Source organism: Arthrobacter sp. yr096, assembly GCF_900108925.1.
In the GTDB taxonomy this organism is placed as follows: Bacteria; Actinomycetota; Actinomycetes; order Actinomycetales; family Micrococcaceae; genus Arthrobacter.
Window position 1 is genome coordinate 345,548 of the sequence record NZ_FNYI01000002.1, and the last position, 113,618, is coordinate 459,165.

Annotated in this window: 106 protein-coding genes (2 of these 106 running past the window's edge); 62 read left to right on the forward strand and 44 right to left on the reverse strand. The window is 62.4% G+C overall.

The window, feature by feature from the left end; genetic code table 11:
* Positions 1-979, reverse strand: the 5' portion of a protein-coding gene (gene glyA / locus BMY91_RS06335; RefSeq protein WP_217639209.1) for a serine hydroxymethyltransferase. 314 nt of this gene lie to the left of the window's left edge; 979 of the gene's 1,293 nt are visible here — the first part of the coding sequence; its start codon is at positions 977-979; its stop codon lies off the left edge, out of view.
* Between the two features lie 237 nt (positions 980-1,216).
* Between glyA and purU the strand changes: the two genes are divergently transcribed.
* From purU to BMY91_RS06360, 5 genes are all read left to right on the forward strand, one after another.
* Positions 1,217-2,068, forward strand: coding sequence for a formyltetrahydrofolate deformylase (purU, locus tag BMY91_RS06340; RefSeq protein ID WP_090820005.1), 852 nt, complete (start codon positions 1,217-1,219; stop codon positions 2,066-2,068).
* A 21-nt stretch (positions 2,069-2,089) separates the two neighbouring features.
* Complete coding sequence (locus tag BMY91_RS06345; RefSeq protein WP_090820008.1) at positions 2,090-2,755, forward strand: class I SAM-dependent methyltransferase; 666 nt, start codon at positions 2,090-2,092, stop codon at positions 2,753-2,755.
* A gap of 86 nt (positions 2,756-2,841) precedes the next feature.
* Entirely contained in the window at positions 2,842-3,360 is a 519-nt protein-coding gene (locus BMY91_RS06350; protein ID WP_090820010.1) for a gamma carbonic anhydrase family protein, read from the forward strand.
* Between the two features lie 113 nt (positions 3,361-3,473).
* Positions 3,474-3,860 (forward strand): PadR family transcriptional regulator, encoded by a 387-nt coding sequence (locus tag BMY91_RS06355; protein WP_090820012.1) that lies wholly within the window; start codon positions 3,474-3,476, stop codon positions 3,858-3,860.
* Complete coding sequence (locus BMY91_RS06360) at positions 3,857-4,573, forward strand: hypothetical protein (protein WP_090820014.1); 717 nt, start codon at positions 3,857-3,859, stop codon at positions 4,571-4,573. The genes BMY91_RS06355 and BMY91_RS06360 overlap by 4 nt, the downstream gene beginning before the upstream one ends.
* 104 nt (positions 4,574-4,677) lie before the next feature.
* Here the strand turns inward: BMY91_RS06360 and BMY91_RS06365 are convergent, their stop codons facing one another.
* Both BMY91_RS06365 and BMY91_RS06370 read right to left on the reverse strand, forming a co-directional pair.
* Positions 4,678-6,381 carry a flavin monoamine oxidase family protein gene (locus BMY91_RS06365; protein ID WP_177179854.1) on the reverse strand — a complete coding sequence of 568 codons (1,704 nt, stop codon included), beginning with the start codon at positions 6,379-6,381 and terminating at the stop codon, positions 4,678-4,680.
* Complete coding sequence (locus BMY91_RS06370) at positions 6,378-7,808, reverse strand: amino acid permease (RefSeq protein WP_371261028.1); 1,431 nt, start codon at positions 7,806-7,808, stop codon at positions 6,378-6,380. The genes BMY91_RS06365 and BMY91_RS06370 overlap by 4 nt, the downstream gene beginning before the upstream one ends.
* A 194-nt stretch (positions 7,809-8,002) precedes the next feature.
* On the opposite strand from BMY91_RS06370, the gene alr reads away from it, so the two are divergent.
* Positions 8,003-9,235 (forward strand): alanine racemase, encoded by a 1,233-nt coding sequence (alr, locus tag BMY91_RS06375; RefSeq protein WP_256212618.1) that lies wholly within the window; start codon positions 8,003-8,005, stop codon positions 9,233-9,235.
* The gene (locus tag BMY91_RS06380) at positions 9,225-10,838 is read left to right on the forward strand and encodes a PucR family transcriptional regulator (RefSeq protein ID WP_090820017.1); all 1,614 of its coding nucleotides are present in this window, start codon (positions 9,225-9,227) and stop codon (positions 10,836-10,838) included. The genes alr and BMY91_RS06380 overlap by 11 nt, the downstream gene beginning before the upstream one ends.
* On the opposite strand, the gene BMY91_RS06385 is transcribed toward BMY91_RS06380, so the two are convergent.
* Entirely contained in the window at positions 10,835-11,680 is an 846-nt protein-coding gene (locus BMY91_RS06385; RefSeq protein ID WP_090820679.1) for a carbon-nitrogen hydrolase family protein, read from the reverse strand. The genes BMY91_RS06380 and BMY91_RS06385 overlap by 4 nt on opposite strands.
* 313 nt (positions 11,681-11,993) lie before the next feature.
* Between BMY91_RS06385 and BMY91_RS06390 the strand changes: the two genes are divergently transcribed.
* The 6 genes from BMY91_RS06390 to BMY91_RS06415 all read left to right on the forward strand — a co-directional run bounded on the left by BMY91_RS06390 (position 11,994) and on the right by BMY91_RS06415 (position 19,694).
* On the forward strand, positions 11,994-13,184 hold the full coding sequence (locus BMY91_RS06390) for an ROK family transcriptional regulator (protein ID WP_090820020.1): 1,191 nt from the start codon (positions 11,994-11,996) through the stop codon (positions 13,182-13,184).
* 129 nt (positions 13,185-13,313) lie between these two features.
* On the forward strand, positions 13,314-14,870 hold the full coding sequence (gene mmsA, locus BMY91_RS06395; RefSeq protein ID WP_090820023.1) for a multiple monosaccharide ABC transporter ATP-binding protein: 1,557 nt from the start codon (positions 13,314-13,316) through the stop codon (positions 14,868-14,870).
* Positions 14,871-14,914: 44 nt separating this feature from the next.
* The gene (gene mmsB, locus BMY91_RS06400; RefSeq protein ID WP_090820026.1) at positions 14,915-16,183 is read left to right on the forward strand and encodes a multiple monosaccharide ABC transporter permease; all 1,269 of its coding nucleotides are present in this window, start codon (positions 14,915-14,917) and stop codon (positions 16,181-16,183) included.
* A 54-nt stretch (positions 16,184-16,237) separates the two neighbouring features.
* Entirely contained in the window at positions 16,238-17,335 is a 1,098-nt protein-coding gene (locus tag BMY91_RS06405; protein WP_090820029.1) for a substrate-binding domain-containing protein, read from the forward strand.
* Between the two features lie 215 nt (positions 17,336-17,550).
* Positions 17,551-18,999 carry an ABC transporter permease gene (locus tag BMY91_RS06410; RefSeq protein ID WP_090820032.1) on the forward strand — a complete coding sequence of 483 codons (1,449 nt, stop codon included), beginning with the start codon at positions 17,551-17,553 and terminating at the stop codon, positions 18,997-18,999.
* Positions 19,000-19,001: 2 nt separating this feature from the next.
* Entirely contained in the window at positions 19,002-19,694 is a 693-nt protein-coding gene (locus tag BMY91_RS06415; protein ID WP_024820032.1) for an ABC transporter ATP-binding protein, read from the forward strand.
* Here BMY91_RS06415 and BMY91_RS06420 read toward each other — a convergent pair.
* From BMY91_RS06420 to BMY91_RS06430, 3 genes are read right to left on the reverse strand one after another with little or no spacing between them, the layout of a single operon-like run.
* Complete coding sequence (locus BMY91_RS06420; RefSeq protein WP_090820041.1) at positions 19,672-20,853, reverse strand: ABC transporter permease; 1,182 nt, start codon at positions 20,851-20,853, stop codon at positions 19,672-19,674. The two genes, BMY91_RS06415 and BMY91_RS06420, sit on opposite strands and share 23 nt — an antisense overlap.
* Entirely contained in the window at positions 20,850-21,575 is a 726-nt protein-coding gene (locus BMY91_RS06425; protein WP_090820044.1) for an ABC transporter ATP-binding protein, read from the reverse strand. The genes BMY91_RS06420 and BMY91_RS06425 overlap by 4 nt, the downstream gene beginning before the upstream one ends.
* A 4-nt stretch (positions 21,576-21,579) precedes the next feature.
* Entirely contained in the window at positions 21,580-22,671 is a 1,092-nt protein-coding gene (locus BMY91_RS06430) for an efflux RND transporter periplasmic adaptor subunit (protein ID WP_090820047.1), read from the reverse strand.
* A 165-nt stretch (positions 22,672-22,836) separates the two neighbouring features.
* Here BMY91_RS06430 and BMY91_RS06435 point away from each other — a divergent pair, with 165 nt between their 5' ends.
* A complete protein-coding gene (locus tag BMY91_RS06435; protein ID WP_090820050.1) occupies positions 22,837-23,799 on the forward strand; it encodes a hypothetical protein in 963 nt (320 codons plus the stop codon).
* A 28-nt stretch (positions 23,800-23,827) separates the two neighbouring features.
* A complete protein-coding gene (locus BMY91_RS06440) occupies positions 23,828-24,898 on the forward strand; it encodes a Gfo/Idh/MocA family protein (protein WP_090820053.1) in 1,071 nt (356 codons plus the stop codon).
* A gap of 79 nt (positions 24,899-24,977) precedes the next feature.
* Here the strand turns inward: BMY91_RS06440 and BMY91_RS06445 are convergent, their stop codons facing one another.
* The 3 genes from BMY91_RS06445 to BMY91_RS06455 are packed head-to-tail and all read right to left on the reverse strand — an operon-like array spanning position 24,978 to position 26,904.
* On the reverse strand, positions 24,978-25,418 hold the full coding sequence (locus tag BMY91_RS06445; RefSeq protein ID WP_090820681.1) for a DoxX family protein: 441 nt from the start codon (positions 25,416-25,418) through the stop codon (positions 24,978-24,980).
* Between the two features lie 50 nt (positions 25,419-25,468).
* A complete protein-coding gene (locus BMY91_RS06450) occupies positions 25,469-26,140 on the reverse strand; it encodes a phosphonatase-like hydrolase (protein WP_090820056.1) in 672 nt (223 codons plus the stop codon).
* Positions 26,137-26,904: a GntR family transcriptional regulator gene (locus tag BMY91_RS06455; RefSeq protein WP_090820683.1), complete on the reverse strand. Its 768-nt coding sequence runs from the start codon at positions 26,902-26,904 to the stop codon at positions 26,137-26,139. Before BMY91_RS06455 ends, BMY91_RS06450 begins: the two co-directional genes overlap by 4 nt.
* A 163-nt stretch (positions 26,905-27,067) precedes the next feature.
* Here BMY91_RS06455 and BMY91_RS06460 point away from each other — a divergent pair, with 163 nt between their 5' ends.
* The 5 genes from BMY91_RS06460 to BMY91_RS06480 all read left to right on the forward strand — a co-directional run bounded on the left by BMY91_RS06460 (position 27,068) and on the right by BMY91_RS06480 (position 32,056).
* On the forward strand, positions 27,068-28,282 hold the full coding sequence (locus tag BMY91_RS06460; protein ID WP_090820685.1) for a TIGR03364 family FAD-dependent oxidoreductase: 1,215 nt from the start codon (positions 27,068-27,070) through the stop codon (positions 28,280-28,282).
* A gap of 40 nt (positions 28,283-28,322) precedes the next feature.
* Complete coding sequence (locus BMY91_RS06465) at positions 28,323-29,237, forward strand: phosphate/phosphite/phosphonate ABC transporter substrate-binding protein (RefSeq protein WP_090820060.1); 915 nt, start codon at positions 28,323-28,325, stop codon at positions 29,235-29,237.
* Positions 29,237-29,992, forward strand: a complete 756-nt coding sequence (locus BMY91_RS06470; protein WP_090820064.1) for a phosphonate ABC transporter ATP-binding protein — start codon at positions 29,237-29,239, stop codon at positions 29,990-29,992. Before BMY91_RS06465 ends, BMY91_RS06470 begins: the two co-directional genes overlap by 1 nt.
* Complete coding sequence (phnE, locus tag BMY91_RS06475; RefSeq protein ID WP_090820067.1) at positions 29,989-30,843, forward strand: phosphonate ABC transporter, permease protein PhnE; 855 nt, start codon at positions 29,989-29,991, stop codon at positions 30,841-30,843. The genes BMY91_RS06470 and phnE (BMY91_RS06475) overlap by 4 nt, the downstream gene beginning before the upstream one ends.
* Positions 30,844-30,946: 103 nt before the next feature.
* On the forward strand, positions 30,947-32,056 hold the full coding sequence (locus tag BMY91_RS06480) for an FAD-dependent oxidoreductase (RefSeq protein ID WP_090820070.1): 1,110 nt from the start codon (positions 30,947-30,949) through the stop codon (positions 32,054-32,056).
* Between the two features lie 61 nt (positions 32,057-32,117).
* Here BMY91_RS06480 and BMY91_RS06485 read toward each other — a convergent pair whose 3' ends face one another.
* Complete coding sequence (locus BMY91_RS06485) at positions 32,118-34,340, reverse strand: NADP-dependent isocitrate dehydrogenase (protein WP_090820072.1); 2,223 nt, start codon at positions 34,338-34,340, stop codon at positions 32,118-32,120.
* 215 nt (positions 34,341-34,555) lie between these two features.
* Between BMY91_RS06485 and BMY91_RS06490 the strand changes: the two genes are divergently transcribed.
* Complete coding sequence (locus BMY91_RS06490) at positions 34,556-35,662, forward strand: trypsin-like serine peptidase (RefSeq protein WP_090820075.1); 1,107 nt, start codon at positions 34,556-34,558, stop codon at positions 35,660-35,662.
* An 86-nt stretch (positions 35,663-35,748) separates the two neighbouring features.
* On the opposite strand, the gene purH is transcribed toward BMY91_RS06490, so the two are convergent.
* Together purH and BMY91_RS06500 are read right to left on the reverse strand one after the other, a co-directional pair.
* Positions 35,749-37,419: a bifunctional phosphoribosylaminoimidazolecarboxamide formyltransferase/IMP cyclohydrolase gene (gene purH, locus BMY91_RS06495; protein WP_090820078.1), complete on the reverse strand. Its 1,671-nt coding sequence runs from the start codon at positions 37,417-37,419 to the stop codon at positions 35,749-35,751.
* A 785-nt stretch (positions 37,420-38,204) separates the two neighbouring features.
* On the reverse strand, positions 38,205-39,134 hold the full coding sequence (locus BMY91_RS06500; RefSeq protein ID WP_175538539.1) for an endonuclease domain-containing protein: 930 nt from the start codon (positions 39,132-39,134) through the stop codon (positions 38,205-38,207).
* A 309-nt stretch (positions 39,135-39,443) separates the two neighbouring features.
* Here BMY91_RS06500 and BMY91_RS06505 point away from each other — a divergent pair, with 309 nt between their 5' ends.
* The 3 genes from BMY91_RS06505 to BMY91_RS06515 are packed head-to-tail and all read left to right on the forward strand — an operon-like array spanning position 39,444 to position 42,720.
* Complete coding sequence (locus tag BMY91_RS06505) at positions 39,444-40,391, forward strand: N-acetylglucosamine kinase (protein ID WP_090820084.1); 948 nt, start codon at positions 39,444-39,446, stop codon at positions 40,389-40,391.
* On the forward strand, positions 40,366-41,316 hold the full coding sequence (murQ, locus tag BMY91_RS06510; protein ID WP_090820086.1) for an N-acetylmuramic acid 6-phosphate etherase: 951 nt from the start codon (positions 40,366-40,368) through the stop codon (positions 41,314-41,316). The genes BMY91_RS06505 and murQ overlap by 26 nt, the downstream gene beginning before the upstream one ends.
* Positions 41,317-41,367: 51 nt before the next feature.
* On the forward strand, positions 41,368-42,720 hold the full coding sequence (locus BMY91_RS06515) for an MFS transporter (protein WP_090820090.1): 1,353 nt from the start codon (positions 41,368-41,370) through the stop codon (positions 42,718-42,720).
* A 4-nt stretch (positions 42,721-42,724) separates the two neighbouring features.
* Here the strand turns inward: BMY91_RS06515 and purN are convergent, their stop codons facing one another.
* Complete coding sequence (purN, locus tag BMY91_RS06520) at positions 42,725-43,294, reverse strand: phosphoribosylglycinamide formyltransferase (protein WP_090820092.1); 570 nt, start codon at positions 43,292-43,294, stop codon at positions 42,725-42,727.
* An 11-nt stretch (positions 43,295-43,305) separates the two neighbouring features.
* Between purN and BMY91_RS06525 the strand changes: the two genes are divergently transcribed.
* Complete coding sequence (locus BMY91_RS06525; protein WP_090820095.1) at positions 43,306-43,755, forward strand: hypothetical protein; 450 nt, start codon at positions 43,306-43,308, stop codon at positions 43,753-43,755.
* A 25-nt stretch (positions 43,756-43,780) separates the two neighbouring features.
* Here BMY91_RS06525 and BMY91_RS06530 read toward each other — a convergent pair whose 3' ends face one another.
* Positions 43,781-45,112, reverse strand: coding sequence for a cell division protein PerM (locus tag BMY91_RS06530; protein ID WP_090820098.1), 1,332 nt, complete (start codon positions 45,110-45,112; stop codon positions 43,781-43,783).
* A gap of 324 nt (positions 45,113-45,436) precedes the next feature.
* Complete coding sequence (locus tag BMY91_RS06535) at positions 45,437-46,474, reverse strand: VOC family protein (protein ID WP_090820100.1); 1,038 nt, start codon at positions 46,472-46,474, stop codon at positions 45,437-45,439.
* A 205-nt stretch (positions 46,475-46,679) separates the two neighbouring features.
* Here BMY91_RS06535 and BMY91_RS06540 point away from each other — a divergent pair, with 205 nt between their 5' ends.
* Together BMY91_RS06540 and BMY91_RS06545 are read left to right on the forward strand one after the other, a co-directional pair.
* Positions 46,680-48,164 carry a flotillin family protein gene (locus BMY91_RS06540; RefSeq protein WP_090820103.1) on the forward strand — a complete coding sequence of 495 codons (1,485 nt, stop codon included), beginning with the start codon at positions 46,680-46,682 and terminating at the stop codon, positions 48,162-48,164.
* Positions 48,157-48,393, forward strand: a complete 237-nt coding sequence (locus BMY91_RS06545; protein ID WP_090820106.1) for a hypothetical protein — start codon at positions 48,157-48,159, stop codon at positions 48,391-48,393. Before BMY91_RS06540 ends, BMY91_RS06545 begins: the two co-directional genes overlap by 8 nt.
* 26 nt (positions 48,394-48,419) lie before the next feature.
* Here BMY91_RS06545 and BMY91_RS06550 read toward each other — a convergent pair whose 3' ends face one another.
* The 3 genes from BMY91_RS06550 to BMY91_RS06560 form a co-directional block, all read right to left on the reverse strand.
* A complete protein-coding gene (locus BMY91_RS06550) occupies positions 48,420-48,797 on the reverse strand; it encodes a hypothetical protein (protein WP_090820108.1) in 378 nt (125 codons plus the stop codon).
* Positions 48,794-49,198 carry a J domain-containing protein gene (locus tag BMY91_RS06555; RefSeq protein ID WP_090820111.1) on the reverse strand — a complete coding sequence of 135 codons (405 nt, stop codon included), beginning with the start codon at positions 49,196-49,198 and terminating at the stop codon, positions 48,794-48,796. The genes BMY91_RS06550 and BMY91_RS06555 overlap by 4 nt, the downstream gene beginning before the upstream one ends.
* Before the next feature lie 243 nt (positions 49,199-49,441).
* Positions 49,442-49,864, reverse strand: a complete 423-nt coding sequence (locus tag BMY91_RS06560; RefSeq protein ID WP_090820114.1) for an Hsp20/alpha crystallin family protein — start codon at positions 49,862-49,864, stop codon at positions 49,442-49,444.
* Between the two features lie 141 nt (positions 49,865-50,005).
* Between BMY91_RS06560 and BMY91_RS06565 the strand changes: the two genes are divergently transcribed.
* The gene (locus BMY91_RS06565) at positions 50,006-50,455 is read left to right on the forward strand and encodes a MerR family transcriptional regulator (RefSeq protein ID WP_090820117.1); all 450 of its coding nucleotides are present in this window, start codon (positions 50,006-50,008) and stop codon (positions 50,453-50,455) included.
* A gap of 39 nt (positions 50,456-50,494) precedes the next feature.
* Here BMY91_RS06565 and BMY91_RS06570 read toward each other — a convergent pair whose 3' ends face one another.
* Positions 50,495-52,405, reverse strand: coding sequence for an FG-GAP-like repeat-containing protein (locus BMY91_RS06570; RefSeq protein WP_177179857.1), 1,911 nt, complete (start codon positions 52,403-52,405; stop codon positions 50,495-50,497).
* A 137-nt stretch (positions 52,406-52,542) separates the two neighbouring features.
* Between BMY91_RS06570 and BMY91_RS06575 the strand changes: the two genes are divergently transcribed.
* From BMY91_RS06575 to BMY91_RS23380, 3 genes are all read left to right on the forward strand, one after another.
* A complete protein-coding gene (locus tag BMY91_RS06575; protein ID WP_090820687.1) occupies positions 52,543-53,709 on the forward strand; it encodes a glycosyltransferase family 4 protein in 1,167 nt (388 codons plus the stop codon).
* Complete coding sequence (locus tag BMY91_RS06580; RefSeq protein ID WP_256212619.1) at positions 53,706-55,109, forward strand: UDP-glucose dehydrogenase family protein; 1,404 nt, start codon at positions 53,706-53,708, stop codon at positions 55,107-55,109. Before BMY91_RS06575 ends, BMY91_RS06580 begins: the two co-directional genes overlap by 4 nt.
* A 447-nt stretch (positions 55,110-55,556) precedes the next feature.
* Positions 55,557-55,976: a hypothetical protein gene (locus tag BMY91_RS23380; RefSeq protein WP_256212620.1), complete on the forward strand. Its 420-nt coding sequence runs from the start codon at positions 55,557-55,559 to the stop codon at positions 55,974-55,976.
* 84 nt (positions 55,977-56,060) lie between these two features.
* Here the strand turns inward: BMY91_RS23380 and BMY91_RS06590 are convergent, their stop codons facing one another.
* A complete protein-coding gene (locus BMY91_RS06590; protein ID WP_090820123.1) occupies positions 56,061-56,744 on the reverse strand; it encodes a nucleoside/nucleotide kinase family protein in 684 nt (227 codons plus the stop codon).
* 350 nt (positions 56,745-57,094) lie between these two features.
* Here BMY91_RS06590 and BMY91_RS06595 point away from each other — a divergent pair, with 350 nt between their 5' ends.
* Complete coding sequence (locus BMY91_RS06595; protein ID WP_090820126.1) at positions 57,095-58,381, forward strand: MFS transporter; 1,287 nt, start codon at positions 57,095-57,097, stop codon at positions 58,379-58,381.
* Between the two features lie 38 nt (positions 58,382-58,419).
* On the opposite strand, the gene BMY91_RS06600 is transcribed toward BMY91_RS06595, so the two are convergent.
* The 3 genes from BMY91_RS06600 to BMY91_RS06610 form a co-directional block, all read right to left on the reverse strand.
* On the reverse strand, positions 58,420-59,673 hold the full coding sequence (locus BMY91_RS06600; RefSeq protein WP_090820129.1) for an APC family permease: 1,254 nt from the start codon (positions 59,671-59,673) through the stop codon (positions 58,420-58,422).
* An 81-nt stretch (positions 59,674-59,754) separates the two neighbouring features.
* Positions 59,755-62,307: a LuxR C-terminal-related transcriptional regulator gene (locus tag BMY91_RS06605; protein ID WP_256212621.1), complete on the reverse strand. Its 2,553-nt coding sequence runs from the start codon at positions 62,305-62,307 to the stop codon at positions 59,755-59,757.
* Positions 62,308-62,711: 404 nt separating this feature from the next.
* Positions 62,712-62,915, reverse strand: a complete 204-nt coding sequence (locus BMY91_RS06610) for a transcription antiterminator/RNA stability regulator CspE (protein ID WP_011773907.1) — start codon at positions 62,913-62,915, stop codon at positions 62,712-62,714.
* 739 nt (positions 62,916-63,654) lie between these two features.
* Between BMY91_RS06610 and BMY91_RS23090 the strand changes: the two genes are divergently transcribed.
* From BMY91_RS23090 to BMY91_RS06640, 6 genes are all read left to right on the forward strand, one after another.
* Positions 63,655-63,810 carry a hypothetical protein gene (locus BMY91_RS23090; protein ID WP_177179858.1) on the forward strand — a complete coding sequence of 52 codons (156 nt, stop codon included), beginning with the start codon at positions 63,655-63,657 and terminating at the stop codon, positions 63,808-63,810.
* A gap of 54 nt (positions 63,811-63,864) precedes the next feature.
* On the forward strand, positions 63,865-65,109 hold the full coding sequence (locus BMY91_RS06620) for a flavin-containing monooxygenase (protein ID WP_090820137.1): 1,245 nt from the start codon (positions 63,865-63,867) through the stop codon (positions 65,107-65,109).
* 300 nt (positions 65,110-65,409) lie between these two features.
* Positions 65,410-66,873 (forward strand): ATP-binding protein, encoded by a 1,464-nt coding sequence (locus BMY91_RS06625; RefSeq protein ID WP_143054042.1) that lies wholly within the window; start codon positions 65,410-65,412, stop codon positions 66,871-66,873.
* Positions 66,866-69,637, forward strand: coding sequence for a Z1 domain-containing protein (locus BMY91_RS06630; RefSeq protein WP_090820143.1), 2,772 nt, complete (start codon positions 66,866-66,868; stop codon positions 69,635-69,637). The genes BMY91_RS06625 and BMY91_RS06630 overlap by 8 nt, the downstream gene beginning before the upstream one ends.
* Positions 69,630-70,631, forward strand: coding sequence for a PD-(D/E)XK motif protein (locus BMY91_RS06635; protein WP_177179859.1), 1,002 nt, complete (start codon positions 69,630-69,632; stop codon positions 70,629-70,631). The genes BMY91_RS06630 and BMY91_RS06635 overlap by 8 nt, the downstream gene beginning before the upstream one ends.
* Positions 70,621-72,690, forward strand: a complete 2,070-nt coding sequence (locus BMY91_RS06640) for an AIPR family protein (protein WP_090820148.1) — start codon at positions 70,621-70,623, stop codon at positions 72,688-72,690. The genes BMY91_RS06635 and BMY91_RS06640 overlap by 11 nt, the downstream gene beginning before the upstream one ends.
* On the opposite strand, the gene BMY91_RS06645 is transcribed toward BMY91_RS06640, so the two are convergent.
* Positions 72,687-74,144, reverse strand: a complete 1,458-nt coding sequence (locus BMY91_RS06645; RefSeq protein ID WP_256212622.1) for a DNA cytosine methyltransferase — start codon at positions 74,142-74,144, stop codon at positions 72,687-72,689. The two genes, BMY91_RS06640 and BMY91_RS06645, sit on opposite strands and share 4 nt — an antisense overlap.
* An 880-nt stretch (positions 74,145-75,024) precedes the next feature.
* A complete protein-coding gene (locus tag BMY91_RS06650; RefSeq protein ID WP_090820152.1) occupies positions 75,025-75,888 on the reverse strand; it encodes an EamA family transporter in 864 nt (287 codons plus the stop codon).
* Between the two features lie 87 nt (positions 75,889-75,975).
* Between BMY91_RS06650 and BMY91_RS06655 the strand changes: the two genes are divergently transcribed.
* Entirely contained in the window at positions 75,976-76,479 is a 504-nt protein-coding gene (locus BMY91_RS06655) for a MarR family winged helix-turn-helix transcriptional regulator (RefSeq protein ID WP_090820154.1), read from the forward strand.
* 181 nt (positions 76,480-76,660) lie between these two features.
* Here the strand turns inward: BMY91_RS06655 and BMY91_RS06660 are convergent, their stop codons facing one another.
* Complete coding sequence (locus tag BMY91_RS06660) at positions 76,661-77,791, reverse strand: serine hydrolase domain-containing protein (RefSeq protein ID WP_256212640.1); 1,131 nt, start codon at positions 77,789-77,791, stop codon at positions 76,661-76,663.
* Between the two features lie 354 nt (positions 77,792-78,145).
* Between BMY91_RS06660 and BMY91_RS06665 the strand changes: the two genes are divergently transcribed.
* Positions 78,146-78,736: a hypothetical protein gene (locus tag BMY91_RS06665; protein ID WP_090820158.1), complete on the forward strand. Its 591-nt coding sequence runs from the start codon at positions 78,146-78,148 to the stop codon at positions 78,734-78,736.
* 39 nt (positions 78,737-78,775) lie between these two features.
* Here BMY91_RS06665 and BMY91_RS06670 read toward each other — a convergent pair whose 3' ends face one another.
* Entirely contained in the window at positions 78,776-78,982 is a 207-nt protein-coding gene (locus tag BMY91_RS06670; RefSeq protein ID WP_090820160.1) for a hypothetical protein, read from the reverse strand.
* Between the two features lie 426 nt (positions 78,983-79,408).
* The gene (locus BMY91_RS06680; protein ID WP_139244847.1) at positions 79,409-79,924 is read right to left on the reverse strand and encodes a hypothetical protein; all 516 of its coding nucleotides are present in this window, start codon (positions 79,922-79,924) and stop codon (positions 79,409-79,411) included.
* A gap of 558 nt (positions 79,925-80,482) precedes the next feature.
* Here BMY91_RS06680 and BMY91_RS06685 point away from each other — a divergent pair.
* The 6 genes from BMY91_RS06685 (at position 80,483) to BMY91_RS06710 (ending at position 84,834) form a co-directional block, all read left to right on the forward strand.
* Positions 80,483-80,722 carry a PLDc N-terminal domain-containing protein gene (locus BMY91_RS06685; RefSeq protein ID WP_090820166.1) on the forward strand — a complete coding sequence of 80 codons (240 nt, stop codon included), beginning with the start codon at positions 80,483-80,485 and terminating at the stop codon, positions 80,720-80,722.
* Between the two features lie 513 nt (positions 80,723-81,235).
* Positions 81,236-81,592, forward strand: a complete 357-nt coding sequence (locus tag BMY91_RS06690; protein WP_090820168.1) for a hypothetical protein — start codon at positions 81,236-81,238, stop codon at positions 81,590-81,592.
* 426 nt (positions 81,593-82,018) lie between these two features.
* Complete coding sequence (locus tag BMY91_RS06695) at positions 82,019-82,870, forward strand: FG-GAP repeat domain-containing protein (protein ID WP_090820170.1); 852 nt, start codon at positions 82,019-82,021, stop codon at positions 82,868-82,870.
* A gap of 109 nt (positions 82,871-82,979) precedes the next feature.
* Positions 82,980-83,219, forward strand: coding sequence for a PLD nuclease N-terminal domain-containing protein (locus tag BMY91_RS06700; RefSeq protein ID WP_090820172.1), 240 nt, complete (start codon positions 82,980-82,982; stop codon positions 83,217-83,219).
* Between the two features lie 139 nt (positions 83,220-83,358).
* Complete coding sequence (locus tag BMY91_RS23615; protein ID WP_371261029.1) at positions 83,359-83,658, forward strand: DUF6188 family protein; 300 nt, start codon at positions 83,359-83,361, stop codon at positions 83,656-83,658.
* A 105-nt stretch (positions 83,659-83,763) separates the two neighbouring features.
* Complete coding sequence (locus tag BMY91_RS06710) at positions 83,764-84,834, forward strand: hypothetical protein (RefSeq protein ID WP_090820175.1); 1,071 nt, start codon at positions 83,764-83,766, stop codon at positions 84,832-84,834.
* A gap of 58 nt (positions 84,835-84,892) precedes the next feature.
* Here the strand turns inward: BMY91_RS06710 and BMY91_RS06715 are convergent, their stop codons facing one another.
* Both BMY91_RS06715 and BMY91_RS06720 read right to left on the reverse strand, forming a co-directional pair.
* Positions 84,893-85,198, reverse strand: a complete 306-nt coding sequence (locus BMY91_RS06715) for a winged helix-turn-helix domain-containing protein (RefSeq protein ID WP_090820177.1) — start codon at positions 85,196-85,198, stop codon at positions 84,893-84,895.
* Positions 85,195-85,638 carry an MFS transporter gene (locus BMY91_RS06720; protein WP_090820179.1) on the reverse strand — a complete coding sequence of 148 codons (444 nt, stop codon included), beginning with the start codon at positions 85,636-85,638 and terminating at the stop codon, positions 85,195-85,197. Before BMY91_RS06720 ends, BMY91_RS06715 begins: the two co-directional genes overlap by 4 nt.
* A 179-nt stretch (positions 85,639-85,817) precedes the next feature.
* Between BMY91_RS06720 and BMY91_RS06725 the strand changes: the two genes are divergently transcribed.
* Complete coding sequence (locus BMY91_RS06725; protein ID WP_090820181.1) at positions 85,818-87,005, forward strand: TerC family protein; 1,188 nt, start codon at positions 85,818-85,820, stop codon at positions 87,003-87,005.
* Between the two features lie 124 nt (positions 87,006-87,129).
* Here BMY91_RS06725 and BMY91_RS06730 read toward each other — a convergent pair whose 3' ends face one another.
* The gene (locus BMY91_RS06730; RefSeq protein ID WP_090820182.1) at positions 87,130-88,494 is read right to left on the reverse strand and encodes an MFS transporter; all 1,365 of its coding nucleotides are present in this window, start codon (positions 88,492-88,494) and stop codon (positions 87,130-87,132) included.
* Positions 88,495-88,676: 182 nt separating this feature from the next.
* Here BMY91_RS06730 and phnD point away from each other — a divergent pair, with 182 nt between their 5' ends.
* Genes phnD through BMY91_RS06755 form a run of 5 tightly spaced genes read left to right on the forward strand, consistent with a single transcriptional unit; the run spans position 88,677 to position 92,623 of the window.
* The gene (gene phnD, locus BMY91_RS06735; protein ID WP_177179861.1) at positions 88,677-89,591 is read left to right on the forward strand and encodes a phosphate/phosphite/phosphonate ABC transporter substrate-binding protein; all 915 of its coding nucleotides are present in this window, start codon (positions 88,677-88,679) and stop codon (positions 89,589-89,591) included.
* Positions 89,588-90,397: a phosphonate ABC transporter ATP-binding protein gene (gene phnC / locus BMY91_RS06740; protein ID WP_090820186.1), complete on the forward strand. Its 810-nt coding sequence runs from the start codon at positions 89,588-89,590 to the stop codon at positions 90,395-90,397. The genes phnD and phnC overlap by 4 nt, the downstream gene beginning before the upstream one ends.
* Complete coding sequence (gene phnE / locus BMY91_RS06745) at positions 90,366-91,235, forward strand: phosphonate ABC transporter, permease protein PhnE (RefSeq protein WP_090820188.1); 870 nt, start codon at positions 90,366-90,368, stop codon at positions 91,233-91,235. Before phnC ends, phnE (BMY91_RS06745) begins: the two co-directional genes overlap by 32 nt.
* A gap of 10 nt (positions 91,236-91,245) precedes the next feature.
* The gene (locus BMY91_RS06750) at positions 91,246-92,013 is read left to right on the forward strand and encodes a tyrosine-protein phosphatase (RefSeq protein WP_177179862.1); all 768 of its coding nucleotides are present in this window, start codon (positions 91,246-91,248) and stop codon (positions 92,011-92,013) included.
* The gene (locus tag BMY91_RS06755) at positions 92,006-92,623 is read left to right on the forward strand and encodes a TetR/AcrR family transcriptional regulator (RefSeq protein ID WP_090820192.1); all 618 of its coding nucleotides are present in this window, start codon (positions 92,006-92,008) and stop codon (positions 92,621-92,623) included. The genes BMY91_RS06750 and BMY91_RS06755 overlap by 8 nt, the downstream gene beginning before the upstream one ends.
* An 8-nt stretch (positions 92,624-92,631) precedes the next feature.
* Here the strand turns inward: BMY91_RS06755 and BMY91_RS06760 are convergent, their stop codons facing one another.
* Positions 92,632-93,369 (reverse strand): GAF and ANTAR domain-containing protein, encoded by a 738-nt coding sequence (locus BMY91_RS06760; RefSeq protein ID WP_090820194.1) that lies wholly within the window; start codon positions 93,367-93,369, stop codon positions 92,632-92,634.
* Between the two features lie 220 nt (positions 93,370-93,589).
* Positions 93,590-94,567 carry a nitrilase family protein gene (locus BMY91_RS06765; RefSeq protein WP_218143825.1) on the reverse strand — a complete coding sequence of 326 codons (978 nt, stop codon included), beginning with the start codon at positions 94,565-94,567 and terminating at the stop codon, positions 93,590-93,592.
* Positions 94,568-94,679: 112 nt separating this feature from the next.
* On the opposite strand from BMY91_RS06765, the gene BMY91_RS06770 reads away from it, so the two are divergent.
* Complete coding sequence (locus BMY91_RS06770) at positions 94,680-95,594, forward strand: LysR family transcriptional regulator (RefSeq protein ID WP_090820196.1); 915 nt, start codon at positions 94,680-94,682, stop codon at positions 95,592-95,594.
* Between the two features lie 61 nt (positions 95,595-95,655).
* The gene (locus BMY91_RS06775) at positions 95,656-96,168 is read left to right on the forward strand and encodes a GNAT family N-acetyltransferase (RefSeq protein WP_090820198.1); all 513 of its coding nucleotides are present in this window, start codon (positions 95,656-95,658) and stop codon (positions 96,166-96,168) included.
* Positions 96,169-96,279: 111 nt separating this feature from the next.
* On the opposite strand, the gene BMY91_RS06780 is transcribed toward BMY91_RS06775, so the two are convergent.
* Positions 96,280-96,981, reverse strand: coding sequence for a hypothetical protein (locus BMY91_RS06780; RefSeq protein ID WP_090820200.1), 702 nt, complete (start codon positions 96,979-96,981; stop codon positions 96,280-96,282).
* Between the two features lie 124 nt (positions 96,982-97,105).
* Here BMY91_RS06780 and BMY91_RS06785 point away from each other — a divergent pair, with 124 nt between their 5' ends.
* The 4 genes from BMY91_RS06785 to BMY91_RS06800 all read left to right on the forward strand — a co-directional run bounded on the left by BMY91_RS06785 (position 97,106) and on the right by BMY91_RS06800 (position 100,447).
* The gene (locus BMY91_RS06785) at positions 97,106-97,537 is read left to right on the forward strand and encodes a VOC family protein (RefSeq protein WP_090820202.1); all 432 of its coding nucleotides are present in this window, start codon (positions 97,106-97,108) and stop codon (positions 97,535-97,537) included.
* Positions 97,534-98,037 carry a DinB family protein gene (locus tag BMY91_RS06790; protein WP_090820204.1) on the forward strand — a complete coding sequence of 168 codons (504 nt, stop codon included), beginning with the start codon at positions 97,534-97,536 and terminating at the stop codon, positions 98,035-98,037. Before BMY91_RS06785 ends, BMY91_RS06790 begins: the two co-directional genes overlap by 4 nt.
* Positions 98,038-98,182: 145 nt before the next feature.
* The gene (locus tag BMY91_RS06795; RefSeq protein WP_090820206.1) at positions 98,183-99,520 is read left to right on the forward strand and encodes an amidohydrolase family protein; all 1,338 of its coding nucleotides are present in this window, start codon (positions 98,183-98,185) and stop codon (positions 99,518-99,520) included.
* A 174-nt stretch (positions 99,521-99,694) separates the two neighbouring features.
* Positions 99,695-100,447, forward strand: coding sequence for an ArsR/SmtB family transcription factor (locus tag BMY91_RS06800; RefSeq protein ID WP_090820208.1), 753 nt, complete (start codon positions 99,695-99,697; stop codon positions 100,445-100,447).
* 70 nt (positions 100,448-100,517) lie between these two features.
* On the opposite strand, the gene BMY91_RS06805 is transcribed toward BMY91_RS06800, so the two are convergent.
* Complete coding sequence (locus tag BMY91_RS06805) at positions 100,518-101,510, reverse strand: nucleoside hydrolase (RefSeq protein WP_090820210.1); 993 nt, start codon at positions 101,508-101,510, stop codon at positions 100,518-100,520.
* Positions 101,511-101,604: 94 nt separating this feature from the next.
* Complete coding sequence (locus tag BMY91_RS06810; protein ID WP_090820212.1) at positions 101,605-103,056, reverse strand: MFS transporter; 1,452 nt, start codon at positions 103,054-103,056, stop codon at positions 101,605-101,607.
* 135 nt (positions 103,057-103,191) lie between these two features.
* Here BMY91_RS06810 and BMY91_RS06815 point away from each other — a divergent pair, with 135 nt between their 5' ends.
* Together BMY91_RS06815 and BMY91_RS06820 are read left to right on the forward strand one after the other, a co-directional pair.
* Positions 103,192-103,965, forward strand: coding sequence for a GntR family transcriptional regulator (locus tag BMY91_RS06815; protein ID WP_090820214.1), 774 nt, complete (start codon positions 103,192-103,194; stop codon positions 103,963-103,965).
* 22 nt (positions 103,966-103,987) lie between these two features.
* Entirely contained in the window at positions 103,988-104,896 is a 909-nt protein-coding gene (locus BMY91_RS06820; RefSeq protein WP_090820216.1) for a ribokinase, read from the forward strand.
* Here the strand turns inward: BMY91_RS06820 and BMY91_RS06825 are convergent.
* The 5 genes from BMY91_RS06825 to BMY91_RS06845 form a co-directional block, all read right to left on the reverse strand.
* On the reverse strand, positions 104,842-105,903 hold the full coding sequence (locus BMY91_RS06825) for an SDR family oxidoreductase (RefSeq protein ID WP_090820218.1): 1,062 nt from the start codon (positions 105,901-105,903) through the stop codon (positions 104,842-104,844). The two genes, BMY91_RS06820 and BMY91_RS06825, sit on opposite strands and share 55 nt — an antisense overlap.
* A complete protein-coding gene (locus BMY91_RS06830) occupies positions 105,900-106,499 on the reverse strand; it encodes a TetR/AcrR family transcriptional regulator (RefSeq protein ID WP_090820220.1) in 600 nt (199 codons plus the stop codon). The genes BMY91_RS06825 and BMY91_RS06830 overlap by 4 nt, the downstream gene beginning before the upstream one ends.
* 86 nt (positions 106,500-106,585) lie before the next feature.
* On the reverse strand, positions 106,586-106,870 hold the full coding sequence (locus BMY91_RS06835) for an acylphosphatase (protein WP_090820222.1): 285 nt from the start codon (positions 106,868-106,870) through the stop codon (positions 106,586-106,588).
* Between the two features lie 19 nt (positions 106,871-106,889).
* Positions 106,890-107,795 carry a pullulanase X25 domain-containing protein gene (locus BMY91_RS06840; protein ID WP_090820224.1) on the reverse strand — a complete coding sequence of 302 codons (906 nt, stop codon included), beginning with the start codon at positions 107,793-107,795 and terminating at the stop codon, positions 106,890-106,892.
* A 145-nt stretch (positions 107,796-107,940) separates the two neighbouring features.
* Complete coding sequence (locus BMY91_RS06845; protein WP_090820226.1) at positions 107,941-108,972, reverse strand: adenosine deaminase; 1,032 nt, start codon at positions 108,970-108,972, stop codon at positions 107,941-107,943.
* Between the two features lie 83 nt (positions 108,973-109,055).
* Here BMY91_RS06845 and BMY91_RS06850 point away from each other — a divergent pair, with 83 nt between their 5' ends.
* Entirely contained in the window at positions 109,056-109,967 is a 912-nt protein-coding gene (locus tag BMY91_RS06850; protein ID WP_090820228.1) for an MSMEG_6728 family protein, read from the forward strand.
* A gap of 106 nt (positions 109,968-110,073) precedes the next feature.
* Here BMY91_RS06850 and BMY91_RS06855 read toward each other — a convergent pair whose 3' ends face one another.
* Together BMY91_RS06855 and BMY91_RS06860 are read right to left on the reverse strand one after the other, a co-directional pair.
* A complete protein-coding gene (locus BMY91_RS06855; protein WP_256212623.1) occupies positions 110,074-111,405 on the reverse strand; it encodes a purine-cytosine permease family protein in 1,332 nt (443 codons plus the stop codon).
* Positions 111,406-111,596: 191 nt separating this feature from the next.
* Positions 111,597-113,042 (reverse strand): PucR family transcriptional regulator, encoded by a 1,446-nt coding sequence (locus BMY91_RS06860; protein WP_090820230.1) that lies wholly within the window; start codon positions 113,040-113,042, stop codon positions 111,597-111,599.
* Positions 113,043-113,163: 121 nt separating this feature from the next.
* Between BMY91_RS06860 and pxpA the strand changes: the two genes are divergently transcribed.
* Positions 113,164-113,618, forward strand: partial view of a 5-oxoprolinase subunit PxpA gene (gene pxpA / locus BMY91_RS06865; RefSeq protein WP_090820232.1) — the 5' portion only. 355 nt of this gene lie beyond the right edge of the window; 455 of the gene's 810 nt are visible here — the first part of the coding sequence; its start codon is at positions 113,164-113,166; its stop codon lies beyond the right edge, outside the window.

Below are 113,618 nucleotides of genomic sequence, written 5' to 3' on the forward strand. Positions count from 1 at the left end.
AGTGCACATCGGTGCCGCCGGTGAGGACCGAGACGCCGGCTTCGGCAACGTCGGACTGGTTGAGGCGGTCAGCAATGATCTTGGCGCCCTCGAGGACGCGCTCCTGGCGTTCCTTGAACTCTTCACTGCCGGCAATCTTGAAGGCGACGGCCTTGGCGGCGATGACGTGCATGAGCGGCCCACCCTGCTGGCCCGGGAAAACGCTGGAGTTGAGCTTCTTGGCCCACTCCTGCTTGGCAAGGATCACACCGGAACGGGGACCTGCCAGGGTCTTGTGAACCGTGGAGGTGACGACGTCGGAGTACGGCACCGGGCTCGGGTGCAGCCCTGCTGCAACCAAACCGGCGAAGTGCGCCATGTCCGTCCAGAGGAGGGCGCCCACTTCATCGGCGATGGAGCGGAAGGCAGCGAAGTCCAGGTGACGCGGGTAGGCGGACCAGCCGGCAATGATGACCTGCGGCTTCTCGGCAATGGCCTGCTCGCGGAGCTTGTCCATGTCAATACGGAAGTTGTCTTCTTCAACCTGGTAAGCAGCTACGTTGTAGAGCTTGCCGGAGAAGTTCAGCTTCATGCCGTGGGTCAGGTGCCCACCGTGCGCCAGGGACAGGCCCAGGATCTTGTCCCCGGGAGTGATCATGGCCGAAAGCGCTGCAGCGTTGGCCTGCGCACCGGAGTGCGGCTGGACGTTGGCGAACTCAGCGCCGAAGAGTTCCTTGACGCGGTCGATGGCGAGCTGCTCGGCGACGTCGACGTATTCACAACCGCCGTAGTAGCGGCGGCCCGGGTAGCCCTCGGCGTACTTGTTGGTCAGGACGGAGCCCTGGGCTTCCATGACGGCGCGGGGTGCGAAGTTTTCGGACGCAATCATTTCCAGGGTGCCGCGCTGGCGGCCGAGTTCCTGGTTGAGGACTGCTGCGATCTCGGGATCGAGTTCGGCAAGCGTCTGGTTGCTGACAGACGCTGAGGTGGTGGTAGTCACGGAGATCTCCTGGCTAGGGAATGGGTGGTGCTACAGGTCAGGCTACCGGCAGCAGCATTCCCGCGTCCCCTTGATGACGGGAGGCATCGGTCACGTGCGTGCAACGGTAAGACATGACCCTCGGCCCAGGCGTACGATCCGTGGTCTTCGTGATTGCCGCTCCCTGGTGGTAGTCCACCCAACGCCAGTTGCGACCCATTAACAGTACAACAGGGCAGCACAGGTAGGCTTGATCGTGTGACTGACTCCACCGCTTTCGTTGTGACACTCTCCTGCCCCGACCGCCCCGGCATTGTCCACGCGGTAGCCGGAGCCCTCCTCGAGTCCGGCTGCAATATCGCCGACTCCCAGCAGTACGGAAGCCCCAGCACTGGCAACTTTTTCATGCGGGTGGAGGCAACGACGTCGAGCTCCCAGACGGAACTGGCTGCGGCGCTGCGGCCGGTGGCTGAATCCTTCGGGATGACATGGCAGATCAACCCTGTGGGCGAAAAGGTCCGCACCATCATCCTGTGCTCCAAAGACGCGCACTGCCTCAACGATCTGTTGTTCCAGCAGCGGACCGGCACCTTGCCTATTGACGTTCCGGCCATCGTGTCCAATCACCGTGACCTTGAGCCGTTGGCGGAGTTCTACGGCATCCCGTTCCACCACATTCCGGTGACCCCCGAAACCAAGCCACAGGCCGAGGCCCAGCTGCTGAAACTGATCGCCGAACACGATGCTGAACTCACCGTCCTGGCACGCTACATGCAGGTGCTCTCCAACGATCTGTGCACGGAGTTGAACGGCAAGGCCATCAACATCCACCACTCTTTCCTTCCCTCCTTCAAGGGCGCCAAGCCGTACCACCAGGCTCACGCCCGAGGTGTGAAGATCATCGGCGCCACCGCCCACTATGTGACGGCCGACCTCGACGAGGGGCCCATCATCGAGCAGGAAGTCATCCGCGTGGACCACGCGCGCACGGCTGCGCAGTTCGTCCAGATGGGCCGAGATGTGGAGGGCCGTACGCTGGCTCAGGCGGTCCAGTGGCACGCCGAACACCGGGTTCTCCTGGACGGCACCCGCACCGTGGTGTTCAACTAACACCACTCCTATGCTGAGGGTATGCACGGCATCCCCGAGGCCGATCACGAAGCTGACCTGGCGGTCTATTACAACCGCCATGCTGCCGTCCGGAACACTCGCTCCCTGACCCCGCACCGGATGGAATGCCGTGAATGGTTTGTCCGTCTGTTGAAGTCCGAGCACCGTCATTCGTTGGTGGAGCTCGGTTGCGGCACCGGCGTTGAGGGGCTGGAGTTCGTCCGCGCGGGGATTCATTACACGGGCGTGGATTTGTCACCGGAAAGCGTGCATGTGGCGTGCTCGGCAGGGCTCGACGCCTCAGTAGCGAGCGGGCGCAGCCTGCCGTTTCCGGATGCAGTGTTTGATGCTGCCTGGACCATGAGCACTCTCCTTCATGTCCCCAACAGCGGAATTCACGACGTCGTCCGCGAACTTGTGCGGGTCACCGCATCTGGTGCGCCAATCGCCGTCGGGCTCTGGTCAGGTGAGGACTGCGAAGTACTGAACCCGGAAGACCTCGAAGAACCGCGGCGTTTCTTCAGCCGCCGCAGCGACGATACCGTGCGTGGGATCTTTGGCGAACACGGCTCGGTGGAGCACTTCCGGACGTGGCCAGAGGGTGTGGGCGTGGAGTCCGGGCCGGGCGCGGGAAACTGGTCCCAGCATTACCAATTCCTTGTCTTCCGCACCCCTGCACCCCACTGACCTGCAACCTACTGAGTAGCAGATCAGGTCGTTCCCGGCACTGAGAACGGCCTGATGTGCCACCTACTTGGGAATAGGCTGGGGCCATGGCTCCCTCTTACACTTTCGCCGGAGACACCCCGGCCATCCATGAAACCGCCTTCGTGGCACCCACTGCGTCCATCATCGGCAAGGCCACGTTGGCCAAGGACTCCAGCGCCTTCTATGGCGTCTCCGTCCGAGCCGACATAGCCGCGATCAGCGTGGGCGAAGGGTCCAACCTCCAGGACAACGTGGTCCTCCATGCCGACCCCGGCTTTCCCTGCACCGTGGGCGAGCGCGTCTCCGTGGGGCACAGCGCAGTCGTGCACGGCTGCACTGTGGAGGACGACTGCCTCATCGGCATGAGCGCCACCATCCTCAACGGCGCGGTGATCGGAACCGGCTCGCTCATAGCTGCAGGCGCCGTGGTGTTGGAAGGCACGGTCATTCCACCCCGCTCCCTGGTGGCCGGCGTGCCCGCCAAGGTCCGCCGTGAACTGACCGATGAGGAGTTCGAGGGCGTCAAGCACAACGCAGCCCACTACAAGGAGCTGGCTGCAGCGCACCGGGAAATGCACGCTTAGAAAGCAATTGCGAGGCCCGCCCTACGCCCCACCCTGAGTTTTTGGGACGCAGAGCGGGCCTCGCTGTGTATCAGTGGCTTTACAGGCTAACTACTTAGAGTGACAATATAGTCATGACAGTTTCTCATCCTGAGCCACCGGCGTCAGAGGGCGCCGATTGGCCAAGCGATTGGCTGAGGGCGACCCTGGGTTTCTTTGCGCTTCATGCCCTCTCCGCCGGACCCTCCTACGGTTACGCGATCATCAGTGAACTCGAGCGCAACGGTTTCGGCACCGTCAAAGGCGGCACCCTCTACCCACTCCTCACTCGCTACGAGGCTGCCGGCATGGTAACCACCGAATGGCGGGCAGGTGACGGCGGACCGGGCCGAAAGTACTTCGCGTTGACTGACCGCGGGCGTGCCGAAAAGAACCGGCTCAGCGCGGACTGGCTGCGATTCACCGCACTCAGCAACCGATACCTCAGCGACGGACAGCACACGAAGGAGATCACTACATGATGCAGGAAACTACCGACAAAAAATGGTTTGACGAACTCATCCTGGAGCTTCGTCTGCGCCAGGTACGTGGGGACGCGATTGGTGACACCGTGGCAAGCGCGCGCGAGCTCCTCAGCGATTCGGGCCAGGGAGCCGAGGAAGCATTCGGGCCGGCCCGAAACTACGCCGCCGCGCTTGAACTACCAACGGCACCACGCAATGAGTGGGTCAAGAAGGCACTCTGGCCATTGCTCTTGAGCCTCTTGGCTTTCCTGCTTTTCAGCCAGGCAGTGGCGTCCTGGGTTAGCTCCGAAGCGATGCTGGTTTCGCCGGCACAGGTAGCCTTCCTGGCCACACCAGCGGTGGCGATGGCCCTCCTGCCGCTATATATCCACGCAGCCATCCGACGCATCTGGGTACTCATCGCCCTCGTTGCAATCTGCGCCATGTCCGGTCTCCTCTCGGCCGTAACGACTCCAGCCACCCAGGCCGACGCATGGCTGGCGTTGGATCCCCTGCCCTGGCTCGTCGGCAGCGCCACAGTCATGGTGCTCCTGTCGATCGCCATCACCATCCGGTCTTGGGGCAACGACGGCGAGTACATCACCGACCCGCGCTCCAACACGACTCCACGCAACGGGACCGGGACGAAGATTCTCACGCTGATCATCACCAGCTGGATCTTCCCGCTGCTCGCGCTGGCCCTGCTTGGGCTCGCACTGGCCCTGCGCTGAACCGGCCCAGCCGCTGGCCACACAACCACGAATGCGAGGCCCGCTCTGCGTCCTAACATGGTGGTTTGGGACGCAGAGCGGGCCTCGCAACGTATAGGGGGAGATCAGTCCAGGGAGATCGGGCCGAGCTCGTCCAGCAGGTCGCCCGGACCCGGGTTGCCGGCAGCGGATGCGCCACCCAGGTGGTTCACCACTCCCCACACGGCGTTCAGGCCCGTGGTCACGGCACCCTCAGCCCATCCGGCGGTGAAAGAGACGTCGTCCCCCGCGAGGAAGATTCCGCGCTGGTGCTCCGCCAGCTGGTCCTGCTTGAAGTGCGTGAACAAGCGCTGCTGGTACCGGTAGTGTCCGGGCAGGTTGGCCTTGAACGCGCCCATGAAGTTGGGGTCCGCTTCCCAGGACACCGTGATCGGCTGCCCGATGATGTGGCTTGAAATGTCCACGCCCGGGTAGATCTGCTCCAAGGAGTGCAGCATGAGCTTCACGCGTTCCTCGGCGGTGAGCGCAAGCCATTTCAGGGCGTCATCATTCCATGTGTAGGACAGGAGCATGACAGCGGGCTTGTCCGGACCGTCGTCGAGCAAGTATGTTGCCCGGTTGAGGCGGTCGGTGAGGGTCATGGACAAGACCTCGCGGCCGGTCTCGGGATCGATGTCCTTCCAGAACGGCCGGTCCACCATCACGAACGTCTTGGACGACTGCATGTAGTGCGAGCGCTCGATCGCGGTCCACAACTCGGCTGGGAACAGCGCTTCCTCGGTGTGGATTCGCGTGGACAGCAGCCAGGACTGGCAGGTGGTCACCACGGCTTGGTAGGTGGCCTCGCGCCCCCAGTTCTCGCGGACCAGGAGGTCGCCGTTCTCCGCCCGGCGGATGTTGTCCACGGCTCCGCGCGGCGAACCGGAGTGCAGGGAAGCCAACGAGGTGCCTTCCGGCCAATACTTAAGGCCCGACGGCGCGTGGTTCCAGAGTGCCTCGGGGAGCCTTTGCGCTCCTCCCTTAATGGAGCGGTGCTGGTCGTCGGCGTCGGTGTAGACCACGCGGAGGATTTCGAGGATGGAGTTGGGGAAGTCGGTATCCCAACCACCGGTGCCGAAGCCCACTTGGCCGAATGCTTCACGGTGCGCGAAGCCGGCTTCCTTGAAGGACTTGCTGGCCGCGATGAAGCCATAGAACGTCTGCTCATCCAACTCAGGCAGGAGCGCGTTCCAGAGTTCCTTGATCCGCTTGGTATCGCGGGCCTTGATGGCCTCCTGCATTTCAGCGAAGGCAGCACCATCGTTGACGGCGGCTTTCCAGGCGTCGGCCACTTCGCGGAAGAACTCCGGCAGTTCGTCGGCCGTGGTGGCGTAGTGCTTCTTGCCCGCGAGCTCGATCACCGTGCTGGAGGTCGCTGGCGCCATCGGGTTGGGGAACTCATTGGTATCCAGGCCGAGCAGATCCACGTAGTGGTAGAACGCCTTGCCGGAAACGGGGAACCGCATGCCGCCCAGGTCCGCCACCACACCGGGAGCTGACGGGAAGCTTGCTGTCCTAAGGCGCCCACCGATCTGGTCGGCCTCGTAGATGACCGGTTTGAGGCCCAGCTTCATGAGTTCATACGCCGTGACCAGCCCGGACAGGCCGGCACCGATGATGGCCACTTCCGTTCCGTACAGTTCCTCGGGAACAGAGCCCAAACCGTCCGGGTGCGCCAGGTAGTGGTCGTAGCTGAACGGAAAGTCCGGGTTCAGCATGGTGATCGGTGCTGTGTGAGCTGTCTCTTCGCCTCGGGCGTCGAGGTCTGGGAGTTCGGTGGCGATGGTCATGAGTTTTCTGCTTTCACAGGTTCCGGGCTCACGGCCCTGGTGGTTAGTTCACGGTAGTCCTGCTCGCTGAGCTCGGCTACCTTGGAGTTCCGGCGTCCATAGCCGAAGTAGATGGCGATGCCCACAAGCATCCACACGCCGAAGGTGATCCACGTATCGGCACCGAGGTTCACCATCAGGTAGGCGCACATCAGCGTGCCGAGGACGGGCGTGATGGGGTACAGCGGAACACGGAAGCTGCGCTCAAGGTCGGGCCGGTTGCGCCGCAGGTAGATGACCGCGACGTTCACCAGCGCAAAGGCGAAGAGCGTGCCAATGCTGGTTGCGTCTGCCAGCGCACCGAGCGGGACCAAGCCTGCGGTGAGGGCGACGGCGGTTCCGATGATGAGCGTCCCGGCCACCGGAGTGCCGGTGCGGCGGGAGACCCTGCCGAAGACCTTGGGCACCATGCCATCGCGGGACATGGAGAGCATGATGCGGGTCTGGCCGTAGAGAACAGTCAGCACAATGCTGGCGATCGCCAGCACAGCACCGATGGAGAAGACCAAAGCGATCCACGGCTGGCCGGTGATCTCGTGGAGGATCTGCACCAGGGCAGCTTCGGTCCCGTCGAACCATCCCCACGGCCGGGCGCCAATTGCGGCCACGGCAACCAGGACGTAGATGCTGGTGACAATCACCATGGAGAGCATGATGGCCCGGGGCAGGTCGCGCTTGGGGTTCTTGGCTTCTTCGCCTGCGGTGGAGGCGGCATCAAAGCCGATGTAGGAGAAGAAGACGCTCGAAGCGGCCGCGGATACACCTGCTGCACCCATGGGGAGGAGTGGCTCGAAGTTTCCTGCGTTGAAAGCGGTGAAGGCTACAGCGCAGAAGAAGATCAGAATGCCCACCTTGATGATGACGATGGCCGTGTTGATCCATGCACTCTCACGGGCACCGCGCACCAGCAGGATCATGGCCAGCACCACGATGACCATTGCGGGGAGGTTCACCACGCCGCCGTCACCGGGCGGCTGGCTGACGGCGTCAGGGAGGAACTGGCCGAAGGCGGCCAGCGTCTCATTGACGTACTGCCCCGCACCAACGGCTACCGCGGCCACGGAGACTGCGTATTCCAGCACGAGGCACCACCCACAGATCCAGGCCATGCCCTCGCCCATGGTGGCGTAGGAGTAGGAGTAGCTGGAGCCTGCAACGGGGACCAGTCCCGCCATTTCCGCGTAGGACACGGCGGAGAGCAGGGCTGCGAGGCCGGCGATGACAAAGGAGATCCAAATAGCCGGTCCTGCGAGCGGCACGGATTCGCCCAGGATGACAAGGATGCCGGTGCCGAGCGTGGCGCCCACGCTGATCATGGTCAGCTGGAGGACGCCAAAGCTGCGGACCAAAGGCGTACCGCCCTCGCTGCTTCCGGCTTCACTGACCATCTGGCCAATGGGCTTGCGGCGCAAAAGCTGAGCCCCGAGGCTCGGCCTCGTGACGGCCGGCGCCGCTGAATTTTCGGTGTTCACAGGCACAGTCACCCTTGACGTCCCTTCCAAGTAGTTTCGATTTCCCCTCCACAAGACTGGCATGTGAGCCACCTCTCACCGCGGTGCAAAATGACCTATAGTGTTCAACCATGAGACGTAATGCACAATATCAAGCGGCTGCCCCGGCGGCCCTTTCGGGACAGGTCACCGTGGACCTGTCCGCGATTTCAGACAATGTCAAAGCCCTGAAGATGCGCACCGAAGCGCCGCACTTCATGGCCGTGGTGAAGGGCAACGCCTACGGCCATGGGTTGGTGGAAGTGGCCCGCGCCGCAGTGGATGCCGGGGCTGACTGGCTGGGAACGGCCCAGCTCACGGAAGCCCTGGCACTCCGGCAAGCGGGGATCACGGTACCCATCCTTTCCTGGCTGTATCTGGCATCCCAGACGAGTGCCACCATTCTTGAAGCGCTCGAAAACGACGTCGATGTGTCCCTCGGCAGCGTTGGCCAACTGGAGGTGCTGGAAGGCATCGCCGGGCGCCTCGGCCGCCCCGCCGTCGTGCATCTGGAACTGGACAGCGGACTGAGCCGCGGCGGCGCGCGTAAGGAAGATTGGGCTGAACTGGTAGCCCGTGCCCGGCAAGCCGAACTGGACGGAACACTCCGCGTCCGTGGCCTCTGGACCCACCTGGCCTGGGCCGACGTCCCGGCCCACCCAGGCAATGCCGCCGCCGTGGCCGAGTTCGAGGACGCCGTCCGCGAGGCCCACGAAGCCGGGTTGAACCCCGAACTCCGGCACGTGTCCAGCTCCGCGAACATCCTGGACCGCCCCGAATTCCACTTCGACATGGTCCGTGCAGGGCTCGCCATCTACGGCCTCGCCCCCGCTGATCACCTGGATCCTGCGGACTTCGGCCTGCGCCCAGCACTGAGCGTGACGGCGCCGCTGGTCATGGTCAAGAAGGTTCCCGCCGGAACAGGCGTGAGCTACGAACACCAGGCCATCACCTACGAACCCCGGTACCTCGGCCTCATCCCGCTCGGCTATGCGGACGGCATTCCCAAGGGCATCAGTGGCCGCTCCGTGGTGAACATCGGGGGTCGCAGCGTGCCAGTGATCGGCAAGGTATGCATGGACCAGTTCATGGTGGACCTGGGACCGGACGCAGGAGGGATCGACGTCGGCGACACCGCCGTGCTGTTCGGTGACCCGGCGTGTGGTGCGGCGAGCGCCGACGACTGGGGCGCCGCCATTGGCAGCCACGGGGACGAGATCATCAACAGGATTGCGCCCCGGCTCCCCCGGGCCTACGCCACGAGTGCGTACCGGTGCCCCGACTACCAGGAGCCGGCCGCCGCCGGGCAGGGCAATGTCGCCTGAGCCCGCCACCGCCCGCCTGAGTTTCGTCACGCTGGAACAGTTCCTGGAGCAGCTGCCGCCGGAGCTGACCATGATTCACGACGGCGGCAGCGGCGCCTCGCTGCTGCGGTGGGTGGAACCCAGTGAGCTGGAGGATCCCACGCCATACCTGCCGGAGGGTGAGTTTCTCCTGACCGCCGGGCTTCCTTTCCTGGGGAAAGGTGGCTCGGCGGCGAACGTGGATGCCTACGTCCAACGGCTGGTAGATGCGAAGGTGGCGGCGCTGGGCTTCGGGATCAGGCCCTATTTCGACGCCGTCCCCGACGCCTTGGTGGATGCCTGCCGCCGGCACAACCTCACCTTGTTCGAGGTTCCGGAATCATTGCCCTTCGCGGCGATCGGGCTGGAATTTTCGCAGCTTTTGGAAACGGACAACGCGAGGGTCTTCCGGCAGCTGGCCGACACCAACCGCCAGCTCATGCGGGCTGTCCTCTCCCCCAGGCCGGAACACGAACTGCTTGCAGCCCTTGTTCTGCGGGTGCCCGTGTGGGCTGTCCTCGTTGGCGCGGACGGGCGGGTCAGGGCCCGTGGGCATAACGGCGGCGGCAGCAACGGCGTCGAACATTCATTGCTGGGGCCGATGCTGGAGCGGCTGCTGTCCGGCAGCGGGCCTCGCGTGGAGATGGACGGTTTTGACCAACCGGGATCGGCGTTGGTGTTCGGGCATCCGCTACGTAGTACCAAAGACGCGAACCTCGGTGCGTTGATCCTCGGCTCGGATGCGCCGCTGTCTCCTGCCCAGAACAACGTAGTTCAGTCGGCCGTGGGGTTGCTGGAGCTGTTGGTGCGGCAGCGGACCAGCGGTTCGCTTGCTCCGAGCCAGTTGGCCACGGCGGTTCTATTGCACCCGGACTCGATAACCTCCGGCGGGACCAAGCATGTCAACGGGCTCAAGGATCTGGTGGCGCAGAGTCTCTCCTCTACCCGCTCGGCACAGATGCGGGTGGTCCAAGGCGTCAGGGTGGACGGCGCTGCCGACGACGGGCCCGTCCGCGAGCTGCTGCAGTGGCGGAGGCTGTTTGACACCAAACTCGTAGAGATCACCGAGTACGGCTTCGCTGCGATCACCCGACTAAAGGTTGATGACTCCCTGCTGGCCGACGTCGAGAAGCTGGGGTGGCGGCTGGTGATCGGCGAACCGACGGAACTGCTGGGGCTCACTGCGGCATACCAACGGGCGAGTTCACTGCGGAGTCGCGTTGTTACCACCGGCAAGAGCGCACGCGTGGATGAGGTGACGTGGTCTGTTACCGGGCTCCTTGGTCGGGAGGCGGGATCCATGCTGGCGGAACGCCTCCTGGCTCCCGTGCTCTCGCTGGAAGCCGATCGGCGGGACCCACTCCTGAGTGTGCTGCGGGGATGGCTCAGCGAAAATGGCAGCTGGGACGGCTCCGCCAAGCTGCTGGGATTGCACAGGAACAGTGTGCGGCGGCAGATCGGGGTGCTCGGCGAACTGCTGGACATGGACCTCAACCAGGCGCAGGTGCGGGCTGAGCTGTGGTTCGCGTTGCAGTACGTGGACGAGCTGGTGGTTGGCCCCTCCGCCGATGGGACGGACGGCTAGGCGCGGTGATCCCACTCTTCGTAGAGTTCCGGCCGGCGTTCGCGCAGGTACGGGACTTCACTGCGGGCTGCTTTCACGGTTTCCGTGCCGACCTCGGCGAACAGCAGCGTTGGTGACTCCCCCGCTGCCGCGAGCAAGGAACCGTCCGGTCCGGCCACCACGCTGCCGCCCAGGAAGGTGTACACATCCTCATGCCCGCTGTGGTTGGCATACGCAACGTTCAGTTGGCTTTCCAGAGCCCTGGCGCGGATAAGAACCTGCGGGACATTATCGAAGCCTGCGGACAGCGCCGTCGGCACCAGCAGAAGTTCTGCACCGCGTGTGGCGGCCGCTCGGACGGCTTCCGGGAACTCCACGTCGTAGCAAATCAGCATTGACGTACGGATCCCGTTGAAATCCACGACGGCGGGAGGTTCTTGGGCGGCCACGAACGCCTTGTGCTCCTCCGGGCCGAAGAGATGCACTTTCGCGTAGTTGAGAACCTCAGCACCTGAGGCGTCAAGCAAAGTAGCCGTGATATTCCAGCCGTTGCCAGCGGCAGCCGGCTGCGCGTCGTCGTCGTGCGCTGTGTGTTGGCGACTTAGCGCCGGAAGACTGTACACCAGACCAACCTTGTGCCGGCGGGCGATGTCTGCCAGGCGTTCGCGAAGGTTTGGCAGCGTGGCGGGATCCAGTTCGGCGTGCAGGCGCAGAGGGGCGTACCCCACAGGGAACAATTCCGGAGTCAGGAGCAGGCCGGACCCGGCGTGGGCAGCGCGCTGCGCGGCGTCGTCGATTGTGCGCAGGTTCGCCTCAACGTCCATGACGGAAGCGTTCGCCTGCAGGACTGAGAGCAGCATCATTACCACCTTGGTTTCGCTCAACACCGGACCCATGGCGTCCGGATCTTCTTGCATCCAGAGTAGGCAGGCGCGGGACCGTGATGTTAGGGCATTTGGACCCGCAGGCCTCCAAAGTGGGACGCAATGACCGCAGGCCCGGCGGCAGGTGCCCGTTGCGGGGCCCACTCTGCGCGCCAACCACGGGATTTACGGCGCACACCAGGCCCCACAACGGGTGTGCGGGGCGGTTCTTGCGTTGGAGTATGTCGGACAAGATTGACTCGTTGTGTTCACTTCTTGACTACAACGTTGCTTGTGGGGCAATCTTCTTGTCATGCCCGCTACGCAGCGCTCAACGAAGAGCCACCCAAGAAAACCCGGCTCGCAGTCCGCGCTCCGCCACCTGAATCAACAGCGCATTATCGAATGCCTGTTGAGCGGGCCGTCCACGCAGGCTGAACTTTCCCGGCAGACCGGGCTCTCCACCGCAACGGTGTCCAACATCGTGAAGATCATGCAGGACGCCGGCCTGGTCTCCACGGAGCCAACCACCAGCTCCGGCCGCCGGGCAACCAACGTGAGATTGAACAGCAACGGTGCGGTCGCCGTCGGAATCGATTTTGGACGCCGCCACTTGCGGGTGGTCCTCGCATCACTGGGCTATCACGTCATTGCCGAGGATTACATCGAATTGCCACTGGGTCATCACGCCGAGGAAGGCATCGCCGCGGCCGTCCGGCTGCTGGAAAAACTACTCCAGGAAAACGGCATTGACCGCACGGCCGTCGTGGGAGCCGGCGCGGGCATTCCTGGCCCCATCGACCGGCGAACGGGCACCGTAGCCCAGGGCGCCATCCTCCCGGAATGGGTGGGCATCGACATCCTGCACCGGCTGGAGGAAGCCCTCAATTGCCCCGTATTCGTTGACAACGACGCGAATCTTGGCGCTTTGTCCGAGGTGACGTGGGGGCCTCACAGCGGAGTCTCCAACCTGATGTTCCTCAAGATCGGCTCGGGCATCGGCGCTGGCCTGATCCTCAACGGCTTTCCCTACTACGGCAACGTGGGCATCACCGGCGAAATTGGCCACGCAACCATCCACGAACACGGACTCGTCTGCCGTTGCGGGAACAGGGGTTGCCTGGAAACGATAGCGTCCACCACCACGATGATCGAGCTGCTGGGACGTGGCCAGGACACGCTGCTGACACCGCAGGACATCGTCCGGAATTGCCTCGCCGGCGACTCCGCAACCCAGCGTGTGGTGGACGACGCCGGACTGGCTGTGGGACGCGCTTTGGGCAACGTCTCCAACCTGATCAACCCTGAAGTGATCGTTGTTGGTGGTCCCCTCGCCGGCCTCGGAGACCTGCTCCTTGACCCTATCCGCAGGGGCTTGGTGCGTCACGCAGTACCCGTGGTGGGCGAGACAACGCACCTTGCAATGTCCTCGCTCGGCGCACGTGCGGAGGCCCTCGGGGCAGCCGCCCTGGTGTTCCAACACGCGGGTATTACCGGAAGGTAACGAAATCGTTAGCTGGTTCTTGCGTTCAAGTCTTGACGACAAGATAGGTGATCCAGTTTACTTTTTCATCAGACAGCCTCGCCATTGCGGGGCCGACAACGAAGTCATGCATTGGAGGCGTAAGGGCTGATGACATCCCTCGACACGCAAGGTGATCCCATCCTCTTGGAGATGCGCTCGATCACGAAGGAATTCCCCGGCGTGAAGGCCTTGTCGAATGTGAGCCTGCGCGTGATGGCCGGCGAAATCCACGCAATCTGTGGTGAAAACGGTGCCGGCAAATCGACGCTCATGAAGGTCCTGTCCGGCGTTTACGGCTACGGAAGCTACACGGGAGACATCGTGTACATGGCCGAGACGCAGCAGTTCAAAGACATCCGCGCAAGCGAAGCCGCAGGCATCGTGATCATCCACCAGGAACTGGCGCTGATCCCGGAACTGTCCATCATGGAGAACATCTTCCTGGGCAACGAACCCACCAAATGGGGAGTGATCGACTGGGCGGAGGCCCGCAAGCGTTCCCTCGAACTGCTGGCCCGCGTCGGCCTGCGCGAGGATCCCGATACCCCCATCAAGGAGATCGGCGTCGGCAAGCAGCAGCTGGTGGAAATCGCCAAAGCGCTGAACAAGTCCGTTCGCCTGCTGATCCTGGACGAGCCCACGGCCGCGCTGAACGAATCGGACTCCCAGCACCTGCTGGACCTGATCCTGGGCCTCAAGGGCAAGGGCATCACCTCAATCATCATTTCCCACAAGCTCAACGAGATCGAACAGATCGCGGACGAGATCACCATCATCCGCGACGGCAAGTCCATCGAGACCCTGAACGTCAAGCGTGATGGCGTGGACGAGGACCGGATTATCAAGGGCATGGTGGGCAGGACACTTGAGTCCCGCTTCCCGGACCACGAGCCGAAGATCGGCGAGGTGTTCTTTGAGGTCAAGGACTGGACAGTGGGCCACCCGCAGATCCAGGACCGCCTGATCTGCAAGGGTTCAAACTTCTATGTACGCCGCGGTGAGATTGTCGGCTTCGCTGGGCTCATGGGCGCAGGGCGAACGGAACTGGCGCGCTCCTTGTTCGGGCACTCCTACGGCCGTTTCATCAAGGGCCAGGTGTACAAGGATGGCAAGCCCGTCAATCTCCGCAGCGTCCGCGCCGCGATCGATGCAGGGCTCGGCTATGTCACCGAGGACCGCAAATCCCTGGGACTGAACCTGCTGGACGACATCAAGACCACCACGGTTTCGGCAGCGCTGAACAAGATCAGCAACTACACGGTGGTGGATACCCGCAAGGAATTCTCCGTGGCGGAGGAATACCGGAAATCCCTGCGGACCAAGACTCCCTCGGTTGAGGAAGGCGTGGCCAAGCTCTCCGGCGGCAACCAGCAAAAGGTGGTGCTGGCCAAGTGGATGTTCACTGACCCCGACCTCCTGATCCTGGACGAGCCCACCCGCGGAATCGACGTCGGCGCCAAGTTCGAGATTTACGGCATCATCCAGAGGCTGGCGAACCAAGGCAAGGGAGTGATTGTCATTTCCTCGGAGCTTCCTGAGCTCCTGGGCCTGTCAGACCGTATCTACACGATTTTTGAAGGCGCCATCACCGGTGTCCTGGACAAGAACGAAGCAAGCCAGGAAAGCCTCATGAAGCTCATGACTTCCGCCCGCAAGACAGCCTGACCGTTGGCCCAGCCTTACCCCTTCCTGACACAAGGACCAAAACAATGAACGCGCTCAAGAAGCTATTTGGTGGCAATACCCGCCAGTTTGGCATGATCTTCGCCCTGGTGGCACTTATCGTCTTCTTCCAGATCTTCACCGGGGGCCGCACGTTGACCCCCGGCAACGTGATCAACCTGTTCAACGGCAACTCCTACATCCTGATCCTGGCCATTGGCATGGTCCTGGTAATCATCGCCGGCCACATCGACCTCTCGGTGGGGTCCGTGGCGGCATTCGTGGGCGTATCGGTAGCCCTCGCCATGCGTGACTGGGGCATCCCCTGGTACATGGGCGTGCTCTTCGGTCTGGTCCTGGGGGCGGTGATCGGTGCCTGGCAAGGCCTATGGACGGCGTATGTGGGCATCCCCGCATTCATCGTGACGTTGGCAGGCATGCTCTTGTTCCGCGGCTTCAACCAGTTCGTGGGCAAGTCCAACACCATCCCGGTCTCCAAGGAGTTCCAGTTCATTGGTTCGGGCTACCTGCCCGAAGTTGGACCGGACACCGGCTTCAACAACCTGACAGTGCTGCTGGGCCTGGTAGCCGTGGCGTTCGTGATCATCATGTCCCTGCGTGCACGTGCCAGCAACAAGGCCCTGGGCGCCGATGTTCCGGAACTCTGGGTTGAGGTCACCAAGCTGGTGCTGATCTGCGGCGCAATCCTCTACGCAACGTACCTGTTCGCCACCGGCCGCCCCGGTACTTCCTTCCCCATCCCAGGCTTGATCCTGGCTGTACTGGTTCTCATCTACGGTTTCATCGCTGACAAGACGGTCCTCGGCCGTCACGTCTACGCGGTGGGTGGCAACCGCCACGCAGCCGAACTCTCCGGTGTCCAGTCCAAGAAGGTCAACTTCATGGTCATGATGAACATGTCCATCCTGGCTGGCCTGGCAGGCATGATCTTTGTTGCCCGCTCCACCGCTTCCGGCCCGTTTGACGGCGTCGGTTGGGAACTGGATGCCATTGCCGCCGTGTTCATTGGTGGCGCCGCTGTTACCGGCGGTGTTGGCACCGTGATCGGCTCGATCGTGGGTGGCCTGGTGATGGCCGTCCTCAACAACGGCCTCCAGCTCCTGGGCGTTGGCGCCGACCTTACCCAAATCATCAAGGGCCTGGTGCTCCTGGCAGCTGTCGCCTTCGATGTCTACAACAAGTCCCAGGGCAAGAGGTCCATCACCGGCCTGCTGCTGAAGAATTTCGGCCGGAACAACGAGATCAAGCCGGACGAAACAACCTCCACCAAAGAGGTCATCTCCAAGGAAGCCTGACCGGCCTCCTGACAGACTCGCTCCACCCCACCCACACAGAAAGTGAACCTAAATATGCGAATGTTTGGTAAAGCAGGAAAGGCAGCAGCAGTCGCTGCCATCGCGGCACTGGCGCTGACAGCCTGCGGCCGCACGGACAGCGGCTCAAGCAGCAGCACAGCAGGCGGGGAAGCGTTCCCCAAAGACTCGCTGATCGGCGTCGCACTTCCGCAGAAGACCAGTGAGAACTGGGTTCTGGCGGAGAAGCTGTTCAACGATGGCCTCACCAGCGCCGGCTTCAAGGCCGACGTTCAGTTCGCCAACGGCGGCGTGTCCGAGCAGCAGAACCAGATCAGTGCCATGGTCACCAAGGGTGCCAAGGTCATCATCGTGGGAGCCATCGACGGCGCCCAACTGGGTACGCAGCTTCAGCAGGCCAAGGAGTCCGGCGCCACCGTCATCGCGTACGACCGTCTGCTCCTCAACACCGAGAACGTGGACTACTACGTGGCGTACGACAACTTCAAGGTTGGTGTCCTCCAGGGCCAGGCCCTGCTGGACGGCATGAAGGCCAAGAAGGCTTCCGGCCCGTACAACATCGAGCTCTTTGCAGGTTCCCCGGACGATGCCAACGCGAAGGTCTTCTTTGACGGCGCCATGAGCGTCCTGAAGCCGAAGATCGACGACGGCACCCTCAAGGTTCTGTCCGGCCAGACCTCGTTCGAGCAGGCAGTTACCCAGGGCTGGAAGGCAGAAAATGCCCAGCGTCGCGCTGATACGCTGCTCACCGGCAGCTACGGCACCGCATCCCTGGACGGCGTCCTGTCCCCGAACGACACCCTGGCCCGCGCAGTGCTGACGTCCGTCAAGGCCGCCGGCAAGCCGCTCCCCGTGGTGACCGGCCAGGACTCTGAAGTTGAGTCCGTGAAGTCGATCATTGCAGGCGAGCAGTACTCCACCATCAACAAGGACACCCGCAAGCTCGTTGAGCACGCCATCACCATGGTGAAGGATCTCCAGGCCGGCAAGGAACTGGAAATCAACGACAAGGACTCCTACAAGAACGGCGTCAAGACCGTCCCCGCGTTCCTCCTGCCTCCGCAGATTGTTACGGCAGAGAACGTAAAGACAGCTTACGTCGATGATCCGGTACTCGGCCCGATCACCAAGTAAGTCAGCTCCACAGAAAGCCCCGGTCCGCCCTTGGCGGGCCGGGGCTTTTGCTTTTCCCAGAGTCCGATTGTCTCCGAGTCCGCTGCGGAGGCCCGGCCGCTTTCACAGCCCACGCATAGCTTCGGCTGGTGCGCCGCACAGCAGCGCTCAGCAGTCTTGGATCTGCGGCCCACGTCCAGCGGGCCTAACGAAACATGCAGGTCAAGAGGAGAAACGTGAGCGTCCTTGCCCGAAGCGTAGGCAATGCCTTCCGCAACAAAATCAGAACGGCGGCGGTTGTCGCCGTGCTGGCCGTAGCCATCGGCCTGGCATTGTCCATGCTCGTGGCCAACCAGGCCGTGGGTGCCAAGGTCCAGGAGCTCAATGCTTCCGTGGGCACCACGTTGACGGTGAATCCGGCCGGCGGCCAGGGCTTCGAAGGCGGCGGGGAACCGCTGACGACGGCGGAAGCTGAGACTGCGGCATCGGTGGCCAACGTGACATCTGTGGTCGGTACCAAGGCCCTGCGCCTCCAGACGGCCACCACGGATTCGACCACCGGCACTAGCCAGCAGACGGGTCCCGGAGGCGGCTTCGGTCCGGGCGGGCAGCAGGCCTCGGTCAGCACCAACCTGACGGCCGCCGTCGACGCCGGTACGCTCGGCAACCGCAACAACACGAGCGGCACCACGGGCACCACCGGAACCCAGCCCGCGCGCACGCTCCCGATCACCGCCACGGGCATTGGCGCCGAAGTGGACAGCACGGGCAAGGCACTGGACATCACCAGTGGAACCGGGTTGGGCGATTACACCACGTCGGAAGCCAAGGCACTGGTGGGCACCTCCCTTGCGGAGAAGAACAGCCTGACGGTGGGCTCAACGTTCACCATCCAGGACAAGACGTTCACTGTTGCAGGCATCTTCGACGCCGGCACCACGTTCGGCAACAACGCCGTCTACGTCACACTCCCGGAAGCCCAAACCCTGGCTGAGACCCCCGATGAACTCTCCACCATGATCGTCACGGTCAACAGCATGGAGAACGTGGACAGCACCAAGACCGCCGTCCAGGCTGCGCTCGGCACGGACAAGGCCGACGTCACCCAGGGCCAGCGCAACCTCGAAACCGCTGTCAGCTCGTTGGACAGCGTCAAGAACATCTCGCTGATCGCCTTTATCGCTGCCCTCGCCACCGCAGGCATCATCATTCTGCTCATCATGGTCATGCTGGTCCGCGAGCGCCGCCGTGAGATTGGCGTCCTGAAGGCGATCGGTGCCCGCAACCGCACCATCGGCCTGCAGTTCGTGCTGGAGTCCTTGGTTCTGGTGGCCCTGGGAAGCGTGGTGGGTGCCGTGATTGCTTCACTGGCCAGCGGCGGCATCGCGTCCGCGCTCATCAGTTCGAATACCACCACGACGGCGGCCACCACCACCCAGCGCGGCGGCGGTCTTGCCGGGGCCATGCCAAACGGCGCGGTCCCTGGCGGCGGAATGCCCGGCGGTGGTCAGGGAGGTCCGTTCGGTGGGGCTTCCCAGTTGCTCACCTCCGTGACTGCGAGCGTCTCCCCCGGCGTCCTGGCAGCAGGCATCGCCGCGGTTTTCGCGGTGGCCATCATCGGTGCGTTGGTCCCGGCACTGCTGACCGCCCGCATCCGTCCCATCGAAGTACTCCGAGGAGAATAGCCGTGATTGTAGTCAAGGACCTGGTCCGTCAGTTCAAGTCCGGAGACCGGACCATCAAGCCGGTCAACGGCGTCAGCTTCGAACTCGAAAAGGGTTCGCTGGCGTCCATCGTCGGCAAGAGCGGCAGCGGCAAAAGCACGCTGTTGTCCCTCCTGGGTGCGCTGGACAAACCCACCTCCGGCGACGTCGTCGTGGATGGCGTCAGCCTTGCCGGCCTGCCGGACGGCAAGCTGACTGAGTACCGACGCCGGGACATCGGCTTCGTGTTCCAGCAGTTCAACCTGATCCCCAACCTCAGCGCCGTGGACAACGTGATGCTTCCCATGGAGTTCGCCGGTGTCCGCAAAGCGGCCAGACTGCAGCGCGCCAAGGAACTGCTGGAGCAGGTGCAACTGGATCCGGAGAAGCACTCCCGGCGGACCAACCGGCTCTCCGGTGGCGAGCAGCAGCGTGTGGCCATTGCGCGGGCGCTGGCCAACGAGCCCAAGTTGATCCTGGCCGATGAGCCCACCGGGAACCTGGATGAACAAACCGGCGAGCACATCATCGAGCTGTTGAGTTCCCTGAGCCGGGACCACAACACCACCATTCTGGTGGTCACCCACGATCGCAGCCTGGCCCAGAAAACGGAACGCTGCTTCCGCCTTCAACAGGGCAGGCTCACCGAGGAGGTCAGAACCGGATCGCGTCGATAACCTTGACGCGCACCGCCACGAGCGCGGGAATGGCTCCGGCGAGTGCGCCTACAAGGACGGCAGCACCGAATCCGAGCAGTGCGGCGTCGATGGGGAAGGCCGGGTACTCGGTGAGCCCCGGCGCCACCTTCGATTCGATCCAGGGATTCTTCACCACGGCGACTGCCAGCATGACCCCGGCCAGGCCGGCGACTGCGGTGGCCACCACGGATTCCATCATGACGCCCACGAAGATCCGGCCGGACGTGGCTCCGAAGCTGCGCCGGATGCCGATTTCCCGGACCCGGTACCGCACGGTGACCATGGAGATGTTCAGCATCCCCACGGCTCCGAGCAGCAGCACCAGCCCGGCTACGCCGCCAACCATCCACTGGGCCGGCCCCAAAGGATCGCCCCAGGCGGCGTAGTCCATGCGGTCTGCTTGGGCGTAGAAGCCGGGAAACTGGCCCTGGAGGTCGGCGGTAATGGCTGCTTTGAGGGCATCAGCCTGCTCCTCCCCCACCCACATCTTGAACTCGGACATCTGCGGTTCAATGCCCGTCATGACCGCTCCCTCCGTGAGGATGAAGGCGGCAGGTGGCGTCTCCGGATAGGCGTCAGGCACGACGCCGATGATCACCGCCGTGGCCGGGCGGTCACCTGGGATGCTCACTGTGGGATGGGTGGTCAGGTTGGGCCTGCCGGCCTGGTTGTAGAAGGCCTCGGAAACCACGACGGCGGGTGCCAGCCTTTGGCCGTCGTCGGCGGCGAACCAGCTTCCTTGCTGGAGCGGGACGCGATGGATGACGCCGTAGCCGATGTCCACGATGGTCATGTTCACGCTGGTTACTCCGCGGGGGAACTGGAATCCCGCCTGCGTCTGGCCCACGTGGGTGGAGGTGGTGATGCCGTAACGCTGCTGGATTCCCTGGTAAGCCTTTTCGAGCTTTGCCGGGTCCGGCATGGTGGGGCCGCCGACATTCAGGGACAACGTAGCCACCCTGCCGCCGTTACGCTCCGACTGGACTTTGATGCCCTCGCGGACCAGGCTGCCGACGCCCACCACAGAAGTCAACGCAGCGACAGACAACGCTACCCCAAGGAGTGCCAGGAGGATCCGGACCTTGTTGATGCGAAGTTCCTGCCACGCCTCCACCAGCGTGGAAACAAAGCCGGTCATGCGCTGACTCCCGTTGTTTCAGTTACTGACATGCGGCTCAGGACACCCGCATCCAGGCGGTAGCAGGCACGGGCCAGCGCCGCCACATTGGTGTCGTGGGTGATGGTTACCAGGGCAGCTGCGGTCTCGGTGGCTACGGTATCCAGCAGGGCCATCACCGACTGGCCGGTCTCCACATCCAGGGCGCCTGTGGGCTCATCGGCAAGGATGAGCCGCGGCCTCCGGACCAGGGCACGGGCAATAGCTACGCGCTGCTGTTCACCGCCGGAGAGCATGGTGGGCATGGTGTGGGCACGCGCGGCGAGGCCTACGCGGTCCAGCATGTCCATGGCGATGTCCCGGCGACGCCAGAATTCCCTGCCCTTGGCGTAAAACAACGGGGTGATCACGTTGTCCAAAGCGCTGCGGCCCGGCAAGAGATTGAACTGCTGGAACACAAAGCCCACGGTGGAACCACGGAGCCGGGCGCGGGCGTTGCTGCTCAGCCGGTCAGCGGACTGCCCCAGAAACTCCATTTCCCCTGATGTAGGAATATCCAACAGACCCAGCAGATTGAGCAGCGTCGATTTGCCGCAACCGGAGCGGCCCACAATGGCTGTGTGGTCGCCGCTGCGCACCTCAAGGTCGATGCCCCGGAGGATATGCAGGTGCTGATCGTCCGGCAGGATGACCGAGCGGGTGACTGACCGCAGGCTGACAAGGGTTTCTTTAGGTTCTTCCATGCCTTCAGCCCGCCGGAGCGAATGCTACCTGGCCCGGACCCATGGGGCCCTGGACGGCCGGTGCGCCCGGCACGAACTCCAGAACCTGCTCACCCTCTGCGAGACCGGAGGTCACTTCAACTACAGAACCATCGTTCAGGCCAAGCTGGACTGTGCGTTGCTCGGGCGCTGCGCCCGCTCCTCCCGGACCGGCGATCCAAACGATCCCATCCTTCACGCTGCCCTTTACCGAGGTCAGGGGAACAGTGACAACATCGGGTGCCACACCGGCGCTGACCGTCATGGTGGCTCCCAGACCGGCGAAGACCTCCGGGCCTGCCGGAATCGCGCAGCTTAGGGTTCCCGTGGGGGTCCCGCCCTCTTCAGGCTGGCTCCCACCCCCTGGACCCGCGAGCGCTGCGCCGACGCCCATGCCGGCACCTCCGCCGGTAGCGGCCAAACCGCCCGAGGTGGTGCCGGCGTCGTCGGATGCGTTGTTCTTAAGCGTTACTTCGGTGCACTGGAACGGTGCCGGGCCACCTACCAAGGCGATTTCCGCCGGTCCGGGCTTACCGAGCAGACGGTATTGCTGGGCCGCGGTGACCGAGCCTGCCACCGTGTACGTTCCGGGATCGATCTTGCCCACGGCTTCGCCCACCGTGACCTGCTGGTCAATCAGCGTGGTCAACTGCTGCAAGGTTCCTGCGCTCGGAGCGGCGATGTCGAAGTAGTCGTACACCGGCTTTGGCGTGGTGGGTGTGCCGTCCTTGGAGGCAGGCGCGCTGGTGACCGCGCGTTCCGCCTTGACTTGGAACAGGGCATCTCCCTTGGCAACGGTGGCGCCTTGCTCCACGAAGATCTTGACGACCTTGCCGGCGGAGGTGCTCCGGACGGTCTGGGCGGCGTCACTCTGAACGGTGCCCTTTATTTGGACGGTATTGGTGACGGTGGCACGTGTGGCCGGGACCACCGGGATGTCCACTTGGGCCAGCGGTGCTGGCTCTGCGGCCGACGATTCGAGGCCATCTACAAAGGCGATCTTGACCAGGGCCACTGCGATAATCGCGAAAACCAACAACCAGGCAACCGGCAAAATGACGCGCCGAAAAGTACCCATCCCTGCTCCATTTCGGTAACTCCCCACAGAACCTCTGCGAGGGATGATGGCCTAAGCCTAGGCGAGGATTTTCGCTGTGCCGGGCATTCGTATGACTTGACAGGGCAGGGTTGACGCTGTTCCGCGGCGGGAGCAATCTGTGAGCAAGGGCAGGAGGTGGCGGGCGTGTCCGCTCACAAGAAAAAAGGGAAAAGGACTCCCTGGCATCGACGCGGCAAGACGTGGATCATTACCGCGGGGGCCATCGCGGCAGCCCTCATCAGCATCATCGCCCTCTGGGACCGGATCATTCCGCCCAATACCGAAGATGTTGCCACCATCGAATCGCTGACCATCGTCAAGCAAACCTCGCTTGCGGCCTTTGCCCCGGCGGACTTGGGCAAGGACCTCACCCTCAGCCCGGCCGCAGCAGCCGTCCACGAGCGGTATTCAGTGAATCTGGCCGCGTCTGCCGGAAGCAAAAAGCCGACTCACAGCACAGTTCCGCCAACCACCACGTCCTCCCCAGCGACCTCGACGGCGACCGTCACCCCCACCATTCCCACGACTCCTGCGACAACTCCCGCCACCCAGAGCACGTCCACGGGCACGTCCACCGGCTCGCCCACCGGCACGTCCACCGCGGCACACAAGATCACCTCCCGTCCGCCGGAGGAGTATCGCACCGCTGTCAAGGAACAGAAAGTGTTGGAGGGCTACGTTCCCGGAGCCCTCATAGTTCTTCCCGCGCTCCTGCCGCCGGTGACCGTCAATGAGGCTGGTGAACTGCTTCCACCGGCCCAGGTGGCAGCAGAACTGGTCAAGGCCCTGGAGGAAGTGCTGGTCATCGACGGCACCCAGGGCAAGGACCCGCTCGGGTGGACTGTAGCGGTCAAGCTGGACCTTGAGGGCCTGGCCCACGTCCCGATGCTCCTCACGTGGTCCCTGGATGGCGTTGACGTGTCCGAAAGTTGGAAGGCCGAAAACCTCGCCTACAGAATCCTGGCCACCACGAACCATGACGCCGGGGTCGCGGAAATTTGGATACCGGACCTCGGCAAGCCTGGCGCCTACAACGTCAATGTCAGGCTGACGTTCGAATCGACAGGAACGTTGGCTGACTTGGAGCAGCTGCAACTTCCCAGCTAGCGGCGGCCGGAATGAGAGGATAAAGCGCATGACCCTCCCTATCGCCAAGCCGTGGCTTTTCTCGCAAACCAACCAGGATCCCCGGGCAGCTACGGGCCGGCGTTTGACGTGGGGCGTCGTCTCCACGGGCAACATCGCCAGCAGCGTTTCGCAGGACCTGTCCTTGCTGGAAGACGCCGAGCTGTACGCCGTAAGTTCCCGGACCCAGGCTGCCGCGGATGCGTTTGCCGCTTCGTTTGGCTTCGCCAAGGGATACGGGGACGACGGCGAGGTGCCCGGCTACCAGCGCATGTTCGACGATCCCGCGGTGGACGTGATTTACGTGGCAACTCCCCATGCCCAGCACTTCCAGATCGCATCTGCCGCCTTGCGTGCCGGCAAGCACGTGCTCTGTGAGAAGGCGTTGACCATCAACGCCCGTGAAGCCACCGAGCTGGTGAAACTGGCCAAGGACAACAAGGTGTTCTTCATGGAGGCCGTGTGGAGCCGCTTCCTGCCCAGCATGCAGCGGGCCTTTGCGATTGCCGCGTCCGGGGAGCTCGGCGGGATCCAGTGGGTCAGCGCCGACCTCGGCTTCCCGGCACCGTACGATCCCTCTGCGCGGATCTGGGCTGTGAATGACGGCGGCGGCGCACTCCTGGACCTCACTGTCTACCCATTGTTGTGGCCTTTGGGAACGTTGGGATTCCCGCAGTCAGTCACGGCGATCGGCACCCTGAACGAGGACGGCGTGGACACTCAGAACGCACTGACGCTTGGCTACGCCAACGGTGCCCAAGCACAGCTGACGTCCTCCCTCCTGGCGCACGGACCGAGGACCGCTACGGTTGCCGGTGGGCTGGGTTTCCTGCAGACCGTGGGTTCAGTGAACAACCCCCGCGAGCTGATGATCCGGGTTGGCTGGGACGAGCCGCGCCACGAACGCTTCGAGGTGGTGGGCATCGGCTACACCTACGAGCTCCGCGAGGTGACGCGCTGCGTACAGCAGGGCCTCACAGAAAGCCCTGTCATGCCCTTGGAGGACTCCGTCAACGTCATGCGCTTGTTCGATGGCGTGCGGTCCCAGCTGGGCATCCGGTACCCCAACGATGCCCGGTGAGTTGAAGACTCGGCTAGTGTACGCTCGGCGGGTTGACCCGGCCGGGCGCGTGCCGCCGTCGTGAGTTAACCCAGCTGCGTTAACGCCCCTGGCGGGCCGGTTGCCGCGCAAGTTTCCGGTCCAGCGACAACGCGCCAGGACCAAGGAACACGAAGGCCACGGAGATGGCTGCGTAGATGATCAGGAGCTCGGCCGTGACGCCCGCCTTGTCCGTGAGCAGGGGCTTGCCCGCTTCCGTCACGAACCAGATCCCGGCGAACATGATCGCCGCCAGGAAACCGGCCACGCGGGTCAGGGCACCAAGGACCAGCAGCAGGCCGAGGCCCAGTTCACCGGCGATCACCAGCCACGCGACGACCTCGGGCTTCTGCACGCCCATGGCAGCAACCGAGGCGGAGAACGCAGCATGACCGGCCATGAGCTTCTGGAAGCCGTGAACCATGATGAGCGCGCCAAACACCACGCGCAGGATGGTGACGCCGCGGGCGGAGGACTGGGGAGACGGGTGAAGGAATTTCACGGATTCCAATCTTCCATGTCCGCGTCCCCACAGCCAACCCGGCGGGTGCTTTAGGAAATCAAGGCGGGAATGTCCTTCACACCGTCCAGGATGTGGTGGTGCGGGTGTGCGGCAAGGTCTTCGCGGCCCAGCTTGCCCGTCAGGACACCGACGGCCGTGACGCCGGCGTTGGTGGCGGCGGCGAGATCGTTCACGGTGTCGCCTGCAGCAATCACGGCACGGACATCCTGGACGCCTGTCAGCTCCATGGCCCGGTGGATCATATGGGGCGCGGGGCGGCCCGCGGCTACTTCATCGGAACACACGACGGCGTCCAGCAAGTCGTCGTCGCCGACGCTCCAACCCAGCCGCTCCAGAAGGGGACCGGCGACGTCACGTGAGAAGCCGGTGGTCAGCGCCACCTTGATGCCTTGGTCGCGGAGTGCGCGGAACGCGTCTTCCACGCCTTCCAAGGCGACCGGCGGGTTGGCGTCGTAGAACTCCACCAGCAACTCCTTGAACCGGACGAAGGCGGCAGCCACAACTTCCGGGGTAGCCGCTCCCCCACCGGCTTCAATCAGGGCCGTGATGGCCTCCACCTTGTCAGCACCCATCCATTCCTGCACAGCTTCCGGGGTAGTGGCTGCGCCGGTCTCTTCAACGCAGCGGGCCAGGGCAACGTAGACGTCGCCGTGTTCGTCGATGGTGGTTCCGGCCATATCGCAGGCAACAAGCTTGATCATGGGGTGGCTCCTTCGGTGTGGATGCGGACCAGGGCGGCCCTGCGTTCCACGGTGTTGTCGATGGTGAAGTTTGTGAGCGCCGGCAGGTAGCGGTCCTCGGAGTATTCGAGGGGCTGGCCATCGCCGGAGCGTGTGATGCGGCGTTCCCGCAGCAGCGGAATGCCTTCAGGCTGTTCCAGGAGTTCGGCGTCCTCGTCGCTGGCCGCCACGGCGTCGATGGTGTGCCGTGCGCTGTGCAGGTCCACGCCCTGGTCCTTGAGGAACGCGAAGATGGACCCGGAGTCAGTGTCGAAGTCGAACAGTTTCCGGCCCACCTCCAGGATGAACGTGGTGCGTTCGATCATGGCCGGGGCCTGATCCAGGTAGCGGACACGCAGGACCTCCACCACGGTGGTTCCCGGCATCAGTCCAAGGGCCTCGGCGGCTTCCGGACTGGCTTCGCGGCGCGCCACTTCCAGGGTCCGTTGGCCGGGCTTCTTGCCGATGCCGGTGGCCCATTCCGTGAAGGAGTTGAACGTGGAGAACGACTGTGACGGCACGGACGATCGGACCATGGGAGGACGGCCCCGGCCGCCGGTTACCGCGCCTTCCGAACGGAGGAACGCCAAGGCTTGGCGGATGGGGCCGCGCGATGTGCCGAACTCCCTGCACAGCTCCGCCTCGCTGGGCAGCTGATAGCCCGGCGGCCATTCGCCGTCAGTGATGCGGCGCATGAATTCCTCGCTCAGCCTGACATGGAGGGGTGCGTTCTGCTGTGTGCTCACCAGTTGATAATACAAGTCACCTCTGGCGAAAACACCGGTTTTGAGAGGCCACAGATGAACTTGGAGTGAACTCAAATGAACAGACGTTAAATTCAGATTAACTTGTATATACAAGTGCCAATCTGGCTTGATCCAGCGGGTTTTCGCCGCCAAGGTCAATGGTGTGAACAACGCAAGCACCTCCCCCACACCGTTCAACAGCAGCGCGGGCCAGTCCACCGACATCGTGATTGTCGGCGCTGGCATCGTTGGCTTGGCACATGCCGCACACGCTGTTGCCAATGGCCTGACCGTCACCATCATTGACCGCGATCACCACGCCGCAGGCGCCTCCGTCCGCAACTTTGGCCACTGCTGCATCACCGCCCAGTCCGGTGAACTGTACGAGCTCGCGCTGACCTCCCGGAAGTACTGGCTCGAGTTCGCCCAACAGGCCGGCTTTTGGGCTTCGGAGGCCGGAGCCGTAGTCCTGGCCCGCACGGAAGCCGAAATGAACGTCCTGCACGAACTCTCCGCAGTCCGCGAGCCGGGCCAAGTGGAACTGCTCTCCCCCGCCGGGACCCGGGACCGCTTGGGTGCCGCCGTCTCCGATGCAGACAAAACGCACGACGACGGCACTCACCACGGCGCATGGCCCGGCCTCGTAGGTGGCGCCTTCCTCCGGGACGACCTCCGCGTCGATCCCCGCACCACAGTGGCGAAGTTAGCCGAATGGCTCAGCCGGCAGCCCGGCGTCGAACTTCACTGGAACACTGCAGCGCTGGGCTTCGCGCAGGACAGCCAGGGCGTGACTGTCCAGACGTCGCGCGGAGAGCTTCATGCCGGGCAGGTGTTCGTGTGCGTCGGCCATGACGTGGACTACTTGTTCCCGGACCTTGCTGCTGAGCACCGGATCCAGCGTTGTGCATTGCAGATGTCATTGGCCGCCAAACCGTCGGGCGTCGAGTTCGCTCCGGCTGTCCTCACCGCAACGTCCATGCTCCGGTACCCGGCGTTCACTGATATGCCTGCCGCTGCCGCGCTCCGCTCCGAGGTGCTGGAGAACCAGCCCGAGCTGCTGGAGATCGGCGCCAACGTCATGTTCACCCAGCGCCCCGACGGCACCGTGATCCTAGGCGACTCGCACCACTACCACCGCACGGCCGATCCGTTCCTGGACGAGTCCGTGACCACCGCGCTCAACACCGAAATCTCGGGCCGGATTGGCACGCAGTTGGAGATCATCCAGCGCTGGCAAGGCGTCTATGCGTCTTCTGATGTGGCACCGATCCTGGTCCGCGAGATCCAGCCCGGCGTCACGGTGGTGTCCGTGACCTCCGGCGTCGGTATGACCCTGTCCTTCGGCTTGGCACACCGCAACGTGTCGCACCTGTACTGATGTCCCTTTCTCCCCTCCCTCCCTTCGCATAAGGATCCCCATGAAAACCTCGCTCTTCACCGGTTCTGCGCTTGCCCTTGCCACTGCCCTGGCGCTGACGGCCTGTGGCAGCTCGGCACAGTCCTCCCCCGAAGCCACGAGTGCTACCTGCCCCAATGGCGAGATCAAGTTCGGCATTGAGCCCTACGAGGACCCGGCCAAACTCAAGCCCGCCTACGACGTCCTGGCCGCGGCGCTCTCCAAGAAGCTTCAATGCCCGGTCAGTGTGCAGGTGGTTGAGGACTACGCCGCCGAGGTCCTGGCCATGCGCAACGGCAAGCTGGATCTGGGCCAGTTCGGCCCGCTGGGCTATGTGTTCGCTGATGCCAAGGCCGGTGCCGAGCCGCTGGTTTCCTTCGGCACTGCCGACAAGGAACTCAGCACATACACCGCCGGGATCTGGGTTCCCAAGGACAGCGCGATTCAGGCCATTGGCGATCTCAAGGGCAAATCGCTGGCGTTGGGAAGCGTCGGTTCCACCTCGGGTGATGTCCTTCCCCGCTTCGGCCTTCGTGAAGCAGGCATCGCCGACGCCGACCTCAAGATGGACTACACCGGCGGCCACCCCGAGGCCTTGTTGGCCTTGACCAACGGCAAGGTGGACGCTGCCGAGATTAACTCACAGACGCTGGCCACAGCAATCGCAGCAGGCACCTTCGCCAAGGACGACTTCCGCCAGGTCTGGACCTCCGAGCCCATCCCCAATGATCCGATCACTGTGCGCGGCGACGCCGATCCCGCCTTCAAGAAAGCTGTCCAGGATGCATTCCTGAGCCTCGATCCCGCTGACGTCGCCAAGGTGGGCGAGTTCCTGGACGTCACCCCTCCAGGCCCGCTGCTGGAGGTCACCAAGGACAACTACACGCCGCTGTTCGAACTCGCCGATACCATGGGCCTCACCGAGAAGGACCTGTAATGCTGCTCTCCGTCCACGGCTTACGCAAGTCCTTCAGTGGCCGGACCGTCCTTCAGGGAGTGGACTTCTCCGTAGCCGCGGGTGAGCTTGTTGCCTTCCTCGGCGCCAACGGCTCGGGCAAGTCCACCACGCTGCGCTGCGTCATGGGCATCACCGCCCCGGATTCGGGCAGCATCAGCATTGATGGGGCGGCGCTGGATTCCCTGCAAGGCCGTGAGCTGCAACAGGCGCGCCAGCGCATGGCCATGATCTTCCAGAAGATTCATCTGGTTCCCCGCCGGACGGCCCTGGACAATGTCTGCGCCGGTGCCCTCGCCCGCATCCCCACGGCCCGGTCCCTCACGCCGATGCTGTTCCCTGCGGACGTGCAGCAGGAAGCCCTCGACTGCCTGGACCGCGTTGGTTTGGCAGACCGTGCTTTCGATCGCGTCGGCCGTCTCTCCGGCGGACAACAGCAGCGCGTGGCCGTAGCCCGGGCGCTGTGCCAGCGCGCCGACGTCGTACTGGCCGATGAGCCCGTCTCAGCCCTGGACCCGCACGCGGCCGAGCAAGTCATGGCACTGCTGCGCGAACTCGCCCATTCGGAAGGCCTGGCGGTGGCTGCGGTGCTGCACCAGCCCGATCTTGCCCTGCGGTACGCGGACAGGTCCATCGGGCTGCTTCAGGGCTCCATGACCTTCGACCTTCCCTCCACAGAAGTCACCGCCCAGCACCTCGACACTCTGTACGCCCCGGACAGGAACATTGCAGCATGACACCCCAGACCCTGACCCCAGCCGTCGCACGCCGGGACACAACCGCAAAAAGCCGCGTGGCACTTGTCCGCCCCAAGAAGCCGCTGCGGTGGATCACGACGACGGCAGTGGCTGCCGCCGTCGTCGGCCTTCACGCCGTGGCCATCGAAGGCACGGACTTCAAACCCGAGCTGCTCGTGGACGGTTGGAAGGGCATGGCTGCATTTATCGGTGATGCCTTCCCACCGGACCTCAGCTGGGAGAAGACCATCCGGCCTGGGTTGGAAGCCACCCTGGTGACCCTGTGGATTGGCCTGTTGGGGACCACGCTGTCCGTGCCGTTCGCCCTGTTGCTCGCGGCGCTGGCAGCGGAGAACACCAGCCCGCACCGTTTGGTTTATCAGGTGGCGCGTTCTGTCTTGTCGTTTTTCCGGGCCGTGCCGGACATCGTGTTCGCACTGATCTTCGTCACCGCCGTGGGACTTGGACCGTTCGCGGGCGTGCTCGCGCTGATCTGCCACAACACCGGTGTGATGGGCAAACTCTGGGCCGAGTCGATGGAGGAGATCGATGCCGGACCGCAGGAGGCACTCCGGACTGCGGGCGCAAACAGGATCCAGCAGGTAGCCAATGCCACGCTGCCCATGGTCGTCCCTCAATTCGTGGGCCTGCTGCTCTACCGCTTCGACGTCAATGTGCGCTCGTCTCTGGTCCTGGGCCTGGTGGGAGCCGGTGGCATCGGGCTCTTGATCAACCAGTCCATCAAGTCGTTCCAGTTCGACTCCATGCTGACGCACATCCTGATAGTGCTGGTGCTGATCATCGTGGTGGACCAGTTCTCCGCGTGGATTCGACGGCGCCTGGCTGCGTAACCCGGACTGGCGGACCCAACCAGTTTGGTGAATGGGGGCAGAATGGGAGGTGGCCCTGTTTCGGGGGTCGCTTTTTACGAGGGTCACGGTGGACGGAGCAGGCATGCAGGTTGACGTTGTAGTTGTTGGCGGAGGAGCCATGGGATCGGCTGCCGCCTGGCAACTGGCCCGGTCCGGCCGCTCCGTGGTCCTGCTGGAGCAGTTCGAGGCAGGCCACCACATCGGCGCTTCGCACGGCGCCACCCGCAACTTCAACACCGCGTACGCGGAGGCCGACTACCTTGACCTCCTGGCTGAGTCCAAGACGCTGTGGGACGAACTCGCGGCCGAGAACGGTGCGCCGCTCCTGGACTTGGTGGGGCTGGCCAACCACGGCAACGTCCCCCGCCTTCGAGAGGTCCGGGAAGCGCACGAGGCACGGGGCATCGAGAGCTACTTCATTTCGGCCGACGAAGCCGCCAACCGCTGGCAAGGCATGAACTTTGCCACCGACGTCCTGTTTGTTCCAGGCTCCGGCCGGATCCGCTCAGCTGATGCTTTGGTGGCACTCCGTAAGTCTGCGGAGTCGCACGGCGCCATCTTCAAATACTCCACGCCGGTCCGGGACATCCGCATCGATGGCGCTGAATCGGTAGTTGTGGTGACGGAGGAAACCGAATACACGGCGAACCGTGTGGTGGTGACGGCCGGCGCATGGACACCCAAGGTCCTCAAAGACCTCGCCAAACTGCCGGCACTTGTGGTGACCCAGGAGCAGCCCGCGCACTTCACCCCAACGGACAACACGCTGGTCTGGCCGAGCTTCAACCACAATCCGGACCCCGACCCGAACAACGAACTCTACGAGTACTGGTACAGCCCCGTTTACGGAATGCTCACCCCCGGCGAAGGCGTCAAAGCTGGCTGGCACGGCGTCGGCCCCGTCATGGATCCCGACGAGCGCACTTTTGAGCCCATCCCCCACCAGATGGAAGCATTGGTGCGGTACGCGGAAGAGTGGCTTCCCGGCGTCGACCCTTCCACGGCGGTTCCCATCAGCTGCACCTACACCACCACGCCCACTGAGGATTTTGTGCTGGACCGCTTCGGTCCGCTGGTGGTGGGCGCGGGTTTCTCCGGTCACGGATTCAAGTTCACGCCCGCCATTGGCCGGGTGCTGAAGGACATCGTCGACGGCGGCGTGGCACCGGATCGGTTCCACGCGGAGCGCTAAATCAATACTTAAAGCAACTGGCCCGCAGGCAATGCCTGCGGGCCAGTTTGCTATGCCGTGACTACTTCTTCAGGGTCTCGAGGACCTTGTTGAACGTAGCCGACGGGCGCATGATCTCAGCGGCCTTGGCGGCGTCCGGACGGTAGTAACCGCCCAGCTCGACGGCGGGACCCTGGACTGCGGCCAGCTCACCGACGATTGTTTCCTCGTTGGAGGTCAGGGCTTCCGCGATGGCTGCGAAGTCCTTGGCCAGCTCTGCATCTTCGCTCTGCTTTGCCAGTTCCTGGGCCCAGTACGTGGCCAGGTAGAAGTGGCTGCCGCGGTTGTCCAGCTCGCCAACGCTGCGGCGCGGGGACTTGTTTTCCAGCAGGAACGTACCCGTTGCGCGGTCCAGCGTGTCAGCCAGGACCTGTGCGCGGGCGTTGCCCGTGGTGGTGGCAAGGTGCTCGAAGCTGACGGCCAAGGCAAGGAACTCGCCCAAGCTGTCCCAGCGGAGGTGGTTTTCCTTGACCAGCTGCTGGACGTGCTTGGGAGCGGAACCACCGGCGCCGGTCTCGAACAGGCCGCCACCGTTGATCAGCGGAACGATGGAGAGCATCTTGGCGCTGGTGCCGAGCTCGAGGATCGGGAACAGGTCCGTGAGGTAGTCGCGGAGGACGTTACCGGTGACGGAGATGGTGTCCTCACCCTTGCGGATGCGCTCCAAGGTGAAGGCCGTGGCCTCGACCGGGGAAAGGATCTTGATCTCCAGGCCTTCGGTGTCGTGTTCCTTGAGGTACTCGTTGACCTTGGCGATGAGGTTGGCATCGTGGGCGCGGGTCTCGTCCAGCCAGAACACAGCCGGAGTCTGGGATGCGCGGGCACGGGTAACGGCCAGCTTGACCCAATCGCGGACCGGGACATCCTTGGTCTGGCATGCGCGCCAGATGTCGCCCGGGAAGACCTGGTGCTCGGTGAGGACGTTGCCCTTGCTGTCCACCAGCTGAACGGTGCCGGCTGCCTGGATCTCGAAGGTCTTGTCGTGGCTGCCGTATTCTTCGGCTGCCTGCGCCATGAGGCCCACGTTGGGAACGGTGCCCATGGTGGTGGGGTCGAACGCACCGTTGGCACGGCAGTCATCCAGGACAACCTGGTAGATGCCGGCGTAGGAGCTGTCCGGGATCACAGCCAGGGTGTCGGCTTCCTTGCCGTCCGGGCCCCACATGTGGCCGGAAGAGCGGATCATGGCCGGCATGGAAGCGTCAACAATGATGTCCGACGGGACGTGCAGGCTGGTGATGCCCTTGTCCGAGTCAACCATGGCCAGGGCGGGACCGTCTTCGAGGCCCTTGGTGATGGCTGCCTTGACGCCTTCGCGGACGTCTTCCGGCAGCTCTTCCAGGCCGCTGAGGATGGCAGCGAGGCCGTTGTTCGGGCTGATGCCTGCGGCTGCGAGCTGCTTGCCGTAGGTGTCGAACAGCTCGGAGAAGTAAGCCTTGACCACGTGGCCGAAGATGATGGGATCGGAGACCTTCATCATGGTGGCCTTCAGGTGTGCGGAGAAGAGGATGCCCTCTTCCTTGGCACGGGCAACCTGTGCCTTGAGGAACTCGTCCAGGGCGTCGGCGCGCAGGACGGTAGCATCCACAACTTCGCCGGCCAGGACGGGGAAGTCCTTCTTGAGGACCTTGGTGGTGCCGTCTTCGCGGACCAGCTGGACGCTCAGGGAATCGTCGGCCTTCAGGACAACGGACTTCTCGTTGGAGCGGAAGTCGTTCTCGCCCATGGTGGCAACGTTGGTCTTGGACTCGGCCGTCCAGGCACCCATGGAGTGCGGGTTCTGGCGGGCGTAGTTCTTCACGGACAGGGGCGCGCGGCGGTCCGAGTTGCCTTCGCGCAGCACCGGGTTCACAGCGGAGCCCTTGATTTTGTCGTAGCGCGAGCGGATGTCCGTCTCGGTGTCCGAGGAGGGGTTGTCCGGGTAGTCCGGGAGGGCGTAGCCCTGGGCCTGGAGCTCGGCGATGGCAGCCTTGAGCTGCGGAACGGAGGCGCTGATGTTGGGCAGCTTGATGATGTTGGCTTCCGGCTGCTTTGCCAGTTCACCAAGTTCGGCAAGGGCGTTGCCCGTGCGCTGCTCTTCGGTCAGGAAATCGCCGAAGACGGCGATGATGCGGCCGGCCAGCGAAATGTCGCGGGTCTCCACCTCTACACCTGCGGTTGAGGCATACGCTTCCACAATCGGCAGGAATGAGTAGGTTGCCAGCATCGGCGCTTCGTCTGTGTGGGTATAGATAATCTTGGCCATTGGCGGGGTTCTCCCTGAAAGTCTGCAGATTTCAACATCTCTAACTTACCCGAGCAGGCCGTTTTGACGTCTCTTCGTGTCCGGGATCACTCCCAGCGTTACCGTCCGGGAAAGCGATTTACGCCCGACGGCGGCCCGTCCGCCGCCGCTGCCGACCGCCGTCGTACGCCCCCTTCAGTAGCTCAACAAGAAGTGACAGCAAAATATCACAAACTATGAAACATCTCTTTACAAAGTTGTCATACGTTGGGTACCTTCAATCTCGTCAGTCGGCGGTCGCCATCACTGGCCGCCTCACTCCCTCGATAGGTAGGAACAACGTGACAAAAACCAAGACCCTGGCCACAAGCCTGCTGAGTCTGTCCGCTGCCGCAATCCTGGCGCTGGTTGGAACCACCAGCGCCAACGCTGCACCGGCAAACAACGCAGACTCCAGCGGCGCTGCGGTCAGCAGCCATGTAGTGTCGGACGCCGGCGCTGCAGACTACTGGACGCCGGACCGCATGAAGGAAGCCAAGTCCGGCGAAATCCTCGCCGCCAAGGCACTGGAACGCGGCAAGCTCCTCAACCTCGGCAAAGCCCCGGTCACCGAAGCCCCGGGCGCCGTCAGCAGCATCGCCGGCCAGCAGGCAGCCCCCGATTCCAAGGCCATCAACCTGAAGGTCAACCAGAGCGAAACGCCCGTCAAGCACATCGGCAAAATCTTCTTCACCCTGGGCGGCGCCAACTACGTTTGCTCCGGCAACTCCGTGACCTCGGCCAACAAGAGCACCGTCTCCACCGCTGGCCACTGCCTCAATGAAGGTCCAGGCGCGTACGCCACCAACTTCGTCTTTGTCCCCGCGTACCTCAACGGCGCAGCACCCTACGGGAAGTGGACGGCAAAGGCGCTGTACGCCCCCACCCAGTGGGCCTCCAACGGCAACATGCAGTACGACACCGCCTTCGCTGTCATGAACACCCTCAACGGCCAGAAGCTCGCAGACGTTGTTGGTTCCTCCGGCGTCCAGTTCAACGCTGCCCGCGGCCTGAGCTACAAGTCGTTCGGCTACCCGGCAGGCTCGCCCTTCAACGGTGAATCGCTCAAGAGCTGCTCCGGCACCGCCACCAACGATCCCTACAACCCGCAGTTCGCCACCCAGGGAATCCCCTGCAACATGACCGGTGGTTCCTCAGGCGGTCCGTGGTTCATCGGCAACAGCTCCTCCGGCTACCAGAACTCCGTGAACAGCTACGGCTACGGCAGCAACTCCACCACCATGTACGGCCCGTACTGGGGCACCGTGATCCAGTCCACCTACAACACCGCATCGGCTTCGTAACCGATTTAGCACGTCCCTGTTAACTACGACGGCGGCCGTCCCCTCCCGGGGGCGGCCGCCGTTTCGTTGTGCTTTAGTTCTTGTCTTTAGTGGAAGAAGTGGCGTGCGCCGGTGAAGTACATCGTGATGCCGGCAGCGTTGGCTGCGGCGATGACTTCCTCGTCTCGGACCGAACCACCAGGCTGGACCACGGCGCGGACACCGGCATTGATCAGGATCTCCAGGCCGTCAGCGAACGGGAAGAACGCGTCCGAGGATGCAACGGCGCCACGTGCGCGCTCAGGTGCGTCCCCACCGCTGGTGTTGGATGCGCCGCCAGCACCTTCGACGTCGGACTCCACCGTCACGCCCAGCGTGTTGGCGCGCTCCACGGCCAGGCGGCAGGAGTCCAGGCGGTTGACCTGGCCCATGCCGATGCCCACGGCTGCACCGTGGTTGGCGATCAGGATGGCGTTGGACTTTGCCGCGCGGCAAGCGGTCCAGGCGAAAGCGAGATCAGCGAGGGTTGCTTCGTCAGCGGCTTCACCGGCTGCGAGGGTCCAGTTGGCGGGGTTGTCGCCGTCGGCGTCCACCTTGTCGCTCATCTGGACCAGGACGCCACCGGAAACCTGGCGCATCTCGGAGGGGTAGCGGCCGTAGCCCTCGGGCAGGGCAAGGAGGCGGATGTTCTTCTTCTTGGAAAGGATCTCCACGGCTTCAGGCTCGAAGTCCGGGGCGATGACAACCTCAGTGAAGATGTCGGCAACCGTGCGGGCCATGCCGGCGGTGACGGTGCGGTTGGCAGCAATCACGCCGCCGAACGCGGAGACAGGATCGCAGGCGTGGGCCTTGGCGTGGGCGTCAGCGATCGGGTCGGCAGCGTCGGCGGAACCCACAGCCACACCGCACGGGTTGGCGTGCTTGATGATCGCGACAGCGGGATCGGCGAAGTCGAAAGCAGCGCGGAGGGCGGCATCGGCGTCGACGAAGTTGTTGTAGCTCATGGCCTTGCCGTGCAGCTGGTCCGCCTGGGCGATGCCGGCCGGGGCAGCCTTGTCCACGTAGAGCGCGGCCTGCTGGTGCGGGTTTTCGCCGTAGCGGAGAACCTCGGAGCGCTCCAGTGCAAGACCTGCGTAGGCGGGCCAGTCAATGATGCCGTCGCCGTCTTCGTCCAGGAACTGGCTGGCAGTCCAGGAAGCAACAGCATTGTCGTAGCTGGCCGTGTGCGCGAAAGCCTTGGCGGCCAGGCGGCGGCGGGTGTTCAGGTCAAAACCGCCGTGAGCAGCGGCGTCCACAACTGCGCCGTAGAAGTGCGGGTCCGTAACAATGGCGACGGCGGCGTGGTTCTTCGCGGCCGAACGCACCATGGCTGGGCCTCCGATGTCGATCTGCTCCACCACGTCATCCTGCGCTGCGCCGGACTTCACAGTCTCCACGAACGGGTAGAGGTTCACCACCACGAGGTCGAAGGTTTCAATCTCCATGCCGGCAAGGGTTTCCATGTGCGCCGGGACGCGACGGTCTGCCAGGATGCCGCCGTGCACGCGCGGGTGCAGGGTCTTGACGCGGCCGTCCAGCATTTCCGGGGAGCCGGTGACTTCTTCGACTTCCTTGACCGGGATGCCTGCGGCGGCGATCTTCTTGGCGGTGGAGCCGGTGGAAACAATGGCGACGCCTGCTGCGTGCAGGCCCTTCGCGAGCTCCTCCAGTCCCGTCTTGTCGTAAACCGAGATCAGTGCACGGCGGATGGGAACACGGTCAAGCTGCGTCAAGCTCACAAAAGTCTCCGTCTTAGTTCGCGTAGATATCGCGGGTGGTTTCGCGGGTGGTGGGGATACGGAGAGTTTATCGCGTTTCGAGGTTGGCCCGGTTTTGCGTCTTTTGGCGGCTCCTGCGTTGCGGGGCCCACTCTACGTGCCTTTTCGGTCGCGGGGGGCGCACACCAGGCCCCACAACCCGCCCCCCCCTCCATTCCCAGGCCCACTCAGCGCCACACCCAAGGCCCGAGGAACGCACACCAGACCCCACAACCCGCCCCCCTGCGTTGCCAGGCCCACTCTGCGCCCCACCCCGTGCGCCAGGGGCGCACACCAGGCCCCACAACTCGCCCCCCTCCGTTGCCAGGCCCACTCTGCGTGCCTGTTCGGGCGCGGGGGGCGCACACCAGGCCCCACAACTCGCCCCCCTGCGCTGCGGGGCCCACTCTGCGTGCCTGTTCGGGCGCGGGGGACGCACACCAGGCCCCACAACTCGCCCCCCCTGCGCTGCGGGGCCCACTCTGCGTGCCTGTTCGGTCGCGAAGGACGCACACCAGGCCCCACAACTCGCCCCCCCTGCGCTGCCAGGCCCACTCTGCGCCCGACCCCGGGCTCGAGGAACGCACACCAGGCCCCACAACTCGCCCCCCCCCTGCGCTGCGGGGCCCACTCTGCGTGCCTTTTCGGTCGCGAAGGACGCACACCAGGCCCCACAACTCGCCCCCCTACGTTGCCAGGCCCACTCTGCGCCCCACCCCGGGCGTCAGGGGCGCACACCATGCCCCACAACTCGCACGAGGCCAAAACTACGACGACGGCCCTCGCCACCCGCGCGACGTCAAAGCGTCGCGCACTTTCCGCTCGGCATTGGCCCACCCACCCTTCATCTGGACATCGGTGAATCTCAGGACGATCCACCCCAGGGCGCGTAGTCGGTCGTCGCGTTCGATGTCCTTGCCCCATTGCACGGGGTCGGAGCGATGATGATCGCCCTCGTATTCCATGGCGATTTTGTACCCCTTGTACTGGAGGTCAGGCGTTGAGATGTAACGGCCATGATCGTCGAGAATCGGCTGGGTGACAGCTGGCTCCGGTAGCCCGGCGTCGACTATTTTCAGACGCAACCTCGACTCCTGCGGCGAATCTACGCCTGAGCGCAACAGGGGCAGAATTTCCCGGGCCATCCGGATTCCCTTGACCTTCGGGCGCCGGTCAACAACTTCCTGGATGGCTTCGATTGAGGACAACGGACTATCCCTCGCGAGCAATGAATCGCCAGCTGCCACGAGCGACGACCTCCCCATGTGCCTGGCCAGATCCACCCACGTCCATTCCGGCGATGTCAGTTGAACTCCGTTTAAGACACGAACGTCCCGAGCAAGCAGCGGAGCCCGATGTCCTATCACTCCACGACGTTTGACCCTCCCGATCTCTTGCCGACGGGTCACGTGGATTACCCCGCCGTTGCCCTCGTCCGCGAGGTAGACGGGGAGGGGCATGGACCACAACAATGCTGCGGTGACGTGGCTGACTGCACAGCGTGGAGTGACAGCGGTGTGCAGCCGCCCGAGCAGTTCGAGGTCGCATTCGTTTGACCTGGCGATGCGGATGCCACGACTCGGCGTCACAAGGTCTTTCGTCTGGAGTCGCCACCGTGGCACCCCGGAAGAGTAGGCGTCGGCGACGAGAAAGCCTTGGGGGTCGAGGTCAGTTGGCAAAGGGGTGATCTTCCGCATTGGACAATGCTTGCCCGAAACGCAGAACGACATTCGGTTATCCACAGAAATCGCCTTCTGAGGCGCCCCTGACTGTTCCTCCACAGACTTACGGGGCCCACTCTGCGCCCCACACCACCAACCAAACACGCACACCAGGCCCCACAACACAGCACCCAGAACATACGGGGCCCATTCTGCGCCCCACACCACCAACCAAACACGCACACCAGACCCCACAACACAGCACCCAGAACATGCGGGGCCCACTCTGCGCCCCACACCACCAACCAAACACGCACACCAGGCCCCACAACATAGGGTTGAGCCATGGAAGCCTCCAACGATGTGGTACTTGTTGCCGATGTAGGAAAGAGCCGCTGCCGCGTGGAGTTGCGCAGAGGCGATGAGTTGCTGGGCGCCGCAGACCAGCACGGCTTCCCTGGCGTGCACGTGGATAACGGACCCACCCTCGCGTTCGACCTCCTGCTTGAGACCGTCAGTCTGCTGCCGCCCGGCCTCCCGTTGAGCGGAATCACCGGCATTGGCGCAGCAGTGGCCGGCGTTGAAGCCTCTGCCGAGAAGTCGCAGGAACTCGCCACTATGCTGTCCCAACGGTTCAGCGTCCCCGCAGCGGTCCTCTCCGATGCCACGGCCGCGCAACTCGGCGCGCTCCAGGGCGCCCCCGGCACCACCCTGATTGTGGGCACCGGCGCGGTGGCCTTCCGCTTCGATGACGCCGGCGTCCTCCACCGCGCCGACGGCTGGGGACCCTACCTTGGAGATCGCGGCAGCGGCCGATGGATCGGCCAGCAAGGTCTGCAGGCCGTTCTTGAAGCGCACGACGGCGGCCCTGCAACGTCGTTGTCGGCTGCGGCCGGCGCACTGGTCGAGTCGCCCGAAATGCTGCCGGGCTGGCTCGCGGCGTCGGAGAACCCCTACCGGGCGATGGCCCGTTTCGCGCCGTTGGTTCTGCACGCAGCCGAGGCGGGTGACGCCGTCGCGCGCAACATCATCGGTGAGGCGTGCCGCATCCTGACCAATACCGTTAAGCGCGCGAGCGGCACCGAACCAGGTACGCCCCGCGTGGCGATGCTGGGCGGAGTGGTGGGATCGGACTTCTTCGCCGCGCTCTTGCGGAAGTCCCTCGCTTCGGCTGGGATTGAGGTGGTGGCCCCGCTCGGCGATGGCTTGGACGGTGCTGCCCTCGCTGCGACGCGCCGCGGGCTCATCCAGGAAAGGTACATCCACCGTGACGGCACAAACTGGCCCGACTGACGCTGACAAACTCGCTGGCCTCCGCACGGAACTCGCCGGGTTGCAGACCGAGGCCACTGCCGAGGGCCTCGAAAACCTGGACATCCTTGGCACTGAGGAACTCGTTGCAGCCATGCTCGCCCACAGTGCAGGAGTGCACGCTGCGGTTGAGGCTGCGAGTCCAGCGATTGTCCAAACGGTCGACGCCGTTGCGGAGCGACTCCAGCGCGGTGGCCGCCTTCTGTATGTTGGAGCCGGAACGGCCGGGCGACTCGGAGTGCTGGACGCCAGCGAGTGCCCGCCGACGTTTGGCACCCCGCCGGGACTCGTCGTCGGACTTATCGCGGGCGGCGTTCAGGCGATCCAGAAACCGGTGGAGTACGCCGAGGACAACGCAACCGCCGGCGCGCGGGATCTGCACGATATCAACGTGTCGGAAGCGGACGCCGTCGTTGGTATTACTGCCTCTGGCCGGACACCGTACGTGATCGGCGCCCTGGAAGAGGCCCGGAAACGTGGTGCGTTCACGGCGTCGCTGGCGTGCAACGAGGGCTCGGCCGTGAGTCACGTGGCTGATGCCGCGATCGAGGTTGTGGTGGGTCCGGAGTTCATCGCGGGTTCAACCAGGCTGAATTCGGGCACGGCACAGAAACTTGTCCTCAACATGATCAGCACCTTGGTGATGGTGAAGCTCGGCAAGACCTACGGGAACCTCATGGTGGATCTACGGGCCACGAATGAGAAGCTGCTGGCCCGCTCGCAGCGGACGGTTCAGCACGCAACCGGTGTGTCGGCCCAGGAAGCCGCGACTGCCCTGGACTCAGTGGGTGGGTCCGTCAAGGCTGCCATTCTGGTGCTCCTGACGGGCATCGACGCTGGTCAGGCCAAGGGTGCCCTGGAAGAAGCCGGCGGATTCCTGCGCAGGGCCATCGAGAACCAGAAGTAACGCGTCCGGAAGGCAGAGCCCCAGCGCATAAAGTTGCATGCAGGAGGGCAAATGAATACATACACAGCCGTGCCCAGCGGCGAACAAGTTGTGCAGGAACTGCCATGGCGGTGGAAGGTCCAAGGCAGGATTTTCCTGATCGGTGGGCTCGGGTTCATGTTCGATGCCTGGGATGTGACGCTCAACGGCATCCTGATTCCGTTGCTGTCCAAGCACTGGTCCCTCCAGCCCGCTGACGCTGCGTGGATCGGGACGGCCAACCTGATCGGCATGGCTGTGGGTGCGTTCGCATGGGGCACCATCGCCGACACCATCGGGCGAAAGAAAGCCTTCACCGCCACCCTCCTGATCTTCAGCATCTTCACCGTCTTCGGCGCGTTTGCCCCGGACATCGTGTGGTTCTGCATCTTCCGATTCATGGCCGGTTTCGGTCTGGGCGGCTGCATCCCTGTGGACTACGCACTGGTGGGAGAGTTCACGCCCCGCAAGCAACGGGGCAAGGTGCTCACGGCCATGGACGGGTGGTGGCCGATCGGGGCCGCTCTCTGTGGTTTCATCTCCGCCGGGCTGGTGGCTGCCTTCGGTGACTGGCGACTCACCATGCTGATCATGGTGCTGCCCGCGCTGCTCGTGTTCTGGGTGCGCCGTTCGGTTCCTGAGTCCCCTCTGTTCCTGATCCGCAAGGGCCGCCGAGCTGAAGCAGCGGCGGTGATTGACCGTCTGGTGGAAGCAACCGGAGCTGAACCGCGGGCCTATAGCTTGCCCGAACCGCAGGCTGCTCCCCGTCTCTCCGCCGGCAGTGCATGGACGCAGCTGCAGCGGATTTGGCAGTTCAACTGGAAGATCACCACCGCGGCCTGGGCCCTGTTCTTCAGCATTCTCTTGGTCTACTACTTGTCGCTCACGTGGATGCCCCGCATTCTCATCGGTGCCGGTTTCGAGGAGTACAAGGCGTTCGTGACGACGGCGAGCATGGCCGCCGTCGGACTTTTGGGTGTGGTGGTTGCAGCGCTCCTGGTGGAACGGGTTGGCCGCAAGTGGATCCTGGCCATCACCGGCCCGCTGTCCGCACTGACGCTGGTGATCGTGGCATTCGTGGTGGATGTGCCCTCGGCTGCCGTATTTTGGTTGCTGGTGTTCGGGTTCGTGGTCCAGGTGGCCATCCCCGTCTTGTACGCCTACGTCTCCGAGCTGTACCCCACGGAACTGCGTGGCTCAGGCTTCGGCTGGGCGTCGACGTTCTCCCGCATCGGCGCAGGCTTCGGGCCGTTGGTGTTTGCCTCGTTCTTCTGGCCGGAGTTCGGGCTGGCGCAGTCGTTCGCGATGGCAGGTGGCCTGGTGCTGCTCTCCGTGCTGTGGATGGCGTTCTTTGCCCCGGAAACGAAGCAGCGCGTCCTCGAGTAAGCGGCTAGTGTGGAGCGGCGGCGAGGTCCGCGAGGGTCTGGACCAGCAGTCGGCGTTCCACTACCTTGATGCGTTCGTGCAGGGACTCCTCGGAGTCCTCGGGAAGAACAGCAACGGCTTCCTGCGCAATGATGGGCCCCGTGTCTACGCCGGCGTCGGCCCAGTGGACCGTGCAGCCGGTGACCTTCACGCCGTAGGCCATGGCGTCGCGGACTCCGTGAGCGCCCGGGAAGGACGGGAGCAGGGCCGGGTGCGTGTTGACGTACTTGCCGCCGAAAGCTTCGATGAAGTCAGCGCTCACGATCCTCATGAACCCGGAGGACACCACAACATCCGGGTTGTAGGAAAGGACCTTGTCCCGCAACGCAGAATCCCACTCCGCCCGGGTTTCAAACGAGTTGAAGTTGACCACGAAAGTCTCGATGCCGGCTTCGTCGGACCGCTCCACGCCGTAAGTGTCGGGCCGGTCAGCCCCCACAGCGGCGATCTCGACATCCAGCTCACCCGACTTCACGGCGTCGATAACAGCCTGAAGATTGGAACCGGTACCGGAGACAAGGACAACAATGCGCATTGCACTAGCTTATGGGCGGCTCGCGTAGGCTGGAAAACATGAATCCCGACGCCGGTCCCAAGCCGAGCCAGCAACCCCGCTCCGAGGCCGAAAAGTCCGCCCTCGGCGTGACCCAAATCTTGTTCCGAGCATTCCTTTTGTCGGCCTTGGGCGCGTTCTTCGTCTTCTCCCTGAACGTGAACTATGTGTGGTTGAGCGCGATTCTGACACTCGCAGGCTTGGTGTTGGGCGTTGTGGTGCTGGTGCGGACGTTGAAGTACAAGCACCCGCGGCTAATTCTCTTCGGGACCATCTCCGGGCTGATCGTCACGGCCGTGATGTGCCTGCTGATCCTGACATCCGCGCTCTTCTTCAACCAGGTCAGCACGTACCAGGACTGCTCACGCGGGGCACTCACGGAGTCCGCCAAGACGCAGTGCCTCACGCAACTCGAGAACTCGATGCCGGGACCGCTCAGGTAGCCCAGCGCTGAGTCAACAGACCCGCTTAGGCGTGTTCGTCGTCGTACGCTGCTTCGTCCAGGTTCGCCTCGCGCAGCTTCTGGCGACGTTCCAGCCACGGCCCCACTGCGTAGCCAATCACGACGCCGATGCCCACCTCCGCGGCCAGCCAGACCGCCGTCCACAGGGGGTGGGGTCCGATTTCCGTGAGCCGGCCAATGCCCGCCGAACCGCGCGCGATCCACGCCAAGGCACCGCCAAGCAGACCCGCCACAGCACCGATGAAGGCGCCCAGGAACAGGGTTGAGACGGTGGCCGTGAACCAGCGGGCTTTGATCTTGATGGAGAGCCACTCGTCAAAATGGTTCTCGCCTTCGCGTAGGAACCACCAGCCTGCCAGGATGCCGGCAACCACTGGCAACGCGAGCGCCATGGCCCCGGCGTCCAGCTGACCCGCGGGGAGGCTGCCGAGAATGGGGACGGCGGGAAGCGGTCCAACAGCGGTGCCAAGTGGGCCTGCCGTGGAGCCAACACCGAGGGAGAAACCAGCGCCGGAGGACCACGCCAAGGCGAAAATCACCAGGTTCGGCAAGAATCCGAGCTGGGCGATGGTGAGCACGGCACCGCCCAACGCGCCGGCTTGCAGTCCTTCGTAGACGGCGATGATGTCCGTCCAATGCCAGACGATGGTCACTGCCAGCAGCAGCGCCGCCAAACACACTGCGGCCATGGCAGCCACGAAACCGGCCTTCAGGGCCGATCCCACATAGGACCCCGCCCAGCGCGAATGCTGGCTGGTCTTGGCGAGCCAGGCAACGGCGTCGACGCCGATCAGGCGGCTCCACGAGCCTGCCTCACGTCGGGCACCTACGATCATGCCCAGGCCGAAGGAGATCAGCGGGAGCGTCATGGCGAGCCAGAGATTGATGACAACTTCGGAAGTACGGCACACAAAGCCGGTGGCGGCACCGAACGCGGCGTAGACGACGAAAGCGCCGAAGAACGCCTGCCAGAGCTGGTCCGTGTAGGAGGCACGCGCCAGCCGGCGTCCCGCCCGCCAGGCAAGCAGGAACGGAATGAGCGTCAAGCCCAGTGGAATCAAGGACAGCAGGCCGGAGCCCGGCTGGGCGGCTGTCCCAAGATTGACCTGCGCCAACTCCAACGGAACCCCGTGAATCAGCAACCAGGCCTGACCCGCCAGGCGCGCGAGCGAGTCGACGTTACGGTCCTGGAAGCCGTCGGTGGCCCACACACCCACCAGTGGAAGGACCACCACGATGGCCGAAATGAAGGCTGCCTGCGCCGCTTCCAAACCACCCTGTAGCCAAAGGGGCATCGGGAGGCCACGGTTTCCGGTCTGATCAGCGCGCAGTTTCATCGTGATCTATCGTGCCACGGTGGGCACCGCTCCCCCGGCAGGCGCCCCTGAAATACCGCTGATTCCTGCGCTTTTTCCCGATTGCCGCCGTAAGATTGGAGGTGTTCTCACTGGGCGGCAGGAGCACGCGATGACCGCCCACAGCTGACGTTGAAAGGCCCGGAAACAATCGAAGCCGGGAACTAGGAGCGGCCAATGGATAGGTGTCACAACTCATAACAGAAAGTCGTACTAGCAGCTGGTGCAGCCGCCTTGGGATTCTCTCCTTAGGCTGCACCAGCCTTCTTTTTGTTTGCGCCCCGCACACTGGCCTACTACCGGGAGCTAACCCCTCGCGAAGAAGTCGACGCCGGACACGTACGCCATGGCATGCACGAACGCCGGCTCCCCCGCCCGGGCGTATGCATCCTCCGCGCTGAGCTCGGCCACGCGGGAGTGGATCCACCAGAGGTTCCCCAGAGGATCCCGCACCCGGCCGACTCGTTCTCCCCAGAACATCTCCGTCATGTTCGTAACTGCAGTGGCACCGGCGGCGAGCGCGGCTGCGAAGGTGGCATCGCCGTCGTCGACGTACACGCGGAGGAACGCCGGCGTCGGGGGCCAATCAGGGCGGGAGTCGAAGGCGAGGATTGTCGAGTCGCCGATCTTGGCCTCCGCATGACCTATGGAACCGTCTTCCATGGGGACGCGGAAATCCTCCTGGGCGCCGAACGCGGTGGTGATGAAGTCGAGGAGTTGGGGTGTGCTGCGGGAGATGATCCAGGGTTCCACAGAATGATAGCCAGCGGGGATGTGGCTGACGCCGTCGGCGCGGACCAGTGGGGCCATGGCCTTCACCTCGTCCGGGACGGGCGCTTTCGGCTGGCCGGTCATGTGGCGATGGAGCGAGTCAATGGCGTACCTCATGCCGGCCGCGTATTCGGGGGCTTGCCAGCGGTTGGCGGCTTCGTCGTCGCGGACGTCCTCCATGTGCGACATGATCCACCAGACGTTCCCCAGCGGGTCCTGGACGCGGGCACCGCGGTCACCCCAGGCGCTGTTGTCCAGGACGGAAACCGTGGTGGCACCCGCGGCGAGGGCGGCGTGGAAGGCGGCATCGGCGTCGTGCGTATAGAGGCGAAGGTACGACGGCGTGGCGGGCCAGTGCGGTCGGCTATCAAAAGCGAGGACTACTGAGTCACCGATCCTCGCTTCCGCATGCCCGATTGCTCCGTCCTCACCGACGACGCGGTCGATCTCTTCGGCGCCGAATGCTGCCGTGATGAACTCGAAAAGGGCATTGGTGTCGCGGGTGATGAGCCAAGGGCTGACGCTGGAGTAGCCGGTGGGGACGGTGCTGATGCTCGGGTCTGCAACGGTCATGGCTGTGTCCTGTTGGTTGGCTTCCTGGACTTTCAGGCTACGACGATTTGCGGTCAATAACGGTCCGCAAATACGCCGCTAAATGACGCACAAATGTGCTGGACTTCCCTGCTCCGGCGGAACAAGACTGTGTACACGAGCAACCACTTGGCCTATGGGGGTCATCCACAGTGGACGGTTCACACAGTCTGAAGGGACAAGGTCAATGGACGACCTCGCAGCTTTCTTTCCACTGATCGCCGGAATTCTTGGCGTGGTGGTCGCAGTCGGTTTCGTGTGGCTGGTAGTTAAGGCCATGTGGAAGGTGGCGGAGCCCAACGAGGCCCTGATCATCTCCGGCCTGACACGCGGCACACTGGAGAACACCGATGGCATGGACTTCAAGATCGTCACCGGCAAGGGCGCACTGGTGGTGCCCGGACTGCAGACTGTGCGGACCTTGGCCCTGACCCTGAACGAGACGGAACTCAAGGTGTCCTGCGTAACGTCGCAGGGCATCCAGGTGATCGTGGACGGGGTGGTGATCTACAAGATCGGTGACGCTCCCCCATTCATCGCCAACGCCGCCCGCCGGTTCCTGGGGCAGCAGCCCAAGATGGAGAGCCAGGTGTACAACGTGTTTGAAGGCCACCTGCGCTCGATCATTGGCAGCATGACTGTGGAGGAGATCATCCGCGAGCGGGACAAGCTCGCTTCGCTGGTGCGGAGCGCGAGCGGCGTGGAGATGGAAAAGCTCGGGTTGGTGGTGGATTCGCTGCAGATCAAGGACCTGCAGGATCCCACCGGATACATCCAAAACCTGGCGAAGCCGCACATCGCGCAGGTCAAGATGGAGGCCCGCATCGCCGAAGCCACCAGCAACCGTGAAGCCGCCGAGAAGGAAGCTGAAGCCGCAGCGCTGATTGCCGATGCGCAGAGCCGTTCAGCGATCAAACAGTCAGCCGCGCAAGCTAATGCCGAACAGGCCCGGGCAAATGCAGCCCAGGCAGGGCCGTTGGCGGATGCCACAGCACGCCAACAGGTGGTGGTGCAGGAAACCGAAGTGGCCAAGCTTGAAGCTGACCGTGAAGAGCAAAAGCTGCAGACCACCATTCGCAAACCAGCCGACGCCAGGGCTTACGCCCAGCGCACGGATGCAGAAGCCAAGAAGGCGGCGGACATCAGCGCGGCAGAGGCCTTGGCAAAGCGCACCGAACTGGAGGCGCAGGCCAATGCCCGACGCGTGGAACTTGAAGCCCAAGCAGCCGCAGGTGCTGCGGCTGCCATGGCGGGCGCCACGCGGGTGACCGGTGAGGCCGAGGCTGCTGCGACGACCGCACGTGGAGATGCCGCGGCTTCCGCCGTGAAGGCAAAAGCACTGGCCGAAGCCGACGGCATCAAGGCCCGTGGCGAAGCGTTGGAGACGAACCAAGAGGCCGTCATCAACCAGCAGATTGCTGAAAACATGCCAGCGATCGTTTCGGCTGCGGCTGAGCCGTTCTCCCGGATCGGCCAGTTGACCGTGCTCAACGGCGGCGACGGACTCAACAGCATGGTGGGCGGGATCCTGTCCCAGGTGGGGAGCTTCCTGCCGTCGCTGGCCTCGGCGTTGAAGGGGAAGGATGGTGCCGCTTCTTCTCGCGGCGCCGCGTCCAAGCCTGTGAAAGCACCGCCTGTGACGTCACCTCCGGCCAAGGCACCCGATGCATAAAGAGTTCAACCGAAGCCTCACCGGCAAAATCGGGCGTGTCACGGGGACGATCGCGCCGGGCACTATCGGGGAAGTCATGCTGCCTTTCCACGGAGGGACAAGCGCGTTCTTCGCCTACCCCTTCGATAAGACGAGCGTGTACCCCGTGGGCGAGAAGGTGTTGGTGATCCACTTCGAACCGCCGCAGACGGTGTATGTGGAGGAGTTGCCGGAGGTCTTGCGGGAGTAGGTGGCCTTTCCCGCCGGCTCAGCTCTTCAAAGCTGCGGCCCGTAAATGAACTCCTTCGCGTGGTTGACGGCCTTCTTGAATGCGTCGTTGCGGAGCGTCACTTGTTCCCTGCTGACGCCCTCGCCCGGCTCCAGAAAAGTGGTGGGGCCCGGGCGCAGCATCCAGATATCGCCGGCGGGTGGAAGGTAGAAGACCCCAAAGGATCTCTGCTCCGGGTCGTCTGTCCATATGGGCACTACGGCCACCGCGGCACCAGTGTCCGGGTTGATCCACTGCGCCCGCGGCATGGGCTGTTCGTGGACTTCGGGGTCCAGGAACGGGGCCGTTCCTCTCCCCCAGCGTTTCTCAAACCGTTCGTAGAACGCGGGAATGATGTGGCCGTCGTAGGGACGCCAGGCACTCATGAATGACTCCTTGGATTTCTGAGGGTTCCGGGTGAAGGTTCCCAGCGGGGTGGTCCGAACGAAATCGGCGGCTGGTTCTGGTTGGCTGCCCCCTTGCCGGCCGACGATTCGTGGCGGTGAACACGGACCTCCACCGGCGTTCCCGAAACTCCGGCCGGTAAGCCCGACCGCGCACGATCGTATGCCGCCCTCTTCCCTGGGTCCGACAAGACGACGTACGCCTGCATGATGGCGTGCAGTTCCTCGAGGTCGCCCGCCCAGGTGGTGTCGCCGTCGTCGAGCGTTGGGCGTGTGTCCGGGTGGTGGGCCCGCAGCAGCGCGCGGTAGGCGCGGGCAATCTCACGTCCCGTCGCTTCGGGGGACACACGCAAGGTGGCGTAGTGGTCAGGTTGGTCTGTCACTGCTGGTTCCGGTTTCAGATGCGGATTTGGCGATGGCCCCCGGCGTGGGCCGGGAGCCATCAACTCGGGAGACGACGGGCGGGGGCCGCTTTCATGTGCGCTAAAAACGCTGTGACGTGGCGCGAAGCCTGCGCCCAACTATTCCGATGCGGCCGCCTCCGTTGTTCCCGCTCGGCGCCTGTTCCGGGTGGGCACCCCGCCGGTTGGCCACCCCGGGTGAGCCTTCCTGCGGGGGCGGACGGATCAGGCGTTGATCTCCTGCCGTTGTCCACTGGACGTGATCTCAATGCGCCGTGGCTTGGCCTTCTCCGCGACGGGGATGCGGAGTGTCAGCACGCCCGCGTCATAGCTGGCTTTGACGCCGTCGGTGTCCAAAGTGTCGCCCAGGATCAGTTGCCGGCTGAAGACGCCCTGTGGGCGCTCGGCGGCGATCATTTCGACGTTCTCTCCCGCCGGCGACTTGCGTTCGGCCTTGACCGTAAGGACGTTGCGCTCGACGTCGAGGTCAACGGTCTGCGGATCCACCCCTGGCAGATCGAAGGCAACAACGAATTGTCCGTCCTCCTGCCACGCATCCATCGGCATTCCGGCCGGGCGTGCTGTTGTGCCAAAAACCTGTTGGGCGAGCCTGTCGAATTCGCGGAACGGGTCAGTGCGCATCAGCATTGGTTCTCACTCCTTTGGTTTTGATGCTGATTTGTTGTTGTCCCAGCCCTTCCTGATCTGTGGTGGCTGGTATAGATTTTTTATAGCACCGGCAACATGGTGGCGCAAGTAGGTTTTTTCAGAGATTTGTGGAGATTTTGGATGGCTGAGGTTGGCGGCGGGACTGCTGCAGAGGAGCACGACGGCGGACTGGGCGCCACCGCGGCCGACGGCGGCGCTGAGTCTGCTGGCGAACGGGACGAACTGGGTGTCTACGCGATTTCCGTAGCCGCCGAACTCGTGGGCACAGGGCAACAAAACCTTCGGTTGTACGAGCGCAAAGGCCTGCTCACCCCGGAAAGGACCGGCGGCGGAACTCGCCGCTACAGCGAACGGAACCTGACGACGCTGCGAAGGATCGGGGTGCTGCTGGATGAGGGGTTGAACCTGGCCGGGGTGAAGCTGGTGCTGGAGCTGGAGGCGGCGAACCGGGGGTTGAGCGAGGACAACCGTGGGTTGGCCGACGACAACCGCGGGCTGCGGGAGGACAACCGGGGGCTAAGGAAGGATCTGAGGCGGGCTCGGGGTGAGGACACTTTTAGGCAAGTCTGAACAGCGCTCCGCGAACACGTCCAGGGCTGACCATCTGCCCTAGAGAATCGCCGTCATCCCACCCCACCCCGTACCCACACGGGAAGCCGAAGGCCATGCCAGTCCCCCACTGCCCGCATACAGCCACAGCTCGCCGGCCGCGTTCCGGGCCAGGATGTCTGCCCGTCCGTCGCCGTCGAAGTCGCCCGGACCAAGCAGCGAGTTCATGACGTTCCAGCCCTGCCCGATAGCCCGTTGAGGCAGCCATCCGCCGGAGCCGTTGCCAGGGTAGAGCCACAGGACGCCGGAAGAGTCGCGGGCAGCAATGTCGGGTGTGCCGTCGCTGTTGAAGTCGCCGACGCCGGTGATCTCGGACATGCCTTTCCAGCCCGTCCCCACCTGAATGGCCGACAACCACCCGCCGGATCCATTGCCTCGATAAACCCACAGCACGCCCGAGGCGGTCCTGGCCGCAATATCAACGAAGGTATCGCCGTTGAAGTCACCGACGGATTCGATGGCGGTCATCCCAGCCCACCCCATGCCCACCTGAACCCGGGGCATCCACCCATTCGAGCCATTACCCGGGTAGAGCCACAGCAGGCCACCGCTGTCGCGGGCTAGGACATCGGCATTCCCGTCGCCGTTGAAATCGCCGGGAGTAACCAGGGCCGTCATGACGTTCCAGCCCTGCCCCACCTGAACGCGAGTCAGCCACCCGCCCGAACCATCGCCCGGGTAGAGCCACAGGACGCCGGAAGCTTCCCGAGCCAAAACGTCCGTGAATCCGTCTCCGTTGAAATCGTTTTTGACGGGGCGTTCCACGGTTCCATCGATGATCCGCACAGAGGCGGTGCCGTAGCTGACGATGTAGGCCTTGTTAGTGGAGGTGTTGACGGCAGCTGAGACTGGTTCGCTGCCGGTGTAGACGGCGTAACTGCTGTTGCTCTGGCCGTCGATGATGACGGTGCCCCCGCCGCTGGTCGGCGCATAGACCTTGTTGCTCGTGGGGTTCACCACGATCTCGCTGACACGCGTCGCGGTGCTGATGGTGGTCACTTCCGTGAAGGTCGCCCCATCAATGATTTTCACGAAGCCGTCCGTGGAAACACTGTCTGCGGCCACGTATATCCTGTTCGTCCCCGGATTGACCGCCACGGCGCCAACACTCTGAGAGAACGTGAGGCTTGCACCACTTGTGTCGGTTGCACCATCAATCACGGAGAGTCGGGGCCCGAACCTACTGATCGTCGTGATGTATAGCTTGTTCGATGTCTCATTCAACGCTGCGCCCAGAATGCCTGCACCGATGACGATCGTTGAGGAGAGAGCGCCGCTGGAGTTGATGACCTTGATGGCCCCGCCGGAAAGAACGTAGACCTTGTCCGTCACCGGATTCACCAGGATGTCTCCCACACCCCCGTCGAGCGCCACAGAAGTGGTCGTGTTCGTAACTCCATCAATGATGGTGACGCCGGTCTTCACGGCCACGTAGATCTTGTTGTTACTCTCGTTCACCGCTACATCGCGTGGCTCAGCCCCCACGGGAACCCACGTCACAGCGCCCGTAATCCCATTCACCACGGCTACCGAGCCACCAATTTCGCTGACGTAGATCTTGTTTGTCACTGAGTTCACCGCAACATCCACGGGCATGTCTCCCGAATACAAGGTGCCCGCACCCGTGACGCCGTTGATCACCGAGACGCCCTCGAACGAGGCCACGTACGCCTTGTTCGTCACAGGGTTCACGGCGATGGCACCCGGCTTGTCGCCCACTGGAACGATGTCGGTCACCGCGTCGGCAACAGCCAGCGGAAGAGGCGAACCAAAGGTTCCCAACAACAGCGCCAGCCCCAACCCGACAGCGAGCGATCGAGCCGCTGCCCGCCACCGTCGTCGTACGTTTATTCCTCCAAGCGCGCGCGAACCATCCCCAGCAGCAAACATGGCAAGACCCCCAGAAGTCATGACGCCCCAGCGCGTCGGTGAAGCAGAGTCTACGCGTGCCCTCAGACAAAAAAGAGCCCCTCCTGTTAACCAACTCTTCCTCCACAGGCCACCCGTTCGAACCCGCACAGCCAACCGTCCAGACCACCGTGGAAGGCGTGAGGATCGCAATCGTCGCCGAATCATTCCTGCCACTGATGAATGGGGTAACCCACTCGATACTGCGGGTGCTGGAGCATCTGCAGGAGCGCGGGGATGAGGTGATGGTGATCGCGCCGTCGACGTCGGACACTGATGTTTCGAGCGTCGAGAAGGGTGCGTATGTGCACCGGCTTCCTTCGGTGCCGCTGGCCGGCTACACGAATGTGCGGGTTGCGTTGGGTGGTGTGAATCGGGTCAAGCGAATCCTTGCCGATTTCTCGCCCGACGTCGTACACCTCGCCTCCCCGTTCGTCCTCGGCTGGCGCGCCGTGCAGGCCACCCATCAGCTGGGCATCCCGACTGTTGCGATCTATCAAACCGAAGTTCCCAGCTACGCCGCCCGTTATGGCGTGCCCTTCCTGGAGAACTGGGCCTGGAACCGCGTGGACAACATCCACCTCCTGGCCACCCGAACCCTTGTGCCGTCCACGTTCGCGCTGAACCAGCTGCGCGGTCGCGGCATTCTGCGCGTGGACATGTGGCGTCGCGGTGTGGATACCTCGCGCTTCAACCCCGCAAAACGTTCGACGGCGTGGCGCAGCTCAGTAGCGCCGCACGGTCACCGGATCATCGGCTACGTCGGCCGGCTCGCCGTGGAGAAGCAGGTTGAGGATCTCGCCGTTCTGGCTGATCTTCCGAACACAAAGCTGGTGATTGTGGGTGACGGCCCACAGCGCGCCGCCCTTGAAGCGCAGCTGCCGGACGCTCATTTCGCCGGGTTCCTTGGCGGAGATGCTTTGGCCGAGGCTGTTGCTTCCTTTGACCTGTTCGTTCACCCTGGCGAGTTCGAGACCTTCTGCCAGACCATCCAGGAAGCCATGGCGTCGGGCGTTCCCGTGGTGGCTACCGGCCGCGGCGGCCCGTTGGACCTCGTGGAGAACTCGCGGACCGGCTGGCTGTACGAGCCCGGGAACCTCGCTCAGTTGCGCGCTTACGTGCAGGACTTGATGGGCGACGACGCCAAGCGCCGCGCGTTCGCAGCGGCCGCCACCGCTTCGGTCCAAGGCCGGACGTGGCCGGTGCTCAGTGCCGACCTGGTCCGTCACTACAACGACGTCATCGCCTCCTTTGCCCGGGAAAACGGGCCCACAGAACTCACTTCAAGCAAAGGAACCTCGTCATGAAGATCTCCGTGATCGGTTGCGGCTACCTCGGCGCAGTACACGCAGCAACCCTCGCTTCCATGGGCCACACCGTGGTGGGCATCGACGTCGATTCCTCCAAAGTGGAGCAGCTCAACAAGGCCGTTGCACCGTTCCATGAACCTGGGCTCGATGAGTTGCTCCAAGACGGTCGCACCACCGGCCGGCTGGTGTTCACCACCGATTTCTCCGCCGCAGCGGATGCGCAGGTTCACTTTCTCTGCGTGGGTACCCCGCAGTCCAAGACCTCTGACACGGCCGACCTCTCCTACCTGATGGGCGCCACGAAGAGCCTCCTGCCGCACTTGGCCCAGGGGGCCGCCGTCGTCGGTAAATCGACGGTGCCGGTAGGCACGGTGGAGACGCTCCGCGCGGTCCTGGCCCGACGCTCAGACGTGCTGCTCGGCTGGAACCCTGAGTTCCTGCGGCAGGGCACTGCGGTCAAGGATTCGTTGGTGCCTGACCGTCTGGTTTATGGCGTTCCGGGCGGCAAGGGCGCCGCTGCCGGAGCTCCGGTGACCGCTGTGCTGGACGCGGTGTATGAGCCGCTGATCTGCGCCGGCATCCCTCGGCTGGTCTGCAATTTCGCGACGGCGGAGCTCATCAAGTCCGCATCCAACGCGTTCCTTGCCACGAAGGTCAGCTTCATCAACGCGATGGCCGAGCTGTGCGACGCGTCGGGCGCCGATGTGAGCGAGCTCAGCGACGCGATGGGCCTGGACCCGCGCATCGGCAACCGGTACCTGCACGCCGGGCTCGGCTTCGGCGGCGGCTGCCTGCCCAAGGACATCAGGTCCTTCCGCGCCCAGGCCCGCGAGCTGGACGTGCCGTCCGTCGATGAATGGATGGCCTTGGTGGATTCGGTGAACCTTGACCAGCGATCCCGCGCCGTGGAGGTGGCCCGCGAGATGTGCCGCGGCTTCCTGTCCGGACGCACGGTGACCATCCTCGGCGCCGCATTCAAGCCCGATACCGACGACATCCGCGACTCCCCCGCCCTGGACGTCGCCCAGCAACTCGCCGCCGCCGGCGCGCACGTCACCGTCACCGACCCCAAAGCCATCAACAACGCCTGGATCCGTTACCCACAAATCCGCTTCGAGGCCTTGACCAAGCGCGCCCTCGAAGGCGCCGAACTGGTGCTGCTGCTCACCGACTGGGATGAGTACGTTTCGCTGGCGCCTTCACTTGTTGGGTCACTGGTACGACGCCGGATGGTGCTGGACGCCCGGAACGTCCTGGACGCTGAGGCCTGGCGGAGTGCCGGGTGGACGGTCCGTGGGTTGGGGACCGGGGCCTCGGTGGTTGCCGAGGACCGTGGCAACACTGCGACACGGGTTGCCGGGGCTACCGTCGCGGGAAAGCGGCACGCCCGGGCTTAGTTCGCTGCGCGGCTAACGTTGGCGGGTGTAATTTTCGCGGCACGGTAAGTCATAGAAAACTTCTCCTCCCTTTGCTGTTAGGCCGAGTGTTATTGTCACAGCACGCGCCACCGCATCGGCGCATCCAAAAGGGGGCATTACTTGAAAAATCGTTCTATTCGCACGGCCAAAATCCGGCATTTCGGAGGCAAATCTTCGTGGACCCAGGGCGCCAAGACTCTGGGACTGGTGACCGTGACGTCGCTACTGATAATCACCACAGCCTGCGGCCAAAATTCCACCACAAACGCCAGTTCAGTGAGCAGCACCAAGGCAACTCCATCTGCAACACCGTCCCCTACGCCCAGCAAAGTAGCTGGGACGGCTTGTACACCTGAGAAGGCGACTCAATCTTCCTCTGGTGAGACCTACGTTTGCGTGGTTGATAGGACCGGAAAATTGGCGTGGATGGACTCAGCGACAGCGAAGAAGCTGACAGATGAGCGAATAACTGAAGCGGCTGCCAAAGAAGCCGCCGAAAGGGCAGCGGCAGAGAAGGCCGCCGCTGACAAAGCTGCGGCGGACAAAGCGGCAGCAGATCAGGCTGCGGCAGCGGCTGCGAAGGCAGCCGCAGACAAGGCCGCTGCTGATAAAGCAGCTGCAGACGCCGCCGCCGCAGCGGTTATTCCCAAAGCTGCTCCGGCAGCGCCACAAGCACAGAGTGGCTGCGATCCGAATTATTCCGGTTGTGTTCCCATTGCTTCGGACGTCGACTGCGCAGGCGGCAAGGGCAATGGCCCTGCCTACGTCCGAGGCCCGGTGACAGTCACCGGCTCGGATATCTACGGTCTCGACAGCGATGGTGACGGGATCGCCTGCGAGAAGTAGTGCTGTTGGGGCCACCCGTGATGGCGGGTGGCCCCAACCTGTTGGCATTCGGCGGACACTGCGCGGGCTTAGTTCGCTGCGCCGCTAGCGTTGGCGGCCCATGGCTTCTTGCGGAGACATCACCCTCGGCTCGGCCGGATGTGTGTTGTCAATGACCCGTGTGGCCCGCGCCCACGGCTGCGCACTCTCGAAATAGAGCCGCTGACCACCCACATATCGCTGCATGGAGGGATGTTCCGGGTCCGGGTTGCTTCCGTCTCTCAGCGCCATCCGCCGTGCAGTCTCGGCAAAGGGGACATCCAGAAAGATGGAATAGTCCCACCAACCGAGCAGTTCGGCGCGATGAAGGAACATGCCCTCAACCAGGACGAGTGCATTGTCCGGGGCCTCCCGTGGGGCGAGCTCAATAGTGACGTCCGCTTGGAGGTCCGTGACTGCCGCGCGATATTCTCCGGTCCCGCCCTTTCCCAAGGGTTCCAGCACGTTCTCAGTCAAAGCTGCGTAGTTGTAGGTATCGAGCCAGAAACCCAGCGGCGAAGTGCGCCCGCGTCGGTGCCGTTCTTCTTGGAGGTTGAGGAAGTCATCCACGTGGATGGTCACAACGGGTCGGTCCGGTATGGCGTGGGCAAGCTCCCTTGCAAAGGTTGATTTTCCGCTCCCGTCCACGCCATCGATGGCAACCAACTGACGTCCCGGACCACAGGCCAGCATTTCCTGGGCCAAGAGCCTCAAGAGCTCACGCCTCACAACAGTGTTTTCCCCAATCATCCGACCATCGTGGCACAGGAAACGCTCGACGGCGGGCCAGCACCTAGACACTCCGCGGCAGCACCTAAATTCTCGGATTCTCACCCTCATTCCGGAGCCAGCGAGCACCTAGTTTGCCGGATTTGACCACCTAGAGCCCAAAATCAGGCCTTAGTCTCCTTATGTGCCTCCGGAACGGGAGTCCCGGTGTCCGGCCGGAGCCCCACCTGTTCCAGGCGTAGGAGGCACCTGCGGCACGGCTCCACCCACCTACCCCCAGGTGGAGTCGTGCCCAGCCTCACATCTTCACGCGGGTTAACGAGAACGATTATTGATAGTCTCAACGAGCAAGCCCTCGAGGAAAGCCGTTGATGAACCCCGCCAAGAGCACCACAGACTCACCAGGCACCACCGCCCCGGCGCCTACAGCCCCCGCCAGGCCAAACCCTCGGCTCCTTCTCTCCAGCCAACTGATATTCAACATCGGCTTCTATTCAGTGGTGCCGTTCATCGCCATCACGATGTCCAACGACTTCGCCATGAGCGCTGTAGCCATCGGTGTTGTTCTTGGGGCACGGACGTTCGCACAACAAGGAATGTTCCTGGCAGGCGGTGCCATCGCAGACCGCTGGGGTGCCCGGTACACGATGGTCACGGGATGCCTCGTCCGGGTGACCGGTTACCTGCTGCTGGCCGCGGCCGACAATTTCGCACTCTTCCTGGCCGGGGCAATCGTTACCGGCGTCGGAGGCGCGCTGTTCTCTCCCGCGCTGGAGAGCCTGGTGGCGGCGGCCGAGGAACGTCGCGAGCCGACGGCCAAACACCGCCCAACGCTCTTCGCATCGTTAGTCATTGTTGGCGAGTTCGGCGCGGTGGTCGGTCCACTACTGGGCACCCTGTTACTGGGATTCGGCTTCGAAGTATCCCTCTACGTAGCTTCAGCGATCTTCACCACCATGGCATTCATCTTTTGGCGCTTCCTGCCACGTGACCGGGCTCATGGCCGCCGAGTCCCGGGAATGGAAACCCAAAACCACCAGCTTCTCGCCTGCCTCCGGGACAAACGGTTTGTAGCCTTCGCATGTTTCTTCAGCGTGAGCTTGCTGGCGCATAATCAGTTGTACTTCGGATTGCCGGTCGAGCTCCGCCGCAGCGGCCTCGACGCCGGCGCCCTGGGATTCATCTTCGCTTACGCCTCGATCCTCACAGTGAGCCTCCAGTGGCCCATCGCCAAGCTCATGCGCCGGTTCGGCGAGCGCAATGCCCTGACTCTGGGACTCGGGCTGAAGGGCACCGGTTTCGTCTCCGTCGCGGTACTGGCCACCCAGCCTCCTGCCGCTGCGCTGGAAGCCCTTCCCGCCGTCGTGCTTGTGACCGGACTGTGCTTGGGCAATATGTGCGCCACCCCAACGGCGATGCGACTCGTCATGGACTTCGCGGACGGTCGCCCCACTGGCGCGTACTACGGTTTGTTGGCCAGTTGCGGTGGCGCGATGGTGTTGGTGGGGAACACGGCCATGGGGCCTCTGTACCAACTAGCCGAGCAACCGTCGACGGCGGCATCCTCACCGTGGCTGTTCACCGCCGTGCTCGCCTTGGTTTCGGCTGTGGCGATTCGGCGGTTCCTGCCGAATCGCCACGCGCAGGACCTGGCCTGACTGGAGCGGCACGCATGACGTCAGCACCGCCCACGGCTTCACCGCGCAGCCCGAAGCCTCAGCAATCGGTACACAATACCCACCGCGAACATCAGCACACCCAGCCCCACTGACAGCGGCGGCAGCGTTGCAACCAAGGCCACGCATGCCAGGGCTCCTGTGATCTGAAGGGCCTTCGGATACCGTCGGTCGTGAGCCGGCTGTGTGTACGCCGCGATATTGGCAACCAGGTAATAGAGCAGCACCCCAAATGATGAGAAGCCGATTGCCCCGCGCAGGTCAGCCAGGGCAACGATCACGCAAATCACCACAGCGAGAGTGATCTCGGCCCGGTGCGGCACTTTGTAGCGTGGGTGGACAGCGGCGAGCCAATTCGGCAGGTCATGCTCCCGCGCCATGGCCAGGCTGGTTCTCCCCAGCCCGGCAATGAGTGCCAAGAGTGCTCCCAGCGACGCTATGGCGGCGCCAGCCCGGACCACGGGCGTTGCCCATGACATCGAGCCCGCGCTCACGGCATCGGCCAGCGGGGTTGGCGTTTCGGCGACTCCTGCGGGTCCAAGCGCAGCCAGCAGGGTGACGGCGATGACGGCGTAGATGACGATGGTGATCCCCAAAGCGATACTGATGGCCCGGGGAATGGTGCGCCTCGGCGCCCGTACTTCCTCACCCATCGTCGCGATCCTCGCGTATCCGGCGAACGCGAAGAACAGCAGCCCGGCCGATTGCAGGATGCCGTACCAGCCGCTCGCCACCAGCCCCTCCCCCGCCATGGTGCCGACGTCGGGGCCGGAACCTCCCCACACGGCGGCAACGGCAATGGCCAGCGCCGCCAGGACTCCGACCACGAGGATCCGGGTAAGCCCCGCTGTTCGGGTAACACCGTGGTAGTTCACAGCGGTCAAAACCACGACGGCGGCAATCGCCACTGGGCGCTCCCAACCTTGCGGTGCGGCATAGGCAGCGAACGTCATGGCCATGGCTGCTGCGCTGGCAGTCTTGCCAATGACGAAGCCCCAGCCAGCCAGGAACCCGGGCCACGGACCGAGCCGTTCGCGACCGTATACATACGTACCGCCGGACGTGGGATAGGCGGCAGCAAGCTGTGCGGATGACGTGGCGTTGCAAAAGGCTACGCAGGCGGCCACCACGAGTCCCACCAGCAGCCCAGATCCCGCAGCGGCAGCGGCTGGCGTAAATGCTGCGAATACGCCTGCGCCGATCATTGAGCCAAGCCCAATCAGGGAGGCATCGAAGGTGCCGAGCCGACGGGCCAAGGCCGGGGAATTACTCACGGAAACCCTTCATGCTGGGAGCCGGGATCGGAAGTGAAACCTTGGGACCGGCGTCGGGAACTGCTGTCAGCCTATCCCGGCTCAGCTCAGCGGTAGTGAAGTAGCCACCAGCATGAAGAGGCCGTTACGGGACGTCGCACCGGTCTTTCTCAGCGCGTTGGAGATGTGGTTCTCCACGGTCCTGGCACTGATGCCCAGATGTTCCCCGATTTCAACATTGGACCGGTGGCCCGCCAGCATGGCCACCTCAATCTCCCTCTCGGTCAGTGGAGTGGTACTGAACGTGTTGAAGGAGAGCTGTTCGTTGGCGGAGGGGAACCTCACGGCGAACATGGACGATGCTTGGGCAATCGCATCAGCCGCCGCGGCATCGCCGTCGATCACGTGCCGTTTGAGTGCTCCCCGGAGCAGCATGCCAACTTGGTAGGTGTCGGGATCAGGCTCGTAGTGCTTGAGGAGCAGGCCCAGCAACTTGTGGTCACCTTCAACCACCGCGTTGGCAATTCCAATGAGCTGATCGTGGACAGTGTTGCCGCTTTCCCGGAGGATTCTCTGGAGTATGTCCAGAACAGGACGGCCCGGGCACAGGCAGGTGCAGACGAGCGCAGTCATCACTGCCTCGAGGATGTAACCGCTCTTGAGCTGACGCCGAATGAGTTTTGTGGCCTTGCGATCGAATGTTGAAGGCTTGGCGCTGTCATTCGTGATGACTTGGTAGGCTCCCTTGCCGATACCAGGCAAGGGACCGACGTCGGGTGCTTCAGCCCGCGCCTGTGCAGCTATGGACAGCGCCGGCGAAATGGCCGTGGCGGCATGGCGAAGTCCGGCCAGCCGTAGCATCGCGTCGTAGAGGGAATCGACTACGAAACCCGGCCGGCCCATCGCGAAGACGCTGCTCATGAGATATTCGGCTTCTTCGAACTGGCCACGGTAGAGCAAGCCGTGGGCGGCGATGTAGCTGCTGGTCACCACACCGAACTGGTCCAGGTTCTTCCGGGCTTCGGTCCGCCAGCCGAGCGCAAAGACCAGTGACTCCTCAATCCGTCCTTCGGCAAACAGTGCGAACCCACGAATGAAGGGACGGAGGTGTGGGAAGGTGTCCTCTTCGTCCCCACCATCAGTTGATTCCAGGGCTGCCGCGGGCCGGAAACGGTACAGCTCAATGAGGCCTCTCACCAACTTCCCCACTCCCGAGGACTGTTGTTCAGGTTCCACAAGCCACGGGCCCGAAGGCACCCTGCCATGGGAGGCACTGAGGAAAAGGATGGCGTCCTTGGCCTCCGCCGCGTGCTGAGGATGGTCGGCAATGAACTTCTGAAGGATCTCGACGGCGGCTCCCGGCCCTTGTCCGGTGTGGACGGCGAGCATGGCCTTGGTGATGGTGACGAACAGCAGGTCTCCTGAGCCGGCGTCGGAAGTCATTGTTTCTGCACAGACGCGAGTGGCGCGTTGAACGTCCACCGGAGCACCCCAGTAGATCCGAAGCAGCGCCGCCGCGTTTGCCGCCGTCTTATTCGATTCCCATCGTTCGAAACGAACCCGTTCACGCGCGGCGTTGTGATCGTGGAAATGGCGGGCAGTGACAGCGTCGTCGTCCCCTTTTTCGAGGCGCAGTTCAGCGAGCACCAGGGTTAGGCAGTCAGCCGTCGTGGATGTATCGCGGTCCGTTTGCGGTACGGCATCCAGGACTCCGGCGATTTTGCTTCTGAGGAGGTGCCTGTCGCGGAGCATCTTCTGGCCTCGGAAGTAGTCAGCGATGACCGGTGGGGTGATGGCGCCGATCGCACCGTTATGGTGATCGTTCAGGACGGACAGGAAACCCCGACGTTCCAGGCTCTCCAGGACGTCGGGATGGACCACCTTCTGCAGGACATCGATCCGGGCCGTTCCCAGTATCGCCATGATGTGGAGCGCGTTGAACTCCTCCGGGCCCAGTTCAGCCAGCAAGGCCTCCAAGGTTCCGCGCAGATGCTCATTCCACAGGGTGTTGGTGGTCATGCTCCACTGCTCGCCCTGCATGGCAACGAGGTTGCTGAGCGATGCGGTCTCCGCGATCCGCACTATGAGCCGCGGATTTCCGCCGGACTTTGTGAGGACCCGGGCCGTTGTTTCTGCATCGGCAGGCGCACCCAGTACTTGGGCGATCAGCGTGTGAACCTGCTCGTAGTGAAGGGGATCCAGTTGGAGATGAGCCTCGCGACCATTGTTGAGCACGGCCAGCTGGCCTCTTGAGAACGCCCAGGTTTCGGGTGCCGTAGCCACCATTGGCCAGTCCGACCGCCGTCTCACAGCCTCCAGGACTGCCAGTGACTCGTTGTCTACCAAGTGAAGATCGTCAACCACCAACAGATGCTTCCCGGCACTGGCCAACTGGCTTGAGAACACATCAGCGATGTCCAGGACGCCGCTGCGCCCGGGCCTCATCTCCAGTCCGAGTCCCTTGATGGCGGCGTAAGGGATGTTGCGGTGAGTGCGCATCCCGCTGACGAAGTGGACAGTGACGCCCGTCTTCCGCAGGTTGGCGACGACGCTACGGACCACAGTGGTCTTACCGCTTCCAGGTGCACCCACAACCCGCACGCCTATGCCGCGCGCAACAAAGTCGAGGATTCGCTGAACCTCTGAATCGAACACTCGACCTGACCTTCTGTTTCTCTGGATGCCCGACATGCGGCTCACCTCGCAGGCTAGATCGAGAAAACGGGACTAGGTGGCAAAACAGCCTTGCACAGGCCACTTTGGGCCTGTTTAGGTGCTGATTTGGGTGAAACTAGGTGCTCGGCGGGGTGATCTAGGTGCTGGAGCAGTAGGTGCTGTGCCGTTGGTGGAGTGATCGGGTTATTCATCAGGACCCCTTGCCGTGGTGATTGCTTGATCTCCACGCTACGGACGGCTGGGGGTGAATTACAGCGGCGTAATTCACTATGTGGATATATGTTCTAAAGCACTTTTCTGGACTAGTTGATATCTTCTATCAGACGGCAGACAAAAAAGCAGGGCCGGTCAATGACCGGCCCTGCTTCTTAGTTATCCGAAGACTAGATAGCCTGGATGTTTACTGCCTGGGGACCCTTGGGGCCCTGCTCGACGTCGAAGGAAACCTTCTGGTTCTCTTCGAGGGAGCGGTAGCCCGAGGAGTTGATCGCAGAGTAGTGAGCGAAAACGTCCTGGCTGCCATCTTCAGGAGAGATGAAGCCGAAGCCCTTTTCGGAGTTGAACCATTTCACGGTACCTGTAGCCATTTTTTCAGTCCTTACTGAAGGTGGAGATTCTCCCGACTTTCGGGTCTCCGGTGTGGGGTGTTCTCCACCGTTACTTCAGAAGGTCACGATCCAGAGGGACCGTGGGGACTGCCTGAACTACCAAATGCCAAACACAACAACACCGTCAAGTCTACAGAGTTCTGAGCAGATAGCTAGTGCTGGGCAATATTTATCCATCGGATGTGTTCCGGAGGGGCAAACTCAGGCATTAGGGCCGCCTTCTGCGCTGCCCTCGCAGGGCAGAACGCGAAGCTGAAATGGTGGCGGCTGCCCTGCCACATCCATCGTTCGAACCGAATATCCTGGCCCTCTCCAAGTGATCCCGAGCAAACCCGCCAGGTGACCACCACGGGAAGCCCGTCGCCTCCAACGCCGGCGTTACTGCGAATCCTCACTTTTGGTTGTGCCTTGGAGCCTGTCCTTGATCACCCAACTGGTAATTGACGGAGCGGCAGTCCCTATGAGGCACACCGTTGCCCAAAAGTTGTTCAGAAGGCCGCTGAACAGCAGAAACAGACTGAGAACGATCATCACCCACATTGTGATGTCCAGTACCCGAATCACGATTACGGTCGACATGTGCAAATCATCCCCCCAGATTCATTTCCCGAAAGCCTACGTCCTTTGAACACACGCGGCATCCTGCGGCCGCGTATCCGCGCAACTGCGGCGGAGCCCAAATAGGGTGGTCTGAGCGGATCTGAACGAGGAGCACAAGATGGCAGACAACACCGCGTTTGAACCAATTCCCCAGTTGGAAGGTCAAACGTCCATTAACGATTTCCTGCCGTCCACCCCAGCGACGACGCCCGTCGAGATCCGTGAGCCAACGGACGACGAACTTTCCGCTTTCTTCGAGGCGCAGGGCCAATAGCTAACCAACATCCGGCCGTCCCCAAACACCGTCCCCAGGCGTAAACTCCACCCCATGGGACCGACCCCGGATACGGTCATCATCGGCGCAGGCCAAGCCGGCCTCACGACGAGTTACTGGCTCACGCAACTCGGCGTCGAGCATCGAATCCTGGATCGGCGCGATTCACTGGGCGGCGCATTCCAGGACCGCTGGGACAGCTTCTACATGAACACCCCGAACTTAGCGCTGGACCTCCCTGGGATGCCGTACGACGGCGACGACCGCGACGCGTTCATCTCCAGGGACGCTGTGGTGAACCTCTTCAGGCGGTACGCCGAACTGATCTCCGCCCCAGTACACACGGGTGTCGACGTGACCCGGTTGACCTCAGCACAGAACGGTGGCTTCAACCTTGAAACGTCGCTCGGAAACCTGTGGGCCCGGAATGTGGTCCTCGCGACGGGCGCCTACCAAGTCCCCAAGATCCCCGCACTGGCCGCCAAGCTTCACGCCGGCGTCACCCAACTCCACACTCACGACTACCGCAATCCGTCGCAGCTCCCTGAGGGGGCCGCGCTCATCGTCGGCACCGGTCAGTCGGGCGGGCAGATTGCCGAGGAGCTGCACGCCGCCGGCCGCGAGGTCCACCTCTCCGTCTCCATCGTTCCCGAAGCGCCACGCCGATACCGCGGCCAAGACCTCATCTACTGGATGCTGGAAACCGGCAAACATGGCCCCGACTTCGGCGTCAACGCCCTCACCACCGAGGCGCTCCCCTCCCCCGCCTTACGCTTCGCCCCCAACCCACTGCTCTCCGGCATCGACGGCGGCCACAGCATCCACCTCCGCGAACTCGGCCGGCGCGGCATGCACCTGCACGGCCATCTGGAAACCATCGACGACGGCGACATCACCTTAAGCAACGACCTCCCCGAGCGTCTTGGCACGATTGAGTCGATCTTCGCGCAACGCTCGGGAAGGGCGATTGATGCGTACATTGCGGCGGCAGGGATCGACGCTCCGGAGCAGCCGCCTCCGCCGCCAGATGACTGGATTCCCTCAGAACAAACTGAGCTGAACATCGTCGATGCGAACATCACGTCCGTTTTGTGGGCAACCGGGTTCAAGCTCGACTTCGGTTTCGTCGACCTGCCTTTAGTCGATGAATGGGGCTACCCTCGACACTCGCAGGGGGTCACGGATATCCCCGGCCTTTACGTCGTCGGATTGCCGTGGCTAACCCGGCACTACTCAGCAATCGTCGGCGGAGTGGGGCTGGACGCGGAGTATATCGCTGAGCGAATATCCGGCCTGTGAACACCTGTTCCCGCTCAGTTGAAACGCTTAACGTGGACGAATCCATGCAAATGCCCAAACCTTCAGAGATACTCGATCTGGCCCAATCAGTAGTGGACAATTTGGCCAAATTTCGATCGCTCACCACCCGGACCAACGGTACTCGAAGCCCAGTAGCACCCTATATTCAGCCGTCCCTGCTCGACGACTGATGACCGGCCCGGTCCCCAGGAGACTGATAAAACATACTTTGCCGTTACTGCCAGCTAGTATCCAAAGTGCTGGGCAACGTTGACGGCACGAACTACAACTGGGGGGTCAGTGACAACCGAGCAAATCCTTCCGCCGGATCCGCATCTCATGGAGTCCATGCGCGCCGTCGGCTACACACTTCAGACAGCTGTTGCTGACCTCATAGACAACTCGATATCCGCCGAGGCCACCAACGTCGACATATTCTTCGGCGATCAGCCTGATCCGTACGTCGCTTTCGTCGACGATGGCAAGGGCATGACGGCTGAGGATGCCATCAAAGCGATGCGCCTAGCAGGTGCCAGCCCGATGAAGTCGAGAAATCCGAAGGACTTGGGACGCTTTGGACTCGGACTGAAGACGGCGTCGTTGTCGCAGTGCCGAGACTTGGTACTCGTTTCGAAGCACGACGGCGTCCTGTGCGGCTTCGAATGGAACATAAATCACATGATCGAACAGCAATCCTGGAGCCTCCTCGTCCTAGCTGAAGATGAATTGCAGGAGCTCCCCCGATTCAACGAACTCGCCGGACTCACTTCGGGGACGCTCGTCATTTGGCGGAACCTTGACCGGCTCGAAGCGACCGTTGGAGATCTCAGCTCGTCGTTCGATGCAGCCATGATGGATGTCAAAAGCCACTTAGCACTTGTATTCCATAGATTTCTTGCAGGCGAACACGGTCTGCGCTTCGGTATCTCGCTGAACCGCACACCGGTACAAGGCTCCGATCCCTTCCTGGAGTCCAACAAGGCGACCCAACTCGGCCCATCCGAGTCCTTCTCCGTCGACGGGGAACGAATTGACGTCCAGCCGTACACGCTGCCGCATCTAAACCTGATGACGACCGCAGAAAAGAAGCGGGCTCAAGTCGCAGGCCGGGTCAGGGACAGCCAGGGCTTCTATATCTATCGCGGCAAGCGGTTGGTCATTTGGGGTACTTGGTTCCGAATAGCACCCAAGGACGATCTAGGGAAACTCGCCAGAGTCAAAGTCGATATCCCGAACACATTGGATCACTTGTGGTCTTTGGACATTAAGAAGGCTTCAGCAGCCCCACCGCCGCAGATTCGGGACAATCTTCGCCGGATCGCGGGGCGCATCGTAGAGCCGAGCAAACGTGTCCACCTCTACCGTGGCCGCATCGTCCAAGAACAGTCCCGCACGAGTCCCGTGTGGAACGTAGTCGATGATCGGGGCACCTTCAGATATGAGATCAATCGGCAGCACCCAGCTTTGGAAATTTTGGCCGAGCAGATGAGTCCCAACGATGTGACGCAACTGTCGGCGGTGCTTTCGCTTCTGGAATCGACCTTCCCAGTTGAGGACGCGTACAACAGACTCGGCCAAGACGAGAGCCACTCACCACTTCAGCCATCCGCTCCAGAACTCGAAGGCTTGGCCTCGGCCCTTTGGAAAGCACACAAAGCAAGCGGAGGTGACTCGGAGCAGTTTGTCTCAGCTATGGCTTCGATTGAACCTTTCGCTCTCGCATCCGCCCCCGCAGAACTACTTTGGAAGGTCGTAAATGACTAGCCAGGCCGCCACCGACCCCAGTGTCATCCGCTCTCAGATGGAAAAACTTGAGACCGTGGTGAGCGCTCTGCTCAGCGATGACACATACAGCGAGTCTCACCTACACGACCAGCTGGAAAATTTCCGCCCTGTCGTAGCTCCCGACGTCTCTGACAACGACATCACAGCAGTTCACCGACGGCTTGTGAGCAAATTGAGTATCGACGTCGAGATCGGTGTCGGAATCACCGACAAGGATTTCAAGCCTTGGCTCGCGACAAAAAAGCATCACATCGAATGGACTCGGTGGCTCACCTACAAGCAATGGCTACGTAACAACAATCGTTCTCCAAGAGTCCTCGAAAAGATGGAGGAATTCACTGACGAAATCCTCGACTACGTCGGAGACCCGACGCTGCCTGGACCTTGGGACCGAAAAGGCCTAATCATCGGTGACGTGCAGTCAGGCAAAACGCAAACGTACTTGGGTCTGCTCAACAAGGCAGCCGACGCGGGCTACCGCTTGGTCGTACTTTTGGCTGGCAATACGGAGTCCCTGAGGCAGCAAACACAGATTCGTGTTGACGAAGGATTTCTGGGCAAAGATTCAAGCCGAAACGTTTCTAGGTCAGGAACGGGAACCGCCGCCGATAGGTTTGTTGGAGTCGGCCGGCTGAACAAACAATTGACGTACGCAACCGGAATGACGACAGTTGTCCAGGACTTTCTGCAAGCCAGTAAGGATGCCACCAGCATCAGCGTGTCCGAGGAATCGCCCAACCCGTTCATCTTCGTCGTCAAGAAGAACGTCCATGTCCTAAAAGCGCTCATTGACTGGACGAACGACCAGCCAAAGTCTCATGGCCGGATCGATCTGCCTCTCTTGCTCGTCGACGACGAATCAGACTACGGCTCGGTAAACACGGGCAAGGAAGACGATCCGACCAAGACGAACTTCCTAATTCGTAGGCTCCTAGGAAAGTTTTCTCGGAACTCCTATGTCGCCATTACGGCGACTCCGTTCGCCAATATCCTCATCGACCACGAGGCCGAGACTGTCAAGGACGGCGAAGTTCACCCCGACCTGTTTCCGAAGGACTTCGTCTACGGGTTGGAGGCTCCCACAAACTATGTGGGAGCCGATAAGGTCTTTGGGACCGAGGACGACATCAATGAAGTGAGCGTCATAGATCTCCACGACGTCGAGCCATTACTGCCGCTCAAGCACAAGCAGTACCATGCCATCCACGCCATCCCTGACAGCCTAAAGACTGCCATCCGCGTCTATGTTGTAGCGAACGCCATTCGTGATCTTCGAGGCCACGAAGACAAACGCCGCTCGATGCTCATCAACGTTTCTCGTTTCAAGCGAGTTCAGATGCACTTGCACGACTTGGTGAAGCATGAACTCGATAACATCAAGAATGCACTCGAAGCCCACGCCATCCTCTATACAGAGGGCGTCGAAAACCACATTATCGATGGTCTGAAGTCAACCTTCGAAACGTTCTACTCCGCTGCTGGGCCTACGTGGTCGGAAGTCTTGGCTGCGCTCCCGAGCTCAGCCAACGAAATTACTGTCAGGACATTCAACTCGGACACCGAAAAGCTCCTGAAGGAACAGCAGCAAAGCGCTGAAATGCCAAAGCGCGTCATCGCCATCGGTGGCGACGTGCTCAGCCGCGGCCTCACCCTCGAAGGCCTCATGGTGAGTTACTACTACCGAAACGTCCGTGCAGCCGACACCATGATGCAGATGGCTCGTTGGTTCGGTTATCGGGACGAATACGAAGACCTCTGCCGCATCTGGATCGATCCTGGAGTCGCAGCAGATTACCGGTTTATCGCTGACGCTGTAGCTGAACTACGTTCGGATCTGAAACTCATGCAGCGCCAGTCATTGACCCCCCTGGATTTCGGGCTGTCTATCCGCATGCATCCTGGAGCACTTCTGATCACGGCAAAAAATAAGTCCAAGTCGGCCGCAGTGGAGCCTAAGGTCATCAGCCTTATCGGGCGGCGCATTGAAACCTCACGGCTCGACCCGAGAAAAACGACCATAAAGGAAAACAGGGATGCTGCCATCGCTCTGGCTGAGGCACTCGTCGGAACGTTTGGCCGGCCCGGTCAAACCCAACGTGGCTACCCGCGTTTCACTGACGTCCCGCAAAGCTTGGTCGGCGCCTTCCTTGACGAATACACAGCACACAGGATGGACGAACTGTTCTACGGCAACGCCATCAGCAAGTTTGTGAAGAACAACAAGACGGCCAAGTTCTCGAAGTGGGATGTAGTCTTCGTCAACGGTACAAAGACGGTCGATTCCGAAGAATCGTTTGGCGGTGTGAAGATCCATCCACCGACCCGAACTATGACCGTGGGAGCCGCTGACGAACTGCTCGTGTCAGGAAAAAGTAGCAGGCTGGCAGGTAGCGACGACCTCAGAAAAATACTCGACACCGCCACCGATGACTCTCTTACCGAAGGCTTCAAGCAGGAGTACCCGGGAAAGCAAGTCCCAGAATCAGCAATCTACGAGCACCTTCCGAGGCCAACCTTGCTTGTCTATGTTCTGGTGCCTAACTTCAAGGAATTGCCAGAAAAGGATCGTAAAAAAGTCGCGAACATTGAACAAGAGCAAATCGTTGGCATCAAGCTGGCGTTTCCGGGGAACCGCCTCGACGTCAACAACCGCGACGGCGACGTTCGCTACCTCATCAACACTGTCGCTCAGCAACAGTGGTTCGTAGAGTACTCCGGCACTGACGAGGATGACGATGTCTAATCCCATCGAAGCCACATGGTTGAGCGCCATCGAGCAACGGCTTCCCAAAACACTTGAAGTCGATCCGGATCTCGATCTTCGCCTCGTCTGTGGCACTGACCAAGCTGGACAACCGATGTTCTGTTCCATCAGCAGCCTCAAGCCGGCTATTCCGGAGCTGTCAGATGCCGTTGATGTGACACGCACTCAGAGAAGCATTGACGGCCATTGGGTACTCCTGCTTACGCTCAAGGCACCCAGATTTACAGACGTCTTCGTCCAGCTCTGCGCGCATATCGTGGATCGTGTCTCCGAGACCAGCTCTGAAGCCCAAGGGCTTGCAGCCTTCATTGCCAGTGTTGAGGAGTGGCGGACCCTCCTTCGGGCTCCGGCGAGTCAGCGGCTCTCTTTGGAAGCTGCGCGGGGCCTTTTCGGCGAACTTTGGGTCGGCTTCTCGAACCTAGTGCCAGATTGCTCCATCCGCCACGTAATGGATGCATGGCGTGGGCCGTTCCAAAGTGACCAAGACTTTCAGTTCCCTGGCGGGCCGTTGATTGAGGTGAAAACTGTTCACAGTCACGCTCGACGCATTCAGATTTCCTCGGAGAACCAGCTCAATCGCCTGCCGGATGAGCGCCTCTTCGTCTGCGTCGTGGCCGCTGATGACGCCATGACAGAGACCCCAGGGGCGCTGACGATTCCTGCGCTCCTCGACCGAACGGACCGACTTCTGCAAGATGCTGGCGTTGCGCAGTCTGAACTTGTGAAACGTCTCGCCGAACTCCGTTTCGATCGAACCGACGACGTCTACGCCGACATGCACTTCCTGCCGACAGGCGTTCGATATCTGGAAGTAGCTGAGTCCTTTCCGCGGATCGAGCCCAGCATGCTTCCAGCAGGCGTCAACCGCGTCTCCTACTCCCTGGATCTGGCGGATCTAGCGCCCTTTGAATGCGATTATTCACAGCTGGGGCTACCTACAGCAGAACTGAAGGTTTCGTCGAATGAATCTTGATGATTTCTACTTGGACCTGCAGAACACGGTCAACGCGCGCGCAGCAGTCGATAACGACTACACCTCTATGGCCTTCATGGCAGAGGTGTCGGAACGCTTCGCCGAAGCCGGTGAAGTTGAAGACTTTACGGTGATGCAGTTTGAAGGGTCTGGTCAACGCAACAAAAAGCTTGCCGTCAACGCGTACGATCTGGACGATGCCGACGAATCGGTCTCACTCGCCGTTCTTCTGCACTCGAACTCCGACTCCATCGACGTGGTCACTGCTACCGACGCCAAAAAACGTCTATCAGCACTCGAGAACTTTCTATCGGAAGCAGTTTCCGGACACTTCACGGCTGGCAGAGAAGAAAGCTCAGCCGCATATCAGCTCGCAACAGACCTCCACCACCGGGGACGAGCGGTCTCGCGTTACCGTCTTTACCTCGTCACCAATGGCCGACTCAGCGACCGTATCAAGGGAGTCCCATCGTCGACTCTTAACGGGGTCCCCATAGATTTCCACCTCTGGGACCTGCAAAGACTCCACCAAGTTCAGGAGTCCCAACAAGGCCGTGAAGCCCTCGAGATCAACTTGACGAAGTGGGTACCGGAGGGGCTGCCAATACTAGAAATTAGCGGTGATTCGACGGATTTCGCTACGTATATGGCTGCCGTCCCCGGCGCCCTCGTTGCCGACCTGTATGCGCAGTACGGAAGCAGACTTCTCGAAGGGAACGTCCGATCTTTTCTAAGCGGGCGGGGCAAGGTCAATAAGGGTATCAAGACGACCATTCTGTCCGAACCTGAGATGTTCATGGCGTACAACAACGGCATCACCGCCACCGCCACGGGCCTAACACGGACTTCGGATGGGCTCAGAGCAACGTCCCTCGTTGACCTCCAGATTGTGAACGGTGGACAGACCACTGCTTCGCTGTTCTACGTGGCGAGGGAAAACGCCAAAGGCTCGGTACTCAGTGACGTGTTCGTGCCGATGAAACTCGTGGTCGTAGACCCGGAGAAGGCCGTTGACCTCGTTCCAAAGATCTCGCGCTTCGCCAACAGCCAGAACCGCGTCAGCGAGGCAGACTTCTTCTCAAATAGCCCGTTCCATATTCGGCTGGAAGAGCTCTCGCGAAGGTTGCTCGTCCCTGCTCGCCCTGGCGTCAACTACCACACTAAGTGGTACTACGAGCGGACCCGCGGCCAGTACCTCAACGAAAAAAATAAGCTCTCCGCTACCGATGCGACCAAGTTTGCGGCCACCTATCCGCGAAGCCAGGTTTTCACCAAGACAGACGCGGCAAAGTATGCGGTTTCATGGGATCAAAAACCATATGTCGTTAGTGCCGGTGCACAAAAGAACTTTGTGGCTTTCGCCGAAGGTATCGCTAGGATATGGGAGACTTCCAACGAAGAAATCAACGAACAGTATTTCCGGGACCTCGTCGCCAAAGCGATCATGTACGAGGAAATCCGACGTTCTGTTGCCAAGGCAGACTGGTACGACAAGGGCTATTTGGCGAATATCGTCACATACACGATGGCAAAGTTGGCCTTCGAAATTGGCAGGCAGGCCCCCGGAAAGCACCTCAACTTCGCGGCCATTTGGCAGCAACAAACGTTGACCGAGGCCATGACGACGACTGCGCTCTCAGTCGGAAAACTCGTGTCCGGCTCCCTCACGTCACCGACTCGCCGCGTCGCGAACGTAACCGAATGGGCCAAGTCGGCGACATGCTGGGAGACAGTGAGAGCCGCGCCATTCGATTTGCCACAGAGCTTCACGAAGGAGCTCATCGATTCGTCCGTCCGAGCGGAGGCCAAGACCACATCCAAGGCTACTCAGAAGATAGACAACGGCATTGACATACAGACGCAAGTCTTGTCGACCACCAAGGCGGAGTGGGAGAGCCTGCGCACGTTCGCCATCGCCAATCGCGTCGCGGGGCCTACGGATATTGGCATCCTCGATTTGGTAACCGGCCGTAAGAACGGATTCCCATCAGTGCGTCAAAGCGTCCGCCTTGTCGCGACCCTACACAAAGCAAGAGAGAGAGGATTCTCGGACTTCTAGTCTTCGCTCACATCCTCAGTTCCATCGAGACGCAGGGTTTCGACCACCTTCTCTGCAATGAGCCTGGCCAAGAGTGGTGGGACCGCGTTTCCGACTTGGTGGAACTGCATTGTCCGCGAGCCTTCGAAGAAATAGTTATCGGGAAACGTCTGCAGCCTTGCAGCTTCGCGCACCGTCAAACTTCGCATCTGGCACTCGTCTGGATGAATATAGTAATGCCCATCTTTGGATATGTGCGAGACGATTGTCGTCGATGGTTCGTTCCACACCTGAACCCGGAATCGATCCAGGAACGGTGTGTTGTCTCCGCCGATGTTCTTGTGGTTGGGCTCAAGGCCTTCAGGCAGGTCCGCGAATTTGGGGCTCTTACCCAGTTCCTCGGCCTTCCACGCAAGGTGTGCGTAACGCTCAATATCCGATTCCATATGGCTACGGGACTCATGCTGCAGCGGCGACACCAAAGCATCGTCTTCAATCCACTTTCGATATCTAATAACAGCAGCGCGGCGGCCATCTTCCTGCACCTGCTGCCCCACTTGGTCCGGGCCCGAATCAGCCGATGCAGACGCGACTTCAGCAGAACGCTGATCGCGACGGCCGAGAGCACGTTTCCGAAGGGTGTCCCAATTCTCTTGGCTGTCATGACGCTTCGGCGAGATCTTTGAACGCAGGAACGGCAGATCTGCAATGGCATCTTTGACCGTAACTCTAGAACTCGGTTCTAGGACGGCGCGGTTGGTTCTCTCGACAACGTCTGATCTGACTCCTAACAGAATGACACGGTGACGTTTCTGTGGAATGCCATAATCTTCTGCGGGGATCACGAAGTCTTTCGGAGAGAGTGTTCCGCTCTTCCTATCGATTACAAGTGAACGGACTTCGTACGTCAGGGAAGAACTCGGATGTTGCAGATCGTGCAGAATCTGGCCAAACATTCCGACGCCATGATTAGTAGAGGAGAGCAAGCCTTTCACGTTTTCCATCACAAAGAGAGCAGGGGCAAATTGCTTGATGATGTCTAGATATTCTTCATAGAGGAAGTGTTTTTTATCGAAGGCAAATTGCTTGTCATTCGTCCGACGGGACCGTCCTGCAAGTGAGTAGGCTTGGCAGGGCGGCCCCCCGATAAGTACCCAGTCTCCGTCAGAGTTATTGGATGCAGCTGCCAGTGCATCCTTAATCTTTTGCGCGACATCCTCGCGAGTTGCCTCACTAAGTTCAATCTCGTGTACATGGGCCGTCGCAACCTCAAGAGCAGCGGCAACTCTAGGCTCTTGCTTAAAGTCCTCCCAAGACTTCGACCCCGAAATGTACTTGTAGTACGACTCCGGCACCCCACCGTTTCGCTTGAGGTGCCTGAAGACCGATCGAAGCGTCAGCGTTGCAACTGCGTTCGGCTCCATCTCGAAGGATCCAACTGTTTGAAAGATCGGGTCGCCGTCTTCCTCACCCATGCTGGAGAATCCTTCGTTGAGACCTCCAGGACCGGCAAACAGGTCTATCACTGGGATGGGGGTTCGCATTTCTCCCCGGATTTCGTCACTCATAGTCTGACCAGGTTACCAAGTCCTGGCCGGGAACCGCGCATCGAACTGGCGCCAAATGAGAAGGCCAGCCGACGTCACATATCGCGGTGAGAACTTGGCCCAAGTGGGAGACCCCTAAGTTGTCCAGCAGGATCATAACTACTCCTCGTAAAGAACGCCTTTGCATTGACCAGTCCAGAGTGCACCCCGGGGCTTCATGCACGGGCAGAAGCAGCCGATCTAGGTGGCGAGACGACCCAAATTAGGAGGTGAACAGCCAACATGTGAGTGATCGCTAGGCTCGTCTAGGTGTTCCACTTCAAGACCTCGTCGCAATGAAGTCCGACCCAGCCCGTAGCGGCGATCTCCCGACACGTAGATTCAAAGGTATCCGCCCCCTAGTACTGGAAAATGCCTATGGAACGACCCAGCGAACGCCGATTTCCTAGCGCCACTTGCAAATACTGAGCATCAGCACCTCCGAGAACTCCCGATGGTCTGGTGTCACCAATCCCCTTCCACGGATCGGACGGCCTAACTAGGCTCCCAGTGACGGCACCCCGGCCCCTATGCAACGAGGTAAACCGGCATATTCGGCATTACTCCCACACTGTCAGAAGCCAGCCTCAAATCCCCGCGGCACCATGCGGGCGGGACAGTACCTCCAAGCAAGTGCTATTGGGATACATCTCCGAGCCCAAACGACGTCATGAGCAGCGTAGGCGCACCGCGGGCGCGTATCACCTTTGCGGGTTATCTCAGCGATTTGGTTTCACCTGAACCTGTTCGCCCTTGGGAAGCGCAAGGCCTACCGCAGCAGCCCCGCCCCTTGCACCAACCCCACAGCCCCCAGCACCAACACCGCGCCCACAATCTGCCACCCCGACAACGCCTCCCCCAGGAACACGAACCCCAGCACCGTCGCCACAAGCGGGCTCAGGAATCCCAGGAACGAGACCACCATCGTGGGCAATCGCTGGATCCCCCGGAACCACACCGCGTAAGCCGCCAAGGCGCCAATCACGCTCAAGTAAGCAAAGCCCGCCACATTAGGCAAAGAAACCGCTCCCGGCAGCCCCTCCACCACCAGAGCCACCGGCAGGAGCATGACTCCACCCATCGCTAACTGCAGGCCGGTAAACCCAAGCAGCCCCACGCCGTCGGGCTTTCCCCAGCGTTTGGTGAGGACGATGCCCGCCGCCATGCTGAGCGCCCCCGCCATCCCGGCCAGCACACCCACGAAAGTAAGCGTCGCGTCGGACCGCAGGACGAGCAAGCCAACACCGCCTGCTCCCACCGCGCAGGCAACCACGTGCATCAGGCGGATCCTCTCCCCCAGAAGAAGCACGCCCAGGAAGAGTACGAACAGCGGCTGCACGGACATCACCAGTGCGGCGAGCCCACCGGGTAGCTGGTACGCGGTGAAGAACAGCAGGAAGAAGAACAGCCCAATATTGAGCGCGCCCAGCGCCGCTGCTTTGAACCACCAACTCCCCCGCGGCCACGTCCGGGTAGCCAGCATCAACACGAGCCCCGCCGGCAGGGCCCGAACGGTTGCGGCGAGGAGTGGTCGGTCGGCGGGGAGAAACTCGGTGGTCACCAGATACGTTGAGCCCCACACCATCGGTGCCAGGGCGGTGATGAAGAGGTCGCGAGGGGACGCTTTAATCATTGTTCATTTTCATATATTTCGATGTCGAACTATTTGATGTAAGACAATGTAGGTGCTGTACTGTTTGAGGTCAAGCATGGGAGGACAATGGACCGCGACGCAGTAGATCTGATTCTTGAACAGTGGAACAAGCAGCGGCCCGACGTGGACGTCAGCTCCATGGGCGTTCTGGGCCGGCTGAACAGGGCCAGCCGCCTGGCCTCACTTGACGTGCAGAAGTTCATGAACCGGTTCGGGTTGGAACCGTGGGAGTTCGATGTCCTGGCAACGCTCCGCAGATCGGCCGCCGAAGCTCCGCTCACACCCGGGCGGTTGGCCAGCCTCACCATGATCGGTTCCGCGGCCATGACCAACCGCGTGGACAGGCTCGTCACCCGCGGGCTCGTTCACAGGGAGACCAACCCGGAAAACCGTCGGCAACTGCTGATCAGCCTCACCCCCGAGGGTCGCACCTTGGTGGACGAGGTGGTGGAGCACCACGTGGAAAATCAGCAACGGATGCTCGAAGGACTCTCCAAGACCGAGCGCACACAGCTCGCCAACCTTTTGCGCAAGTTCTTGCTGACAAACGACGACGGCGAACCCTCCTAAGCGGGTAGGCGCAACCGGAGTCCGCGCTGACCTGCAGTTCGGCACCCAAAGGAAGCACCCTAGGAGGCACCCGGAGGATGAGCCCAACAAAAGCGCCCCTCGAGGTGAGATCGCCAGGGAAGTCCCTACCGCCGTCGTCGGCAACATCAACGCCGGTTCCCAAAGCAGAGGTGACCCACCGCTACCGGCACAGCAGGTCCTGAGCCTCCATGAGCGCGGACAGTATTTGGCTGCTCATCAGATCGCGTTCGTCCTGCATGTCCGGGTTCTCCTGCGGGGACGGGAGCGGGGCGGGGGCCAAAGTCATGGTTGCTTGGTAACGTCCATCGGCGGAACTGAGCGCGATAGTCCGGAAATCGAGGAAACCGCCCCTGGCGAAGAAGCGCGGGGCACCGCTGCAATCCGGTGACCACTTGAACATCCCCAACGCAAAGGGGCCGATCACCGCCGTCTGCATCTGGGCCAGCGCATTGGCAGAGATGAGCCAGCCGCCGAAGAGAGCAGCCATGAAGTCGTTGATGTCGGACATGGTGGACACGACGCCGTGGGACGGGGAACCGAGCTGTTCCAGGGTAGGGCTGCCGGTGACGCGTTTGCCGCGGATGGTGATGTAGCCCGTGATGAGGTCGGGGGCGTCCGAGAGCTCCTGGTCGATGGTTGTATGAGTCAGCCCCAGGGGGTTGATGATGTCGTCGCGAAGTATCTGCGGGTACCCCTTGCCGCGGAACCTCTCCAGGATCAGGCCCAGCGCCAGGTAATTGGAGTCCGAGTAGTGGAACAACCCGACAGTTCTTTCATCCCACGGCAGGGTGCTGGCGATCTTGAGACCTTGCAGCGGGGTCAGCCTCTGATTGGATGCGGACACCACGTCATCCACGCTTCGGAACAGCGCGTCTCCGTAGGAGGGCATCCCGGAGGTGTGGTCGAGCAGCTGCCGCACCGTGATTGGGCCGGGAGGCTTCAGCCCAGCCCCGAAGCTTTCCAAAAGGCCGTTAACAGGATCATCAAGGGCGATCAGACCGTCATCCACAAGTTTCAGCACGGAGACCGCCGTCATGGTCTTGGTGACGCTTGCAACCGGTACCCGATCCCCTGGCTGGGCCGGCTGCTTGGTTTCCAGGTCGCGGACCCCATAGGCCTTGGACCATTCACCGCCCGGCCACCGCACCTGCGCGAGGACTGCCAGAGCATCCTGATCCATGAACTCCTGCATCGCATAGTCGAGGGAGGCCATGGCATCAGCCTCGATAGAGGGCGGCAAGGGGGCCGGGTCCAGGGCTGTGCAACCCGCCAAAGCCGCGACGGCCAGCATTGCGGTCAATCGCACTAGGCGGGCCCGGCGGTTCATCGACTCACCAACTTTGACGGAAGTCAGACCTTGGAGCCAGCGCCCGTTCCGCCCGGCGGCTGCCGGAGGAACGCCGGTACGTGGATGCGGCTCATGGCCGCCACGAAGCAACACCACAGGCCCTGTTCAGCCATGCAGATAATAAGTCGATATTCCTCCCAGCAATCGTGCGTGGCAAGCGGCGAAACAGCCCATAAGTGGGCCGGGTACATCGCCCTTCCACGACGGAGTGGCGCAACTGGGGAACCGCCTGCGCAAGTCACTGCTACCAAACGACGACGGCGAACCCTCCTTCGCGGGCTCGTGCAAGGATGAGGCGTGGACACTTCCTCTGAGAACCTCGCGATGGCGATCGGTAAGGCGCTGGGCGGCGGGCAAGCAAGCGCCTATAACGCCACAGTGTTCTGCCAAGGCCTCAACCATCAGATGAGTTATGCCGTTTCAGTGCACCCGAGGGCCTTCATGTGGTCTGCGAAGGAGTTGCCGGACGGACGCACCCTAACCTTCGACCCCCAAAGACTTATCATCCAGACCGACGGTGTGGATGATCCCTACGGCCTCTCTATTGAGCGTATCCCCTTTTCCTTTCCTGAAGCCGTCCAGCTCTCATTCCCGCTGTCCCTGCCCATCTGGGGCCGACACCTGGACGACTATCACCCGGTCGGTTCCGAAGTTCGTGGCTCGGACACCACACTCCTGCTACGGCACCGCGTGGACCCAACGATCTTCGGGTCCTTCACCTTTGACACGGAAAGCGGGATAGCAAAGACCTTAGTCACGCCCACGACGGCGCTGAAGCTGGAGCGGGAGGCGCGGCCGGACAACGGAAAGTACGACTTCGGGTTTGTCGCCGGCTCAGGTGACCCGGATCTTCAGAACCGCCTTCGCACGGATAAAAACACCCAGTAATAAGGAGATGCCCCGCAGGCGTCAGTCCACAGGCCATCATCATCTTCCCCGTGACTCAAGTTCGTCAGGCTCCGGGCTGGACTCTTGTCGTTTGCTGCGCCGCAACACATAAAAGCCATAGCAGCCGAACCCCAGCATGAGAACTGCAGCGGCAGCACGCCACCAGACCAACGGCTGCCACGTGGCGAACACAATCGCCAAAGCGAAGAACACCGCGATCTGCAGAGGGTCTGGAACCCTTCTCATATCTCTCCTGTTGAACTGCGACTGAGATTCTTGATAAGGCACTGCCTCGGCTTATGGATCGCTCGACGACCTGGAATCCTGAATGTCGACGTGCCGGTCAAGCCAGTAGAACGCACTGGTTGTCACTGCGATGCTGACCACTGGAACAAGCACGAAACTCCAATCCGTACTCCTGAGAAGTGACGCCAAGGTCATGGCAACAACGCAACCAACAGCAAAGACAGAATGGCTTGACTCAAGTTCTCGGTCCTGGACCCATCGCCACCCTCTAAAGCGCAGAGTCACAACTCCGAGGAGGCCGAGAAGCAGAGCACCGGCCAGAAAGACCATGGGCTGAGGGACTAAACCGACAGCCAGCGTTCCTGCACCCAGAACCAGGGACAAGGAGAGCGAGAAGTTTCTGGCCTTGGTCATACTGCCCGCCCGTCAGCATCCTTTATTGAAGTCGATTATCATTCCGCCCAACCCAAGCCCAAGCGCGCAAGCAACCGCAGCGGGAGGGTACGCGGCAAAGGGGGCGCAAAATGCCGTATTGAAGGCAAACCAGGCCCAAAAGGCAGCCCACGCGGATGGACATTGGGGCAACGACCCCAGCCCCAACGTCGTGACGGCACCTGAGTTATCGGAGTATGAGGCCATTCTGTCTTGCTTGACGCTCATCGTCACCCAATTACTTGAGGCCGACGCCGGACGGACCTTGTACTCGATCACCTTCTTGTCCATCATGTCTGCCATTCCGGTCAACGCATCTGTAGGCATAGACGCCGCCAGGCCCTCGATCTGCATGCTTCGGTCAAGGCCTTTGTAGCTTGCCAAATACTCCACCAAAGCCTTGGACGACGTGATCAGCTTAATCCGCTGGTCGAACCCAGACGGGTCCTGAGCCTTAGCCTTTTGGACAGCTTGGCCGAGCATCTCCAAGGCTTGCTTGTCCGGATTCATGACCAGTGTGGACGAGCTAATGGTTTTACCATCGTGAGACCCCACCCCGAGGTGCAGCATTTGCCGCTAGGGCTACAGCTGACAGCAAAGTTGCAGTGGTCAGTAGAACAGCGGCAGCCTTTATCATCCTCTGCTTGAGTGGCAAGGTCCGCGCGTAATAATCAGGGCGAGTTTTTCCGTTTTCGGTGAATTGTTCCGTGAACATAATTACTCCTGTGGAAGCGACATTGCTTTGACTCGCACAGCCTGCGCCCACAAACCCGCATCTAGGTGGCGAAACCCTCAAACTAGGTGCTGTTAGAGCACAATTAGGTGCCAAAACCCCCATATATGAGTGCTCACAAGCCCGGCCTAGGTACTGGGGCACCAGAGACGTTCCTATTTCACGACCGGACAATGGAAAGTACGACTTCGGGTTCGTCGCCGGCTCCGGCGGGAATGGCCCCGGAAGAAGGCGGCGCGACGCGGGACAAAACGCTCAAGCCAAGACCAGCAAGGATGCCACCAACTAATTACTAGTGCTAGTTTGAACCGAACGGACGGGACGAAAGGGACGGCATGGAGCCTTGGCAGTGGGCACTGGCCGCATTGGCCGGACTATCTGCGGTCTTCGTCATGGGATCTATCATCTGGGCTGTCTTCGACGTTCTTCGGGACCCAAGTCTCAGCCAAACGGCGAGGATTATCTGGGTTCTGGTGTTGTTCGTTGTGCCGCTGCTCGGACTGATGGCATGGCTGTATGCCAAGCCCGGACTGAGGCACACCGCGGGTGGCGTCCGGCTACGGAAAACTCTCTAGGGCGGTGCAGGGGCCACGCATTTGAAGTTCGCGAATGGGAGCAATCACGGAATCCCTGCGAACGAAGATTATGAGGCTTGGATCCGCCCCGCGACGGCAGATCCAAGCAATTGGCATTAAGACAGCCAGCACTGGAAACAAATGCTAATACTCGAGGAATGAACTACCCTTGCCCACTGGACTCGTTGGACTCACCGTGGGCTACACTTGGTTCGTGCTGACTAGCTGCATTGACGACCGCAGGCCGCAATTCACTTGTACTATGCGCCCTTGATCGAATATCCCTCCAAAAACTAGCCTAAAAATCGTAAGCTCATGGATCTCTTAATTACGGAGTACTTCATTTGCTTACAGTGGCGGTGCAGGGGACCTGGAAAGTGGAGTTTGGTACGAGACATGGTGGACCGTAAACTTCCCTGACGGCTAAGGTTCCTTCGACGCCCTGTCGCGCCAGACTCTGCAAGCCTGTGGTACAGGAACACAAGAGCAAATGTTTTTTAGGTGAGGGTACGCATGGATAGCAACGAATACAGGGCCGATAAGACCATAACGGGGCCACTCCAGTTGAAGAGCATCTGGCAAAACCACGACCAACGGAATTTTGATCTCATGGTCATTCTACAAATCTCCGGCTGCGAGCACGCTGCACAGAGCTCTATTCAAAATGAGCAAATCTCCGCCATCGAAAGGCAGTCGTTGAATATCGCCAACGAGATCGCTGCCCAAAAGGGCTATCTTCCATTGTTTGACCTAGCAGAACAAAATGCAGGAATTACTGACAATGGAGCAGCAACCCTGCAGGACTTTTTCCACTCGGCCGAATGGGAAACCAGGGACCCCAGGGGCACCCGCAAACTACAGGTCACCTGAGGCATTAGTCCATGATCATCGATCTTGGAGAAATCCCAGGCTGGGCCAGCCAGGCTGGGTTGTCTTTCTCTAGCGATACCATGCCGTTTAGCACGGCACCTTGAGAGCTCCGAATCTCCGAGCGCAAATCCGAGAGGATACCGCCGACAAGCGCAGCATGCCGTCCCAAGGATCCCCCCAAGTCTTAGTCAGCGTTAGCCAACCGTCGGCACCCAAGGCGCTCACCGCCGTCGCACTTCACTCAAGGTCGCGCCTGAGCAGCGGATACAGCCCGAACCCCTAACAAAACCACCCCAAGTGGACTAGGCTCCCCTGCATCGTGTGATGGTTATGTTGCTAATGGGGGTAACAGTGATGTTCCGATCTAAATCGACCACGGATTCATGCCCTGATACGTCTGGAAGACGGAGACGCCGTTTTGGAGTCATGGCGCTGGCGACGGCCACTGCCTTGCTCTTCGGTCCCACTGCAGTTCCTGCCCACGCAGACCTGGGCGGCGGCCGGGCCTTCAACAACTGGGACTACATCGACATCAACACCGGCTACTTCGAAGACGTCATGGCCCGCGACGGGGCTGGTGACCTTTGGGTGTACCCAGGCGACGGCAAGGGTGGTTGGAAGAAGCCACCTTTCAAGATGGGCGAAGGCTGGAATGCCATGACGGCCATCATCGGTGCAGGAAAATTTCAGAGCGAGTTCTCGGACGACGTCCTCGCCCGCGATAAGAACGGCGACCTCTGGCTCTACCCTGCCGCTGGCGGGCGATTCAAACCCCGCACGCAGGTTGGCACAGGCTGGAATGCCATGACCGCCATCATGGGTCCGGGCGACTTCGATGGCGACTATTGCGCAGACGTCATCGCCCGCGACGCGGAGGGCCGGCTCTGGTTGTATCCCGGCGACCATCAAGGTGGTTGGCATCCCCGCGTCCAAATCGGCCAAGGCTGGAACGTGATGACAGCCCTGATCGGCCGGGGTGATTTCAACGAGGATGGCAAACGGGACGTGATGGCGCGGGATACCAGCGGACGGCTCTGGCTCTACCCCGGTGACGGGAAGGGTGGGTGGTTGCCGCGGTCGCAGGTCGGCGAGGGCTGGAACGTCATGACGGCGATCATTTCCACCGGCAGATTCGACGGCAATTACCCGGGGTATTCACAGATCATCGCGCGGGACGCCAATGGAGACCTCTGGCTCTACCCCGGCGTCGGCAGCCGCCACCTTGAACCCAGGAAGAAGATCGGAGAAGGCTGGAACGTCATGACGGCGTTGGTCTGAGTCGAGCAAAGCGCGAGCAAAACCGTCGGTACGTAGGCTTGGACCGCCGTCGTACTCCGGTAACGCGAGTGCTAGTTTGGACCGAACCGGCTGGTCCGAGGGGGACGACATGGAAGCGTGGCAGTGGCTCTTGGCTCTATTGGCAGGACTGTCTGCGGTGTTCGTCATGGGAGCGAATATCTGGGCAATCTTCGATGTCCAACGGCAAGACCGTCTCGATCAAACAAGCCGGGTCATTTGGGTGATGTTGTTGTTCGTGATGCCGCTGTTCGGGGTTGTGGTGTGGCTTTACGCAAAGCCTCGCCTGTCTGGTTTGAGCAGTGGCATGCGTTTGCGGAAGACGCTCTAGGTATTGGACTGCAACGTGAATAGGAACGGTAAATAGATGGGAGACCTCCGCGTGCTGTGGACGTGGCCCACGACATCCGGGCCGGACGAGATCCTCCGTTGCATGGTCGATTACGCCTTCGGCATCGACCCAAAGCGGCATTGTCCTTAGGGTCGAGAATGAATTCGTTTACAAGACAGCTTCGGGAATGATTCATCGCCTTGACCCCGCGGGGGATCCTTCCCTGCTAGGGCCCGCACTCTCGATCACACGTTCCTCAATCACGGCAGGGTTCGCTGACGACCGCGGAAACCTATATGTCGACTTCGCCGACGGTAGCGCCATTGAGATCTCGGCAGACGGACTGTACGAAGCCTGGACCATCAATGGTCCTGAAGGATTGCTCTTGGTTTCTTGTCCCGGCGGCAGTCTCGCAATCTGGGGCTTGGACACACAGTAACCCCATTGAAAGCATGCTCAAGCGTCAGGCAGGCTGCAGGCAGTCAAGGCGGGTTCCGGCGTCGTGATTCAGCGTGCCAGGGTTATCAGCTGCAAGGATGAGGATATGGAGCCGGACATCGAGCAATTGCTAAGTGGGCCTCGTGGCCGTCGCCTCTGCCTTGAACTCGCGATGGAAATGGACCAAGACATCCGGATCGCCGTCTTCCACCTCGGATACAAACTCGATCCTGGGTCGGGCAGGTCACGGAGGATGTTGATCATGTCTCCCTCGGGGGAAGCGCCACCTCCACTTCCAGAGCCGACTGTGAATGAGCTCGCAGCATTGATCACATCCTTGGATCTCAAGGGCATCACCAACGAGCTGGTTCAGAAAGCTTTGGAGCGCGCCGTCGACACCGCCCGGTATTGGCAGGAGCCCGAAGGCGAGGACATCCTCGCCGCCACCGAGGCGATCACAGAACCCTTGGCGCACGTCGCGCGGAGCGTGGTCGGATTACCCGCAACCGCGTCCTGGGACCAGAAGGCGCAACCCGGGCAGTGGGCCATCGACTGGCGCTCAGCGGACGACCCCACGCCGCTCCCCCGGAACCCGCAGCACACGTTGGCCGAGTGGGCACGGAAGGAACGCGCCATGGAAATTCGTGCGTCCAAGGAACGACCGCAAGATCCTCACGCCAATTTCAGTGGCGAGTGGTGGTCGATCCCCCACGGGCTGATCCAGACAGTGGCGCGAATCCCCGAGGGGCTCAGTCTTGTGGAGGATTCCCTCGGTTGGGAGGAAGCCACCACCATCCCCGTCAGCGGGACAGGCCGGATTCTGGAGATTCGCACAGAAGAGGACTGGACCAAACTCTGCCGCGCTTTCTCATTGGAGGTCACAGCGTCCCGCCGGCACGATTGGTTCCGGACCACGGGTCGCCATGGCCGATGGGTCATCCCAGACTGGGAGCGAGCTGCCACGGAGTGGGATGCCGTACACCTGACTGTCGCCGGGTACCTCAGCCTTGCCGGCCGCGCACTCAGGGTGAGCGAACACACCGCAAGTGTCATCGCAGGCTGGGATCCCGGGAGCACCATCTGGCTGACGGATGTCGCAAGGGAATCTGAGCTTCCACGGCAGCATTGGCACCATCCACACAACGACGAACACTGGGAGTTGGTCTCAAGCGCCTAAGCGCGAAACCGGACGCGGCCGCCGTCGTGCGTTCTCGCGCGGGGACCGCTGCGGCGGGTCAGCCGCCAGCGATCTCCCGCAGAGTTTGCAGGTGCGCGGCCCACACTTCCCGCCCCGAAGCCGTCAAGCTGGCGGAAGTCCGCGGAAACTTCCCCGCGAAGCTCTTCTTGATCTTCACGAACTCAGCCTTCTCCAAAATCGCCAGCTGCTTGCTCAGCACAGAGTCGCTGACCTGGATGGCGTCCCGGAGGTCCTTGAAGTCCAGCGACTCTGCCTTGGCGAGCGCAGCCATGATGGAGAATCGGACGGGTGAGTGGACGAGCTCGTTGAGCTTGTGCCGCGGGTGTTCCGCCGCGGTGCTCATGCGCGCAGCTCGCGAAAGGCGGCGGCAAGGCCAATGACGGCCAGGGCGATGGCGGCTGGGATGTAGAACCAGAGGTTTCCGTCCCGGAAGAAGTACGCGCCGGCCACGAGCACAACGGCATAAATAGCGAAGTAAGCAACCAGGGATGTCACGAACCGCTTGGTGTAACCGGCCTTGGTGGATCTTTGGAACATGGGCCAGATGCATGCGGAGATCGCAGCCCAAGCGCCTATCGAGCAGGCCAGCAGGGGTGCGCCGTATCCGGTGTGGAGCACGACGTGCATTCCAATCATCAGCAGCGAACCAATAATCGCGAGGCTGGTGAACATCACGGCGGTGGGCCACGCGGCTGCGTTGATTGACGTCGCTCCCAGCGAGTCGGCCTTTGCCAGGAGTTCGCGCGCTTCTGCTGCTGACAGATTGCCAGTGTTCTCGTTCATGGTTCCCCCAAGGTGTGATGATCAGTGCTGCCAGCCTAAGAAAGTACTTTCCACATTGTCAAGTACTTTCCAATACACCCCCGGTTACCACCCGCACCACCTGTCCCGGTAAATTTGATTCCACGAGTTTGACCCTCGGTGAGCAACACCTATCGCGCGCCTCACGAAAGCAGGATCATATGACTGTCTCTCCCCTTATCTGGGGCATCACCATCGTCGTCATTCTGGCGCTATTGGCCTTCGACTACTTCTTCCACATCCGCAAGGCCCACGTCCCCTCACTCAAAGAAGCGGCCATCTGGTCTTCCATTTATGTTGGCCTTGCTGTGCTCTTCGGCGTCCTGGTGCTGATCTTCGGCGGCGGTCAAATGGGGTCCGAGTACTTCGCCGGTTACATCACGGAGAAGGCCCTCTCAGTGGATAACCTCTTCGTGTTCCTGATCATCATGGCGAGCTTCAGGGTTCCGCGTGAAGATCAGCAGAAGGTCTTGCTGTTCGGCATCGTGTTCTCCCTGATCGCCCGCACCGGTTTCATTTTCCTGGGCGCCGCACTCATCAACTCGTTCGCCTGGGTGTTCTACATCTTCGGCCTCATCCTCCTGCTGACGGCAGGCAACCTGCTCAAGCCCGGCGACCACGGGGACGGTCAGGCCAACAACTTCATCATCCGGCTCGCCAAGAAGCTCTTCCACACTACGGATAAGTACGACGGCGACAAGCTCTTCACCGTGGTCAACGGCAAGAGGGCCCTCACTCCCATGCTCTTGGTGATGGTGGCTATCGGCGGCACGGACATCCTCTTCGCGCTCGACTCGATCCCGGCGATCTTCGGCCTCACCCAGAACGTTTTCATTGTCTTCACGGCCACGGCTTTCTCCTTGATGGGCCTGCGCCAGCTCTACTTCCTGATCGATGGCCTGCTGGACCGCCTCATCTACCTCTCCTACGGCCTGGCAGCCATCCTTGCGTTCATCGGCGTCAAGCTCATCCTCCACGCCCTCCACGAGAACAACCTGCCGTTCATCAACGACGGCGAGCACGTCAACGTCCTCGAAATCACCACCGGCCTCTCCCTGAGCGTCATCATCGGCGTCCTGATCATCACCGTGGTGCTCTCCCTCATTAGCCCCGCGGGCAAGGCCCAGACGGCCATCAACAACGCCCGCCGCCACGCCGTCGACTACCTGGACCTGGACTACACCGCTGACGCCAACGAGCGCGAGCGCATCTACCGTGCCCTGACCGCTGAGGAAGCGCAGATCGTGCAGATGCCGCTCAAGTACCGGAACAAGGCCAAGGACGTGGAGAAGATCCGCGAGCAGGTGACCGAAGCACACCGGCAGCACGAGGAGTTCCTGAACCGCTAGAAATCCGAGACGAACAGGACCTTGGGAACATGCCCGGGGTCCCGTTTCGATGTTCAGCTGCGCATTCGATGGCAAGAAACGTCGAATGCGCAGCGAGGCATCGAGATGGGCGGGGGCGGCACGTCTAAACGGCGGGCTTCCGCCACATCACAGCCAGCACCAGCACCACAGCGCTAAGACCCAGCATCACCAAGACCATGAGCCCCCAGTTCGCCTGGTTCACGCCCGGACCGTAGAGCACTCCGATCAGCACAGTCGCGGTGATGGCCCCGAGGTAGCGGCACGTCTGGAAGATCCCGGCAGCCACTCCCCTTTCCTCAGGGCGCGCAGAAACGTACAGGCCTTGGTTCGATGCCGTGCTCACCACGCCATACGGAACACCCATCAAGGCAGTAAGCACAAACACGAGCGGCGCCCACAGGGTCATGGTCAGGAATCCGAGCGTTCCGGCTGCAATCGTCAGAATCAGGACGCCGGTGATCTGCACAGGACGCACGCCGAACCGCTCAATGAACCGAACGGTCAGTGGCGTCACCACAACGGACAACGCCGCAAGGGGCAGCATCAGCAGGCCCACCACACCGGCGTCGTAATGGCCGGCTTCCTGCAGCAACTGCGGGAGGCCGAAGAACGCGAAGTAATACACGCCACTGAAGACCACGAACAGCAGGTAGACCAGGAGCAGCGGCCGGTTCCGTCCCAGCAGGCGAAGGTCCAGGAACGGGGGCTGGAACCGGAGCTCCCGCCAGGCGAAGAGCGCGCCGATCACGGTGGCGCCGCCCAGCAGGTACCAACGGTAGCCGGGCATGACGTTGAGCAGCGCCATCATCGCGAGCATGAGGGACGTGACGAAGGCCAGTATCCCGGGGATGTCGGAATCGCGGATCAGTTGGCCGAGCTTGCCGGTTTCGCGCCCGGCATCCGCGGGAGCGGTCTGGCGGACTATGAACAGAGCCAGCAAGGCAATGGGCACGTTAATCGCGAACAGCGCCTGCCAACCGACCAGGCTCACCAGCAGGCCGCCCACCACCGGTCCAACGGCTGCGGCAGAGGTTGTCGCCATCTGGATCCGGCCCAGCGGCCGCGTGGACGGCAAGTCTGCCAGCCGGCTCAGCTCGGTAACCATCACGACGGCGGACGGGTACGCCGTCGCTGTCCCCAGCGCCATGAGCGCACGCGCCACGCAGACCAGTGCGAAATTGGGCAGAAAGGGCGCGATGGCACAAGTGACGGCCACCAAGGCCATGCCGACCATGAACAGACGCCGGGGGCCGAACCGGTCGGCGAGCCTGCCCATGAGCGGCTGACCGGCTGCGGACGCGAGGTAGAACGAGGTAATCACCCAGGTGACGGTGGCGACGTCGAGCTCGAAATGCTCTCTCAAAACCACCAGCGCGACGGCGATCATGGACGAGTTCAGCGGGTTCAGCGCCGTCCCGAGGCTCAGGGCGGCAATAGCGAGGCCGGGGCGGGGTTTGTTGGCGGTCACCCAACCAAGTCTGGTGCATTGTTGCTTCGGGTCACGAAACAGGGTCACAGGGCGGACTATTTGGGCCCCTCCAAACAGTTAACCTCCGCGCCATTTAAAGTACGGCAGTCTCGTAATTCCGATTCAGATACTGCTGGTTTCGTAATTCCGTCACCCCAACACATATGACGGAAGGCACCACCATGCACGCTCGTGCAGGCATCATCGCAACTTCGCTCCTGGGCCTCATGGCCATCGGCGCACTCGCTGGCTGTTCCGGCGACGCCAACGCCGCAGGCGCTAACGCCACAGGCGGCAACAAAAGCAACACCGAGCTCGTCTTTGCCACCCCTCCGGGCACCGACGATCCAGAAGAGCAAGCCATCATGGCTGACCTCGCCGGTATGGTGGGCGAAGCCTCCGGCCGAACCGTGACCAACCTCCAGCCGGCCGACTACCTGGGCGTGGTGGAAGCCGTCCGCAACGGCTCCGTTGACGTCGCCGTCCTCAGCCAGTTCTCGGCGGCCCTCGCCTACAAGACGGACAGCGTGGACCCGCTCCTGGTGTGGCCCGCCAGCACCGAGCCTGCCAGCTTCTGCCTGGCCAAGAAGGACAGTGGCATCCAATCCCCCGCCGATGTGAAGGGCAAGCAGGTGGCGTTCATTGATCCCGGCTCCACCACCGGCTACTTCATGCCCAAGTCCCTGCTGGCCAAGGCCGGGCTCACCGACGGCACCGATTACAAGAGCACGTTCGCCGGCTCCCACGACTCCGCCGTCCTCGCGATGGCCAACGGCAACGTGGACGTCGCCTGCACCGCACGCCAGCTCTACCCGACGTTCGTCCAGAAGGGGGTTATCAAGGAGGACGCAGTAAGCATCATCGCTAAGTCGGATCCCATCCCGGTGGGCATCTCCATCGTGGTCCGTAAGGGCCTGGACGACGACGCCCGCGAAGCCCTCAAGGCCAAGCTCCCCGCCCTCATGGCCGGCAACCAGAAGCTCGCCAAGACCTTCGGCCTCACGGGGGAACCCGCCAAGGATCCCGAGTTCAGCACCTACGCCCCGCTGGTGGACGTTGCCGAGTCCATCGGCGTGGACCTTCAGGACCTCCGATGAGCCTTTTGTCACCGGCAGAAAGCACGACGGCGGCGCTCACCCCGGCCGGTACGCCCACCGTCCGTGCACGCCGGCTGAGGGTCCAGTACGGCGAGCAGCTTGCCCTCGCCGGAATCAATCTGGACGTGTATCCGGGAGAGGTGGTGGCCCTTCTGGGTCACTCCGGTTCCGGCAAGTCGACGCTCATGAAAACACTGACAGGCATCGCCCCCTTTACAGCGGACATGCTGGACGTTGCCGGGCGCTCAGTAGCCCGGCAGAACCCGGCCGGACTGCGGGAGCTGCGATCCGACGTCGGGTATGTCTTCCAGCACTTCAACCTGGTGCCCCGGCTGACCGCTTTGACCAACGTGCTCACCGGCGGCCTGCATTCGGCAGGTCCTTTGAACATGCTTGGCACGTTCAGCAGGGCGCAGCGGACCATGGCCCTGGAGCTGTTGGACCGCGTAGGCCTGGCGCACAAAGCCAAGCAGCCATGCCGGAGCCTGAGTGGCGGTGAGCAGCAGCGCGTCGCGATTGCCCGCGCCCTCATGCAGCAGCCGCGGCTGATCCTGGCCGATGAACCCGTAGCTTCCTTGGACCCGCGGCTCGCCGGGAACATCCTTGGCCTGCTCCGTGACATCGCCCGCGAAGAACAGATCCCCGTGATCGTCAGCCTCCACGTTGTAGGCCTCGCCCGCCGCTATGCCGATCGTGTTCTTGGCCTGCACTCAGGCGAGCTGGTGTTCGCCGGCCCCGCCAACACCATCACCGAAAAGGAGGTGCACCAGGTTTATGGAACAGACACTGAGCTCCTCGAAAACTGAGACTGCCCCGGAAAAACCCGCCGAAAAGACCATTCACACCAGCCTCCCTGAATCCGACCGCCTCCGCCTGTCCCGCCCCTTCGGCCTCCCTACGCCGCGTGGTGCCGCGCTGTGGGTAATCGTCGCCGTCGTTCTCGTGTGGGCCGGTATGGGAGCCGGGTTCAACCCGGAGAAATTGCTCAGCGGCATCCCCAGCATGGGCAACTTCCTGGGCCGGCTCTTCCCGCCCACCTTCGACAAGTTCGGCGTCATCATCAAATTGCTGGTGGAGACTCTGCAAATGGCCCTGGTGGGCACAGTGTTCGGGGCACTTGCGTCCTTGCTCCTGAGTTTCGGTGCGGCCAGCAACATCGCCCCACGCTGGGTGTACACGTCCTGCCGCGCGGTGCTGAATGTACTACGCTCCGTTCCCGAGCTGATTTTCGCACTCATGTTCGTCTCAGCAGTGGGCCTTGGGCCGTTCGCCGGCATCCTGGCTATCGTCCTGGGCTCGGTGGGATCGATCGGGAAGGTTTACGCCGAGGCCATGGAATCCGTGCAGCCCGGACCAGTGGAAGCGCTCACGGCAGTGGGCGCCAACAAACGGCAGATCATCAGCTACGCGGTGCTCCCCCAGGCCGCGCCGCTGCTGGTCAGCTACACACTGTTGTTGTTCGAGGGCAACGTCCGCGGCGCCACCATCCTAGGCTTGGTGGGTGCGGGCGGCATCGGCTTGGAGCTCACTACCGCCATGCGCATGTACGATTACGGACACCTTTGCGCCATCATCATCAGCATCGTCGTGCTGGTCACCATCATCGACCGGGTCAGCGCTTTCATCCGCGCCAAGCTCAGCTAGGAACCTTCTTTTGGAAACTCTTGACCTCACCCCCGTCAACCTGCGAGACCTTGGCGGCCTGCCCGTTTCCGGTGGGACCGTCCGCCCCGGTGTGCTGCTCCGCAGCGACGACGTCTCAGTGATGCCTGCGGCATTCGCCCAGCAAATGATCGACGACGGCGTCACGTCAGTTATCGATCTCCGCTCACCTGAGGAAGCACTTTTCACCGGCCGGGGTCCCCTGACGGTGCCCGGCGTGAGCTACCACCACCTTGCGTTGACGGCATCCGTTGCCTCGCCGGAGACCATTAGCCACGACATGATGACAGCAGCCACTACTCCTGCACATGTGGGCAACTGGTACGCGAACCTCCTGGAGGCCCAGGCCCGGCAGCTTGCCCTGGGCGTCACTTTGGTGGCCATGGCGGACGGTGCCACAGTCTTCCATTGCGCGGCCGGCAAGGACCGTACGGGAGTGTTCGCCGCCGTCGTGCTTTCCGCTTTGGGTGCCACCCCGGAAACCATCTCCGCCGACTATGCCGTAACAGCCACGCGGTTGCCGCAGCTGTTCCCGCGGCTCCGGGCCATCATGGGCGGGCTCATGCCGGACCGCGTGCTGGACGAGGAAGCCATCAAAGGCATGGGCGCCATGATGGGGGCGCACGCAGAGTCGATGGAAGCCATGCAAAACGTGCTGATCGAACGTCACGGGAGTGTGCTGGAACCGATCCGCAGGGCGGGACTGTCGGACGCCACCATTGCGCAGCTGCGCGAACGACTGGTGGTTGCCGATGCCTGAATCCGTAGCGGTTACCGAGCGGCGACCGGGCCGGCCACGTGACACGGCGCTGGAGTCCACAGTCCTGTCAGCCACCGTGGAACTGCTGCTGGAGCGGGACACGCGCGAGGTGACGGTCTCGGCGATCACCGAACGATCAGGGGTCAGCCGCGCAGCCCTGTACCGGCGCTGGAGCAGCCGCGAGGAACTGCTGGCGGCTGCTCTGGACAGCGTCAGGTCCGGCATCGGCCTGAAGCGCGCAGCAACCACCCTGGAGACAATCCTCAACTCCTACAATGACGCTGCGATGGACGTTGAGGGCCACGTGGGGGCGCTGGTAAAGAAGCGCGTTGCCATGGGCTTGGAGAACGACGAACTCCGGGCCCTGTCCTGGGACCGGCATGTTTCGCGGCGGCGGGAGCCCATTGCCGCGGAGATCCGGCGCGGCATCGGGATGGGTGAGCTCGCGGCGGACGTGGACGTCGAGGCCATGATCGACCTCATCAACGGACTGTATTACTACCAGTTCGTTGTGCGGCCGCCCACGCAGGACCCAGCCTCCCTCGAAGCGAAGCAGGAACGTGTCCGCAACGCCGTGAAGCTGGTGTGGGAGGGAGCTCTGCGGCGTTGAGGTCCCGCCTATTCCTCGAAGTGCGTCGTGACCTTCCCGGAGGAAACGGCCGAGATGATCGATTCAGCCAAGTGCCGCAGCTTGATGTTCCTGTTGCTTGAAGCGGTGCGCAGGATAGTGAACGCTTCGTCCTGGCTGCAGCTGTTCTGTGCCATGATGGCCCCCACTGCCAGGTCGATGACCGTTCGGGACTGCATGGCTGCGGCGAGGTCGTTCCGGGCGTCGCTGAGCTGGGCAATCTTCAACGCGAGCCGCAGCGACTTGGCTGCGTGGGAAGCGAACACTTCAGCCCGCTCCACATCGTCGTCACTGAACGCCTTGGTCCGCTCCGAGTACAAATTCAGCGCTGCCCGGGTGTCCCCCTCAACCAGGAGAGGGACGCTGAGGATGGAGCGCAAACCTTGGTGGGACGCCGCCTCGACGTACTCAGGCCAGCGGTGCTCGCGGAGGAGATCCGGCACCATGACGGACGTGAGCTTATCCATGGCGGTGAGACAAGGTCCGTCGTAGGCACTTTGCAACTCATCCATCACCCGGGCGCGCTCGTCGCTGCTGGCCGCCGTGGCCGATTTCTTCAGGCGCAGTACAGTGATGCCACAGAAAACGGGGGCGTCCGGGTAGGAGAGGCTTTGGGCCGAGAAAATAGCAAGATCGCTGAGAAAAGCCTCGACATCTTCGCTGCCGAGGACGAGATCCAGGAAGTATCCGTTCTGGAGAGCTTCCTGCTCGGGGCGGGGGTTGACCATGGTTCCTACTGACTGAAAAGCGTCCCCAGCAGACAGCAAAGGAGCGAATATCGCCGCCCTCTGCAAAACGGTCTGGAAATACCTTAGCGCCCAACGAACGACGGTACAAAGTTGGGTCCGGGAGGCAGCTGACCTGCAGCTATGTGGACATACCGTGGGGTGGTTTGTCACATCCGGCCGGTTCAAGCCCGCCAGCGCTCCAGCACTCTGGAGCGTCCGGTCAGACCCGCACCGGCTCTGTGGAGAAGCGCGCGGCCCGCGCCCCAACTTCGTTGCCCTGCGGACGGCTCAGGATGTCGTAGAGTTCAGGCCGGCGCCCACGGATCCATCGGCGCCCGGTGGACAGCGGCACCAGGCCCAGGTCCAAATCTGCCGTGACCACAGCCTCATCGGCCACCCACGTCTCGGCCACGATCGCCCCGTACGGATCAAGGATCATTGCATTTCCAGTCCGGATTTCATCGTCGTCCCGGCCCACACCATTGCTGAAAAGAACGAAGATCCCATTGTCGTGTGCCCGCGCAGGCAGCCACCGCATGAGCCATTCGCGGCCGTTGGGTCCACGGAACGCGGCCTCGATCGCTGCAGGATCCTCTGCACGGTTGTCCCATAGCCTCTGCGGGATGGGCTTCATGCCACGAGGGCTCATGGAGTTGGTGCCGCCCGTCTGGTGCGGAGCAATGAGTACCGTGGCACCCAGAAGCGCGGTGGTGCGAACGTTTTCCACCAGGTTGTTATCCCAGCAGATCAGGATTCCCACTTTGATTCCCCAAGGCGTATCGAACACGGTGTAGTCCGAGCCGCTGCTGATGGCGTCGTGCTCGAACGCATGTAATTTCCGATGCGTGTGAACGGTCCCGTCCGGGAGACACAGGGAATATGAATTGTAGAGTTGCCCGTCAACGTCCACTTCCAGGAACCCGACGCCGATTCCCACGCCCAGCTCTTCGGCAAGCTTGGTAACGGTGTGGAGGTGTTCGCCGCCAGCAGGCTGCGCCAAGTGAAGCAAGCGGTCGCGGGTCTGTCTGCGCAGGTGCCAGTAACCAATGAGGCACATTTCCGGGAACACCACAATCTGGGCTCCGTCCTTTGCCGCTTTGCCCGCCAGGCGTCGGATGGTCTTCAGATTGAGGTCCGGGCGATCGGGGACCGCTTCGAATTGAACAACGGAGGCACGAAGGGTGGGGGTCACGGGCATTGGATTCTCCTTGGGTTTGGACACCTCCCATGCTGGTGTCCTTTGAGGCATTCCGTCCAATGAAACTTTGCGAGCTTTTGATTCCATTCCGGAATGGAACTAGGCTCCGTGGATGGAACTACGGCTCTTGCGGTCCTTCGTCGCTGTTGCAGAAACCGGGAATTTCGGCCTGGCTGCGACGTCGCTCTCCACCACACAATCCAATCTGACCAAGCAGATCCAACTCCTGGAGCGCCAAGCCGGGAGCCAGTTGTTCACCCGTGGACGGCACGGAGCAGCACTCACCACCGCCGGAGAGACGTTGCTCGCCGACGCGATTGACCTTGTTCGGCGGGCGGATGCGCTCGCCCAACGCATGGATCGGGTGGCAGCCGGTGCCGAGGGCGTGCTGAACGTGGGCTTCGGCATGTCCGCGATCGACGCTGCCCCGCGCGCCGTGGCCCATTTCCGGACCAAACACCCGGCGATCGATATCGGGTTGGAAGACATGTCATCCTCGGCGCAGTTTCAGGCACTCCGCAGTGGCACCCTCAGCCTCGGATTCGTTCGCCTGCCAGCCCCACCAGACATTGCCACCCGGATGATTCGCCGTGATCGCCTGGCCCTTGCCATTCCCAGCGCTGAGTCCGCTCCTGCCGCCACGCGCGAAGCACTCCAGCAGTACTTCGACGGCCGCCCCATCATCCGGCTTGAGCCGACCCGCGGCCCGGGCCTTACGGCTCAAACCAGCACACTGTTCACGGACCTGGGAGCCCACCCCAATGTCCTGTACCAAACGTCAGACCTGCTCACGGTGCTGGCGCTGGTCGCCGCCGGAGCCGGGTCCGCCGTCGTCCCCGCCAGCACGGCCGCTATCATTCCTGAAGGCGTCCACCTGGTGCCCATCAATCGTGAGTCCTCCATGTGGAGCATCGGAACCGCATGGCTGGCCGGAAACACGGACCCTCTGATCCGCCTGTTCCTGGAATCAGTCGAAGCTACGGGACCTCTAGCCGAAGCTACGGGGTCCTCAGCCCAAACACCCTAAGGGGCCGCAGCCCCTCACAGACCACCCCTTCGCGCCGCTCGGCTGCAGGTAGGCTTCGGAGATGCTTCCCCACCCGACGGACCGGCTGCGCTTCCGCGAGATGACCATGGAAGATCTTGACTCCATGAGCGCCATGCTCGGCGACCCCTCGGTGATGACCTACTACCCGGCCCCGAAAACCCGGGAAGAAGCAGTTGCCTGGATCGACTGGAACCAAGCCAATTATGCGCGCCACGGGTATGGGTTGTGGATTGTGGAAACGCACGACGGCGGGTTCGTCGGCGATTGCGGGTTGACGTGGCGACAAGTCAACGGGCGGTCCGAACTGGAGGTGGGTTACCACGTTCGCTCCGATCTTCAGGGGCGTGGGTATGCCACGGAGGCTGCGTCGGCGTGCCTGGAATTCGCGCGCGATGCCGTCGGGGCTGCCTTGCTGGTAGCCATCATCCACCCGGACAACGTGGCCTCGCGCCGGGTGGCTGAGCGTCTGGGCATGCGGCACCTCGAAGACGAGCTGTCCGGATCGCTGGTCAGGACCGTGATGGGTGTCGACTTGGCCCAGTCGCCGCCATAGCCCGTACCGCCACCACCCACTGTGGACTCACACCACCCCAAATACACCCTATTTCGGTTGCAAAATGGCCCCGCGAGGTTCAAACAGGGTCAGGAAGGCACTCCCCCGGAATCACGCGAACCGAACGTCCGTGTCGGGGTCCTTGTCTGCGTCCTTGCGGGTGTCCAGAATTCCGGCGATCTTGCCTTCCAATGCGGCAACAGTGGCTTCGGGCAGGACGATCAAGCCGTCCAGTTCCTTGCGGGCGCGCTTGTATGCGGTTTGACGCTCGGCGGGCGTGGCGGCGGTGTCTTCCGCGATGCGCAGCAGTTTCCGTGCGGTTGCCAGCCGTTGCCGCTCGGGCCCACTGAAGTTGCCGTCCTTAATGCGGCGGGCTTCCCGCTCGGCAACATCAAAAGCGAGTTCGTAACTATGGACAGCGGCCCGATACTCAGCCAGCCTGGCCGGCGTCGAAATCTCTTCCGGCGTTGCCGGCCGCAGTCCGTCAGCTTCCTTCTTGGCGCGCAGGAAGGCGACCGTGAGTGGTTCCCGGACGTCGGTCATGAGGGGGAAATCGATGAGGTTGCCCACGTCGAGCTCGTAATCCAGCCATCTGTGGTTCACGGAGTCGTGGGCAGCGATCAGCGACACCACCTCGGCCTGGTTGGCTTCCTCGTGAACCGCCAGTTGGTTCCGCAGCTTGAGCAGTTCCACCTTGCGGCGGTGCCGTTCCTCGCTGGCCTTGGACCACGACCTTGCCCACCCGCCAGCCATCCCGCCGATCGGGAAAATGAGCCACCAGTAACTGCCAAGGAAGTCGAAGAGGGGTTCCACTGCTCCATCCTCCCACCGGCCTGAACCGAGGCTCAACAGGGCTGGCCAAGTTGGCTACTTCGTGATGGTGAGCCATGCCCTCATTGTGGCACTGCGCGTCGCACCATCCCGTTAGGCTTCCCCTATGGACCAGCAACTGCACTTCATCACGTTTGCCACGCCGGACCTCGACGCCGCGCGAGCTTTCTATAAGGACGGGCTCGGTTGGGATCCCCGCATGGATGTTCCCGGCGAGATCCTGTTCTTCCAGGTTGCGCCGGGGCTAATGCTCGGCCTGTTCGACGCCGAAAAGTTTGATCAGGACCTCAACAGCTCAACACCCACGGATGGCGTCTGCGGGGTGACGCTTTCCCACAACGTCAGCAGCGCTGAGGACGTATCCAGCACCATCGACGCCTTGGTGGCCGCGGGCGCCACGGTCATCAAACCCGCCCAAGCCGGCGCCTTTGGCGGCATCTTCCACGGACACGTTAAGGATCCGAACGGCATTGTCTGGGAGATTGCGCACAACCCCGGCTGGAGGATCGACGACGACGGCACCGTGGTTTTCGGATGAGTTCACTGCCCCCGACATTCGCCGACGACGTCATCAACCAGAGTGCCCGCATTCAGTTCGACACTTTTCTGGACGAGCACCGCAGGGCCCTCAACGCCAGCTTGGACGGACTCACTGAAGAACAAGCACGACGGCGGTTGGTCCCGTCGCGTACGACGCTCCTGGGCTTGGTGAAGCACGCGATCTTCGTGGAGAAGGTGTGGTTCGACGAAGCCATCACGCGAAGGTCCCGAGCAGAGATTGGAATCCCGGCGTCACCTGACGAGTCGTTCATCCTGGACGAGCACGACACCATCGCCAGCATTCAAGCATCCCACCAGGAAGCATGCGATGCGTCCCGGCGCGCGGTTGCTGATCTGGGCCTCGAGGATCTGCTGCTGGGGAACCGCCGCGGACCACTCCCCCTCCGATGGGTCTACCTCCATATGCTGCGGGAACTCGCGCAGCACTGTGGGCACGCGGATATCCTGCGGGAACAAATCATCGACGCCGACTCCTGATTTTTGGCATACCAAATAGTCTCAACGGTGGATGCGATGCGGGTAAAGACTTGCGAAGGGCACTCAACTGGGTGCATTCTGGAATACCAAATGCAGATCGCTGTCCCCAGACGGTCACCGCAGTCAGTTCCCCAGGAGTACAACGATGTGCCTTCACGACCACACCTCAGCACCCACACCCAAGGGTGAACTGCCTCGCCGCGGCATCCTCGCCGGAGCCGCCGCCCTGGCTGGAATCTCCGTAGCGGGCATCGCCGCACAGTTGGCATCAGCGCCAACCGCCCTTGCGGACAACGGCCAGGCGGGACCGAACTACCCCGGCAAGCCGCTGCCTGCCCAGGCCGTGATCATTGAGGGTGGAACGGTGGTTGACCCCAAGACCGGCGACGCTGTGGCCGATGGTGTGGTGGTGCTCGACGGCGGCAAGGTCACCGCCGTCGGAAGCCGCGACGAAACGCGGAAGGCCGTGGCCGCCGTCGCAAAGCGCGCCCGCGTGCTGAACGCCTCGGGCAAATGGGTGCTCCCGGGCTTGGTCGATGCGCACGTCCACGCCAATGCGCTGGCCGACGCCCGCGCCCTGCTGCAAGGTGGTGCCACGAGTGTCCGCAGCGGTTCCAGCACCTTCTATCAGGACATTGCCCTGGCGGCCCTGCCTTTGTGGGCGCCCGGCCTCTCTCCCAGGATGACTCCGGCGGGCCTGTTCATTTCGCCGGATCAGGGAGATTCCCTCCTGGCCGATCCGGACCTGGCCCCTTTGGCGACACTGACCGGCGGCGTCAATGAGCCCCAGGATCTGGCCTATCTCACCCGTATCAACCTCAAGCGCGGGGCCCAGGTCATCAAGACCCGCGCCAACCCACGGGCCGGCCTCCCCGAGCAGGACCCCCGCGAGCTCGTGTACAACGTGGACCAGATCGGAGCGATCGTCAAGGCAGCCAAGGGCGCCGGCGTCCTCTGCCACGCGTACAGCGCAGAGGGTATTGACGGCGCAGTCCGCGCCGGCGTACGCAGCATCGAACACGGCGTCTTCATGACGGAGAAGACCATCCAGGACATGGCCCGGCGCGGCACTTTCTTCACTCCCACCATGGATGCGATCACCAGCATGGCCCGCTCCGCCAACCCCATCCTGGCCGCACGCGGAACGGAATACACGCCGATCCTGCAGGCTGCGGTCCGGGCAGCCAAGGATGCCGGGGTGACGATCGTGGCCGGAACGGACTCCTTTGGAACGGATGTCACACCGATCGGCACGGAAGCGCGGCTGCTCGCCGAAGCGGGATTGACCCCGCTGGAAGCACTGCGGGCTGCCACCACGAATGCTGCCCGTTTGCTGGGACGCGGCGAAACCGTGGGACGACTGGTCCGGGGTTTCATGGCCGACGTCGTGGTGGTTGACTCCGATCCGCTGACAGATGGTTCTGCTTTGGAAAAGGTCAGCACGGTGATCGCCCAAGGAGCCATTGTGCGCACCAACCTCTAGCCCACCCCGGGAAACCCGCCCATAAATCGCCCAGATCGCCGGAAGCATGCCGGGATCGCCGGATAGGACCAGCGACCCCGCACGTTTCCGGCGATTTCGCTGCTCGCCCAGGCCGCCACCCGTAGCCCGAAAAATCCGTTGACACGTGACCAAACAGTCACCTATTCTGAGTCCATGGACGCCGTGTTCAAGGCCTTGGCAGACCCCACCCGCAGGGAACTCCTCGATGAGTTGTTCCGCGAGGATGGCCAGTCTGCCTCAGCCCTCGGAGCCCAGTTCGAGATGACCCGTTTCGGCATCGCCAAGCACCTCAAGCTGCTGGAAGATGCAGGACTGGTGGTCACCCGCCGTCGGGGGCGTGAAAAGCTGCACTTCCTGAACGCTGTCCCTATCCGGCTCATCCACGATCGTTGGGTGAGTAAATACGCAGAACCATGGGCCGCTGCCCTCAGCGACCTCAAATCCAGATTGGAAAGTCCCATGGAAAAGATCTTCGAGATTTACATCAAGACCACTCCGGAACGGCTCTGGGAAGCCATCACGGACAGCGAGATCCGCAGCAAGTACCAGTTCGGGAACACCTTCACCTCGGACTGGACTCCGGGCAGCCGCTTCGAGATGCACAACGTCAAAGCCGGCGCTCCACTGGGCGAAGGCGAGAACATCGAAGTCGATCCCCCACGCCGCCTCGTCCAAACCATGCGCGCCCTCTGGGGCGAGGATGTGAAGGCAGAAGGAACATCGCGGATCACCTGGGAGATCGAGCCCGTCGGCGATTCATGCCACCTCACCGTCACTCACGATCAGCTCCGCGAAGGCGCCAACGATCAACTCTACGGCGGCTGGCCCATGATCCTCTCCGGCCTCAAGACCTGGTTGGAGACCGGCGAGAAGCTCACCACGCCCGGCTCACTCATGTACACGTGAACACATTAAAGAAGGACGACGACGGCGGGCCGCTGCCGCCGTCGTCGTCGGTACTTCAGTCTCCCGCCCGTCAGGCGACGGGTGCCGCGGCCTGAGCTTCAGTCAGCCACGCTGCCTGCAGGGTGCCCAGCAGGTGCGGCGCGAAGTCCTCACCGATTTCGAGGACCACACGGCACCGTGCGCCGCGCTGCTCCGGGAACCCGGCATACTGTCCGCGGAGATCGCAGACCGTCTGGCCACGGCCGGGTCCGTCAGTGGTGTCCACCTGGACGCGGACGGTCGGGGCGAGGGTGAGTTCCACTCCCCTGACAGCGATGGCGGCCGCCAGGGGATCGTGCATGGCCGAGCAAGCACGCCCAAAGATGTCCACGTAGAAGCCAAAGTAGTAGCCCAACATTTCACCGAGCGCCTGCGAGACCGGGTGCTCGTTGGCCAAAAGTTCCTGGCGGTGGTTTTCCTCCAGGACGTTGGTCATGGTCACATCCAACGGCACCAGCGTCACGTTCCAGCTTGCGGCCAGGACCTCGGCTGCGGCTTCGGGATCGTTGGCGATGTTGGCCTCAGCCACGGGAGAGATGTTCCCCGGCGCCAGCGCCGCTCCACCCATGATGGTGACTTCGGCTATGAGCTCCGGGAGCTTGGGTTCCAGGCGCAGGGCTTCAGCGATGTTGGTCAGCGGGCCGATGGCCACCAAGCGCAGCTCCCCCGCATACTGGTGGGCCAACTGGACCAACAATTCGGCCGCCGAAACCCCTACCGGCTCACGGTCGGACGGGACCAGGTCCACCCCGCCAATCCCGTTGTCGCCGTGGACATGCGGAGCGCCGCCATGGAAAGTACCAACCTGGGGATCGTGCGCACCAACAGCCACGGGGATGTCCGGGTGGCCGGCCAGGTTCAGCAGATCCAGGGTGTTCCGGGCTCCGCCTGCAGCACTGACGTTGCCGCTCACGGTGCCGATGCCCACGAGGTCGGCCCGCGGGGACGCCAGCAGGTAGGCGAGGGCGAGCGCGTCGTCAATGCCGGTATCGCAGTCAAGGAAGAACGGGGCGGGCTGGGTCATGATGGTCTCTCGTTTCAGGTGTAGCGGGTGTGAAGGTGGGGCTGGCGAAGCAGCGGTGAGGTTGGCAGGCGAAGCCGCGTTCCGGCGTCGTGCGTTAGATCTTTTCGCCCTTGGGAGCCGCGATGAACAGGCTCACAATGAAGGCCAAGGCGGTAATGGACACCGAAATCCAGAGGGCCGTCGAGTAGCCCGCTGCGGTGCCCAGGCCGGCGAACGGCGCAACAATCACGACGCCGAGGCTCGCTCCGATGCCGAAGGAGGCACCGTTGATGCCCGGCAAAGCGGCAGGCGCTTCCTTGGGCGAGAGCAGGACGGACAGGCCGTTGATGGCGGTGAGGAAGAAGCCGTTGTAGAAGATACCCAGGGCGGCGATGGCGATGAGGACTGCGATCTGGTTGTGGACAAACAGTGCGGCCACGATCGCGCAGGCCAGGCTGGTGGCGGTGCCTACGCGAACGGTTTTGATCCAGCCGCGACGATCGGCGATCCAGCCGGCGAGCGGAGCAGCGAATACGCCAATGAGGGCAGCAGGGGTGAGGAACAGCAGCGCTGCAACAGACGCGGTCAGGCCGAAGCCGTTGTCCTTGTCCTGGCTCAGCAGAACCACGGTGAAGTTAATGATGGCGAAGATGCCTGCGAGCGTCAGCACGGTTGTTGCGATGACCGGCCACACCTGGCGTGAACGGAGATGGTGCACTGCAACCAGCGGCGTTTCACGCTTTTTCTCGATGAGCCAGAAGGCCGTGAAAGATGCGATGCTGCCGGCCAGCAGGCCAAGGGCGGCAGGCGAGGTCCAGCCGGCCGAGGAACCCGTGGAGACGAAGTACGTGATGAACACCAGGAACACCGACAGCGAGCCAGCACCCCACCAGTCCATCCGGCCGGGAGCCACAGAGGACTTACCACCCGGAACAACTTTGATGACGCAGATTGCCGCGATGACAGCCAGCACCAGCACAGCGACGAAAATCGACTGGAAGCCCAGGGTCTCGGCCATGAGTCCGCCGAAGTAGCCGTCCACGCCGCCAACGCCGCCGTTGATGGCCGCGATGATGCCGATGGACGTACCGAAGAGCCGGGCCGGCAGGTACTCGTTGAGAACGATGTAGGAGAGCGCAAAGATGGCGCTCGAAACACCCTGCATGAAGCGGCCGGCCACCAGCAAAGGCAGGCTGGGCGCGAAGATGCAGAGCACAGTACCGGCACCCATGATCGCCAGAACCAGGAGAAGTGCGTTGCGGCGGCCGATGAAGTCGCTCCAGCGCCCGATGACGGGACCGGAAATTGCGCCGGCCAGGAAGAACATCGACTGCACCTGGGCAACTGCTTCCGGTGTCTCACCGAAGAAGGAGCCGATGTGTGGGAGTGCAGGCGTGATCATGCTGGCGTTGAGCTGGAAGGCAAGTACGGCGAGCACCAGCGTGGTGATCAGCAGTGCCGCGGCTTTGCCTTGGAAACGGCCCTGGTCCGTGGCTGTGTTGGGGTCCGCTGAGGCTGCGGCCTGCGGGTCTGCCGTCTGCGTGCCTGTGGTGGCGGGGATGTTCACATCAAACTCCTTTGTCCGAGGGCGCGGGGCGGCGCCACGAGATGTGAGTTGTTATACAAGCATGTATTACGAGCTTGTGCAACCTGTCACAGTCTTCCGGTACAGTGTCCGTAACCCATCTCAAGTGAGGCACCCTTGACCGACAACGCCGTCCAGTTCCTGTCCCGACCCATTGCCACCCAGCCAGGGCAGCCCCTGCGCGTCGCGGCCTATTCCCGCATCGCCGAAGCGATCCGGACCAAGATCCTGCCGCCGGGCTCTTTGCTCCCCACGGAGACCGAGCTGGGCACCATGATGGACGTCAGCCGCACCGTGATCCGGGAAGCGCTGATGCTGCTGGAAGAAGACGGCCTCACCCGGGCACGCCGCGGAGTTGGGCGCTTTGTGGCCGATTCGTTGCCCCGCATCGGCATTGAACACATCCGGCCGTTCGATCAGCTTCTGGGTGGCCAGGAGCAGGACATCCAGGTCAAACGGGTAGCTGCCATCAAGCAGCCGGCCTCCGAATTTGTGGCGCCGGGCATCGGCGTACAGCCCGAAGAGGACGTCTGGTTCTGGGAGAGTGTGCTCATCAGGAACGGCGAGCCTGTGGCGCATCTCCAGGAGAACGTCTCGCAGGCAATCCCTGAAGCTGAAGCCCTTGCCGAGGCTGCAGAGGCTCCCACGCTTTCCGCGTCAACACTCCTGGAAGTCCTCAGCGGCCTTCCCGGCTCATCACTTGGACCCGGTGAATGCCAGATCAGCCTGAGTACCGCCGGGCCCAGCCGCGCAAAGTTGCTGGGGCTCCGCCCTTCTGATCCCGTGCTGGTCCTCACCCAGTACGTCCGCCGGAGCGGCTCGCCGTTCTATCTGGCCAAGTGCCTCGTGGCCGCCAAGGCAGGCCACCTGTCAGTCATCCAATCCTCCTGATTCCTCCCGAAAAGGTTCTTCCATGAGTACTTCCGTTCAGTCTTCTGCGCCCACTGTGCCGTCCACGCTCACGGTTGTGGGCAGCATCAACCTCGACATCACGGCCACGGCCAGCCGGCTCCCCTCGCCGGGTGAGACCGTCGGCGGAGCAGTCCTTCGCCAACAGCCCGGAGGAAAGGGCGCCAACCAGGCAGTCGCTGCGGCCCGGCTCGGAGGCAGCTCCCGCATGGTGGGGGCCGTGGGCCAGGACGATGCCGGACGGACGCTGATGAGCGCCATGGCTGACGCCGGCGTCGATGTCCAGGACATCGCAACGCTGGACGCCGCCACCGGCACCGCGTTGGTGCTGGTGGACAGTGACGGTGAGAACCAGATCGTGGTGTGCCCGGGCGCCAATGGTTCAGTTGACCTGGGCGGAACTACCTTCCGCGACGACGAGGCCGTGCTCTGCCAACTTGAGGTGGATCAGGCCGTGGTGTTGGAGGCCGCCCGTCGGACCAAGGGATTCTTTGCGCTGAACGCTGCTCCTGCCGCACCGATCCTTCCGGAGCTGCTGGACCGCTGCGATCTGGTCATCGTGAATGAAACCGAATACGAGCTCATCCCTGCCCTGCGCCATGCGCCGCTGGTAGCTGTAACCTACGGCGGCGATGGCTCGGCCATCTTCGTGGATGGCGAACGCGTCGCCGAGGCCCCAGCCGTTCGCGTTACTGACATTGCCAATACCATCGGGGCCGGTGATGCCTTCTGCGCCGCTTTGGTTCTGGCACTCCAAGACGGGCTTGACTACACGCATGCGCTGGCCGTTGCCAATGCTGTGGGCGCAGACGCCGTGCGGGATGCTTCGTCTCAGCCTGCGTTGAAGTCGCTGGAGCACTACATCGAAGCGACGCGAGTACCCGACGCAGCGACGTCCGCCGCCACCAAATAGTCCGCCCAGCGCCTCAAGGCAGTCTCCACGGACGGATAGTGCAATCCGTGTCCCTCCGCCAAGGCGAGTGCGGCCGCGGTGGGATACCGGTCCTCCGAGAGGAAGGACAACGTCTCCGGATCCGCGCCGGTGAGTTTGGGTGGGAGCCTCTTCAGCAGACCGCTGGGGATCTTCAGCCACGGTACCCGGACATTCAAGTGCTTCCCGAGCATCCTCAGCAGCTCCGGCAACGGCGGTGTGGCGTCATCGAGTACCCAATAAGAGGCATTCTTCGATGCGGGACTGATGGGGACCAGTGCCATGAAGGCAGCCACATAGTCCACCGTGACCACTGGAACAAAAGTGCGGTTATTCCCCGGCAGGGCGGGCAGCTTTCCACGGAAGAGATCCATAATGCTGGTGGCAAGGCCCAGTACCTGGCGTGATTCGCCGTTGACTGAGTCTCCTATCACCGTGGCCGGATTGACCATGGTGAAGGGGACGCCCAGGGAAAGCGCCGCCGCCTGCACGACGGCGTCAGACTCCACCTTGGATCCCTCATAGGCGCCCAGGCGTTTGTACTCCTTGGCACGGCGCGCTGCATCCCACGGCACGTCGGCCGGGTCCTGGCCACCCACCCGATATCCGGACAGATGTACCAACCTGGTCAGTGCTGGCAACTTTGCGGCGAAACGAACCACGCTTTCGGCGCTGGCCACATTCGCGGAATAGGCATCCGCGGCAGTCATGCCAAAGGCGAAGGCGCCAGCCACGTTGTGCACTTCAGTGACGGACGGGAAATCGCCCGACGCCGGATCGAGGCCCAGGTGGGCCAGGTTGAAGTCCACGAGTACCGGCCTTGCGGATCCCTTGGCGTCATGCCGTGACAGCCAATCAGCCAACCGGCGGAAAGAATGTTCGGTGCGCACCGCAACTGAGACGGTGACGCCCTGTTGCAAGAGCTCGCGGACCAGCCACTGCCCTATGTGTCCCGTGGCCCCGAACACCAAAGCATGGCGGGAGCTCATGCGCCTGCGCCCACGTGAGCCGCCAGCAGCGTTTTGAGCGTGCCGGCAGCTGCGTCCAGGGGCCGGGTGGACTTGTGGGCACGGGACAGAATGAGCGAGCCCTCCACCAGGCAAATCATGGAGGTCGCCAAAGGTTGCGACCGCTCCTCCTGGAGCCCGAAGGTGGACAGGTATCCGGACACTGCCTGGATCCATGCGTGATAGACGCGGCTGCACGCTTCTCTCAGTTGCTCGTTCTCAGAGCCGGCATCCAGGGCTACGGATGAGACTGGACATCCTGCCTGATACTCGCTGGCTTCGAGGATGTCCTTGAGGCCGGTAATAAGGGCGTCCACGACGTCCGCAGGCGAAGAGGCGGACGTGGTCGCCTCGCTGATCAGTTGGCCGAGCTGATCGCCGGCCAACCCCACCGCTGCAGCGCCGAGCCCGGTCTTCCCCTCCGGGAAATGGAAATAGAGCGAACCCTTGGGAGCGCCTGACCGGGACAGCACTGTGTTGAGCCCCGTTCCGTGATAGCCGTGAAGCTGGATGAGGGCGAGCATGGAATCGATCAACCGCTGCCGGGTCGCGAGTCCTTTGGGGTACGAAGAAGACATGAAGAAAACAATAGACCAGTCTATATATTTTCCCCAGATGCACCTGGCTCCGGCCTCGAGACTGTGTCCCCGGAGCCTGGCGGCTCCTAGTCCACGATCCGAAAACCATCGAACTCCCCTGTGGCCTCCGAGACCTGGAAGTCGACATTCTCGATGCGGCCAGGTGCCCGCGGCGAGTGGAGCCACTTCACCAGCTGGTCGACGTCAGCCGCCGTTCCTTCGGCCACCAGTTCCACAGAGCCATCACGATGGTTCCGGACCGTCCCCTTCAGCAGGAGCTCGCCGGCTTTCAGGGCTGTCCGGTAGCGGAAACCCACACCTTGGACCACGCCCGTAATGCGGGCTGCGAGCCGAACGGTTACGTCAGTCATGGAACCACCTTAAGACGGGCTAGCCGATGACGATGTCCCGGGTCTGGTGACTGTACGTGATGGTCACCGGGCCGCCGTCATGGTTCAACTCGTGGTTGGCACCATCACGGGCGCCGAACGCACCGTAGTTCTCGTCCCACGAGCGGTTCAGCGCGATTTTGTAGGTGTAGAACCCGGCGGGGAGTTCCGCCGTGAGTGTCCACACCTGGACCAGAGGGTTGTACGTCATTTGGGCTTCGTCGTACTGGGGCGCCCAGTCCTCGGGAGCGCCCAGGATCTTGTTGAAATCACCGGCGATTGCCACGGCATCCGGCTGCGGCAACGTCTCGACGTCGGATGCCGCCTTGACCGTGGCCGGCGCCTTGCGGGTGGTGGCCTTCTTCGCGGTGGCCTTCGGAGCAGCGACCTTGGCAGCGGCGGCCTTCGGCGCAGAGACCTTGGCCGCGGCAACCTTCGGCTCCGCCACGTCAGTGGCAGCGACCTTTGGGGCCGCAGCAGCCTTCTTGGTGACGGCCCGCTTGGTCGCCGCTGCCTTCTTGGCCTGGGGCTTGGCTGGCGGGGCAGTCGGAACGGGAACATCGGCCGGGACCGGAGTTCCGGCGTCGAGCGCTGATCCGAACGTTGCTGCGTCCGGGAAGGCGACCGTCGCGCGCAGCCCGTCCTCCGGAATGGTCCAGCCCGAACGGCCCTTGACCAACCAGCCGGCCTTGACCAGCTTGGCCGATGCCGACGTCAGGGTCTTGTGGCCGCGCGGGATGCCGCCACTGAGAAGTTCAGCCTCATGGTCATTGAAAGGTACGCGGACAATCGCTTCGGCCAGTACCTCGCCGGCGTTCAGCGTTGCCTCGGACCACACGCCTTCAGCGAGGATGTCCAGTACGGCCTTCAGACGAAGGTTGGTGTTCTCGGCGGTGTTCGCGCCCATGCTTCTCCTTCAACGGTGGATACTCCCTTGCAGTTTGCCAATGAATTGTTAATTCCCGCGACTGCAATTGGTAAACACCGTGTGTCGTGACCGAGTGTGACATCCCAAGCGCCGCAAGTGATCTACGGGTCTCGGCTGCCGTGCTCTAGGTGTGTGGCACCGAGGCTTTAACCCACTCCGTGACTTCATCCAGCAACACCGATTTCCGGGCGTCGCTGGCGAACGATGACCGAATGGAATTGGCGGCCAAGGTGGCCTGCTCCGGCACCGAGAATTCCAGGACCTTGACCAACTGCTCAAAGTTGTCGTCCACATAGCCACCGAAATACGCGGGGTCGTCGGAGTTCACGCAGACGTTCAGGCCGATGGCGAGCATCTCGGGCAGCGGATGCTCGGCCAGCGTATCCACGGCACGGAGCCGGACATTCGACAAGGGACAGACAGTGAGCGGCACCTGTTCAGCCACCAAACGCTGCACGACGTCCGTGTTTTCCATGCAGCGGATGCCGTGATCGATCCGCTCCACGTGCAGGATGTCCAGTGCCTCGATGATGTAAGACGCCGGTCCTTCTTCGCCGGCGTGCGCGATCCGACGCAGCCCGGCCTCGCCCGCGCGCTGGTACAGGCGCTCAAATTTCGACGGCGGATTACCCACCTCTGCCGAATCCAGCCCGATGCCCGCAATCGGTGCCTTCATGGCAAGGAGCTGGTCCAGTACCTCAAGCGCGGATTCCTCAGACATGTCCCTCAGGAACGCAGCAATGAGGAGGGTGGACACACCGAAGTCTTCCTCGGACGTAGCAAGGGCTGCGGCAACTCCATTCACGCAGGTTTCCAGTGCCACGCCGCGGGAGACGTGGGCTTGGGGGTCCATCATGATTTCCGCGTGGCGCACTCCCCCGGCGGCGGCCCGCTTCAGGTAGGCACGCGTCATGTCAGTGAAGTCCTGCTCGGTCTGCAGTACGGCCATGTTGGCGTAGTAGAGATCCAGGAAGGATTGCAGGTCAGAGAACTCGTACTTTTCCCGGAGTTCTTCAATGTCTTCATACGGCAACTCGATGCCGTTCCGTTCGGCCAGGGCAAAGATCAGCTCTGGCTGGAGAGTCCCTTCGATGTGCAGGTGCAGTTCGGCAACCGGGGGCGCCGGGGCAATAGTTTTCTCGCCAAAAGTTTCCACCCGACAACTCTAGGCCCGAACGGCGGCACGTGTCCCGGAGCACTCAACTTGGTTCTCAAGCCCGGCACCCTCAAACTGAAAGGATGCAGACTTTCCTCCCTTTCGCCGATTTCCGTGAGAGCGCCGCGGCGCTCGACACTTCAAGGCTCGGCAAACAGCGCGTCGAAGCACTCCAGGTCCTCCGCGCGCTGGTGATCCCGGAGTACGGTTGGCAGCAGCACCCGGCCGTTCGCATGTGGATGGGCCACGTACCAGCGCTCACCATGTACGGCCTTGCCATGGCTGATGAGTGGATGAAACGCGGCCACCCGGACAACACCCGGGACAACATCGCGGAGTTCGCCCCGCAGGCCGCACACCCGGACTACGCGTCCCGGATCATCATGCCGCCGTGGCTCGGACACGAGGACCTGCACCTCAGCCACCGTTCCAAGTTGATCGGCAAGGACCCCAAGTTCTACACGCAGCTTTTCCCGGGCACCGAAGAGAAGCTTGAGTACATCTGGCCGGAGCCCAAGCACGAGTTCCACCCGGAAGATCCTGAGGACGACGCCCTGTTGATCCTGCGCGCCAACGTTGAGGACCAGCGCCCGGAGCAGCTCACCGTTGTCAGCATGCCGCCGCACGGCAAGGCCAAAGCCGCGGTTGCAGATCCGGACGAGTACCAGTTTGTGTACGCCGAGGAAAAGTCGCGTCGCCAGGTGGGCGGGCCAAAGAAGCGCCCAGTGGTGCAGCGGGAGAAGAAGCCCACCCGCAAACGCCAAGCCCAGGAGCAGGCGTTCAGCACCCTGCCCGGCAAGACTGAGCTCGCCATTCCGTTCGACGACGGCAAGACGTTCGCAGTCGGCCTCATCCAGGGCCGTCCCATCACCGTGGATGGCCGCTTCGCCCGCAACTTCGAGGTCACCAACGTGATCAAGCGCTCCGACTTCGACTACCCGGCGCTCCTGCAAGATCCCCGCGTGTTCTTCCCAGTCCCGGCGCCTGCGCAGTAGCGGCACCTTTTACCAACGCACGACGGCGGCAGCCGGGTTACGTAATTACGGAACCCAGCTGCCGCCGTAGTTGTCTGTTGTGTCTGTTGTCTAAGGGAAGAGCCGCCTAGACGAGTTGTTCCTCATCCACGTGGACGTCCTCCGAGATGTCCATGGCAGGCGGTTTCTGCAGCCTGTAGGCCACAAAATAGCCGCCGGCTGCCAGGGCCACTGTGATCAGGGGCGCAAGTTGGGCCAGTACCGGGACAGCCGTCTGCTCGGTGAGCAGGATGCCCGTCCCTGACGCCAGCAGCCAGGCCACCGTCCCCGGGCTGAAGGCCCTCAGGCGGTCGCGCCGGATCTCCGGTACCTCGTTGACGTTCTTGCGGTTCAACGCGATGTAGACCAAGGCGATGGCAACCCAGGCTGTGACAAAGACGCCTTGCCAGGCCAGCGCCTTGAGCAGATAAGAAAGCACGTTGGTCAGCATCAGCAGGTAGGCAATGGCTCCAGCTACGATGACCCAGACCCAACGGGGCAACGCCAAACGGAACACCCTGGTGGCGAAGGCGTCCAGGTTGGATGAAGCCAAGTAGTAGTTTGCAGTGTTGATACGGGTTTGCGAGATAAAGATCACCAGCACGCCGAAGATTCCCAGCGAGGAGATGAACGCGTCCACCACCCCTGTCTCTGTGCCCGCCAGTCCCCAGGCACTCATGATGTAGATGCCCACCAAGCCGTTGACGCCGAAAGTGAAGGCATAGAAAACCCAGCCAAAGGTGATCCGGCCATGGAATTTCTCGTCCTTCTTACGGGCCATCCGTGCGTAGTCAAACGTGTACATCATCATGATCCACACGCCCATATAAATGAGGTAGGAGGTCAGCCAGCCCGGGATGGGACCGTCGGCGACGCCTTCGGGGAAGCTGACCGGGAAGCCTCGGATAGCAGTTGCCGCGACCACCACTGCCACCAGCCCTGCGAAGTACAGGGGCAGCAACCAGCCATTGAGGCGATCGAGCCAGTTCTGCACTCCACCGGCCACCAGCGGCAGGGCGTAGATCACCACGATCGCGTACCACATGGTGATTTCGCCGCCGAAGAATTTCTGGAACGCCACCGCGATGATGGAACCTTCGAACACGGCGTAGTAGATGGCCGTGGCCGCGAAAATCAACGATGCGAGCGCGGATCCGACGATTCCGAAAAGGGTCCGGGAGAGGAGTTCGACGGTGAGCCCCGTCCGGGCGGCGTAGCGGGAGAGGACCAGGTTGATGATGCCGTAGCTGGCGATGGTCAGGATCATGCCGATGATGGTGTTGACGGTGCCAACTGCATTGGCGGAAGCCACAGCCACGTAGATCCAGAACATGGCCGAGAACAAGGCCCACCATGCCATGGTCAGGGACCAGCGCGGAGCACGGCGTGCTTCGGGCATGACGTAATTTGCGTAGGACAAAGTAACCCCTAGGGTTCAGGCGAACGGAGTGGGCCCGGATTCCTGCCGCCGTGATGAAACCTCTTGGGGAGCGGTTCCATAGCTGGCGGGCAACATGGCCCGTGAACTGACGTTAGTGACGCAGCGCACAAGTCGGTATCGGGCCGTCGCCTAAAAGAACACCCTCGGTTTATGCAGATTGCACATTTACCTCAGGCGTGCGCCGCAACGATACTCAGGGCGAGCAGGCACGTGGCGCGGACTTCGCCGTCGGACAGGTCCAGACCCAAGGCATCCTCGATCTTCCGCATCCGATACGTCAGCGTGTTCCTGTGGATGAAGAGTTCATCGCAGATCTCCCTGGAACTGCCGCTGTGCCTCAAGTACGAGTCGAGTGTCTCCCGCAGTGCGGTGCCGCCTTCGGACTCCAAGGGTGCCAACAGGCGTTGCGACATGGCCACCAACCCCGCGCTCGGGAGCCCTTGCACAATTCCGGTCAGGTCGGCGAGCGGAGCCGTCCGGACGCCGGGTCTGCCCACATGACGCCTGGCGAGGCTCAACGCCAGAGGCAGTTCGTTCAGGGTGCTGGACTCGGTGACCACCACAGCCAGTTCCGGAGCATCCTTGAAGAAGTCCCGGACCATGTCCAACAAGCCGGACGTTCCCCGCTTTTGCTGCACCAACAAGGTGGTGAGGCCCTTCTCCTCCATGAATCTGACGATGCCGAAGTTCGCCTCCAACCCCACCCTGGCCCGCCACGCAATGGCACGGAGTTTCAACCGCGGAATGTCCTTGGAAGCGCCGATCAGCACCGAACCCCAGTTCTCCTCGGGGGCAAATCCAGTGTCCACGGCCAAGCGTTTCAGCTGCGCGGGCGTGATGCCGCGATCCTCGTAGAGCGCTTCCATGAACCGTGCGGCCTCACGGGAGTGCAGCGGCGAACGGGAACCCAGGGTGTAGCTGAGTTGCATGGCAATGACAGCGGCTACGGGACCCAGGATGGGCTGCAGCACCACCGTGCTTTTGATGCCCTCGATCATGAGCCGGAAACGCTGCGATTCGCCGCTGGGGATGCGCAGGGTTGTTCGCGCAGTACCTCCGGCGGCGTCTCCTGCCCCGATAAGTTCGAAGCCGACGTCGTCCACCAAAGTCACCCGTGCGTGAACGAACGTGGCAACGCGCTCCAGGACGGTGGCCAGCGAGCGCCCCTCGGCGGCGAGCCGGGTGCACTCGTCCGCCAGTTCCCAGCCGGACCGCAGCTCCTCATAACGGTCGGTGGCGATGACGTGCTCCACGTGGCGCATGACCAACACAAACGGAACCTCGGGTGGCAGCTCCAACAGGGGAAGGCCGTGCGCTTCGCAGGCTTCCACCAGGCCGGCAGGAAGTTCGCTGTGCGCAGCGCCCAACCCGAACACCAGCCCCGAGACCGGCACGGCCAGGAGCCGCTCCACGTATGCTTCCCAAATCCGGTAGTCCTTCACATTGAGGCCCATGCCGTTGGTCAGCACCAGGGCATTGACGCTGAGGAACGGCGTGGGGTCCATGTGTTCTGTGGGGGCGCACCAGGTGATGGGCCTCGCCAATCGGCCAGGACTTCCGGGCACCCGCAGGGAAATCTTCAGGTCAGGGTCATCCACCAAGTCCGAAATACGCATTTGGGCCTCCACGAGCTGCAGGCAGATGGTCGCCTGATAGTGCAGACATCATAATCCGCATCACCATATTCAGCAGCCTGCACAATTACTATGCGTGCCGCGCTTGGATAGCGTTGCCCCCATGCAAACGAATGTGACCCCCAACACCTCTGCGTCCAGCACCTCTGCTTCAAGCACTCCTGCGTCCAGCACTCCTGCTTCCAGCTCCGCGAAGGCCGTGCTGTTGAACTCGGACATGGGCGAAGGCGTGGGCCTTCACGAATTCGGCAATGACGAGCAGCTAATGCGCATCATTGATGTGGCCAACGTTGCCTGCGGCTACCACGCCGGCGATCCCGATGTCATGAACCGGACCGTGGAGCTTGCCGCCGAACACGGAGTGGCCGTTGGCGCCCACCCCGGCCTGCCTGATCCCGTGGGCTTCGGCCGCCGCCGCATGGTGCTGCGTCCGGAAGAAGTCGAGTCCATCATCCTGTACCAAACCGGCGCACTGACTGCCTTCCTGGCCAAGCATGGCCTGGCCCTGAACCACATCAAACCGCATGGCGCCCTGTACGGGATGCTGTCCGGCGACGA

Excerpts from the sequence above, each read along its gene's own strand:
- BMY91_RS06345 (WP_090820008.1), top strand. The coding sequence starts at position 2,090 with ATGCACGGCATCCCCGAGGCCGATCACGAAGCTGACCTGGCGGTCTAT.
- BMY91_RS06350 (WP_090820010.1), top strand. The coding sequence starts at position 2,842 with ATGGCTCCCTCTTACACTTTCGCCGGAGACACCCCGGCCATCCATGAA.
- BMY91_RS06355 (WP_090820012.1), top strand. The coding sequence starts at position 3,474 with ATGACAGTTTCTCATCCTGAGCCACCGGCGTCAGAGGGCGCCGATTGG.
- BMY91_RS06360 (WP_090820014.1), top strand. The coding sequence starts at position 3,857 with ATGATGCAGGAAACTACCGACAAAAAATGGTTTGACGAACTCATCCTG.
- BMY91_RS06365 (WP_177179854.1), bottom strand. The coding sequence starts at position 6,381 with ATGACCATCGCCACCGAACTCCCAGACCTCGACGCCCGAGGCGAAGAG.
- BMY91_RS06370 (WP_371261028.1), bottom strand. The coding sequence starts at position 7,808 with ATGGTCAGTGAAGCCGGAAGCAGCGAGGGCGGTACGCCTTTGGTCCGC.
- alr (WP_256212618.1), top strand. The coding sequence starts at position 8,003 with ATGAGACGTAATGCACAATATCAAGCGGCTGCCCCGGCGGCCCTTTCG.
- BMY91_RS06380 (WP_090820017.1), top strand. The coding sequence starts at position 9,225 with ATGTCGCCTGAGCCCGCCACCGCCCGCCTGAGTTTCGTCACGCTGGAA.
- BMY91_RS06385 (WP_090820679.1), bottom strand. The coding sequence starts at position 11,680 with ATGATGCTGCTCTCAGTCCTGCAGGCGAACGCTTCCGTCATGGACGTT.
- BMY91_RS06390 (WP_090820020.1), top strand. The coding sequence starts at position 11,994 with ATGCCCGCTACGCAGCGCTCAACGAAGAGCCACCCAAGAAAACCCGGC.
- mmsA (WP_090820023.1), top strand. The coding sequence starts at position 13,314 with ATGACATCCCTCGACACGCAAGGTGATCCCATCCTCTTGGAGATGCGC.
- mmsB (WP_090820026.1), top strand. The coding sequence starts at position 14,915 with ATGAACGCGCTCAAGAAGCTATTTGGTGGCAATACCCGCCAGTTTGGC.
- BMY91_RS06405 (WP_090820029.1), top strand. The coding sequence starts at position 16,238 with ATGCGAATGTTTGGTAAAGCAGGAAAGGCAGCAGCAGTCGCTGCCATC.
- BMY91_RS06420 (WP_090820041.1), bottom strand. The coding sequence starts at position 20,853 with ATGACCGGCTTTGTTTCCACGCTGGTGGAGGCGTGGCAGGAACTTCGC.
- BMY91_RS06425 (WP_090820044.1), bottom strand. The coding sequence starts at position 21,575 with ATGGAAGAACCTAAAGAAACCCTTGTCAGCCTGCGGTCAGTCACCCGC.
- BMY91_RS06430 (WP_090820047.1), bottom strand. The coding sequence starts at position 22,671 with ATGGGTACTTTTCGGCGCGTCATTTTGCCGGTTGCCTGGTTGTTGGTT.
- BMY91_RS06440 (WP_090820053.1), top strand. The coding sequence starts at position 23,828 with ATGACCCTCCCTATCGCCAAGCCGTGGCTTTTCTCGCAAACCAACCAG.
- BMY91_RS06450 (WP_090820056.1), bottom strand. The coding sequence starts at position 26,140 with ATGATCAAGCTTGTTGCCTGCGATATGGCCGGAACCACCATCGACGAA.
- BMY91_RS06465 (WP_090820060.1), top strand. The coding sequence starts at position 28,323 with ATGAAAACCTCGCTCTTCACCGGTTCTGCGCTTGCCCTTGCCACTGCC.
- BMY91_RS06470 (WP_090820064.1), top strand. The coding sequence starts at position 29,237 with ATGCTGCTCTCCGTCCACGGCTTACGCAAGTCCTTCAGTGGCCGGACC.
- phnE (WP_090820067.1), top strand. The coding sequence starts at position 29,989 with ATGACACCCCAGACCCTGACCCCAGCCGTCGCACGCCGGGACACAACC.
- BMY91_RS06480 (WP_090820070.1), top strand. The coding sequence starts at position 30,947 with ATGCAGGTTGACGTTGTAGTTGTTGGCGGAGGAGCCATGGGATCGGCT.
- BMY91_RS06485 (WP_090820072.1), bottom strand. The coding sequence starts at position 34,340 with ATGGCCAAGATTATCTATACCCACACAGACGAAGCGCCGATGCTGGCA.
- BMY91_RS06490 (WP_090820075.1), top strand. The coding sequence starts at position 34,556 with ATGAAACATCTCTTTACAAAGTTGTCATACGTTGGGTACCTTCAATCT.
- BMY91_RS06500 (WP_175538539.1), bottom strand. The coding sequence starts at position 39,134 with ATGCGGAAGATCACCCCTTTGCCAACTGACCTCGACCCCCAAGGCTTT.
- BMY91_RS06505 (WP_090820084.1), top strand. The coding sequence starts at position 39,444 with ATGGAAGCCTCCAACGATGTGGTACTTGTTGCCGATGTAGGAAAGAGC.
- BMY91_RS06515 (WP_090820090.1), top strand. The coding sequence starts at position 41,368 with ATGAATACATACACAGCCGTGCCCAGCGGCGAACAAGTTGTGCAGGAA.
- purN (WP_090820092.1), bottom strand. The coding sequence starts at position 43,294 with ATGCGCATTGTTGTCCTTGTCTCCGGTACCGGTTCCAATCTTCAGGCT.
- BMY91_RS06525 (WP_090820095.1), top strand. The coding sequence starts at position 43,306 with ATGGGCGGCTCGCGTAGGCTGGAAAACATGAATCCCGACGCCGGTCCC.
- BMY91_RS06530 (WP_090820098.1), bottom strand. The coding sequence starts at position 45,112 with ATGAAACTGCGCGCTGATCAGACCGGAAACCGTGGCCTCCCGATGCCC.
- BMY91_RS06535 (WP_090820100.1), bottom strand. The coding sequence starts at position 46,474 with ATGACCGTTGCAGACCCGAGCATCAGCACCGTCCCCACCGGCTACTCC.
- BMY91_RS06540 (WP_090820103.1), top strand. The coding sequence starts at position 46,680 with ATGGACGACCTCGCAGCTTTCTTTCCACTGATCGCCGGAATTCTTGGC.
- BMY91_RS06545 (WP_090820106.1), top strand. The coding sequence starts at position 48,157 with ATGCATAAAGAGTTCAACCGAAGCCTCACCGGCAAAATCGGGCGTGTC.
- BMY91_RS06550 (WP_090820108.1), bottom strand. The coding sequence starts at position 48,797 with ATGAGTGCCTGGCGTCCCTACGACGGCCACATCATTCCCGCGTTCTAC.
- BMY91_RS06560 (WP_090820114.1), bottom strand. The coding sequence starts at position 49,864 with ATGCTGATGCGCACTGACCCGTTCCGCGAATTCGACAGGCTCGCCCAA.
- BMY91_RS06565 (WP_090820117.1), top strand. The coding sequence starts at position 50,006 with ATGGCTGAGGTTGGCGGCGGGACTGCTGCAGAGGAGCACGACGGCGGA.
- BMY91_RS06570 (WP_177179857.1), bottom strand. The coding sequence starts at position 52,405 with ATGACTTCTGGGGGTCTTGCCATGTTTGCTGCTGGGGATGGTTCGCGC.
- BMY91_RS06580 (WP_256212619.1), top strand. The coding sequence starts at position 53,706 with ATGAAGATCTCCGTGATCGGTTGCGGCTACCTCGGCGCAGTACACGCA.
- BMY91_RS23380 (WP_256212620.1), top strand. The coding sequence starts at position 55,557 with ATGGACTCAGCGACAGCGAAGAAGCTGACAGATGAGCGAATAACTGAA.
- BMY91_RS06590 (WP_090820123.1), bottom strand. The coding sequence starts at position 56,744 with ATGATTGGGGAAAACACTGTTGTGAGGCGTGAGCTCTTGAGGCTCTTG.
- BMY91_RS06595 (WP_090820126.1), top strand. The coding sequence starts at position 57,095 with ATGAACCCCGCCAAGAGCACCACAGACTCACCAGGCACCACCGCCCCG.
- BMY91_RS06610 (WP_011773907.1), bottom strand. The coding sequence starts at position 62,915 with ATGGCTACAGGTACCGTGAAATGGTTCAACTCCGAAAAGGGCTTCGGC.
- BMY91_RS23090 (WP_177179858.1), top strand. The coding sequence starts at position 63,655 with ATGGCAGACAACACCGCGTTTGAACCAATTCCCCAGTTGGAAGGTCAA.
- BMY91_RS06620 (WP_090820137.1), top strand. The coding sequence starts at position 63,865 with ATGGGACCGACCCCGGATACGGTCATCATCGGCGCAGGCCAAGCCGGC.
- BMY91_RS06630 (WP_090820143.1), top strand. The coding sequence starts at position 66,866 with ATGACTAGCCAGGCCGCCACCGACCCCAGTGTCATCCGCTCTCAGATG.
- BMY91_RS06635 (WP_177179859.1), top strand. The coding sequence starts at position 69,630 with ATGTCTAATCCCATCGAAGCCACATGGTTGAGCGCCATCGAGCAACGG.
- BMY91_RS06640 (WP_090820148.1), top strand. The coding sequence starts at position 70,621 with ATGAATCTTGATGATTTCTACTTGGACCTGCAGAACACGGTCAACGCG.
- BMY91_RS06645 (WP_256212622.1), bottom strand. The coding sequence starts at position 74,144 with ATGGGTGAGGAAGACGGCGACCCGATCTTTCAAACAGTTGGATCCTTC.
- BMY91_RS06650 (WP_090820152.1), bottom strand. The coding sequence starts at position 75,888 with ATGATTAAAGCGTCCCCTCGCGACCTCTTCATCACCGCCCTGGCACCG.
- BMY91_RS06655 (WP_090820154.1), top strand. The coding sequence starts at position 75,976 with ATGGACCGCGACGCAGTAGATCTGATTCTTGAACAGTGGAACAAGCAG.
- BMY91_RS06660 (WP_256212640.1), bottom strand. The coding sequence starts at position 77,791 with ATGCTGGCCGTCGCGGCTTTGGCGGGTTGCACAGCCCTGGACCCGGCC.
- BMY91_RS06670 (WP_090820160.1), bottom strand. The coding sequence starts at position 78,982 with ATGAGAAGGGTTCCAGACCCTCTGCAGATCGCGGTGTTCTTCGCTTTG.
- BMY91_RS06680 (WP_139244847.1), bottom strand. The coding sequence starts at position 79,924 with ATGAATCCGGACAAGCAAGCCTTGGAGATGCTCGGCCAAGCTGTCCAA.
- BMY91_RS06685 (WP_090820166.1), top strand. The coding sequence starts at position 80,483 with ATGGAGCCTTGGCAGTGGGCACTGGCCGCATTGGCCGGACTATCTGCG.
- BMY91_RS06690 (WP_090820168.1), top strand. The coding sequence starts at position 81,236 with ATGGATAGCAACGAATACAGGGCCGATAAGACCATAACGGGGCCACTC.
- BMY91_RS06695 (WP_090820170.1), top strand. The coding sequence starts at position 82,019 with ATGGCGCTGGCGACGGCCACTGCCTTGCTCTTCGGTCCCACTGCAGTT.
- BMY91_RS06700 (WP_090820172.1), top strand. The coding sequence starts at position 82,980 with ATGGAAGCGTGGCAGTGGCTCTTGGCTCTATTGGCAGGACTGTCTGCG.
- BMY91_RS06710 (WP_090820175.1), top strand. The coding sequence starts at position 83,764 with ATGGAGCCGGACATCGAGCAATTGCTAAGTGGGCCTCGTGGCCGTCGC.
- BMY91_RS06715 (WP_090820177.1), bottom strand. The coding sequence starts at position 85,198 with ATGAGCACCGCGGCGGAACACCCGCGGCACAAGCTCAACGAGCTCGTC.
- BMY91_RS06720 (WP_090820179.1), bottom strand. The coding sequence starts at position 85,638 with ATGAACGAGAACACTGGCAATCTGTCAGCAGCAGAAGCGCGCGAACTC.
- BMY91_RS06725 (WP_090820181.1), top strand. The coding sequence starts at position 85,818 with ATGACTGTCTCTCCCCTTATCTGGGGCATCACCATCGTCGTCATTCTG.
- phnD (WP_177179861.1), top strand. The coding sequence starts at position 88,677 with ATGCACGCTCGTGCAGGCATCATCGCAACTTCGCTCCTGGGCCTCATG.
- phnC (WP_090820186.1), top strand. The coding sequence starts at position 89,588 with ATGAGCCTTTTGTCACCGGCAGAAAGCACGACGGCGGCGCTCACCCCG.
- phnE (WP_090820188.1), top strand. The coding sequence starts at position 90,366 with ATGGAACAGACACTGAGCTCCTCGAAAACTGAGACTGCCCCGGAAAAA.
- BMY91_RS06755 (WP_090820192.1), top strand. The coding sequence starts at position 92,006 with ATGCCTGAATCCGTAGCGGTTACCGAGCGGCGACCGGGCCGGCCACGT.
- BMY91_RS06760 (WP_090820194.1), bottom strand. The coding sequence starts at position 93,369 with ATGGTCAACCCCCGCCCCGAGCAGGAAGCTCTCCAGAACGGATACTTC.
- BMY91_RS06765 (WP_218143825.1), bottom strand. The coding sequence starts at position 94,567 with ATGCCCGTGACCCCCACCCTTCGTGCCTCCGTTGTTCAATTCGAAGCG.
- BMY91_RS06770 (WP_090820196.1), top strand. The coding sequence starts at position 94,680 with ATGGAACTACGGCTCTTGCGGTCCTTCGTCGCTGTTGCAGAAACCGGG.
- BMY91_RS06775 (WP_090820198.1), top strand. The coding sequence starts at position 95,656 with ATGCTTCCCCACCCGACGGACCGGCTGCGCTTCCGCGAGATGACCATG.
- BMY91_RS06785 (WP_090820202.1), top strand. The coding sequence starts at position 97,106 with ATGGACCAGCAACTGCACTTCATCACGTTTGCCACGCCGGACCTCGAC.
- BMY91_RS06790 (WP_090820204.1), top strand. The coding sequence starts at position 97,534 with ATGAGTTCACTGCCCCCGACATTCGCCGACGACGTCATCAACCAGAGT.
- BMY91_RS06795 (WP_090820206.1), top strand. The coding sequence starts at position 98,183 with ATGTGCCTTCACGACCACACCTCAGCACCCACACCCAAGGGTGAACTG.
- BMY91_RS06800 (WP_090820208.1), top strand. The coding sequence starts at position 99,695 with ATGGACGCCGTGTTCAAGGCCTTGGCAGACCCCACCCGCAGGGAACTC.
- BMY91_RS06805 (WP_090820210.1), bottom strand. The coding sequence starts at position 101,510 with ATGACCCAGCCCGCCCCGTTCTTCCTTGACTGCGATACCGGCATTGAC.
- BMY91_RS06820 (WP_090820216.1), top strand. The coding sequence starts at position 103,988 with ATGAGTACTTCCGTTCAGTCTTCTGCGCCCACTGTGCCGTCCACGCTC.
- BMY91_RS06825 (WP_090820218.1), bottom strand. The coding sequence starts at position 105,903 with ATGAGCTCCCGCCATGCTTTGGTGTTCGGGGCCACGGGACACATAGGG.
- BMY91_RS06830 (WP_090820220.1), bottom strand. The coding sequence starts at position 106,499 with ATGTCTTCTTCGTACCCCAAAGGACTCGCGACCCGGCAGCGGTTGATC.
- BMY91_RS06835 (WP_090820222.1), bottom strand. The coding sequence starts at position 106,870 with ATGACTGACGTAACCGTTCGGCTCGCAGCCCGCATTACGGGCGTGGTC.
- BMY91_RS06840 (WP_090820224.1), bottom strand. The coding sequence starts at position 107,795 with ATGGGCGCGAACACCGCCGAGAACACCAACCTTCGTCTGAAGGCCGTA.
- BMY91_RS06850 (WP_090820228.1), top strand. The coding sequence starts at position 109,056 with ATGCAGACTTTCCTCCCTTTCGCCGATTTCCGTGAGAGCGCCGCGGCG.
- BMY91_RS06860 (WP_090820230.1), bottom strand. The coding sequence starts at position 113,042 with ATGCGTATTTCGGACTTGGTGGATGACCCTGACCTGAAGATTTCCCTG.